The organism is Cytobacillus firmus DS1 (assembly GCF_000565285.1).
Classification (GTDB): Bacteria; Bacillota; Bacilli; order Bacillales; family Cytobacillaceae; genus Cytobacillus; species Cytobacillus firmus_A.
In genome coordinates this window covers 1-115,343 of the sequence record NZ_APVL01000011.1, presented here as the reverse complement: position 1 = coordinate 115,343, position 115,343 = coordinate 1, and the positions used below count along the sequence as shown (strand labels likewise).

113 protein-coding genes and 1 pseudogene (1 of these 114 running past the window's edge) are annotated in these 115,343 nt (G+C 41.4%); 83 read left to right on the top strand and 31 right to left on the bottom strand.

Going from position 1 to position 115,343, the window contains the following annotated elements; all coding sequences use genetic code 11:
* The 6 genes from PBF_RS15495 to PBF_RS15470 form a co-directional block, all read left to right on the top strand.
* Positions 1–1,004, top strand: partial view of an AMP-binding protein gene (locus PBF_RS15495; protein ID WP_035330847.1) — the 3' portion only. Its footprint begins 652 nt before the window's first position; 1,004 of the gene's 1,656 nt are visible here — the last part of the coding sequence; its start codon lies beyond the left edge, outside the window; it ends in the stop codon at positions 1,002–1,004.
* Between the two features lie 120 nt (positions 1,005–1,124).
* On the top strand, positions 1,125–1,313 hold the full coding sequence (locus PBF_RS15490) for a hypothetical protein (RefSeq protein ID WP_035330846.1): 189 nt from the start codon (positions 1,125–1,127) through the stop codon (positions 1,311–1,313).
* 94 nt (positions 1,314–1,407) lie between these two features.
* The gene (locus PBF_RS15485) at positions 1,408–2,277 is read left to right on the top strand and encodes a gamma-glutamylcyclotransferase (RefSeq protein ID WP_035330845.1); all 870 of its coding nucleotides are present in this window, start codon (positions 1,408–1,410) and stop codon (positions 2,275–2,277) included.
* A gap of 107 nt (positions 2,278–2,384) precedes the next feature.
* On the top strand, positions 2,385–2,831 hold the full coding sequence (locus PBF_RS15480) for a VOC family protein (protein ID WP_035330844.1): 447 nt from the start codon (positions 2,385–2,387) through the stop codon (positions 2,829–2,831).
* 88 nt (positions 2,832–2,919) lie between these two features.
* A complete protein-coding gene (locus PBF_RS15475; RefSeq protein ID WP_035330843.1) occupies positions 2,920–3,162 on the top strand; it encodes a hypothetical protein in 243 nt (80 codons plus the stop codon).
* A 35-nt stretch (positions 3,163–3,197) separates the two neighbouring features.
* Positions 3,198–3,401, top strand: coding sequence for a DUF6501 family protein (locus PBF_RS15470; RefSeq protein WP_035330842.1), 204 nt, complete (start codon positions 3,198–3,200; stop codon positions 3,399–3,401).
* 195 nt (positions 3,402–3,596) lie between these two features.
* On the opposite strand, the gene PBF_RS15465 is transcribed toward PBF_RS15470, so the two are convergent.
* A complete protein-coding gene (locus PBF_RS15465; RefSeq protein WP_035330841.1) occupies positions 3,597–4,151 on the bottom strand; it encodes a YhcN/YlaJ family sporulation lipoprotein in 555 nt (184 codons plus the stop codon).
* Between the two features lie 108 nt (positions 4,152–4,259).
* On the bottom strand, positions 4,260–5,030 hold the full coding sequence (gene yidC, locus PBF_RS15460) for a membrane protein insertase YidC (RefSeq protein ID WP_035330840.1): 771 nt from the start codon (positions 5,028–5,030) through the stop codon (positions 4,260–4,262).
* Between the two features lie 528 nt (positions 5,031–5,558).
* On the opposite strand from yidC, the gene PBF_RS15455 reads away from it, so the two are divergent.
* A complete protein-coding gene (locus tag PBF_RS15455; RefSeq protein ID WP_235192270.1) occupies positions 5,559–6,488 on the top strand; it encodes a lysylphosphatidylglycerol synthase domain-containing protein in 930 nt (309 codons plus the stop codon).
* A gap of 33 nt (positions 6,489–6,521) precedes the next feature.
* Here the strand turns inward: PBF_RS15455 and PBF_RS15450 are convergent, their stop codons facing one another.
* Entirely contained in the window at positions 6,522–7,586 is a 1,065-nt protein-coding gene (locus tag PBF_RS15450) for a glycoside hydrolase domain-containing protein (protein ID WP_035330838.1), read from the bottom strand.
* A gap of 386 nt (positions 7,587–7,972) precedes the next feature.
* Between PBF_RS15450 and PBF_RS15445 the strand changes: the two genes are divergently transcribed.
* Both PBF_RS15445 and nadE read left to right on the top strand, forming a co-directional pair.
* Positions 7,973–9,430, top strand: coding sequence for a nicotinate phosphoribosyltransferase (locus PBF_RS15445; protein WP_035330837.1), 1,458 nt, complete (start codon positions 7,973–7,975; stop codon positions 9,428–9,430).
* A gap of 26 nt (positions 9,431–9,456) precedes the next feature.
* Entirely contained in the window at positions 9,457–10,278 is an 822-nt protein-coding gene (nadE, locus tag PBF_RS15440; RefSeq protein WP_035330836.1) for an ammonia-dependent NAD(+) synthetase, read from the top strand.
* A gap of 248 nt (positions 10,279–10,526) precedes the next feature.
* On the opposite strand, the gene PBF_RS15435 is transcribed toward nadE, so the two are convergent.
* The 3 genes from PBF_RS15435 to pflB form a co-directional block, all read right to left on the bottom strand.
* Positions 10,527–11,636, bottom strand: coding sequence for a hypothetical protein (locus tag PBF_RS15435; RefSeq protein ID WP_064503418.1), 1,110 nt, complete (start codon positions 11,634–11,636; stop codon positions 10,527–10,529).
* A gap of 180 nt (positions 11,637–11,816) precedes the next feature.
* Positions 11,817–12,545, bottom strand: coding sequence for a pyruvate formate-lyase-activating protein (gene pflA, locus PBF_RS15430; protein ID WP_035330835.1), 729 nt, complete (start codon positions 12,543–12,545; stop codon positions 11,817–11,819).
* Between the two features lie 100 nt (positions 12,546–12,645).
* Entirely contained in the window at positions 12,646–14,871 is a 2,226-nt protein-coding gene (gene pflB / locus PBF_RS15425) for a formate C-acetyltransferase (RefSeq protein WP_035330834.1), read from the bottom strand.
* 292 nt (positions 14,872–15,163) lie between these two features.
* Here pflB and safA point away from each other — a divergent pair, with 292 nt between their 5' ends.
* Positions 15,164–15,790: a SafA/ExsA family spore coat assembly protein gene (safA, locus tag PBF_RS15420; protein ID WP_081757289.1), complete on the top strand. Its 627-nt coding sequence runs from the start codon at positions 15,164–15,166 to the stop codon at positions 15,788–15,790.
* A 110-nt stretch (positions 15,791–15,900) separates the two neighbouring features.
* On the opposite strand, the gene PBF_RS15415 is transcribed toward safA, so the two are convergent.
* Positions 15,901–16,353, bottom strand: coding sequence for a hypothetical protein (locus PBF_RS15415; protein ID WP_035330832.1), 453 nt, complete (start codon positions 16,351–16,353; stop codon positions 15,901–15,903).
* Between the two features lie 147 nt (positions 16,354–16,500).
* On the opposite strand from PBF_RS15415, the gene PBF_RS15410 reads away from it, so the two are divergent.
* The 8 genes from PBF_RS15410 to PBF_RS15375 all read left to right on the top strand — a co-directional run bounded on the left by PBF_RS15410 (position 16,501) and on the right by PBF_RS15375 (position 27,397).
* Complete coding sequence (locus PBF_RS15410; RefSeq protein ID WP_035330831.1) at positions 16,501–17,985, top strand: AraC family transcriptional regulator; 1,485 nt, start codon at positions 16,501–16,503, stop codon at positions 17,983–17,985.
* Between the two features lie 173 nt (positions 17,986–18,158).
* Positions 18,159–19,820 carry a urocanate hydratase gene (gene hutU, locus PBF_RS15405; protein WP_035330830.1) on the top strand — a complete coding sequence of 554 codons (1,662 nt, stop codon included), beginning with the start codon at positions 18,159–18,161 and terminating at the stop codon, positions 19,818–19,820.
* Positions 19,821–20,012: 192 nt separating this feature from the next.
* The gene (hutI, locus tag PBF_RS15400) at positions 20,013–21,299 is read left to right on the top strand and encodes an imidazolonepropionase (protein WP_035330829.1); all 1,287 of its coding nucleotides are present in this window, start codon (positions 20,013–20,015) and stop codon (positions 21,297–21,299) included.
* Complete coding sequence (locus PBF_RS15395) at positions 21,284–22,264, top strand: agmatinase family protein (RefSeq protein ID WP_035330828.1); 981 nt, start codon at positions 21,284–21,286, stop codon at positions 22,262–22,264. The genes hutI and PBF_RS15395 overlap by 16 nt, the downstream gene beginning before the upstream one ends.
* A 46-nt stretch (positions 22,265–22,310) precedes the next feature.
* A complete protein-coding gene (locus PBF_RS15390; RefSeq protein ID WP_035330827.1) occupies positions 22,311–23,651 on the top strand; it encodes a YjiH family protein in 1,341 nt (446 codons plus the stop codon).
* A 101-nt stretch (positions 23,652–23,752) separates the two neighbouring features.
* The gene (locus tag PBF_RS15385) at positions 23,753–24,943 is read left to right on the top strand and encodes a DHH family phosphoesterase (protein ID WP_035330826.1); all 1,191 of its coding nucleotides are present in this window, start codon (positions 23,753–23,755) and stop codon (positions 24,941–24,943) included.
* A gap of 101 nt (positions 24,944–25,044) precedes the next feature.
* A complete protein-coding gene (locus tag PBF_RS15380; RefSeq protein WP_035330825.1) occupies positions 25,045–25,998 on the top strand; it encodes a hypothetical protein in 954 nt (317 codons plus the stop codon).
* Positions 25,999–26,218: 220 nt separating this feature from the next.
* The gene (locus PBF_RS15375; RefSeq protein ID WP_035330824.1) at positions 26,219–27,397 is read left to right on the top strand and encodes a D-alanyl-D-alanine carboxypeptidase family protein; all 1,179 of its coding nucleotides are present in this window, start codon (positions 26,219–26,221) and stop codon (positions 27,395–27,397) included.
* A 60-nt stretch (positions 27,398–27,457) separates the two neighbouring features.
* On the opposite strand, the gene PBF_RS15370 is transcribed toward PBF_RS15375, so the two are convergent.
* Entirely contained in the window at positions 27,458–27,703 is a 246-nt protein-coding gene (locus PBF_RS15370) for a YkuS family protein (RefSeq protein ID WP_035330823.1), read from the bottom strand.
* 104 nt (positions 27,704–27,807) lie between these two features.
* Between PBF_RS15370 and PBF_RS25495 the strand changes: the two genes are divergently transcribed.
* Complete coding sequence (locus PBF_RS25495; protein ID WP_081757288.1) at positions 27,808–27,945, top strand: YuzL family protein; 138 nt, start codon at positions 27,808–27,810, stop codon at positions 27,943–27,945.
* Positions 27,946–28,010: 65 nt separating this feature from the next.
* Here PBF_RS25495 and PBF_RS15365 read toward each other — a convergent pair whose 3' ends face one another.
* Positions 28,011–29,630, bottom strand: a complete 1,620-nt coding sequence (locus PBF_RS15365; RefSeq protein ID WP_035330822.1) for an ABC-F family ATP-binding cassette domain-containing protein — start codon at positions 29,628–29,630, stop codon at positions 28,011–28,013.
* A gap of 179 nt (positions 29,631–29,809) precedes the next feature.
* Between PBF_RS15365 and PBF_RS15360 the strand changes: the two genes are divergently transcribed.
* The 4 genes from PBF_RS15360 to PBF_RS27045 all read left to right on the top strand — a co-directional run bounded on the left by PBF_RS15360 (position 29,810) and on the right by PBF_RS27045 (position 33,254).
* Complete coding sequence (locus PBF_RS15360) at positions 29,810–30,262, top strand: MaoC family dehydratase N-terminal domain-containing protein (RefSeq protein ID WP_035330821.1); 453 nt, start codon at positions 29,810–29,812, stop codon at positions 30,260–30,262.
* Positions 30,255–30,638, top strand: a complete 384-nt coding sequence (locus PBF_RS15355) for a MaoC/PaaZ C-terminal domain-containing protein (protein ID WP_035330820.1) — start codon at positions 30,255–30,257, stop codon at positions 30,636–30,638. Before PBF_RS15360 ends, PBF_RS15355 begins: the two co-directional genes overlap by 8 nt.
* A 19-nt stretch (positions 30,639–30,657) precedes the next feature.
* Positions 30,658–33,027, top strand: a complete 2,370-nt coding sequence (locus tag PBF_RS15350) for a penicillin acylase family protein (protein ID WP_035330819.1) — start codon at positions 30,658–30,660, stop codon at positions 33,025–33,027.
* A 92-nt stretch (positions 33,028–33,119) separates the two neighbouring features.
* On the top strand, positions 33,120–33,254 hold the full coding sequence (locus PBF_RS27045) for a hypothetical protein (RefSeq protein WP_258750305.1): 135 nt from the start codon (positions 33,120–33,122) through the stop codon (positions 33,252–33,254).
* Positions 33,255–33,295: 41 nt separating this feature from the next.
* Here PBF_RS27045 and PBF_RS15345 read toward each other — a convergent pair whose 3' ends face one another.
* The 3 genes from PBF_RS15345 to PBF_RS15335 all read right to left on the bottom strand — a co-directional run bounded on the left by PBF_RS15345 (position 33,296) and on the right by PBF_RS15335 (position 37,340).
* Entirely contained in the window at positions 33,296–33,895 is a 600-nt protein-coding gene (locus PBF_RS15345) for an SCO family protein (protein ID WP_035330818.1), read from the bottom strand.
* Positions 33,896–34,430: 535 nt separating this feature from the next.
* Complete coding sequence (locus PBF_RS15340; RefSeq protein ID WP_035330817.1) at positions 34,431–35,915, bottom strand: aldehyde dehydrogenase family protein; 1,485 nt, start codon at positions 35,913–35,915, stop codon at positions 34,431–34,433.
* Positions 35,916–36,122: 207 nt separating this feature from the next.
* On the bottom strand, positions 36,123–37,340 hold the full coding sequence (locus PBF_RS15335) for a NupC/NupG family nucleoside CNT transporter (protein ID WP_035330816.1): 1,218 nt from the start codon (positions 37,338–37,340) through the stop codon (positions 36,123–36,125).
* A 351-nt stretch (positions 37,341–37,691) separates the two neighbouring features.
* Between PBF_RS15335 and PBF_RS25490 the strand changes: the two genes are divergently transcribed.
* The 5 genes from PBF_RS25490 (at position 37,692) to PBF_RS25485 (ending at position 39,689) form a co-directional block, all read left to right on the top strand.
* Positions 37,692–37,787 (top strand): YjcZ family sporulation protein, encoded by a 96-nt coding sequence (locus PBF_RS25490; RefSeq protein WP_076256549.1) that lies wholly within the window; start codon positions 37,692–37,694, stop codon positions 37,785–37,787.
* A gap of 156 nt (positions 37,788–37,943) precedes the next feature.
* Positions 37,944–38,153 (top strand): YozQ family protein, encoded by a 210-nt coding sequence (locus tag PBF_RS15330; protein WP_035330815.1) that lies wholly within the window; start codon positions 37,944–37,946, stop codon positions 38,151–38,153.
* 22 nt (positions 38,154–38,175) lie between these two features.
* Positions 38,176–38,337: a hypothetical protein gene (locus PBF_RS26515; protein WP_200870055.1), complete on the top strand. Its 162-nt coding sequence runs from the start codon at positions 38,176–38,178 to the stop codon at positions 38,335–38,337.
* A 170-nt stretch (positions 38,338–38,507) separates the two neighbouring features.
* Complete coding sequence (locus PBF_RS15325; RefSeq protein ID WP_035330814.1) at positions 38,508–39,248, top strand: YqjF family protein; 741 nt, start codon at positions 38,508–38,510, stop codon at positions 39,246–39,248.
* A gap of 258 nt (positions 39,249–39,506) precedes the next feature.
* A complete protein-coding gene (locus tag PBF_RS25485; protein ID WP_026041562.1) occupies positions 39,507–39,689 on the top strand; it encodes a cold-inducible protein YdjO-related protein in 183 nt (60 codons plus the stop codon).
* Positions 39,690–39,737: 48 nt separating this feature from the next.
* On the opposite strand, the gene PBF_RS15320 is transcribed toward PBF_RS25485, so the two are convergent.
* Entirely contained in the window at positions 39,738–39,980 is a 243-nt protein-coding gene (locus PBF_RS15320; protein ID WP_035330813.1) for a transcriptional regulator SplA domain-containing protein, read from the bottom strand.
* A gap of 16 nt (positions 39,981–39,996) precedes the next feature.
* Positions 39,997–40,185 carry a hypothetical protein gene (locus PBF_RS15315; RefSeq protein WP_035330812.1) on the bottom strand — a complete coding sequence of 63 codons (189 nt, stop codon included), beginning with the start codon at positions 40,183–40,185 and terminating at the stop codon, positions 39,997–39,999.
* 134 nt (positions 40,186–40,319) lie between these two features.
* Between PBF_RS15315 and PBF_RS15310 the strand changes: the two genes are divergently transcribed.
* Positions 40,320–41,588: an erythromycin esterase family protein gene (locus tag PBF_RS15310; protein ID WP_035330811.1), complete on the top strand. Its 1,269-nt coding sequence runs from the start codon at positions 40,320–40,322 to the stop codon at positions 41,586–41,588.
* 52 nt (positions 41,589–41,640) lie between these two features.
* On the opposite strand, the gene pepF (PBF_RS15305) is transcribed toward PBF_RS15310, so the two are convergent.
* Positions 41,641–43,455, bottom strand: coding sequence for an oligoendopeptidase F (gene pepF / locus PBF_RS15305; RefSeq protein ID WP_035330810.1), 1,815 nt, complete (start codon positions 43,453–43,455; stop codon positions 41,641–41,643).
* Between the two features lie 170 nt (positions 43,456–43,625).
* A complete protein-coding gene (gene yhfH, locus PBF_RS25480; protein ID WP_009334590.1) occupies positions 43,626–43,760 on the bottom strand; it encodes a protein YhfH in 135 nt (44 codons plus the stop codon).
* A gap of 275 nt (positions 43,761–44,035) precedes the next feature.
* On the opposite strand from yhfH, the gene PBF_RS15300 reads away from it, so the two are divergent.
* Both PBF_RS15300 and PBF_RS15295 read left to right on the top strand, forming a co-directional pair.
* A complete protein-coding gene (locus PBF_RS15300) occupies positions 44,036–46,195 on the top strand; it encodes a PAS domain S-box protein (protein WP_035330809.1) in 2,160 nt (719 codons plus the stop codon).
* Positions 46,196–46,479: 284 nt separating this feature from the next.
* Entirely contained in the window at positions 46,480–47,430 is a 951-nt protein-coding gene (locus PBF_RS15295; RefSeq protein ID WP_035330808.1) for a LysM peptidoglycan-binding domain-containing protein, read from the top strand.
* Positions 47,431–47,469: 39 nt separating this feature from the next.
* Here PBF_RS15295 and PBF_RS15290 read toward each other — a convergent pair whose 3' ends face one another.
* Positions 47,470–48,378, bottom strand: coding sequence for a hypothetical protein (locus tag PBF_RS15290; RefSeq protein ID WP_035330807.1), 909 nt, complete (start codon positions 48,376–48,378; stop codon positions 47,470–47,472).
* Between the two features lie 538 nt (positions 48,379–48,916).
* On the opposite strand from PBF_RS15290, the gene PBF_RS15285 reads away from it, so the two are divergent.
* Positions 48,917–49,405 carry a hypothetical protein gene (locus PBF_RS15285; protein WP_035330806.1) on the top strand — a complete coding sequence of 163 codons (489 nt, stop codon included), beginning with the start codon at positions 48,917–48,919 and terminating at the stop codon, positions 49,403–49,405.
* Positions 49,406–49,449: 44 nt separating this feature from the next.
* On the opposite strand, the gene PBF_RS15280 is transcribed toward PBF_RS15285, so the two are convergent.
* Both PBF_RS15280 and PBF_RS15275 read right to left on the bottom strand, forming a co-directional pair.
* Positions 49,450–50,352, bottom strand: coding sequence for an aldo/keto reductase (locus PBF_RS15280; protein WP_035330805.1), 903 nt, complete (start codon positions 50,350–50,352; stop codon positions 49,450–49,452).
* Positions 50,353–50,467: 115 nt separating this feature from the next.
* Entirely contained in the window at positions 50,468–51,397 is a 930-nt protein-coding gene (locus tag PBF_RS15275; protein WP_035330804.1) for a 3'-5' exonuclease, read from the bottom strand.
* 242 nt (positions 51,398–51,639) lie between these two features.
* Between PBF_RS15275 and PBF_RS15270 the strand changes: the two genes are divergently transcribed.
* The 4 genes from PBF_RS15270 to PBF_RS15255 all read left to right on the top strand — a co-directional run bounded on the left by PBF_RS15270 (position 51,640) and on the right by PBF_RS15255 (position 55,640).
* Complete coding sequence (locus tag PBF_RS15270; protein WP_035330932.1) at positions 51,640–52,221, top strand: TerD family protein; 582 nt, start codon at positions 51,640–51,642, stop codon at positions 52,219–52,221.
* Between the two features lie 114 nt (positions 52,222–52,335).
* A complete protein-coding gene (locus PBF_RS15265) occupies positions 52,336–52,914 on the top strand; it encodes a TerD family protein (RefSeq protein WP_035330803.1) in 579 nt (192 codons plus the stop codon).
* 558 nt (positions 52,915–53,472) lie between these two features.
* Positions 53,473–54,159 (top strand): hypothetical protein, encoded by a 687-nt coding sequence (locus PBF_RS15260; RefSeq protein ID WP_035330802.1) that lies wholly within the window; start codon positions 53,473–53,475, stop codon positions 54,157–54,159.
* 218 nt (positions 54,160–54,377) lie between these two features.
* Positions 54,378–55,640 (top strand): glycoside hydrolase family 18 protein, encoded by a 1,263-nt coding sequence (locus tag PBF_RS15255; RefSeq protein WP_035330801.1) that lies wholly within the window; start codon positions 54,378–54,380, stop codon positions 55,638–55,640.
* A gap of 7 nt (positions 55,641–55,647) precedes the next feature.
* Here the strand turns inward: PBF_RS15255 and PBF_RS26510 are convergent, their stop codons facing one another.
* Entirely contained in the window at positions 55,648–55,821 is a 174-nt protein-coding gene (locus tag PBF_RS26510) for a hypothetical protein (protein WP_169799772.1), read from the bottom strand.
* A 160-nt stretch (positions 55,822–55,981) separates the two neighbouring features.
* Between PBF_RS26510 and PBF_RS15250 the strand changes: the two genes are divergently transcribed.
* The 4 genes from PBF_RS15250 (at position 55,982) to PBF_RS15235 (ending at position 61,480) form a co-directional block, all read left to right on the top strand.
* Positions 55,982–58,219, top strand: a complete 2,238-nt coding sequence (locus PBF_RS15250; protein ID WP_035330800.1) for a DEAD/DEAH box helicase — start codon at positions 55,982–55,984, stop codon at positions 58,217–58,219.
* A 266-nt stretch (positions 58,220–58,485) separates the two neighbouring features.
* Positions 58,486–60,564, top strand: a complete 2,079-nt coding sequence (locus PBF_RS15245; protein ID WP_035330799.1) for a transglycosylase domain-containing protein — start codon at positions 58,486–58,488, stop codon at positions 60,562–60,564.
* 174 nt (positions 60,565–60,738) lie between these two features.
* The gene (locus PBF_RS15240; RefSeq protein ID WP_035330798.1) at positions 60,739–60,933 is read left to right on the top strand and encodes a hypothetical protein; all 195 of its coding nucleotides are present in this window, start codon (positions 60,739–60,741) and stop codon (positions 60,931–60,933) included.
* Between the two features lie 22 nt (positions 60,934–60,955).
* Positions 60,956–61,480 (top strand): HD domain-containing protein, encoded by a 525-nt coding sequence (locus tag PBF_RS15235; RefSeq protein WP_035330797.1) that lies wholly within the window; start codon positions 60,956–60,958, stop codon positions 61,478–61,480.
* 491 nt (positions 61,481–61,971) lie between these two features.
* Here the strand turns inward: PBF_RS15235 and PBF_RS15230 are convergent, their stop codons facing one another.
* Complete coding sequence (locus PBF_RS15230) at positions 61,972–62,628, bottom strand: MtnX-like HAD-IB family phosphatase (RefSeq protein WP_035330796.1); 657 nt, start codon at positions 62,626–62,628, stop codon at positions 61,972–61,974.
* Positions 62,629–62,792: 164 nt separating this feature from the next.
* On the opposite strand from PBF_RS15230, the gene PBF_RS15225 reads away from it, so the two are divergent.
* The 5 genes from PBF_RS15225 (at position 62,793) to PBF_RS15205 (ending at position 66,192) form a co-directional block, all read left to right on the top strand.
* Positions 62,793–63,230 (top strand): peptidylprolyl isomerase, encoded by a 438-nt coding sequence (locus tag PBF_RS15225; RefSeq protein WP_035330795.1) that lies wholly within the window; start codon positions 62,793–62,795, stop codon positions 63,228–63,230.
* A 102-nt stretch (positions 63,231–63,332) separates the two neighbouring features.
* Positions 63,333–63,845, top strand: a complete 513-nt coding sequence (locus tag PBF_RS15220) for a mismatch-specific DNA-glycosylase (protein ID WP_035330794.1) — start codon at positions 63,333–63,335, stop codon at positions 63,843–63,845.
* Positions 63,846–64,037: 192 nt separating this feature from the next.
* Positions 64,038–65,003, top strand: coding sequence for a S8 family peptidase (locus tag PBF_RS15215; protein WP_035330793.1), 966 nt, complete (start codon positions 64,038–64,040; stop codon positions 65,001–65,003).
* Positions 65,000–65,809 (top strand): endonuclease I family protein, encoded by an 810-nt coding sequence (locus PBF_RS15210; RefSeq protein ID WP_035330792.1) that lies wholly within the window; start codon positions 65,000–65,002, stop codon positions 65,807–65,809. The genes PBF_RS15215 and PBF_RS15210 overlap by 4 nt, the downstream gene beginning before the upstream one ends.
* A 65-nt stretch (positions 65,810–65,874) precedes the next feature.
* Positions 65,875–66,192 carry an MGMT family protein gene (locus tag PBF_RS15205; RefSeq protein WP_035330791.1) on the top strand — a complete coding sequence of 106 codons (318 nt, stop codon included), beginning with the start codon at positions 65,875–65,877 and terminating at the stop codon, positions 66,190–66,192.
* 49 nt (positions 66,193–66,241) lie between these two features.
* Here PBF_RS15205 and PBF_RS15200 read toward each other — a convergent pair whose 3' ends face one another.
* Positions 66,242–66,499, bottom strand: a complete 258-nt coding sequence (locus tag PBF_RS15200; protein ID WP_035330790.1) for a YpbS family protein — start codon at positions 66,497–66,499, stop codon at positions 66,242–66,244.
* Positions 66,500–66,760: 261 nt separating this feature from the next.
* Here PBF_RS15200 and dacB point away from each other — a divergent pair, with 261 nt between their 5' ends.
* Positions 66,761–68,245: a D-alanyl-D-alanine carboxypeptidase/D-alanyl-D-alanine endopeptidase gene (gene dacB / locus PBF_RS15195; RefSeq protein WP_035330789.1), complete on the top strand. Its 1,485-nt coding sequence runs from the start codon at positions 66,761–66,763 to the stop codon at positions 68,243–68,245.
* A 55-nt stretch (positions 68,246–68,300) separates the two neighbouring features.
* Here dacB and PBF_RS15190 read toward each other — a convergent pair whose 3' ends face one another.
* Positions 68,301–68,834: a YceI family protein gene (locus PBF_RS15190; protein WP_035330788.1), complete on the bottom strand. Its 534-nt coding sequence runs from the start codon at positions 68,832–68,834 to the stop codon at positions 68,301–68,303.
* 207 nt (positions 68,835–69,041) lie between these two features.
* Here PBF_RS15190 and PBF_RS15185 point away from each other — a divergent pair, with 207 nt between their 5' ends.
* Both PBF_RS15185 and PBF_RS26815 read left to right on the top strand, forming a co-directional pair.
* Positions 69,042–71,618, top strand: coding sequence for a DEAD/DEAH box helicase (locus PBF_RS15185; protein WP_035330787.1), 2,577 nt, complete (start codon positions 69,042–69,044; stop codon positions 71,616–71,618).
* 4 nt (positions 71,619–71,622) lie between these two features.
* A pseudogene (locus PBF_RS26815) lies at positions 71,623–71,733 on the top strand (deoxyribonuclease IV); the annotation flags it as partial.
* A 186-nt stretch (positions 71,734–71,919) separates the two neighbouring features.
* Here PBF_RS26815 and PBF_RS15175 read toward each other — a convergent pair.
* Positions 71,920–73,053 carry a zinc-dependent alcohol dehydrogenase gene (locus PBF_RS15175; protein ID WP_035330785.1) on the bottom strand — a complete coding sequence of 378 codons (1,134 nt, stop codon included), beginning with the start codon at positions 73,051–73,053 and terminating at the stop codon, positions 71,920–71,922.
* A 202-nt stretch (positions 73,054–73,255) separates the two neighbouring features.
* Between PBF_RS15175 and PBF_RS15170 the strand changes: the two genes are divergently transcribed.
* Together PBF_RS15170 and PBF_RS15165 are read left to right on the top strand one after the other, a co-directional pair.
* Positions 73,256–74,248: an LLM class flavin-dependent oxidoreductase gene (locus PBF_RS15170; protein WP_035330784.1), complete on the top strand. Its 993-nt coding sequence runs from the start codon at positions 73,256–73,258 to the stop codon at positions 74,246–74,248.
* Between the two features lie 87 nt (positions 74,249–74,335).
* Positions 74,336–74,797: a CoxG family protein gene (locus tag PBF_RS15165; protein WP_035330783.1), complete on the top strand. Its 462-nt coding sequence runs from the start codon at positions 74,336–74,338 to the stop codon at positions 74,795–74,797.
* Between the two features lie 39 nt (positions 74,798–74,836).
* On the opposite strand, the gene PBF_RS15160 is transcribed toward PBF_RS15165, so the two are convergent.
* Entirely contained in the window at positions 74,837–75,319 is a 483-nt protein-coding gene (locus PBF_RS15160; protein WP_235192269.1) for a ribonuclease H-like YkuK family protein, read from the bottom strand.
* A 251-nt stretch (positions 75,320–75,570) separates the two neighbouring features.
* Between PBF_RS15160 and PBF_RS15155 the strand changes: the two genes are divergently transcribed.
* The 16 genes from PBF_RS15155 (at position 75,571) to PBF_RS15080 (ending at position 90,391) form a co-directional block, all read left to right on the top strand.
* The gene (locus tag PBF_RS15155) at positions 75,571–76,014 is read left to right on the top strand and encodes a YndM family protein (RefSeq protein WP_035330781.1); all 444 of its coding nucleotides are present in this window, start codon (positions 75,571–75,573) and stop codon (positions 76,012–76,014) included.
* 141 nt (positions 76,015–76,155) lie between these two features.
* A complete protein-coding gene (locus PBF_RS15150) occupies positions 76,156–76,533 on the top strand; it encodes a hydrogenase maturation nickel metallochaperone HypA (protein WP_035330780.1) in 378 nt (125 codons plus the stop codon).
* Positions 76,511–77,176 (top strand): hydrogenase nickel incorporation protein HypB, encoded by a 666-nt coding sequence (hypB, locus tag PBF_RS15145; protein WP_035330779.1) that lies wholly within the window; start codon positions 76,511–76,513, stop codon positions 77,174–77,176. Before PBF_RS15150 ends, hypB begins: the two co-directional genes overlap by 23 nt.
* Positions 77,154–79,442 carry a carbamoyltransferase HypF gene (gene hypF, locus PBF_RS15140; protein ID WP_035330778.1) on the top strand — a complete coding sequence of 763 codons (2,289 nt, stop codon included), beginning with the start codon at positions 77,154–77,156 and terminating at the stop codon, positions 79,440–79,442. Before hypB ends, hypF begins: the two co-directional genes overlap by 23 nt.
* A 12-nt stretch (positions 79,443–79,454) precedes the next feature.
* Complete coding sequence (locus tag PBF_RS15135) at positions 79,455–79,688, top strand: HypC/HybG/HupF family hydrogenase formation chaperone (RefSeq protein ID WP_035330777.1); 234 nt, start codon at positions 79,455–79,457, stop codon at positions 79,686–79,688.
* On the top strand, positions 79,663–80,769 hold the full coding sequence (gene hypD / locus PBF_RS15130) for a hydrogenase formation protein HypD (RefSeq protein ID WP_035330776.1): 1,107 nt from the start codon (positions 79,663–79,665) through the stop codon (positions 80,767–80,769). Before PBF_RS15135 ends, hypD begins: the two co-directional genes overlap by 26 nt.
* Positions 80,770–80,771: 2 nt before the next feature.
* A complete protein-coding gene (gene hypE / locus PBF_RS15125; RefSeq protein ID WP_035330775.1) occupies positions 80,772–81,782 on the top strand; it encodes a hydrogenase expression/formation protein HypE in 1,011 nt (336 codons plus the stop codon).
* Between the two features lie 55 nt (positions 81,783–81,837).
* Positions 81,838–82,347 (top strand): cytochrome b5 domain-containing protein, encoded by a 510-nt coding sequence (locus PBF_RS15120; RefSeq protein WP_035330774.1) that lies wholly within the window; start codon positions 81,838–81,840, stop codon positions 82,345–82,347.
* Positions 82,347–83,252 (top strand): hydrogenase small subunit, encoded by a 906-nt coding sequence (locus PBF_RS15115; protein ID WP_035330773.1) that lies wholly within the window; start codon positions 82,347–82,349, stop codon positions 83,250–83,252. Before PBF_RS15120 ends, PBF_RS15115 begins: the two co-directional genes overlap by 1 nt.
* The gene (locus PBF_RS15110) at positions 83,245–84,654 is read left to right on the top strand and encodes a nickel-dependent hydrogenase large subunit (protein WP_035330772.1); all 1,410 of its coding nucleotides are present in this window, start codon (positions 83,245–83,247) and stop codon (positions 84,652–84,654) included. Before PBF_RS15115 ends, PBF_RS15110 begins: the two co-directional genes overlap by 8 nt.
* A 2-nt stretch (positions 84,655–84,656) precedes the next feature.
* Positions 84,657–85,115: a hydrogenase maturation protease gene (locus PBF_RS15105; protein WP_035330771.1), complete on the top strand. Its 459-nt coding sequence runs from the start codon at positions 84,657–84,659 to the stop codon at positions 85,113–85,115.
* 136 nt (positions 85,116–85,251) lie between these two features.
* The gene (locus PBF_RS15100) at positions 85,252–86,613 is read left to right on the top strand and encodes a DEAD/DEAH box helicase (RefSeq protein WP_035330770.1); all 1,362 of its coding nucleotides are present in this window, start codon (positions 85,252–85,254) and stop codon (positions 86,611–86,613) included.
* A gap of 23 nt (positions 86,614–86,636) precedes the next feature.
* Positions 86,637–87,224, top strand: coding sequence for a hypothetical protein (locus PBF_RS15095; RefSeq protein WP_035330769.1), 588 nt, complete (start codon positions 86,637–86,639; stop codon positions 87,222–87,224).
* 298 nt (positions 87,225–87,522) lie between these two features.
* Positions 87,523–88,566 carry a fatty acid desaturase gene (locus PBF_RS15090; protein WP_035330768.1) on the top strand — a complete coding sequence of 348 codons (1,044 nt, stop codon included), beginning with the start codon at positions 87,523–87,525 and terminating at the stop codon, positions 88,564–88,566.
* Between the two features lie 92 nt (positions 88,567–88,658).
* Positions 88,659–89,795 (top strand): sensor histidine kinase, encoded by a 1,137-nt coding sequence (locus PBF_RS15085; RefSeq protein WP_035330767.1) that lies wholly within the window; start codon positions 88,659–88,661, stop codon positions 89,793–89,795.
* Positions 89,792–90,391 carry a response regulator transcription factor gene (locus PBF_RS15080; RefSeq protein ID WP_035330766.1) on the top strand — a complete coding sequence of 200 codons (600 nt, stop codon included), beginning with the start codon at positions 89,792–89,794 and terminating at the stop codon, positions 90,389–90,391. Before PBF_RS15085 ends, PBF_RS15080 begins: the two co-directional genes overlap by 4 nt.
* Before the next feature lie 233 nt (positions 90,392–90,624).
* Here the strand turns inward: PBF_RS15080 and PBF_RS15075 are convergent, their stop codons facing one another.
* Complete coding sequence (locus tag PBF_RS15075; RefSeq protein WP_035330765.1) at positions 90,625–90,930, bottom strand: hypothetical protein; 306 nt, start codon at positions 90,928–90,930, stop codon at positions 90,625–90,627.
* A 433-nt stretch (positions 90,931–91,363) separates the two neighbouring features.
* On the opposite strand from PBF_RS15075, the gene PBF_RS15070 reads away from it, so the two are divergent.
* The 3 genes from PBF_RS15070 to PBF_RS15060 all read left to right on the top strand — a co-directional run bounded on the left by PBF_RS15070 (position 91,364) and on the right by PBF_RS15060 (position 93,825).
* Complete coding sequence (locus PBF_RS15070; protein ID WP_035330764.1) at positions 91,364–92,461, top strand: branched-chain amino acid aminotransferase; 1,098 nt, start codon at positions 91,364–91,366, stop codon at positions 92,459–92,461.
* Between the two features lie 113 nt (positions 92,462–92,574).
* A complete protein-coding gene (locus PBF_RS15065) occupies positions 92,575–92,844 on the top strand; it encodes a DUF1292 domain-containing protein (protein WP_035330763.1) in 270 nt (89 codons plus the stop codon).
* 69 nt (positions 92,845–92,913) lie between these two features.
* Positions 92,914–93,825, top strand: a complete 912-nt coding sequence (locus PBF_RS15060) for a CBASS cGAMP-activated phospholipase (protein ID WP_035330931.1) — start codon at positions 92,914–92,916, stop codon at positions 93,823–93,825.
* Between the two features lie 33 nt (positions 93,826–93,858).
* Here the strand turns inward: PBF_RS15060 and PBF_RS15055 are convergent, their stop codons facing one another.
* Positions 93,859–95,022, bottom strand: coding sequence for a glycosyl hydrolase family 18 protein (locus PBF_RS15055; protein WP_235192268.1), 1,164 nt, complete (start codon positions 95,020–95,022; stop codon positions 93,859–93,861).
* Positions 95,023–95,239: 217 nt separating this feature from the next.
* On the opposite strand from PBF_RS15055, the gene PBF_RS15050 reads away from it, so the two are divergent.
* A complete protein-coding gene (locus tag PBF_RS15050) occupies positions 95,240–96,271 on the top strand; it encodes a DUF438 domain-containing protein (protein WP_035330762.1) in 1,032 nt (343 codons plus the stop codon).
* 29 nt (positions 96,272–96,300) lie between these two features.
* Here PBF_RS15050 and PBF_RS15045 read toward each other — a convergent pair whose 3' ends face one another.
* On the bottom strand, positions 96,301–97,119 hold the full coding sequence (locus PBF_RS15045; protein WP_235192267.1) for a hypothetical protein: 819 nt from the start codon (positions 97,117–97,119) through the stop codon (positions 96,301–96,303).
* 410 nt (positions 97,120–97,529) lie between these two features.
* Between PBF_RS15045 and pepF (PBF_RS15040) the strand changes: the two genes are divergently transcribed.
* From pepF (PBF_RS15040) to PBF_RS14995, 10 genes are all read left to right on the top strand, one after another.
* Positions 97,530–99,317: an oligoendopeptidase F gene (pepF, locus tag PBF_RS15040; protein ID WP_035330760.1), complete on the top strand. Its 1,788-nt coding sequence runs from the start codon at positions 97,530–97,532 to the stop codon at positions 99,315–99,317.
* A 169-nt stretch (positions 99,318–99,486) separates the two neighbouring features.
* Complete coding sequence (locus tag PBF_RS15035; RefSeq protein ID WP_035330759.1) at positions 99,487–100,500, top strand: glycosyltransferase; 1,014 nt, start codon at positions 99,487–99,489, stop codon at positions 100,498–100,500.
* Between the two features lie 20 nt (positions 100,501–100,520).
* Positions 100,521–101,570, top strand: a complete 1,050-nt coding sequence (gene selD / locus PBF_RS15030; protein ID WP_200870054.1) for a selenide, water dikinase SelD — start codon at positions 100,521–100,523, stop codon at positions 101,568–101,570.
* A gap of 64 nt (positions 101,571–101,634) precedes the next feature.
* A complete protein-coding gene (gene phnD, locus PBF_RS15025) occupies positions 101,635–102,537 on the top strand; it encodes a phosphate/phosphite/phosphonate ABC transporter substrate-binding protein (protein WP_035330757.1) in 903 nt (300 codons plus the stop codon).
* Positions 102,538–102,548: 11 nt separating this feature from the next.
* Positions 102,549–103,304 carry a phosphonate ABC transporter, permease protein PhnE gene (phnE, locus tag PBF_RS15020; protein ID WP_035330756.1) on the top strand — a complete coding sequence of 252 codons (756 nt, stop codon included), beginning with the start codon at positions 102,549–102,551 and terminating at the stop codon, positions 103,302–103,304.
* Between the two features lie 12 nt (positions 103,305–103,316).
* Positions 103,317–104,090: a phosphonate ABC transporter ATP-binding protein gene (phnC, locus tag PBF_RS15015; protein WP_035330755.1), complete on the top strand. Its 774-nt coding sequence runs from the start codon at positions 103,317–103,319 to the stop codon at positions 104,088–104,090.
* A gap of 38 nt (positions 104,091–104,128) precedes the next feature.
* Complete coding sequence (locus PBF_RS15010) at positions 104,129–104,740, top strand: polysaccharide deacetylase family protein (protein ID WP_035330754.1); 612 nt, start codon at positions 104,129–104,131, stop codon at positions 104,738–104,740.
* A gap of 140 nt (positions 104,741–104,880) precedes the next feature.
* Positions 104,881–106,758 carry a molecular chaperone HtpG gene (gene htpG, locus PBF_RS15005; RefSeq protein ID WP_035330753.1) on the top strand — a complete coding sequence of 626 codons (1,878 nt, stop codon included), beginning with the start codon at positions 104,881–104,883 and terminating at the stop codon, positions 106,756–106,758.
* 272 nt (positions 106,759–107,030) lie between these two features.
* The gene (locus PBF_RS15000; protein WP_035330752.1) at positions 107,031–107,372 is read left to right on the top strand and encodes a hypothetical protein; all 342 of its coding nucleotides are present in this window, start codon (positions 107,031–107,033) and stop codon (positions 107,370–107,372) included.
* A gap of 101 nt (positions 107,373–107,473) precedes the next feature.
* Positions 107,474–108,838 (top strand): amino acid permease, encoded by a 1,365-nt coding sequence (locus tag PBF_RS14995; protein WP_035330751.1) that lies wholly within the window; start codon positions 107,474–107,476, stop codon positions 108,836–108,838.
* Positions 108,839–108,906: 68 nt separating this feature from the next.
* On the opposite strand, the gene PBF_RS14990 is transcribed toward PBF_RS14995, so the two are convergent.
* A complete protein-coding gene (locus tag PBF_RS14990) occupies positions 108,907–109,764 on the bottom strand; it encodes a DUF421 domain-containing protein (protein ID WP_035330750.1) in 858 nt (285 codons plus the stop codon).
* Between the two features lie 20 nt (positions 109,765–109,784).
* Positions 109,785–109,991: a DUF1657 domain-containing protein gene (locus PBF_RS14985; RefSeq protein ID WP_035330749.1), complete on the bottom strand. Its 207-nt coding sequence runs from the start codon at positions 109,989–109,991 to the stop codon at positions 109,785–109,787.
* A gap of 236 nt (positions 109,992–110,227) precedes the next feature.
* Between PBF_RS14985 and PBF_RS14980 the strand changes: the two genes are divergently transcribed.
* The 3 genes from PBF_RS14980 (at position 110,228) to PBF_RS14970 (ending at position 114,052) form a co-directional block, all read left to right on the top strand.
* On the top strand, positions 110,228–110,524 hold the full coding sequence (locus tag PBF_RS14980; protein ID WP_081757285.1) for a hypothetical protein: 297 nt from the start codon (positions 110,228–110,230) through the stop codon (positions 110,522–110,524).
* Positions 110,525–111,125: 601 nt separating this feature from the next.
* On the top strand, positions 111,126–112,103 hold the full coding sequence (locus PBF_RS14975; RefSeq protein WP_035330748.1) for a F510_1955 family glycosylhydrolase: 978 nt from the start codon (positions 111,126–111,128) through the stop codon (positions 112,101–112,103).
* A 509-nt stretch (positions 112,104–112,612) separates the two neighbouring features.
* Positions 112,613–114,052, top strand: a complete 1,440-nt coding sequence (locus PBF_RS14970; RefSeq protein WP_035330747.1) for an MATE family efflux transporter — start codon at positions 112,613–112,615, stop codon at positions 114,050–114,052.
* 227 nt (positions 114,053–114,279) lie between these two features.
* On the opposite strand, the gene PBF_RS14965 is transcribed toward PBF_RS14970, so the two are convergent.
* The coding region (locus tag PBF_RS14965; protein WP_035330746.1) for a multicopper oxidase family protein at positions 114,280–115,343 on the bottom strand (1,064 nt) is incomplete at its 5' end.

Genomic DNA, 115,343 nt, shown 5'->3' with positions numbered 1-115,343 from the left:
ATGGATACAATATTGCAAATTGTATGCGATTAACTACAGATGACCGCTTATGTATTCCTGTTCCATTTTTCCATTGCTTTGGCTGTGTGCTGGGAACGATGGCATGCATATCCGTCGGCGCCACCATTGTACCTGTGCAGGAATTCAGTCCTAAAGCTGTTCTGCAGACGGTCCAGGATGAGAAATGTACAGGCCTCCATGGGGTCCCGACAATGTTTATCGCAGAACTGAACGATCCTGATTTCAGCAAATATGATCTATCGACCCTTCGTACCGGCATAATGGCTGGCTCCAATTGCCCGATTGAAGTCATGAAAGGCGTAATCGAAAAGATGGGTGCAAGCGAAATAACCATTGCCTATGGACAAACAGAGTCATCTCCAGTTATAACCCAGACCCGGACAGATGATCCTATTGAGCTGAGAGTAGAATCTGTTGGAAGGGCTTTGCCGAATGTGGAAGTGAAAATTGTAGAACCGGGCACAAATAACGAAGTTCCTTCTGGTATACAGGGAGAATTGTGTACCAGAGGCTACCATGTCATGAAGGGATATTATAAAAATCCGGATGCTACAAAAGAGGCCATTGATGAAGATGGATGGCTCCATACCGGGGATCTAGCTGTAATGGATGAGAACGGGTACTGTAAAATCACAGGCAGATTAAAGGATATGATCATCCGCGGCGGAGAAAATATTTATCCGCGAGAAATAGAAGAATTCCTTTATACTCATCCGCAGATTCTGGACGTTCAGGTGGTCGGGGTTCCTGATGCTGTATATGGTGAAGAAGTGGTCGCCTGGGTAATAGCTAAGGAGGGCTCTGACATAACTGCAGAAGAACTTCGCGATTATTGCAAAGGGAAGATCTCACGCCATAAAATCCCCCGCTATATCGAATTTATAAATGAATATCCAATGACAGCTTCAGGAAAAATTCAGAAATTCAGATTGCGTGAACAAGCTAAAGAAGTTATTGAAAATGCTAACACATTAAAACAATAGCTATATGAAACCTGCGGGGGAACTTCCCGCAGGTTTTTTCAATTTCCATCTTCTTTCGTTCAAAAGGCTTAAAATATCTCCTCCTCATAGCCAATGTTTTAAAACCAGGGGGAATTTAAAATGGTATTAAAGATAAGGGAAAAGGAGCGAGAGCAGATGTATGATGAAATGTATGTAATGGAAGCTTTAATGAAGGCAAAACAAAAAGAAATGGATTTAATAACACAACACCATAAAAGATCAAATAACAAATTAATTTGCAGGCTTCCGGTAATTAAAAATTTGGATGCCTGCCAATGCCAGGAATGACGGAGATGTTTCTCCGTCTTCTTTTTTTGAAAAGAATCTTCAGAAAATGATAATATAGTAAACAAAAGAGAGAACCAAGGGGGAATGTTTGCTTATGACTACACAGAAATTGTTTGTATATGGAACCTTAAGAATGCATGAAACCAATCACTTTGTTTTAAAAGGAAGCCCCTGCATTGCCGAGCAGGCATGGGTATACGGGGAATTATTTGATACTGGTCTTGGCTATCCCTCTATGAAACCATCACTTGACCAAAAAGTGTATGGGGAACTTTATGAAGTACATTTGGATCATTTTTCCGATCTGGATGAACTGGAGGATTATATCCCGGGCAGAAAAGACAATTTATACGATAGGGTGGAACAGACTGTCCATACGGATAAGGGAGAAGTAAATGCACTTGTATATGTCTCCTCCAGGGATGACCTGCTGGCAGAACCAATTCTTCACGGTGATTGGAAGCTTTACCAGCTTATGAAGGATAAGCCGGAGAAGACCTATTATTTTGCTTACGGATCCTGTATGGATAATGAACGGTTTTGCACAGCAAAGGTAGATCACCATTTCAAAACGATTGTCGGCGGGGGAATATTGGCCGGTTATTCGATGCAATACCTGTTTTCCAGGGATGATGGAGGAAGGGCAGATATTATAGAAAATGGCGGTGTCACTGAAGGGGTTCTATATGAACTTCCCTATGAAGCTGTTGAATATCTGTTCCAAAGGGAAGGTTTTTACGGACAATGGTACCGTCCTGCCTTTGTAAATGTACAGGCAGGGGATAAATTGTACAAAGATGTCCTGACTTTTCATGTCTATAATAAAAAAGGGGAGCTGCCCCCGCCTGACCATTACGCTCTTGAAATTCTCCGCGGCGCAAGAGGAAGAGTAAGTGATGATTACTACAAAAAGCTTGAACAGCAGCTGGAAAAACTGGGAGTTAAGATTCGATTGGATGCATGATAGCATACGACTAAAGGATGAACACAAGTTCATCCTTTTTTCTGTATGGCAGGGTTATCGCTTTTTATACAATAAAGACAGAAAAAAATGAATTGGAGGACCTTACCATGCAAGGAGCAAAATTATATGAAGCACATCTAAACTCAAGCAATTTGGAAAGAAGCATCAAATTTTATGAAAACCTCGGCTTTAAAGTAGCTTACACAACAGAAGACAGAAAAGCAGCATTTTTCTTTCTTGGCGAAAATAAAGAGAACATGCTGGGCATGTGGGAAACAAAAGACACCCCAATAAGGAGAAATCATATAGCCTTTTCTGTTTCGCCTGAGAAGCTGCGGGGAATTATACCGTTTTTAATGGAAAAAGATATCGCAGTCAGGGAAAGCTTTGGCCTATCATCTGCAGAACCGATTGTCCATACATGGATGCCGGCTGCTTCAATCTATTTTTATGATCCGGACGGCCACTCATTAGAGTATATTGCTGTTTTAGAGGGGGAGGCAAAACCTCATCTAAAACCAATGCACCTAAGCGAGTGGGAAAAACTCAGCTAAATCCTGCAAAATTTCATTTGGTGGTTTGAAACAGGCTAAGCGGGTGGTATATAACCTTTGCCATCATCTTAGAAAGAGGGTCATCAAAATGAAAATTTTAGCAGATAATGGCTTTTATGAAGTGGTATATGATAATGAACATTATGATCATTTAGAATTTGTACGAACAGACCAAATCTGTGAAATTAACTATGTAACAATGAAAAACCCGTTAACTGGAGAAGTTTATACATTTGAGGCAGATAAAATCAAGCGATTTCGGAAAATAATGAAATTATTGCCAGTCATCAAAGAGAATCTGGTTGCAGACAACCGTTCCTATTCTTTATAATAAAAAGTAATGCAGACTTTGAAGGAGTGGCAATAGTGATTCATTTAAACTGGCATGAACGCGAAACATTGAAAAAAGTAAAATGTGTGCACACAGACGCAGCAAAATACATTGTAGACCGGGCTTTAACAGCAGGGAATATCTATGATGTAAAAAATGAAACAGAAGAATTTTATTTCATTGTAGACAATTCCGGAAAAGTAAGCGGATTTTATAAAGACTACTTCCAGGATGCTTAAGAAAAGCGCAAGCGCCTTGCCCACCCCCGACAAGCACAAGACGAGCCTCCCGGAAAGGCGTTCTTTGCCTTTTTGGGAGGATTGGCTTGTGACCTCGAGGGGGTAGGCGCTGGAGCTAGACAGTTATCGACGTTCAAAATTTTATACTTTCTTATCTTTTAAAAAGAAAACGGCCTGCTATGGGCCGTTTTCTTTTTACCTTTGTGTCGGGAAAATTCTGCGCACAGTTTGTGTAAATTCATCAAAAAATCCTTCTACTGGATGACCGGCCCGAATGTCCTCTGAGTATCCTGTCATTCGATCATAAAAGTCAGGGTTAACAGACACATATACATTATCGATATCCTGATCGATGGCTTTCACCTGATCTGAAATCTTCCCTTCAACATCCTTAGTCAATTCTTCATTTGCATCATTTAAGCGTGCGGCCACATAAGCATTATTGTCTGTCACGATGACATTCGCAGATTCAACCTCTGGTATAGAGGTAATTTTATCGGCAGCTTTATCAGCAACCTTCATTCTCGGAGAATCATTTTGATTGTCATTGTCCGTTCCCGTGCGGGTAAGATCAATCCCCGGCTCAGTGGTGCGTCCATTTTCTCCATAGTTGCTGTCGTTCACTTTAGTCGGCTCTGTGAGGTCTCTGTTTCTCTGAGCTGTTTCATTCATATCATTATTATTCGCTGCACAGCCTGCAAGCAATGCAGCTGACAGTGCTCCTGCCATCATTAATTTACGCTTAATCATACACTTTCCTCCTTTTGATTTTCCCCCTTATCTTTCCAAGAATAAGTACTGTTATTCAAATTTCTTTAAACAAAAAAGGAGCATGGCATAAGCCCGCTCCCCGTGTAATTACGATTCTGACATTAACTGCACATTATCCATTTTTTCTTTTGTATATAATCTCCTGCCAAGCCATGATTGAAAAACTAAAAAAATTCCGCCCGCAGTCCAATACAGCGGCAAAGCTGAAGGAGCATTTAAAGAAACCAGCATAATCATTACAGGAGACAAGAGACCAATGAATTTCATTTGCTTTGGCGTTTGCGCAGTCATGTTGCTCAGAGTGAACCTGTACTGAAGATAATACACGATCCCTGCAATGATTGTGATCCAAATGTCAGAATGCCCCAGATTAAACCAGAGAAATGAATGTGCGGCAATCTCCTGATTTCCTCTTATAGCATAATAGAACCCCATCAAAATGGGCATTTGAATAAAAATGGGCAGACACCCCGCCGCATTCAAAGGATTCACTCCATGTGATTGATACAAAGCGAACATTTCCTGCTGCAGCTTTTGCTGCTCCTCTGTTTTCTTCGCTGTTTTCAGCTTTTCCTGGATTTTTTCAAGTTCAGGTTTTAACTTATCCATTTTTTCTTTCATCAAGCTTTGATTTTTATATTGTTTCAGCATTAAAGGCATTAATATAATGAAGATTATGGCCAGTCCGAAATTGCCATGAAAGAAAACAGCCGTTCCATGTATGGCCAATGCAAACGGATTGACAAAATATTGATGGAAAAAGCTTGTTCCTTGTCCTCCTTGAGCCTGACAGGCAGATAGGAATATTGGCAATACGCTGATCATAGTAATGGCCAGCAACAATTTTATTTTTCTCATTAAGATCAAACCTCCTATATTTTTTATAAAATAGGGGAGGGACCTTCCGGCTCATCACTTTGATCGCCTTTTTTCAGGATCAATTTTGCCATCCACGACTGAATCGAATCACAAATAAAGGTCCGATCCATACAAAACGCTGGAAGGCTTTCATACTCCTTTTGTTCATTCCTAATACATCCAGCTCTATAAAAAGCAGGCTTGATTTTCCAAATAATTAACAGCTTAGCAGCTAAACCAATGATATATGTTAAATAAAGAGTATATTCTGATGAAATAAAAGACGATTCAATTATTAGGTCAAAGATGTCAGTTCACCTCACATATTTAAGTATAATTGAATGCTGTATTGATCACAATTACAGATATTGAACCATTTGCAAAAACTTATCTCTTGTCCATTCTATTGTCACTATATAGGAATATAATAGGAAAAAGCATATATATTTTAAGCTTTAGTATGATACACTCTATCAGGGAGATTAAATTATCTCTAGTTCTCTAAGTGAATGGTGGGGTATTTTGTCCTTGTTCAAACATAAAACAATTATTACGCTTGCCAAGCTCCTTGTACCCTTATTCATTTTGCTGTTTGTCATGCTGGAAGCAAAAGGGATATTCACTGATTTTAATTGGGCTCTCCTTGAGCTTTATGTTGACCGGCTAACGGTCCGCCGAATATTTTTTATCCTTTTATTGGGACTGGCTGCCCTTTTTCCAATGTATTTTTATGATGAAATATTGCAAAGGCTTTTCAGAATTAGGGTTCCTAAAAAAAAGCTTTTATTTTATTCCTTATCTGCTAACGCATTCTCTAACTTGATCGGCCTGGGAGGTGTGGCAGGAGCTACACTCAGGTCCTATTTTTATAAAGATTACCTGAATGGCAGTACACCGTATATCAAAATAATTGCCAAGCTGTCATTATTTTACCTTACAGGCTTGTCTATATTATCATGGGTCGTCCTATTTACCGATTTACATTTGTATGATGATGTAAAGCTTATAAAGCTCGCAGTCTGGGCAGTCGCTGCTTATACACCGCTGCTGCTTGGCGTTTACTTTTTTAAGTCGTCCTTTTGGAATACGAAGCACATCAAAAAGGGGTTCGCAGGGGACCTGCTGACGGTTTCATTACTGGAGTGGCTTTTTATTATCATATGTATCTGGGGAATTGCCAGAGCCCTTGAAGTATCGATTCCATTTTTTGTTTTGTTTCCGATTGTCATCATCTCTGCTTGCGCCGGAATTGCGAGTATGATACCAGGGGGAATAGGATCCTTTGACTTTGTTTTTTTGATCGGACTGGAATCACAGGGTGTCCCATCAGAACTGGGGCTTTTGATTCTCATGTTCTACCGTCTCAGCTATTATATCGTTCCAGTGTTTATTGGCACGCCGTTTATCATGATTCAGTTTTGGAATAGCGGGATGCCAAAGAACAGCTTTAAAATATAAAAGAGCCTTTATGGGCTCTTTATTTTTTTATATTTACCAAAGAGCATCCAGTATGTCTTTGTTAAATAAGTTCGTATCAATATTACATGCCTTCGCATCAATTCCATACTGCCAGCCTGCAATCAGTGAGTTTTCCGGAGCTTCAGGTTTATATTCAGGCGCCTGTGCCTGGGCTGTGATCCCTATATTCGGCGCAGCAGTCCATATATACGTGTTTTCAAGAAGGGGAGTGTTTTCGGCTGCAGCTTGATCGAAAGCTTTCCTCAGGGCCTTTTCCTTATCAAAAATTCCATAAATGCCAGGTTCATAGGGTGATTCTGACATGGCTTGATACCAGCCTTTTATAAAAGAAGAGTCGACAGGATAATTAGGCTCGATATCCGCAAAAACCGCGACACCCTCGGGTATTCCCAGCTCCTTTGCCAATTGAACAGCTGCTCTTGCTTCACTCTTTCCATTTTCAAGGCCTGTTGCATCATTAAATCGATTCCATATCACGAGTAATTTAATATTATTGCCCTGCAGCAGTTCAGCCTCTTCGGGTGTAATGCCTGCTGATACACCTTCTTTTTCACCTAAATACCGTCCCCATACTTTAGGAGATCCAAAATTTTCACGAACACAAGAAAGCAAGTCGCTTGTAGTGAGACTTGCAGAGTCAACACCCCAAACGACTTCATCATCCCCTGACTGGCCGTCCTGGTCATTTTCATTGCCCTTATCGCCGCTGCTGTTTTCCTTTTCATTTCCTTTTTGACCTGAGTCCTGATTTTTATCAGCCTTATTTTTTATCGTATTTGTTACATTTACATCTACATTTACCTCTACATCATTTGTAACATTATTGTCAATTTGGCTATCTTCGCCATTATTTAAATCGTTGTCGATTGAGTTATTCACATTAGCTTTATTGCCTTTGATATTATTTTTTACTTTATTCGAGATATCACTGTCCTGATTATTGCTTTGGCCATCTGGAACGGTCTCTGTTTTTGGCGGCTCGGCATCCTTTGAATCCATCAGCGAAAAAGTAAAGAGCGAAATCATTACGGCAAAAAATGCGGTCACAACGAAAGGCAAAAGGCCCCGTCTTTCCATATCTCACAGCCCTCCTTGTCAGTTCATGACATCTTATGCGGAGGGCGGAAGGTTGGTGATTCCAGCAAAAAGGGAGTGAAGAATGGTTTCTTATTTTGAAATAACATTACAAGGAATGATATTTGGGAAATAATTATGAAGTGCTATAATAGAATAATTCCACTTGTTCAACATAACGAACAACAACTGATAATGTGTAAAAAAGTCTCGGATGGGTAAATATCCGTATATATTCAGGCTGAATAATTTGCTTAAGGCCATGAACTTCACTACTATTAAAATAATAGGCAAATTTTTCATCCCATTAAAGTTGAGAAAGATGTGAATGGGGGATACTGCCAATAAAAGAAATACATAAGGAAGATTTGTCACAGGAGGTTGCGATTATGCACAGGGAATTTGCGGATGACAGTATAGCTTTGCATACTGATTTGTACCAGATCAATATGGCGCAGACTTATTGGGAAGACAATATACATAATCGAAAAGCGGTCTTTGAAGTATATTTTAGGAAGCTCCCTTTTGGGAATGGATATGGTGTTTTTGCAGGCCTCGAAAGGGTCATTGAGTATATTGAAAATTTCAGATTCACCGAGAGTGACCTGCAGTACTTAAAAAACGAATTGAATTATGCTGATGATTTCCTCGATTATCTGAAAAACATGACTTTTTCAGGAACCATTAAATCAATGGAAGAAGGAGAGCTGGTGTTTGGCAATGAGCCGATTATGCGTGTAGAAGCTCCGCTGGCAGAAGCCCAGATCGTGGAAACAGCAATATTAAATATTATAAATTACCAAACCTTGATTGCGACAAAAGCTACACGTATCAAAGAAGTCATTGGGGATGGGACAGCTATGGAATTTGGTTCCAGAAGGGCACAGGAAATGGACGCTGCCATCTGGGGAACGAGAGCAGCATATATAGGAGGGTTCGATGCCACTTCTAACGTAAGAGCCGGCAAGAAATTTGGCATTCCAGCTGCAGGAACCCATGCGCATTCTTTTGTACAGGCATATCAGGACGAGTATACCGCATTTAAGAAATATGCCCAGACCCATAAAGACTGTGTTTTTCTCGTCGATACGTATGACACGCTTAAGTCCGGAGTCCCGAATGCCATTAAAGTAGCCCGGGAAATGGAAGGTCAAATCAACTTTAAAGGCATAAGACTGGATAGCGGGGACCTGGCGTATCTGTCCAAAAAAGCGAGAAAAATGCTTGATGATGCCGGTTTCCATGATACTAAGATTATTGCATCAAATGATCTGGATGAATACACCATCATTAACCTCAAAGCACAAGGAGCAAAAATTGATATTTGGGGCATTGGCACAAAATTGATCACGGCTTATGAGCAGCCTGCATTAGGAGCTGTTTATAAACTCGTTTCAATTGAAAATGAAGAGGGCAAGATGGCTGACACAATAAAAATCAGCGGCAATCCGGAAAAAGTGACAACCCCCGGCCTGAAGAGAGTATACCGGATTATAAACAAAGACAACCATAAATCAGAGGGAGACTATATTGCACTGGATCATGAGAATCCTCAAGCAGAACCAAAGCTCAAGATGTTCCATCCAGTTCACACGTTTGTAAGCAAATTCGTTACCAATTTCGAAGCGAGAGAACTGCATAAAGTGATTTTTAAGGAAGGGGAGCTTACCTATAAAGTTCCGTCCTTAAAAGAGATGCAGAGCTTTGCAAAGGAAAATCTCAATGTATTATGGGATGAATACCGCCGTTCTCTTAATCCGGAGGAATACCCGGTAGACTTGAGCCAGGAGTGCTGGGATAATAAAATGAAAATGATCAGTCAGGTAAAACAAAATATTAAGAGCTGAAGCTAAAAAAGAGGGAGGAACCTGTAATGAATAGACAAAAAGAAATTATGGAAAGCTTAAATGTTAATCCAGCTATCGACCCAAAAGAAGAGATAAAAAAAAGAATCCAGTTCTTAAAGGATTATCTTGTTAAATCGAATGCCAAAGGGTATGTACTTGGCATAAGCGGCGGCCAGGATTCCACTCTTGCCGGAAGACTTGCGCAGCTCGCCGTTGAAGAATTGCGAAATGAAGGCAAAGAGGCAACTTTCATGGCAGTCCGCCTGCCATATGGTGTACAGCAGGATGAAGACGATGCACAGCTGGCGCTTTCTTTTATCCAGGCTGACCGTGAAGTTGTATTTAACATTAAAAATGCTGTTGATGAAGTAAAAACCGAATATGATCGCATATTGCCGGAGGAACCATTAAAGGATTTTCATAAAGGCAATGTGAAAGCCCGCATGAGAATGATTGCCCAATATGCAATTGGCGGCCAATACGGTTTGCTGGTTATTGGAACGGATCATGCAGCAGAAGCAGTGACAGGATTTTTCACAAAATATGGCGATGGCGGTGCAGATGTCCTGCCATTATCCGGACTGACTAAAAGACAGGGAAAGGTACTCCTTAAAGAGCTTGGGGCAGAAGAAAGACTTTACTTAAAAGTACCGACTGCCGATCTTCTGGACCAGAAACCCGGACAGGCTGATGAAACGGAGCTAGGTATTTCATACGATGAATTGGATGACTACCTTGAAGGAAAATCAGTAAGTCCGGAAGCCGCAGATAAGATCGAAAAACGTTACCTCGTTTCCGAACATAAGCGTCAGATACCTGCATCCATGCACGATAACTGGTGGAAATAAGCTTCACGCAAAAAGGAAAATCCCTGAGGATTTTCCTTTTACTTTTGAGCTAATTTGTTTGATACTTCCTGATAGAGTGAAACATCAATCTGTGGTGGTGTACTCTATCCCCAATGATTGTTAGTCCCGTTCTAGTGTCGTTAAGATCTCCGCTAGCGATTCGATCAATCGACACTACGAACCCGATTGGTTCAACTAAGCCTCTGCCTGCGCATCGGCAAGTTTCACTTTATCTCACCAATCGGGCCTTACGGGCAGTTTGACCCCCGCTTATCCTCCATGGATTCCTCTGAGTCTTCAAGCGGGGTCTTACTGCCCGTTAGACTGCGATAAAACCTCTCCGGTTCATCCACATTCAGAACGATGCGGCTTGCTTTTCTTTTTATGCCGTACATCAACTCATAATCTACCGGCTTCTTCAGCACAATTTCGAACATTGGCTTTTCCTGGATAAGATCAGGAACTCTTGCATCAAATATATCATTCATTTCTTGTCTGCTAAACTTTTCAGGACCATCATAATAGTTGATTTCTTTAACATCTTCCAAAGATAGGTACATGCTTTTTGAGAAGCCTGACTGGAGAAGCAAATGAGAATCAGTAACGACAAAAGGGGTTAAGCGGGTGGCGTTTATCTCTGCCAGAAAGTACAAAATGCCATAAATATTTGCTATTAAGATGATATATGCCACAATAGCATTCCATGAATGAAGCCAATAATGAAGTCCGATCGATTCAATGGCTATTGCATGAATCAGCATAATGTAGACAGCATTTACACTTGTTTTTTGATGGTAGGTGAAATAATCTCCATGCTTTATGGAAAGCTTCTTTTTCCATGAAAACAGGGCGTAATTAAACATAGCGAATTCAGTCACGAATACAGTTCCTAATCTATTATTCGGCAAATGTGTGTCAGCCGCCCTTTTAACATTAAAGAGAAAAAGCGAATTAATACCGTTTAGCCTGCGGTATTCTTTTATAAGCACAGGCAGTTTAGTAAGAATCTTATAGGCAATAAACAGCTCCAGCCCTATAAAAAGCATTTCGGAAAAAACAATTACATAAGGCAAAAAGGAAAACTGCGAGAAATGACTGGCAGGGATAATAAAATAAGCAGCGGCGTATCCTGCTAAAATAACTGCCCCTAAATACTTCAGCGAATACCTTTTGCGCAGGATAAGGAAATACGCCAATAGCGGTACAACAACCAGCAGGTCAAGCAGAGAGCCAACCGCCGCTCCGTCCGGTACCGGACCAAAAAGCGTGGACCTGTATAGAATGTAGTTGGAAAACAGAATCATAGTTAAAAGTAAACCAAATACTAGCCATTTAGGCCTTTTCAAGACATTTGTCATAATTATCCACCTCAATTTAATTATAGCTTAAATGAGGGGTAAATAATATTGAAATTTTGGTGAATTCGTACATCACCCGCACTGCAAAAACGACTAATTCAAGATACAACAAAGCCCCAATCGCAAATGGGGCAAACCGCGCATAACGCCGCATCTAACAACCTAAATCAAAGCCACTAATTATAACCCAGTCAAAAGCCGATAAGCCCATTCTGTTTTTTCCTCACTCGGAGGTTCAATATCCTTCAGCGGATATTCCAATCCAAGCACTTCCCATTTATATACACCAAGCTTGTGATAGGGGAGAACCTCAATTTTTTTCACATTATTCAATTCTTTAATAAAATTGCCCAATCGTTCCAGATCACGTTCATCATCAGATTTTGTTGGTACAAGCACATGGCGGATCCATACAGGCTTCTGATGATCAGACAGGTACCGGGCAAATTGAAGGATATGTTCATTTGTAAGTCCTGTGAGTTTTTTATGTTTCTCCCTATCAATATGCTTCAAATCCAGCAGCACCAGGTCTGTATAGTTCATAAGCTCTTTCAGCTGTGCCTGAAAAAGCGGGGAGCTGGAATAGCAGCCACCTGATGAATCTATGGCAGTGTGAATGCCAAGTTTCTTGCATTCTTTAAAAAGCTCTATAAGAAAAGGTATCTGCAGCAAAGGTTCACCGCCGCTGACTGTGATACCGCCTCCGGAAGCCTCGAAGAAAGGGAGATAGGACTGCAGGTCATTCATGATTTCTGAAACGGACATTTGGTTCCCTGTTCCAATTTCCCAAGTATCCGCATTATGGCAAAATTGACAGCGAAGGAGGCACCCCTGTGTAAAAATAACATACCGGATGCCAGGTCCGTCTACTGTACCGAATGTCTCAATTGAATGAATGTTGCCGTGCATATTCATCTTCCTTTCCGAAAGCACCAGGGCAGCCGCAGCTGCACCTTGCTCATGCTTTTTTGAAGAGGGGGCCGATTAAAAAGGCCCGCCATCCGATTGGTTACATGGATTCATGGAACGTTCGATTGATAACGTCAAGCTGCTGCTCTTTAGTCAGCTTAATGAAGTTTACTGCATAGCCTGAAACTCTGATGGTCAGCTGGGGATATTCTTCCGGATGTTCCATGGCATCCAGAAGCGTTTCTTTATTGAATACATTTACATTTAAATGGTGCCCGGATTTTATGGCATATCCATCGAGTATGGATACCAGATTGCGTACACGGCTTTCATCATCCTTTCCGAGTGCTTTAGGAACAATGGAGAAGGTGTTGCTGATGCCATCGAGCGCCTGTTTGTATGGCAATTTTGCAACAGAGGACAGGGAAGCAAGCGTGCCTTTCGCATCTCTTCCGTGCATTGGATTTGCACCTGGGGCAAAGGGCTCTCCGGCACACCGTCCATCAGGTGTATTGCCTGTTTTCTTGCCATATACCACATTCGATGTAATGGTTAATATAGACATGGTATGCATAGAGTTTCTGTAAGTCTGATGCTTGCGGAGCTTTTTCATAAACCGTTCAACCAGGTCTATAGCGATGCTGTCGGCGCGATCATCATTATTGCCGTATTTCGGAAAATCTCCTTCTGTAATAAAATCAACCGCGATCCCATTCTCATCACGGACTGCCTTTACGGTCGCGTATTTAATGGCACTAAGCGAGTCGGCCGCTACGCTTAGACCCGCAATGCCAGTGGCCATCGTTCTGAGAATTTCCGAGTCATGCAGAGCCATTTCGATTCGTTCGTAGCAATATTTATCGTGCATGTAATGAATGATATTCAATGTATTAATATAGAGCTCTGCCAGCCACTCCATCATTAAATCGAATTTCTCCATTACTTCTTCATATTGAAGGATCTCTGAAGTAATCGGGGCATAGGCCGGGCCGACCTGAACGCTGATTTTTTCATCCTTGCCGCCATTTATGCTATATAAGAGGGCCTTTGCCAGGTTGGCTCTTGCTCCGAAAAATTGCATTTGTTTTCCGATTTCCATTGCAGAAACACAGCAGGCAATTCCATAATCATCGCCATACTCAGGATGCATGATATCGTCGTTTTCGTATTGAATTGAACTTGTTTCGATTGACATCCTGGCACAATATTTTTTGAAATTCTCGGGAAGCCTGGCGGACCATAATACCGTTAAGTTCGGTTCAGGAGCGGGCCCGAGATTTCTAAGGGTATGAAGGAAGCGGAAAGAATTCTTTGTAACAAGAGGACGGCCATCAAGCGCCATCCCGCCAATGGACTCTGTCACCCATGTAGGGTCGCCGCTGAATAATTCATTATAGTCAGGCGTTCTTGCGAATTTTACGAGACGCAGCTTCATTACAAAATGATCAACCAGCTCCTGTGCTTCCTTCTCGTTAAGTATCCCGTTACTTATGTCTCTTTCTATGAAAATATCAAGAAAAGTGGAAACACGGCCAAGACTCATAGCGGCACCATTTTGTTCCTTGATGGCAGCAAGATAGGCGAAGTACAGCCATTGGAAAGCTTCATGAGCATTTCCTGCAGGCTTTGAAATATCAAAACCGTAGCTGTTTGCCAGCTGCTTCAGTTCCTTAAGAGCCCTGATTTGTTCTGAAATTTCCTCCCTTAATCGAATATTTTCTTCGGTCATTACACTTGAGGTCAATTTCAAATCCGCTTTTTTGGCTTCAATCAAGCGGTCAGCTCCATAAAGGGCAACCCTGCGGTAATCACCGATAATCCTGCCCCGGCCATATGCATCGGGCAGGCCGGTAATTATGCCGGCCTTGCGGGCAAGTTTCATTTCATCGGTGTAGGCATCAAACACGCCCTGGTTATGTGTTTTACGATAGTCTGTAAAAATCTTTTCCATGCCTTTGCTGGCTTCATAGCCATATGCTTCACAGGCAGCCACAGCCATGCGGACTCCGCCAAACGGCTGAAGAGAGCGCTTAAATGGCTGGTCAGTCTGGACACCTACAATTTTTTCTTTATCCTGATCGAGATAACCAGGTCCATGTGAGGTAATAGTGGAGACGATTTCAGTGTCCATATCGAGCACGCCGCCTTGTTCCCGCTCCTTTTTGGTGAGAGCCATTACTTTTTCCCATAATAATGATGTAGCTTCTGTCGGGCCTTCCAAAAATGATTCATCCCCGGAAAAAGGTGCAAAATTCTTTAATATAAAATCTCTAACATCAATTTCACGTGTCCAAATGCCTTCTTTAAAGCCGTTCCATCTTTCCATGCCTGTTCACCTCAAAGAGATTATTTGTATAACAGTTATTACAACTTTACTATACACTCAATATAACAGATTTAATGTGAAATAAATCACAAAGATTTTGAACGTATTGTGAAATATAGATATTATGCACCTTTAAGAAAAAAGCGTATTACAAAACCACCCAGAATTTATAAACTGTTATACACAGATGAAATATCAGCTTTAAAAAAGATAGCAATAATTAAGAAATTCTTACATTCGGCGCCAACAATTACCTGTTTAATAGAATAGTATAATTTGATTAAATATAAATATGAAAACACTAACAAAACTTTCATTCATTTTAATGTTGTCTGCCGCACTTGTCTTTGGATTCAATTTTGATGCAAAAGCGTCAACAGTACATACCGTTCAGCCAGGGGATACTATGTGGAAGATCGCCATGAAGTATCAGGTGGGAGTATCTGAAATCATTAATTCCAATCAGCAGATCTCTAATCCGAACTTCATTTATCCCGGGCAAAAGGTGAATATCCCTACACTTTCAAAAGCCACAACAGGCGTTGAAGAGCAGGTAGTTCAGCTTGTTAACCAGGAAAGAGCAAAATACGGTTTAAAGCCGCTAAAATCGAATTGGGAGCTTGCGAGAGTTGCAAGGTACAAATCTCAGGATATGATCAATAAGAAGTATTTCGATCATAACTCTCCTACATACGGAAGCCCGTTTGATATGATGAAGAGCTTCGGAATTACCTACAGAACAGCTGGGGAAAACATTGCTGCCGGGCAAAGAACTCCTCAGGAAGTGGTAACAGCGTGGATGAACAGTGAGGGTCACCGCAAAAATATCCTATCTGCGAACTTCACAGAAATCGGAGTAGGCTACGCTCAGGGCGGAACTTACGGCCACTATTGGACACAAATGTTTATTGGGAGGTAAGAAGAAAAGCGGAAGCGCATTGCCCACCCCCGACACCTCGAGGGGGCAGGCTGCTTGCGCTAGACAGTTAAGAAAAGCACCGGAAGAATCCGGTGCTTTTGCTTTGCCCATTAATCTACTACAATATAAGCAATCATCGGTCCGCTATTATCCTTGTCAGGGTGAGTAAGACACACCAGGCGGTAAACGCCTTCTTTATTAAATTGAAGAGGGACCACAGTTTCTTCAGCTTTCTTTACGACACCCTTAATATCGGTTCCTTCGATAATATACGGATGTTCCATTCCGTTGACTCCCCAAATCTTGAGGTTAACCTTTTCATCTTTTTCCAGAAAAATGGTTCCCGGGTCCCAGCGATAAGCTTCGATTTCCTTGCCATCAGGCAGCTTTGCTTTAAATTCTCCTGTAACCATATGGATTTCCCGGACTTTTTCACCTTCGTTCTGGTTGAATACCGTCAAAGTATCAGACTTTGAAAAAAACCATACAGATGCAGAAACAATGACTGAAAATATGATGACAAATGCAATGATGCTGCGTTTCTTTAATACAAGAAAAGGCATGGTCATACTCCTTCCAAAATTAGTTTTCCATATATAGATATGCTGGAAGGGCATCATAACTTGTCTACTATTTGCTGGATTTTTCCGATTTTTCTTTACAGCTGCTGAAAAATTATTTCATAATAGATTAAAAAAGGATGTGGCAGCATGTACAAAGTACTTGTGGCCAATCGTGATGAGTACGATACAAAAGGTATAGAGTGGCTGTTGAAATCTTCAATGAACGCATGGGAAGTGGAATCTGCCGAAGATGAAGCTGGGCTTATTAAAAAGCTGGAGACTTTTCAGCCCGATCTGCTGATTTTTGAACTTGATCTGATAAAGGAAGATAGATACAGTTCTTTCTTGAAAACCATTCAAATTATAGGGCCGGATCTTATTGCACTTACAATGGAAGCGACCTTTTCACAGGCAAAAAGAGCCATTGACATGGGGGTAGCGGATTTAATACTAAAGCCCATTTCAGCGGATATTTTATTGAAATCTGCAAGAAACATTCATAGGCGCCAAAAGCTGAAAACTCCAGCGGCTGTAAAATCCTCCGGCATGATTACTGATAAAGCCTTCAACTATCAGGATATTTTTTTAGAAGCATCAGAACCGGAAGAGCCTTTTCTTTCCATTGGCATAAAAACCGAGAATGTTCTCGAGCTTCCAATGTTATATGAATTTCTGGAAAGCTATGCGTTCCAGAAAAAAGCCGATTATTTTATTTTAAGTGACATGGTATTGATTATTTCTGAAAACTCGGGCGTATCGTGGAAAGAGGAGAGCGTCAGATTTATGAGGAATTGGCAGGAAACCTCAAGCGAACCAATTGCCATCAGCATTTATACTGCTCAGGAGGGTCCGAATACTCTCAAAAGCCATTATGATGCAAACAGAAAACTGATGGAGTTAACGTTTTTCAGAGGATTTAATCAGGTAATTGAGGAAAATTTATTGCCTGCATGGCTTTCAATTGACCCGTTCTTGACTCCAGAGGAACAAAGCAGCTGGATTGATTTCCTGAATCAGGCTGATTTAGAAGGGATCAAATCATGGTTTTCCAAAGAGTTTCTTATTTTAGAAGATCCATATCCGGAACCGGGGCTGATCAGAATCCGGCTGACCAGTATTCTTGCGCAGATTCGCAGGCATATGAAGACCTTCCGCCTTGCCGACGGAGAAATGGAGAAAGAGTATCTTCGTTTATTCCAGACTATCCTTTACTCGCCCTTGATCTACCGCATCATTAACGAAATGATCAGCTTCATTTCCTATGTTTTTGAGACCATTCGATCTGATAAGAAACTGAAGCTGGATCTTACAGACAGAGTCCAATTCTTTATAGAAACTAATTACTGGGACTCTTCAGTCACCCTTGAGAGGGCAGCTGAATACGCAGATCGAAACCCGAACTATATCAGCTCCATGCTGGCAAAAAAATGCGGCAAGTCATTTCGGGAGCTCCTTAATGAAACCCGGATCAGGCAATCTTCCAAGCTGCTGCTGGAGTCGGAAATGACCATAAAAGAAATCTCATCCGCCTGCGGTTTTCGCAATCAGCAGTATTTCAATAAAGTGTTCAGTAAAATAAAAGGTATGCCCCCTAATCAATTTAGAAAAAGTCTGCACAAAACCTCCTATTAAGTGGAGGTTTTATTTTTTGTGCAATTATTATAAAAACACCAATATTAAAATAAAAAAGAAAAAATACAATAATAAAATCTTATATTTTTATAAAAAAACAAATCAAATTGTTATACTTTTCAGATATTTTTCATTATAAAATTTAAATATGAGATAACATTGGAGGGATAACAATGAATGCGGAAACAAAAAGAGAAATTAAAAATTATCAAGGCAGTGAGCTGCATGCAAAGGGCTGGATTCAGGAAGCAGCACTCCGAATGCTTATGAATAACTTAGACAAAGAGGTTGCAGAGATTCCGGAAGAGCTGGTTGTTTACGGCGGGATTGGAAAGGCTGCCCGGGATTGGGATTGCTATGACGCGATTGTAAAAACCCTGCATGAACTAGAAGACGACGAAACACTTCTTGTTCAATCGGGAAAGCCTGTCGCAGTCTTTAAATCACATAAAGATGCACCAAAGGTATTGATCGCCAACTCGAATCTTGTGCCGGCCTGGGCAAACTGGGATACCTTCCATGAGCTTGATAAGAAAGGCCTGATGATGTATGGCCAAATGACAGCCGGAAGCTGGATTTACATCGGAAGCCAGGGAATTGTACAAGGAACCTACGAAACATTTGCAGAGCTAGGCAGACAGCACTTCTCCGGCTCACTGAAACAGACGATTACGTTAACTGCAGGCCTTGGCGGAATGGGTGGCGCCCAGCCCCTTGCGGTAACCATGAATGGTGGTGTCTGCATTGCCATTGATGTGGATGAACACCGCATTGACCGGAGACTTGAAACGAAATATCTGGATACAAAGGTTTATTCAATTGAAGAAGCAATTAAATTAGCAAAAGAGGCCAAACAGGAAGGCCGTCCGCTTTCTATCGGTCTATTAGGCAATGCAGCTGAAGTTCTGCCAAAAATGCTTGAAATGAACTTCATCCCGGATGTCCTGACTGACCAGACATCTGCACATGATCCTTTAAATGGCTATGTTCCAATCGGCTATTCATTAGAAGAAGCAGCTGTTCTGCGAAAGGAAGATGCTGCTGAATATGTTCAGAAATCAAAAGCAAGTATGGCTGTCCATGTTCAGGCTATGCTGGACATGCAGAAGAAGGGTGCAGTCACATTTGACTACGGAAACAATATCCGTCAGGTGGCAAAAGATGAAGGTGTTGAGAAGGCTTTTGATTTCCCCGGATTCGTGCCTGCCTACATCCGGCCGCTATTCTGTGAAGGAAAGGGACCTTTCCGCTGGGTAGCACTATCTGGAGATCCTGAGGATATCTATAAAACAGATGAAGTGATCCTGCGCGAATTTGCTGATAACGAACACCTTTGCAAATGGATCAAGATGGCACGGGAGAAAATCCAATTCCAGGGATTGCCTTCAAGAATTTGCTGGCTTGGTTATGGGGAACGCGCAAGATTCGGAAAAATCATCAATGATATGGTTGCCCGCGGAGAACTTAAAGCACCGATTGTTATCGGCCGTGACCATCTGGACTCTGGTTCAGTTGCATCTCCAAACCGCGAGACAGAAGCCATGAAGGACGGCAGTGATGCAGTGGCAGACTGGCCAATCCTGAATGCACTGATCAATGCTGTCGGAGGAGCAAGCTGGGTTTCCGTCCACCATGGAGGCGGTGTAGGAATGGGTTACTCCCTTCATGCTGGAATGGTCATCGTTGCGGATGGAACGAAGGAAGCGGAACAGCGCCTTGAACGCGTCCTCACATCAGACCCTGGGATGGGTATCGTACGCCATGTAGATGCAGGCTATGATCTTGCTATCAAAACAGCAAAAGAAAAAGGCGTAAACATTCCAATGATGAAATAAAGGTATTTTATGAACTTTGCAAATAGAAGGGAAATATCTGCAAATAAACCATGCTAATTTGCAAATAAGTCAGTTAATTCTGCAAATAAAACTCTTAAACTTGCAAATAACCATTAATATTTTCAATGAGGAAGCCCTCCAATCCGTAATTATTGCGGATTGGAACTTCCATTTTTTAAGGAGGAGCACAAAATGCACTCAAAACCAATTTTTATCAAACATGCAAATCAAATGATTACTTTAAAGGGCAGCTCCGAACAGCCGCTGACAAAAGAAAAGATGAGCGATCTTCACATCATTGAAGACGGGGCGGTTTGGATTGAAGAAGGCAGGATCAAGTCAGCAGGGACAACAGCGGAACTCGAAGCTGAACACCAAAGCCGGCTTCAGGAAGCTGAAATCATCAATGCCACAGGAAAAGTCCTCCTTCCAGGACTGGTTGATCCGCATACACATCTAATATATGCAGGCAGCAGGGAAGAAGAATTCAATATGCGCCTGAACGGGGCAACATATATGGAAATCATGAATAATGGCGGCGGAATTCATGCTACCACTTCGATGACCAGAAAAGCAACTGAAGAGGAATTGGTAGAAGCGAGCCTTGTCCGTCTTGATCGCTTCCTTAAACACGGAGTAACCACAATAGAGGCAAAAAGCGGATATGGCCTTGATTGGGAAACAGAGCGAAAACAGATGACAGCTGCCCGCAAAGCGGATGAACTGCATCCGGTGGACGTTGTCCGCACCTTTATGGGGGCACACGCAGTACCTGCAGAATACAAAGAGAATCCAGATGCCTTTATTGATTTGGTCATTGAGGAAATGCTTCCGAAAGTTGCGGAAGAGAAGCTTGCAGAATTCAACGATATTTTCTGCGAAAGAGGCGTGTTCACACCTGAACAGTCAAGAAAACTTCTTGAAGCAGGGAAGAAGCATGGTCTTATTCCTAAGATCCATGCCGACGAAATCGAACCTTATGAGGGGGCCGAGCTTGCTGCAGAAGTTGGTGCCATCTCTGCAGATCATTTGCTCAGAGCATCTGATAAAGGCATGGAAAAGATGGCTGAAAAGGGAGTAATCGGAGTGCTTCTTCCAGGCACAGCATTCTTCCTGATGGCTGAAGCAGCCAGGGGACGCCGCATGATTGATAAGGGTGTCCCGGTTGCATTATCAACGGATTGCAACCCAGGTTCTTCGCCAACCTGCTCCATGCCATTTATGATGAATCTTGCATGTATGCATATGGGTTTAACGCCGGCAGAAGCCATTGCTGCCGCTACTATTAATGCAGCACATGCCATCAATCGGGCCGAAGAACTGGGTAGCATAGAACCCGGCAAAAAAGCTGATCTGCTTTTGCTCAATGTACCGAACTACATGCAGATGCAGTATCACTACGGCATGAACCATACGGACACAGTGATTAAAAATGGGGAAATAGTCGTGAAGGGAGGAAGCTTATGCTACCAACAATAAATCCTCCCGGGTTTTTTTGGCCGCAATCCGAACTGGGAACTGACGTAAAAGTGAATGAATGGATACGCCAAATCCAGAGGGAAGAGGATTTAAAGAAAGAAAACTGGGATGTCGTGCTTTTCGGTGTCCCCCTTTCCCGGTCATCGATAAGCGTATCAGGAGCATCAGAATTCCCTGAATCCTTCAGGAGGTCATGGAAAGGATTTTCCTCGTACAACCTGGATTTTGAATGTGATCTTCAAGAACTGAAGGTTGCAGATCTTGGTGACGTGAAAATGCATTTCACGGATATTCCGCAATGCCATTCCAATATAAAGCAAACGATGAAAGACGTACGGACGCAATTTCCAGATTCATTCCCGATTGCGATCGGAGGAGATCACTCTATTACAGCCATGCTGGTCAGCGGCCTGAAAGAGCTGGAACCTGAAAAAGAAATCGGCATTCTCCAGCTGGATACGCACCTTGATCTCAGAAGTCTTGAAGACCATGGACCGACAAACGGGACACCAATCCGCAATCTCATTCAGAACAACAAAATTAAAGGGGAAAATGTCTACAATATAGGGCTCCATGGCTTTTTCAATAGCCAGTCGCTCATCCATTATGCTAAAGAGCACAAGCTCAATTATATTACCCTAAAAGAAGCCAGAAGACGGGGAATTGAGGAAACGGTTAAAGAATCACTCCGGCAGCTGGAATCAAAAGTGGATAAAATTTATGTCACGATTGACATGGATGTGCTGGATATTGGTTTTGCGCCTGGTGTACCCGCATCCACACCAGGCGGCATGAGGACTGAAGAACTATTCACAGCCGTATATAATGCTGGACTTTCCTCCAAGACGGCGGCTATGGATATTGTCTGTCTTGATCCAACAAAAGATCACCAGGCACAGCCAACGGTGAAAGCAGGCACGTACACTTTTCTGACCTTTTTAACAGCTTTAATGAACAGAAGGTAAGGAGCGTAATCTGCTCCTTGCCCCTAAAAAACGAGGGGGAATGAGAATGGAAAAGGAAACGATATTAAGTCAATCTCACCAGCCTGAACGTAATCCAAACGCAACTTTTAAAAATAAAGTTAAGTTTTTTCTTTTCAGCTCCATTGGCCTATTTATGTTTTTTGTTCCCGTCACCATAGATGGAAAATCCTCCATCTTGCTGGACCATGTCGTTACCGCCATTCAGGCTTTTATACCTTCTGCTGTTCCTTACTATGCGTTGTTTGTCATTCTGCTTGGCGCTATTTATCCTTTCTATACAAAAACCTGGAACAAAAACAAAGTAAATATAGTATTCTCCATTTTTAAAGTGATCGGGTTATTTACAGCCTTCATGATTGTCTTTGGTTTCGGCCCAGCCTGGCTATTTGACCCGAGCATGGGACCATTTTTGTTTGACAAACTCGTTGTCTCTGTCGGACTGCTTGTTCCAATCGGATCTGTATTTCTTGCACTGCTGGTCGGGTATGGATTGCTCGAATTTTTCGGTGTCATTATGCAGCCAATCATGAAGCCAATCTGGAAAACACCGGGGAAATCAGCTATTGATGCAGTTGCTTCTTTTGTAGGCAGCTATTCAATCGGACTGCTCATTACAAACAGGGTGTTCAAAGAAGGAAAATACAGTATTAAGGAAGCTGCCATAATTGCTACCGGGTTCTCAACGGTATCTGCAACGTTCATGATTGTTGTGGCCAAAACACTTGGATTGATGGAAATATGGAACACCTATTTTTGGACGACGTTTGCTGTCACTTTCATCGTAACGGCTATTACAGTTAGAATCTGGCCTCTTAAATCAATGAGTGAAGAATATTACAATGGCCAGGAGCCTCCTGTTGAAACCTTCACAGGTGGCCGTCTGCAGGCAGCCTGGAAAGAAGCGATGGATACAGCCGCCCAATCACCTTCATTATGGAAGAACATGAAAGATAATTTAAAAGACGGCTTTGTCATGACCATGTCCATTTTGCCCTCCATTATGTCAGTAGGTTTATTAGGCCTGATTCTTGCCGAATTCACTCCTGTATTTGATTGGCTGGGTTATATCTTTTATCCTTTTACGGCTCTCGTACAGCTTCCTGAGCCATTATTGGCAGCAAAGGCAAGTGCAGTGGGGATTGCGGAAATGTTCCTTCCAGCCTTGCTGGCAGCGGAGGCTGCACTGGTCACTAAATTTGTAATCGGAGTTGTTTCAGTATCAGCAATTATTTTCTTTTCAGCACTTGTCCCCTGTATTTTATCAACTGAGATCCCTATTACCATTCCGCAGCTGCTTGTCATCTGGGCAGAGAGAACCATTCTAACCATACTGATTACTGCTCCTCTTGCCTATTTGTTGCTATAACTGGAAATCCCCGCTCACTTCGGCGGGGATTTTTCGCATAGAAATTTCCTCCACAACCAAACTAACAGAGGAATGAGTCTAAGAATAGCAGGTGATGGATTTTGTACAGGCTGTATACACATAATGACCTTGATGGCGTCGGGTGCGGCATTGTTAGCAGGATCGCTTTTGGCAAAGATGTTGAGATACGCTATAACTCTGTGATGGGACTTGATTATCAGATTGAGAAATTGCTGGAAAATGAAAAAAATATAAAAGATGATTTTTTATTTATCACGGATTTATCAGTTAACGATGAAAATTTGATCAGGCTTGATGATGTGGCAAAAAACGGCGGAAACGTCAGATTAATTGACCATCACAAAACAGCACTTCATTTTAATGATTACAGCTGGGGAAGGGTGAAAGTGCAATATGAAGATGGCAGGCTCACCGCTGCAACCTCTTTGCTGTATGAGTATCTCCTGGAAAATGAACTGATCCAGCCGTCTCAGGCCCTGGATGAATTTGTCGAGCTTGTGCGACAGTATGACACTTGGGAATGGGACCAAAATAATAATATGAAGGCAAAAAATCTGAATGATTTATTTTTCCTGATTTCCATTGAAGAATTCGAAGAAAAAATGACGGAAAGAATCATGAACTCTAATACTTTCGAATTTGATGATTTTGAACAAAAGCTGCTGGAAATGGAAGAGGAAAAGATTGAGCGTTACGTCAGGCGGAAGAAGCGGGAAATTGTACAAACCTTTATCGGGCAATATTGTACAGGTATTGTCCATGCAGAATCTTATCATTCCGAGCTGGGCAATGAACTTGGTAAAGAATATCCGCATCTTGACTATATCGCTATCTTAAACCTCGGGGGCAAAAAAATCAGTTTCAGAACAATCCATGACCATGTTGATGTATCTGCCGTGGCCGGAAAGTTTGGAGGGGGAGGACATGCCAAAGCATCGGGCTGTTCAATGGGAAAAGATGCTTATAAACTATTCGTTCAGGACATATTTCCCCTGGACCCCTTGAGACAAGATGCATTCAAAAACAAATACAATAATAAAAGTGCCAGGCAGGGATCACTATACGAAAATAAGAAAGGAGACAAACTTTTTATTTTTGCAGAAGCTGATGACAAATGGATCCTTGAAATGAATGGAAAGCCAATACAGGAACCTTACCCGGATTTCCAGGCAGCAGAGAATTACATTAAAAGAAAATACCAGGCATGGCTTGTTCATGATGATATTTATGTTGGATTCTTAAAGCGTTTTTATATAAAGGCAAAAAATTAGCAAGCCGCCTTATTCGGCGGTTTTTTTATGAAGTAATCCTCCCTGTTAAATAATGTAAGATTCATATATAATTAAAACATAAATAGAATGGGGGAGGTTCAATGGAACTATTTTTATTAATTTTCGGTGTGATTTTCGCTGCCATAGTCATTAAAGCTCTAGTGGGTGTTTCGAAAAGAGATTCCTTTTTAAAAGATGAGCCATTTCCTGAGCATCTGGGAATTCAGTCAGACGACTATCTGCCGATGATCCAGCAATTAGAAAAATCTTTGCCTGAAGGGTACAGGGAGAATATAAAAAATCGTGTACTGAGAGAGCACCCAAAATGGAAAGACTATGCATATGATTGGACATTTTTTGAGCTGAATAGATACTTTGTGATGAATGCCATCCTGAAAACAGTGCCTATGTTCAGCAGTAAAGCAGATGAAATATGGCATGAAATGCTAATGTTTACTCGTGAATATGATCAGTTTTCAAAGAACTTCTTCGGTGAATATCTGCACCATTCCCCGAATATGGACAGCACCCCCATTCCCGGTGAAAGAGCTTTTTTTGACTGGGTGTACTTAACTCTTTTTAAGGCTGGCCATAATAGCAGCAGAATATGGGGAGGCTTTTTGCAAAATCCTATTAAAAAAGAAATACTTGATGATTTCAGGAGCATGAATGAGACTCAACTGCTAAATAAGTATTTCCGGACGGGAAATGAATGGCTTGATCTGAAAAAGAAGATTATAGAAAAACTGAAGTATGAAATTTCTGAATCAGAATCAATAAAGCTTGAGAAAAAGCCGCTGGAATTTACGAAGCCCGCATCTGTCAGCCAGTATTCCTATCTGCTGTTCCCAGCTGTGTATTTTTCGGTTTATGAACCTGATGGGTTCGAGGACAATATGAACGAACTGCTTCCCGAGGAGCTCGCAAAAGCCAATTCTGCCGGAATGATTTACTGCTCCGGCTTCTCATGCAGCAGCAATGATCATGATTCTGGAGGAGGCCATGATTCAGGCGGCTCCAGCTGTTCGAGCTGTGGGGGCGGATGTTCCAGCTAAAAAGCAGTCCAATTGGATTGCTTTTTTGTTTTTCAAAATTTTAGGTTCTTGTTGTTTTGGAAAAGATAAAAGCAGGTAATTCCCTTTCATTATCAATCTTCTCAAATTGCGGCATAAAATTTTCAATTATGTAACAATTTATCAATATGATAGGGGGATACATGGATTGTTTGGTACAATCAGTATGGATTGATTATCGGTTTGTATTGGATGTGTATTTATGAAGAAATTAGTTGCTTTTATCCTGCTTATATTCAGTTTTCCAACTGGATATACAGCTGCTCAGGAAACAAAAAAGCCTGAAATTATCAGTAAAGCTGCAATTGTAACAGATTCTGAATCAGGAGCTGTTCTTTATGAAAAAAACGCAGATAAAAAGATGTATCCGGCCAGTCTGACTAAAATAGCAACAGCCATTTATGCCATTGAAAAAGGAGACTTAACTGACATAGCAACTATAAGCAAGAAAGCTGCAGAGGCTGAAGGAACACGAGTGTATTTGGAGGAAGGGGAACAAGTGCCCTTAAAAAAACTCGTTCAGGGAATGCTGATTAACTCAGGAAATGATGCCGCCTGGAGCATTGCAGAGCATCTGGACGGCAATATCCAGGCATTCTCAGAGAATCTAAATCGTTATTTGGAAGAAAGTGCAGGATTAAAAAATACCCACTTTGTCAATCCTCATGGTCTGTATGATGAAAACCACTATACGACGGCAGGGGACCTTGCAAAGTTAACTAATTACGCCCTGATAAATAAGACCTTTCGAGAAATCTACGGAACAAAGGAAATGAAGTGGTCAGGAAAGTCATGGGACACCACACTCTTTACTCATCACAGGATGCTTAAAGGTGAGGTTCCATTTGAAGGTGTGACAGGGGGAAAAACCGGTTTCGTAGATGAAGCTAAGCAGACCCTCGCCACTTCTGCCGAAAACGATTCAATAAAGTTAACGGCCATTGTATTAAAAGCTGAATTCAAGCGGGATATTTATAATGATACAAAAAACCTTTTGAACTATGGGTTCAGCAACTTTGAAACCTCGACACTCAGCAGCACTGACGTTTTTCCTTCTGATGGAAAAACCTATACAACTGGCGGTGAAAATGTAGCCATAACATTGCCAAAAGGAATCTACGAAGAAGACATTACATCAAAAGGAAAGCTGCAGATTAAAAATGAAAACGGAAGGATCATTCAATCTGTAAAGCTTCTGGAAGACAAACAGGATGAAGTGGCTTCAAGTCAGCTTAAAACAGAAAAGGAGCCTGGGAAAGAGACAACTGGATACTATGGAAGAGCAGGCTTAATAATATTTTTATTTGGAATCTTTATACTAATATTAAGGAAAAATCTAAAAGCAAAAGCCAGAAGAAGAAGAAGAAGAGGACGGGTATAATGCCCGTCTTTTTTTATGAAAAAAGACTAAAGAAATTCTCTTTAGTCTTTGGACAATCTTTTATTGCATTCTTTGCTCCACCTGACGGCATACCTCATCCGCCGACAGGCCGCTTGCTTCAATGACAGAAGCCTTTGTAGAAACATCCTGCATACCCATTACATTTGAATCAACACCGCTCACTACACAGCAGGAGCAGTTCTCAGCATCATGCGCCGACTTCAAGTCAACCACATCATATCCTTTTTGGCGAAGCGCTTCAGAAACATTTGTTAAGGATTGTTCAACAGCTACTCTTTTCGTCAATGTTAACACCTCCTCCGTTTGTTAGATTGGCTTTTGTTCTCCATTTTTATTCCATGGATAAAAATAGCCTTAACACGAAACAGTAAGAAAGGAGGTGTTTAACTATGAGCAAACGCAAAAAAGACCCTTCAAAAGCTGGATTAAGCTCAGCTAACGTCGAAGGGCAAGGGACAACCAACATGGAAACAGGGAGCAGAACAGCTTCCTCTGCACGCCATAAAAAGAAAAAACAGGATTTTTAACAAACTAAAAGCAGGAGGCTATTCCTCCTGCTTTACTGTTTACTAATACATTTTACTGATGCATTTTACTGATACATTTCAGCTACCTGTTTTTGAATGGCTGAGTCTTCTAAATACTCATCATACGTCATTTGCTTATCGACAATGCCAGCCGGTGTAATTTCAATAATGCGGTTGGCAATGGTTTGAATGAACTGATGGTCATGTGATGCAAAAATTAAAGAGCCTTTGAAATTAATTAGACCATTATTCAATGCCGTAATGGATTCCAAATCAAGGTGGTTGGTCGGCTCATCTAAAAGAAGCACGTTAGCACCGCTAAGCATCATTTTAGATAGCATGCAGCGGACTTTTTCTCCACCGGAAAGAACGCTTGCTTTCTTTAGAACCTCTTCACCAGAGAACAGCATTCTTCCAAGGAAACCTCTCAGGAAGCTTTCACTGTCATCTGCAGGTGAGAATTGGCGCAGCCAGTCTACAAGGTTTAAATCAGAGTTCTCGAAGAACTCAGAGTTATCATTAGGGAAATAGGACTGAGAGGTGGTAACACCCCACTTATACGTTCCTTCATCAGGCTCCATTTCACCAGTCAATATTTTAAACAGGGTCGTTTTCGCCAATTCGTTCGTGCCGACTAACGCAATTTTATCATCTTTGTTCATGATGAAGCTGATATTGTTCAGAACTTTAACACCATCGATTGTTTTGCTGAGGCCGTCTACCCGGAGCAAATCATTTCCGATTTCACGGTCAGGTGAAAATCCGACATACGGATATTTTCTTGAGGATGGTCTAATGTCATCCAATGAAATCTTATCAAGAAGCTTTTTACGCGAAGTTGCCTGCTTGGATTTTGATGCGTTTGCACTAAAGCGGGCAATAAAGCTTTGCAGTTCCTTGATTTTTTCTTCCTTTTTCTTATTGGCATCCTGAGCCATCCTTTGTGCAAGCTGGCTTGATTCATACCAGAAGTCATAGTTCCCAACGTAAATCTGGATCTTTCCAAAGTCAAGATCAGCAATATGAGTACATACTTTGTTTAAGAAATGTCGGTCATGGGATACGACAATAACAGTATTTTCAAAGTTGATCAGAAATTCTTCAAGCCATTGGATTGCTTTGATATCCAGGTGGTTTGTCGGCTCATCCAGCAAAAGGACATCCGGCTTACCGAAAAGGGCTTGCGCAAGCAAAACTTTCACTTTTTCAGAACCGGAAAGATCAGCCATTTTTTTATCATGAAGCTCTTCTTCGATCCCAAGTCCCTTCAGCAAAATAGCTGCTTCAGATTCTGCTTCCCAGCCATTCAATTCTGCAAATTCACCTTCGAGTTCAGCAGCCTTCATGCCATCTTCATCAGTGAAGTCAGCCTTCATATAAATAGCATCTTTTTCCTGCATCACTTCATAAAGACGGGCATGGCCCATAATGACCACTTTTAATACTTCATACTCTTCGTACTCAAAATGGTTCTGCTTCAGGACAGCAAGGCGCTCGCCTGGACCTAAGTGAACACTTCCTGATTGTGCCTCAATCTCACCTGATAAAATTTTAAGAAAAGTTGATTTACCGGCACCATTTGCTCCAATCAAGCCATAGCAATTGCCAGGTGTAAATTTAATATTAACATCTTCGAATAATTTGCGGTCGCCGTATCGAAGACCTACATTACTGACAGTTATCATATTATTTTTATTCCTCCAAATACATAATCCTTAAAATTATACCACTTTCAGCTCGTAATCGCGAATCCTTCTTTATATCAAGCAGCGATTTCAATAAAAGTTTAGAGAATTAACAGGAAGCAGGCGGAAAAAGTCGAATACATAAAGATTATAAAAGAATGAAAGGAAGTGCGATATTAATGGAATCTCTTTTAAAAGAAGATGTAAGGTTAAAACCTTTCCGATTCACCATTGAAAGGGGAAAAATCAAGGAATTTGCTATGGCAATTGGAGACAGTAATCCTATTTATTACGATGCCGGTACTGCAAGAAAAGAGGGGTACAGGGATATCCCCATTCCTCCTACATTTCCAACAGCTATCGAGATGTGGGGAGGCTTGGACTTCGAAACCCTAATCAAGCTATTCGGCCTTGACCCGCTCAAGGTTCTTCACGGCGGTCAGGAATACCGCTATTTTGGGGAAATATGTGCCGGCGATACAGTAACTTGCGACCCTAAATTAATTTCTTCTTTTGAAAAGAGGAATCTGCGGTTTATTACAATAGGTATTCATTACAAAAACAGTGTTGGAAAAGATGTTCTTTATTCAGAATCCACCATTATTGAAAGAGGGGCAAGCAAAAATGAGTGAGCTGAAAATGATCAAAAAACCCGGGATCACACATACACAGCTGGTTAAGTATGCCGGTGCATCAGGTGATTTCAATCCTATTCATACAGTAGTCCCTATTGGAGAAAAAGCCGGATTGGACGGAGTGATCGCCCATGGGATGCTCATAATGGGAATGGCAGGTGAAGCATTGGCTGAGTGGTTTCCAAGAAAGGACCTGAGAAAGTACAAAGTGCGCTTCAGCAAAATGACACGCCCAGGCGAGAAGCTGACAATAGAAGGAAGAACAACAGGAGAAATATGGGAGGATGACGAAAAAAGGCTGACGGGAGAGGTATCAGTTAAAAATGAAGCTGGTGAGCTAAAGCTTTCCGGCCGGTTCGAAGTAAAAATTTAACAAAAAGGGAAGGAATATCATGGAAGGTAATATTGGGGTCCAGCATCAGCCAAAATCAAAGTGGAAGAAATACTCGCTTTGGAGCATTGCTATCATATTAGTGTTATTGGCTGCAGCCTTTTTCATTATGTATGGTTTTTTGTCCCGCTCTCTGCCTAAAACAGATGGGGAAATCAGAATAGGTTCCATCTCTAGGGAAGTTATGGTCAATCGCGATGGCAGCGGAGTCCCGCACATACTTGCTGGCAATGAACGCGACCTTTTTATTGCACAGGGCTATGTGCAGGCTCAGGACCGCCTCTTTCAGATGGATTTAAGCAGGCGTCAGGCATCGGGGAGATTGAGTGAAGTAATCGGAGAGGCTACGGTTGAAAATGATAAATATTTTAGGACACTTGGACTGAGAAGAGCAGCAGAAGAATCCTATGAAGCATATTCCCCGGAAGCAAAACAGATTTTAGACTGGTTTGCTGAAGGTGTTAATCTTTATATTAAAGAGGTTAAAGAAAATGGAAAAATGCCTGTTGAATTTTCCATACTCGGCTATGAACCTGAAGAATGGTCTCCAGTGGATTCGCTCACTATCGGCAAATACATGGCATATGATCTTGGCGGACACTGGGAAAGCCAGGCATTCCGCTATTATCTCCTTCAGCATTTTCCGGAAGATAAAGCGTATGAATTATTCCCCTCATATCCGGAAGAAGCCCCATACATAATAGGAAAACACAACTTAAATATTGAAGAAAGCTTTGCATCAGTAATCACACCTCCAGAATTCAACGGAAGCAATAACTGGGTGGCAGCCGGCAGTAAAACGGCATCCGGAAAGCCTATTTTGGCAGATGACCCTCATTTATCACTCAGCACTCCTTCCATCTGGTATCAAATGCAGCTGGAATCCCCTGAAATGAACGTCAGCGGTGTCATTTTTGCGGGCATACCAGGCATCATACTCGGCCACAATGAAGATATTGCATGGGGAGTAACCAATACAGGTCCAGATGTTCAGGATTTGTATATTGAAAAAAGGAATCCTGCCAATATAAATGAGTTTCTATTCAATGAAAAGTGGGAAAAGGCAGAAGTAATAGAAGAACCAATTAAGGTAAAAGGCAAAGAGCCAATTAGCTATAAAGTAACGATTACACGCCACGGACCTGTGATTTCGGAATTTGCTGGAGACAGTGGCAAGGATACCGTTCTTTCTTTGCAATGGACAGCACTTCAGCCTTCAAAAGAGCTTGAAGCCATTCTAAAAATGAATAAATCATCAGACTGGAATCAGTTTGAAGAAGCATTGGATTTATTTCATACACCTGCCCAAAACTTTGTATTTGCTTCTCCGAATGGAACAATAGCTTATAAAGCAAATGGTAAAATTCCCATCAGAAAGAAAGGAGACGGACTGCTGCCAGTGCCCGGCTGGTCGGATGAATATGGATGGAAAGGCTACATCCCTTATGATCAGCTGCCTAAAACGATCAATCCCGAAGAAGGTTTTATCTCAACGGCAAACAATAAGGTTATGAATGACAGCTACCCTTATCATATCAGTCATGATTGGGCCCAGCCGTATAGGCAAATGCGCATTCAGGATTTTCTGGACAGCAAGGATAATCTTACACCTGAAGATATGATGTCTCTGCAGATGGATCAGAAAAACCTGCAGGCAAAAGAATTCATACCGCTTTTCCTGTCCGGAATGAAAGAACCATCCACCGCTCTTGAAAAGGAAGCTTTATCGATCCTGAGTAAATGGGATTATATTGACAGCAAGGAAGAGGCAGCCCCTCTTATTTTCAATCTTTGGATGAAAAGCATATCCGATGTTCTATTTGAAGATCAGATATCTCCCGAAATGAGGAAGCTCTTTAAAGGGCAAAAGCAGGCAGTGGATGAATTATTGAGAAATACAGCAAATGGCCGGGAAAGCATCTGGATTGAAGAAAAGGGCGGATTGCAGGAAGTCCTTTCCGAATCATTGAGTAGAGCGGTCAAGAAAGCCGAAGATCTTCAAGGAAGCAGCCCGACTAAATGGAAGTGGGGTAACTATCATCAATTAGCTTTTTCCCATCCGCTTTCAAGCGTAAAACCTTTAAACTATTTGTTTAATAGAGAGGGCCGGATTCCTGTTGGCGGCAGCTCAGTCACTGTCCAGGCGGCAGCTAACAAAGAGGATGGCACTGTGAATCATGGAGGCTCATGGAGATTTGTTATTGATACACAAAACATGAATACTGCCTACCATCTGGTGGGACCAGGGCAATCCGGACATCCTTTAAGCCAGTGGTACCATGATCAGATGGAAGACTGGGCAGATGGGAACTATCATAAAACAGTTCTCACTGAAGTAAAAACTAGGCATACACTTTTATTAAAACCTTGAAAAAGTATAAATTGTTTCTTTTTGTTCATAGTTTTTTCATAAATTTCATGTAAAATATTAATCATACAGGCAGGGAAAAAGGAGTTTTTTAGATGGCTAAAAAACAGCTGGTTGATTTAGTAAACCGATTAAAGAAATCCGGTATTAAAGTAAGCTTCTCAAAGCCAAGGTCAAAAACTTTAATACTCATTGACCAAAACAAAAATTTATCTTCTTCTGCGAACTAGGTTAAAAAAATGGCGGATCCTAAAATCCGCCATTTTTTTTGTTATATTTGCTTCATTATCTTTTTGAAAACTTCATTCCTGTCAAAATCTTCTCCCATAGGGAACTTCTTAATAAATTTATTATTCTCGTCAAGCAAATACACAAAGGTGCTGTGAACATAGAAGCCATCACCGGGATCACGGTATTGAAATTGGAAAGTGTTTGCGAGCTCCTGAATTTCTGATTGATCCTTTTTCAATGTATCAGGATCGGCAGTAAGAAAGATCCAATTCTCATCATTTTCGATATCAAAGGTGCTTCTATACTTTTTAAGAACATCTGTGGTGTCCCTATAAGGGTCGATCGTTACTGTAATGAATTGCACTTTGTCCCCAAATACGCCCTCATTAGTAAGGTCACTTTTCAGGAGATTCATCCTTTGGGTAGTCGTCGGACATATATCCGGACAGTGCGTATAAATAAATTCAACAAGCTTCAGTTTTTCATCAGATTCTGCAAAGTCGTATACCTTCTCATTATCGGTTAAAAGTGTAATATGTTCAGGTATCTTCGCTGTCATATCACGTATGATAAAAAAAGAAATGCCGGCAGCTATGCCTAATATTACAATAATAGCGGAAATCATATATACTTTTTTCATTATTTCCCCTCCCAATATAAGGATAAATAATATCCATCAAAAATCCTATGGATAATCTGTGAACTTATTCTTTATAAAGGGAAAGTTTAAAGGTGATTCAGTTAAGAAAAGCGCAAGCGCCATGGTCACGAATGAACGCAGACTAAGAACGCCACGTCCTGTGGCAACGTCTGCATGACCCCCATCCTCCCAAAAGCTTTCGCTTTTGGTCGTGCGATGATTATGCTGACGAAGCCTTCCTTGTCCTGGGGGCCTCAAGCACAAGCGAGCCTCACGGAAAGTTGTTCTTTACTTTTTGGGAGGATTGCCCTAAATGTGGAGGCGACTGCCCAGGGAAGACAAGCATAGGACTGCCCCTGCAAGACTTCTGGAAGGGGCTGGCTTATGTCTCGAGTCCATAGGAGCCTAAACCAGACAAGCTTGTGACCTCGAGGGGGTAGGTAGGCACTGGAGCTAGACAGGCATCAAAGTTCAAAGTTATACTTTCTTATCTTTAAAAAAGGAACCCCGCAAGGTTCCTTTTTTGATTCGGCTATTATTTCATTGAGATCCATACACTCTTAACTTCTGTATAGTTATCAAGAGCGTATGAGCCCATTTCACGGCCAATTCCGGATTGCTTATAGCCGCCAAATGGAGATGCAGCATCGAAAGCGTTATAGCAGTTCACCCAAACTGTACCAGCCCGGAGCTTATTGGCCACATAGTGTGCATTTGCAACATCACGAGTCCAAACTCCTGCAGCTAATCCATATTCGCTGTTATTGGCACGGTTAATTAATTCGTCAATGTCATCATAAGGCATGGCCGAAATAACCGGTCCGAAAATTTCTTCCTTTGCAATTGTCATTTCATCACGAACATCTGCAAAGATAGTAGGGGAGACGAAGTAACCTTGCTCCTGCGGCTTGTCGCCTCCTGCTACAAGCTGAGCGCCTTCGCTTAGGCCTTTTTCAATGTACCCGAGAACTCTGTTTTGCTGCTCAGCAGATACAAGCGGGCCAATTTCAGTGTCAGCATGAATTCCGGCGCCTTGCTTGATTTTTTTAGCATGTGAAGCCATGTCAGCTACAACATTATCAAACTGCTTCTTTTGTATAAATACACGGGAGCCGGCACAGCAAACCTGTCCCTGGTTGAACATAACACCGTTAAGAGCTCCAGGAATTGCCTTTGATAAATCAGCGTCCGGCAGAATAATGTTCGGAGACTTGCCGCCAAGCTCAAGCGTAACCCGCTTTAAAGTCTTTGAAGCATTGGACATAATCCGTTTACCTACTTCTGTAGAACCAGTAAACGCAATTTTATCTACCAGCGGATGGTCAACAAGCGGCTGGCCAGCTGTTTCTCCAAAACCAGGGACAATATTGATAACCCCTGGAGGGAACCCTGCCTGATCCATTAACTCAGCAAGATATAAAGCGGAAAGAGGTGTTTGCTCCGCAGGTTTAAGAACAACCGTACAGCCCGTTGCAAGGGCAGCACCCAGCTTCCACATTGCCATAAGAAGAGGGAAGTTCCAAGGAATGATTTGCCCCACTACACCAACAGCCTCATGGCGGGTATAGTTGAAGAATGGCCCGCTGACAGGAATAGTCTGTCCGACAATCTTCGTAGACCAGCCTGCATAGTAGCGCATATGTTCAATCGCCAAAGGAATATCGGCATTTGTTGTTTCACGGATTGGCTTTCCATTATCCAATGTCTCAAGCTGTGCTAATTCTTCACTGTTTTCTTCCATAAGATCAGCAAGCTTGTACATGAGGCGGCTGCGCTTAGAAGCACTCATTTTAGACCATTTGCCTTCATCGAAAGCCTTTCGGGCTGCTTTTACTGCCAGGTCAATATCTTCTGCACCGGCTTCGAAAACAGTAGCCAGAACTTCTCCTGTCGCTGGGTTATACGTATCAAACGTTTTCTGTGATTTGCTTTCAACAAATTCACCATTGATATATAATTTCTTCTTTCCGCTTAAGAACTTTTCTACCTTTTCTTTTAAACCTGCAGTTAACTGACTCATATAATTCCTCCTTAAAATAGTAGTCTATGTATTTCCATGCTGCAATACTTTAGAAGAATACTATTGGTAACGCTTACATAAATACTTTAACATTAATAAAAATATAAAATCAACTCTGAATTAAAATAATTTTCAGATAACGTTCGACAATTCTCGCCTGGCATCAAAAAAAATAGCATACCGGTAATCCAGTATGCTATCAGACTATTAAATTAACATTCCTGCAATTGCTGCACTTAAAAGAGAGGCAAGAGCTCCGGCTATTACTGCACGAATGCCCAGCTTGGCTATATCATTCCTGCGGTCAGGTGCCAGATTGCCGAGGCCGCCAAGAAGGATGGCCATAGACGAAATGTTCGCAAATCCGCAAAGCGCAAAGCTTACAACTGCAACAGTCTTAGGAGACAGGCTGCTGATTTCTGGAGCAAAAGCTGAGTATGCAACGAATTCATTCAACACAAGCTTTTGGCCGATGTAGCCGCCAGCCTGTACTGCCTCAGCCCAAGGGACTCCTACTGCAAATGCAAGTGGGGCAAAAATAAAGCCAAGAATCATTTCAAGAGTTAAGTTTTCTAGCCCAAAAAGTCCGCCTGCAAAACCGATGATTCCATTGATTAAAGCAACTAAAGCGATAAAAGCAAGAAGCATGGCACCAATGTTCAAGGCAAGCATCAAACCATCGCTCGCTCCGCGGGCCGCAGCATCTACGATATTGACAGATTGTGTATCTTTTTCAATGGTGATATCATCAGTTGTTTCAGATTTCTCAGTTTCAGGCAGCATCATTTTAGCCATGACAAGGCCGGCAGGAGCAGCCATAAAGCTTGCTGCAAGCAAGTATTCCAGTGGAACGCCAAGCAATGAATAACCAATTAGAACAGAACCGGCTACGGAAGCCAATCCGCCGGTCATGACAGCGAATAATTCTGACTTTGTCATTTTGCTGATGAAAGGGCGGACGATAAGAGGGGCCTCTGTCTGCCCGACAAAAATATTGGCAGCAGCAGAAATCGATTCTGCCTTACTTGTTCCAAGCATCTTAGCAAGGCCTCCACCAATGACTTTAATAATTATTTGCATGATCCCTGTATAATACAGAACAGAGATTAGGGAAGAGAAGAAAATAACAACTGTCAGGACCTGAAATGCAAATACGAACCCAACACCTGAACCTTCCTGGAACAGTCCTCCAAAGAGAAAGTTAACGCCTTCATTGGCATAACTTACAATGTCATTTACTGCAAACGTTAATTTTTCCAGTGCTTTTTTCCCAAGATCCCATTTAAGTACGGCAAATGCAAAGGCAAACTGAATGGCAAGACCGCCAAGAATTGTACGGAAATTGATCGCTTTACGATTTGAAGAAAGAAGGAAAGCTATTCCCAATACGGTCACAATTCCGAATATACCCCAGATAAAACTCATGTTGACACCTCATTTGTTGAATTTAGATTGATGAAAACGTTTTTACGAAACGTCAAAAATATAGACCTCTGATTAAAGAGGTTTGTGAATAGACGTCAGACATCTAACTTGATTACATGTCCATTTTAACATGAATCCGTTTGCAGTAAAGAGTTTTTTTCTTTCCAAATGAAATTGGTTGATTAATCACCTATTTATGATCATATTTTCGGCGATTTTTTTTCTTTCTTAAACATTAAAAATGGATGAAGTAACATGTGTTTTCGATTTTTTTTATTCCTCTGTAACATATGCCCATTCGGGACATACATCATGTTCATACACTGTCACTATATGTCAGGAGGTGTTAGAATGGGTGCAGGCGCAGGATATGGCGGCGGTTTTGCTTTAATCGTTGTCCTGTTTATACTTCTAATCATTGTTGGTGCTGCTTACGTTGGCTGGTAAAAATAGTGGATAACTGAACATTCTAAGCTGCTTAAAATCTGCCTTTAAAAGGGCAGATTTTTTGTTTTTTTCACATAGAGTTTGATTTGGATCGTATGATAATCGTTTTAATGTCCAAAATAAGGATAGTTCTTATTTTAGAAGGAGGGATTCTGCATGAATAAAAAAGACAATAATAATGGAACGAATATTGCTGGCAGATATTATGAGGCTGAGGATTATAAAAGAAATGACCAGCTTTCATCTGGACTCGCTACAACCCATGAGCAGGTAAGTGACACCTATATGGAAGGCCAGGCGGATGCGGTCATTGAAGATGTAGTTGGAGTGGATATTTCTATTCCCCGTAGAGGGTATGAGGAATAACAGATAGAAAGGAGGCACTTCAATGGCGCCGAGAGATGCTCAAGATGATCTGAACCAGTACAGAATGCCGGAAGTTCTCCGAAAAAAAAGAACTTCTTCCTATCGGGTGGGCTATCAGGCTACAACAGGGAATCAGACACCCGGTGAACCCGAAGCAGGCAAAAGGACAGATGAAGAAAATTAATCTTACCGCTGATTGAAATATTTTTTCAGAAAAGAGAAGAGCTTTCTTCTCTTTTTCATTGGGGACCCTGCATGGAAATATAGGTTGCTCAAATTCTTATCCCAACTAAGTTTAATGCCGGCATTTTGAGGAATAATCGTTAATAAAAAATGCTGAAGGGCGGTTAAAGCATGAATGAAGAATTACAGATAACAGGGCATAGACCTTTTCCGCTGCCTGATAAACCATGGGTGATGGAGCAAATATGGGATGATGTTCTGTTTGAACATTGGCCAGTGCCTGAAGAAATAATGGAGAAGCACATTCCATCACAGTTAACGTTGGATACATATAACGGAAAAGCCTGGATTGGAATAGTCCCTTTCTGGATCAGCAGAATGAGAGTCCGCGGCTTGCCGCCATTGCCTATGATGAAATCAATGAATGAACTGAATGTTAGAACTTATGTAGAGTATGGGGGAAGGAAAGGTGTGTATTTTTTCAGCCTGGATGCCGACAATTTTTTAGCTGTAACAGGAGCCAGAATACTGTACTTCCTTCCCTATATGAATGCCGATATGCAAGTTTATAAAGCAGAAGGAATCATTAATTATGAAAGCAGGCGAAAAAACGAAAATAATGAAATCGGACAATTCAAAGCTCAATATAAGCCGGCATCAAGACCTTTTAATTCACAGGAAGGGTCACTTGATGAATGGCTGACTGAAAGGTATTGTCTATGGGTAACAAAAGGTGACAACGTTTTTCGCGGGGATATTCATCATACAAAATGGCAGCTGCATAAAGCTTCCTGTTCGATACACGAAAATACAATGGCATCATTTTTGCCTGGCAAGTACTTGTTGGGAGAACCAATTTTACACTATTCCCCTCAAAAACATGCCTATTTTTGGCCTTTAACAAGGGAGTAGAGCCCTTGAATGATGCTGGCCATAATATTATTTCATTTCTTACAATACTTTTCTGCCAGCATTCTTTTTACTTCGTTATAGGATAATCCGGACTGGCTATTCACCTTTTAACCTCATCAATATCAGTTCCTGCGATAGTAAGATTTTCTTTCTTCTGTTGGCGGACCATTAAATAACCTCCTCTCCATATTTGTTTTTAACATTTTCAATAATTTTCCCGTTTCTTGTCCATACTAAGAAAAAAAGGGGGCGTTTCCAATTTTTTTTAATAAAAAAGGTCAAGATGATAAGCCAGAGGTTGTAATGCTTGACACAGAGGTATATTCCTGTAATAGCTGCAATGGCTGGATGAGAAAAGATTTTGCATCTTCAGATTTAAAATGTCCATTATGCGGTGATGAAACAACTGCCGAAATGAGGGAATTACCGCAAATTTTATAATCAGCAAATAAAGAAAGACTGATTCCTTACAGTCTTTCTTTATTTGTGTCAGTACTCTCCATATAATTCCTGAAAAGCCTCTTCTGCAGCCTTTTCAGAAGAAAACAGGGCATCATCTTCTTCTATTAAATGGAAGGACTCATTAAGAAACAGGGCTACTGCATTAGGGTCTTTTGGATGCGGAACAATTTCAGCAGGCCTTACGTTTGCTACACTTGGAGTGTGAGGATTATGGTAAATGACATATACCTCATCTCCCGATTTTACTTTTTTTGGATCAATTGTTTCCATGAGTTTCACTCCCCATTTATAGGTTTTCATTTTGCTGGCCGATTTCTTTTGCGCCTAGAATAGCATTTGCCGTTTCCAGCTGTTCATGTTCATCAACAGAATCCCCGACAGCATTTTTCAGATTCGGAAATTTGCCGTCATTTCCAATGGTAACCACCTTTTCTTTCGGTGCAGAAGTCAGGTATTTTTCATCCATTTCTTTCATGATTCACTAACCCTTCTGATATATTTTCGAGCAGCTTTCTTTAAAGTTTTCTCTCCAAAGTGATCTAATATTCAGCCATATAATCCTAATTCAAATGGGCAAGTTAGCTATAAGGCTAAAATGAGGTGATAAAAATGAATGCAACTAAAAGGCTGATTACAGCTATTCAAGCGGAAGCAGGCTCTCTCAGCGATCCACTTTGGTTTGACCGCATTATTGAAGCTGCCGGGAAAGCAAAATTTGTTTTATTGGGAGAAGCTTCACATGGAACATCAGAATTTTATTCTATAAGAGCAGAAATATCCAAGAAGCTCATTGAACGGAAAGGGTTCAATTGTATCGCTGTAGAAGGGGACTGGCCTTCCTGCTTTACAGTTAACAGGTATGTTAAAGGGTATGCGCCTATGAACCCCCTTGAAGCACTGAAGGGTTTTAACCGGTGGCCGACATGGATGTGGGCCAATGAGGAAATAAAACAGCTGATTACCTGGATTCATGATTATAATCAGCACATTAAAGAGCAAAGCCAAATGGCGGGTTTCTACGGCATCGACATATATAGCTTATGGGAGTCTATGGATGAGATCATAAAACTTCTGGAATCAAAGGGAGCAGCCGAGCTGGAAGCTGCTAAAAAAGCATTTGCCTGCTTTGAGCCATTTCACCGGAAGCCGGAAAATTATGCAGTGGCTGCAGAATTTTATGGAGATGCCTGCGAAAAGGAGGTTGCCGACCTTTTGCTGAAAATAAAAAACAAGTGGGAGGAAACCAATAATTTTGAAGAGGAATCATTGAACCTTTTGATAAACAGCCTTGTTGCGTTGAATGCAGAGAACTATTATCGGGCGATGGTAAAAGGCGGTCCTGATGATTGGAATATCAGGGACCATCACATGGTAAGTGCACTGGAGGAAGTATCGGAATTTTACGGAAAAGGTGCAAAGGTTATCGTTTGGGAACACAACACACATATTGGAGATGCAAGAGCAACCGATATGAAAGAAGAGGGGCTTGTGAATGTTGGGCAAATCCTCCGTGAAAAATACGGAGAAGATCAAGTTTTCGCATTAGGCTTTGGCACCTACTCAGGTACCGTTATAGCCGCCGAACAATGGGGGAGTGAAATGCAGGTTATGGAGGTTCCGCCCGCACAGGCGGGAAGCTGGGAGGATGCCCTTCAAATGGCTTGCCCCGGAGATAAAGTACTGCTGTTCAACGATGAAAATAGAGATCTATTCACAGATACTATAGGCCATCGGGCCATCGGAGTTGTATATAATCCTGAATATGAACAGTATGGTAATTATGTTCCCACTAAAATTTCTCTAAGGTATGACAGCTTTGTTTTTATAGAAAAAACGACTAACTTAAAACCGCTTAATTTGCCTATCAGAACACTTTAATACAATCAGAGGAAACACAAGAACCCCCTCCTTAAACCGGAGGGGGTTCTTGTTACACATAGCTGTTTTCCAATTCGTCCACCAATGCTCCAACATAACTTACTGCTTTGCGGATAGCGTCTGGCTTAGACATATCAATGCCGGCACTCTTGAGCAATTCAAGAGGTTTTTTCGTTCCTCCTGCTTTTAAAACATCAAGCCAGCGTTCTACAGCAGGCTGGCCTTCCTCCTGGATGCTTTGTGCCATAGCCGTGGATGCAGTCAAACCGGCTGAATAGGTATATGGGTAAAGTCCCATGTAATAGTGAGGCTGTCTCATCCACGTTAAAGCTGCCTTTTCATCCAATTCAACGGAATCTCCCCAGAATTCAGCAAGTGTTTCACATTTTTGATCCGAAAGTGTTTTTGCCGTTAATGGAACCCCTCGCTCAGCAAGTGTGTATACTCTTCGCTGGTATTCTCCTTCGAGAAGATGTGTAACAAAGTTGTGATAGTAAGTTCCAAGCAGCTGAAGAATAACCCAGCGCTTCATTCTCTTATCTTCAGTACCAGCCATTAAATGCTGGCCAAGCAGTAATTCGTTAAGTGTGGAGGGTGCTTCGACAAAATAGGTTGAAGGACGGGTATTCATTATGCGCTGATATTTATTGGCCAAATAAAAATGACCTGCATGCCCAAGCTCATGAGCGAGAACAAATGCACCCCGCATGGTGTCTGTCCATGTAATCAGGATGAATGGATGGGACCCGTACGGACTTGCACAAAATGCGCCTGTAGATTTACCGACGTTATCAGCTAAATCCACCCAGCGTTCTGTCAAGCCTTTCTTCATGATATCCGTGTATTCTTGCCCCATGACAGAGAGAGCATCTAATATTACTTCTGATGCTTTTTCAAATGTTGTTTCCGGATTGAACTCCGGATCAAGTGGAGCCTTCAGGTCACAAAAAAGCATTTTATCCAATCCCAGAACTTTTTTCTTCAGCTGAGCATATCTGCGCATATGGGGAGCGAGTTCCTTTTGGATAATGTCCAGCTGATTGTTATACATTTCCTCAGTTACATGCTGGGAATCAAGAAGCATTTGTGTGACTGAGCTGTATTTTCTCAGCTTCGAAAGCGTCACCTGCTTTTTTACCTCGGCAGAATATGCAGAAGCAAATGTATTCTTGTAGTTTTCCAATGAATCTGTAAACGAGGCATAGGCATTCCGTCTGATGGTCGTATCCGGCGAAAATTCATAGCGATCCTCGTAAAGAGCAAAAGAGTTGGGCAATTCGTTTCCTTTGCTGTCTTTAAAAAAGGCAAATGGCATGTCAGCAAGTTTTCCAGCCTGATAGATATTATATGGAGCACCAAATACTTCTCCCAATGCAGCCAGCGCTTCTTCCGTTTCCGGGGAAAGTCTGTGTCTTTTAGTTTCCAGCAGTTCTGTCAGCCCGTTTTTGAACGGTTCGAGGCCGCTTTCTTCGTTTATGTATTTTTCAATTAAACCCTCAGGCAGAGACAATAACTCAGAATCAATAAACGATAGAGTGGACGCAGCTTTTGCCCTTAAAGAGGCCATTAGTGATGAGTTTGCCTGATTGTCCGGATTTGTGCCATCTTCGGACTGGCGCAAGCTTGCATATGTGCCGGCCTGGACAAGACGAATAGAAAGCTTTTCCTGAGCGGAAAGGCAGCCAAGCAAAGCTTGCGGACCTTCATGGAGTTTTTCTTTGTATTGCTCAAAAACAGCAAGATCCTCTTCAATACTCCTCATCTCTTTATGCCAATCTTCCTCCAATGCAAATAAATCCTCCACTTTCCATGTGCGCTCTTTCGGTACCTCATGACGCATTAATCTGGTTATTGCTGTTTGAACCATATATCGTTCCCTCCTATTTCGATTCTCTAAATAAAGAGTTTATGGAACAATTATACAGGAAGAGGTGATATATTTATAGACTTTTCAAATAATTTCACATTATTCAGCATCCGCTTAGGTTTCTTAATAAATAAAAAGCGGAAGGACCAGGAAGCCTTCCGCTGATTGTGCTATTCCATTTTCTTTGACAGACAGCGATCACATTCCATCAAATAAGATTCAGCCTGTTCCTTAACTGTTTGGCCACACTCAGGACATACCTTTTTAGGAAGCGTTCTGAAGAATTCAACCGGACTTTTAATCATTACTTTTTCCTCCTTTTTATAATACAGTTTATTTTGTTTTCCTCTGTTGTAGTACAGTATATACCAAATATATTTTAATGTGAAGTGTTTCGAATAAATTTTTTAAAAATTTAATTTATTATTTTATCAGGCATAAAAGAGGGTTAAAATCTGCTCTTAAGCTTGTCAGTTTCAATGAGCTTCAGACTTTATTTCTCCCAGCCTCTTCCATGGCATGAACGATTCCATTACAATCATATTGAATAAAGTAAAAATAAGGGGGCTTAAAGCCTGCGATGACTGAGATGATTGTATCTTTTAATCCGATATTAATATTTGCGGCCGTTATACTGACCATTATGGCTTCCTATACAGCATTAGATCTATTTACTTTAATAAAATCATCGGAAAAAAATCAGAGATTCTTGTTCTTAGGAGGAACTTTTTCACTTGGAATCGGCATATGGATCATGAACTTCATTGGCATGGTCGCGATTAACATAAATGCTTCCGGAAGCTACAATATTCCGCTTACCTTATTATCCATGATTTTTGGCATCTCCTTTACCGGAATGGCATTTAATGCAGTAATCGGCCGACAGCTGAAGACAGGCAATCTTCTTGCGGGCAGCTTCTTTTTAACGATGGCAGTCCTATCCATCCATGTAACAGGAATGTTTGCTATCGGGATGAATGTGCAATTTGGCTCCATTGTATTTCTCATTTCCACCCTGATTATTTTTGCTTCTTTTTTATTTTCACTTTGGATGCTCTTTTACTCAAGAAGTCTTTCCTATTCAAGACATATATGGATAAAGCCTTTAAGCGCACTCATTATTGCCGGTGCCGTTGTAGAAGGATATTTTCTTCTTATCCGATCTTCCTCGTTCTATTCAAATGGGGAGATTAGCAGGGAGGGAGACTCTCCCGGGACTTTTCTGATTTTCCTGGTATTATTTGCAGCGATTCTAATCCTTAGCGGCCTCATTGCTTCAAGTACCCTAATGAGCAAGCGGCTGGAAGCAAGCGACACCAACTTACACGATATTCAGGCTGCCCTTGATGAATCATCTATTGTTGCTATTACTGATCCAAAGGGGATAATCACTTATGTGAATGACAAATTTGTTGAGATTTCCAAATATGAAGAATATGAACTAATGGGCAAAAATCATAATATCTTGAATTCAGGTTATCATCCGCCCGAGTTTTTTCACCAACTATGGAAAACGATTGGGTCAGGGGAAATATGGAAGGGTGAAATACGAAATAAAGCAAAGGACGGAAGCTTCTATTGGGTCGAAACTACAATTGTACCTTTCCTCAACAAAAAGAATAAACCATATCAGTATGTTTCCATCCGGACAGATATATCTGCCTTGAAAACTGCTGAAGCGAATCTTAAAAATTCCTTGAAAGAGGTTAACGATATTAAATTTGCTCTTGATCAGTCCTCCATTATTGCATTCACTGATGAAAGAGGGATCATAACCAATGTAAATGAGAGGTTTTGTGAAATTTCCCAGTACAGCAGGGAAGAGCTGATAGGACAAAATCATTCTCTATTAAACTCAAATCTGCATTCAAAAGAATTTTTTAAGAATTTATGGAAAACAATTGGCCATGGTGAAGTGTGGAAAGGGGAGATACGAAATAAAGCAAAGGATGGGTCTTATTACTGGGTTCATACAACAATCGTGCCGTTCATGAATGCAAACGGAAAACCTTATCAATACTTAGCCATAAGAAACGATATTACGGAGAGGAAAAAAACTGAAGAAGTGCTGCATCGGCAGGATAAACTGGCAGCAGTCGGCCAGCTTGCTGCAGGGGTTGCCCATGAAATCCGCAATCCGCTGACAACAATGAAAGGATATACAGAGTTCCTTCAACTGGATGAAACAAATGAAGAGAGACAGGAATACTTAAGCATCATTTTAGATGAAATTGACCGGGTAAATAATATAGTAGAAGATTTTATGGTTCTCGCTAAGCCGAAAGCCGCAGAACTGGAAGAAAGGGATATCATACCTATTATAAAAAATGTCATATCGTTTTTGGAATTCGAAGCCCGGAAACGGGATGTGAAAATTCGTTTCGAATATGAACGGGATATCATCCAGATTGAATGTGATGAAAACCGCCTAAAACAGGTATTCCTGAATTTTATCAAGAATGGAATTGAAGCGATGCCTGATGGAGGAGATATAACAATCAGAGCAGCTATCATAAATAACCAGGTACAGATCGCGATACAGGATACAGGGGTAGGAATACCGCAGGAAAAACTGAAAAATATCGGAGAACCATTTTTTACAACTAAAAAAAATGGGAATGGCTTAGGCTTGATGGTCAGCTTCAAAATTATTGAAAGCCATAATGGAAAAGTATTTATCGAGAGTGAATTAAATAAAGGTACGACATTCAATATTGTTTTGCCAGCGAAATCTGCCTAGCCAATCCTAAACGGATTGGCTATTTCATTAGAAATTAATTCCTGTCCTGCTTAAAAATAGTTACTTCTAATATTTGGATAAATTATTAGAACTTTGGTTAAAATACCATGATAAAAGGAAAAGTACCACTTTCTGTTTAAACTGCCCCTGACTTTGAAATGTGTTTGTTATGAGGCTGTTATATCCGTAACGTGATTATTATCTGTTTGTTCTTTTTTAGTAAAGATTCCATGTTATTATTATCACCGTTAGCTAAAAACGAGCTATACGGGAGGTTTTTACACATGAAAAAATCAATTTTAACTTTTGTAGCAGCTGCCGCAATTACCGGAACAGCAGGTGCGAATGTACAAGCAGAAGAAGTGACAGTAAAAAAAGGCGATACATTGTGGGATTTTTCCCAGTCTTATAATACACCCATTGACATGATTAAAGAATGGAACGGGCTGTCTTCCTCCATCATCCATCCGGATGATGTACTTAATGTATACCCTGAAAAGAAATACATAGTATCAAAAGGCGATACTTTATGGGATATAGCAAGAGAGCATAATATCACAGCTGAGGCAATCAAAGAATGGAACAGCTTGAGCTCTGAATTAATTCATCCGGACGATGAATTAATTCTTTATCCGGATGCTAAAGCTGTTAATGCTGCAGCTGCTCCAGTTCAGGCTGCTCCGGCAAAGTCCGAACAGCCTGCAGAAACAGCAGCTGCTCCAGAGCAAAAACCTGAACAGCCTGCAGTAAAACCAACGCAGCCAGCCGAAAAATCACAGCCGGCTCCAGAAGCAAAACCAGAGGCAGAGTCAAATCCCGAACAAGCACAGCCTGCTGAGGAATCAAAGCCTGCAGCTGAGCCTGCTAAACCTGCAGCGGAATCAAAACCAGCTGCCGAGCCTGCTGCAGAAAAACCGGCTGAAACTGCAAATGATGAAGCATCTCAAAAAGTACTGAATATGGAAGCAACAGCCTACACGGCTAATTGTGAAGGCTGCTCAGGTATTACTGCAACAGGAATCAATCTAAAAGAAAATCCGGATCAAAAAGTAATCTCTGTAGATCCTGATGTGATCCCGCTGGGAACTAAAGTCCATGTTGAAGGGTATGGAGATGCTGTCGCAGGAGACACTGGCGGAGCCATTAAAGGCAACAAGATTGATATCTTTATGCCATCTCAGGAAGACGCCATCAATTTCGGCAGAAAAACAGTTAAAGTTACGATTCTGGATTAATACTAGCCAAGAAGGCACCTATCCTGGTGCCTTCTTCTTTTACTCTTTATCATTACTTCCTTTTGCTTTTTCCTCCTGATGTACAAAGAAACTGTGGACTGGTTTTGCCAGCTGTTTTATGCTTTTTTCGAAGCGTTCAGTAAGGTGGGAGGCACGCTCGTAAACAATAGACTTTAAATGATCTAATTGCCTGCTGATTTTTTCGGTGATTGCCTCCTGGCGGTGTAAGCGTTCCATTATCGACTTGCTGGCCAGTTCCTGTTCACGAAGCTTCTTGTTTAATTCTTCTTTCATTTGCTCCTGCGTCTTAAACTTTTTCTCTGCTTCCTCCGAAAATGACTCGAACTGCTGATCTAACCGCTCCATTACTGTATTGTGGAATACTTCCTGGACATCAAGCTTTTTGCTTAAATCTGCTTTCATTTCTTCCTGTGCTTTAAAGTTTGATACAGCCTCTTCAGAAAACGCCTCAAATTTTTCAAATTTACGGGAAAGCGCCTGTGTTGCCGCTTCCTGACAGGAAACTTGTTCAAGTATCTTCTGGTTTACGGGCTCTTCATTTTCAAGAATTTCCAGAATCTCCTTATTTATTCCCTCCAAGGCAGCCAGCCTTTTATTCAATAAATCATTTTCCTTTTCGCGCTCATGCATCATTTCCAGAAAACCCGTTAAAAAAGCATCCTGCTTTTCAATCTTAGCTGTCAAATGCCCAATATGATTACTTTGTTTGCCAGCAGCACTTTTTACAAGCTTCCTCATATCAATAAACGAATCCTCAAGCTGAGTCTTCATCTCATCATAAGTTTCAGACAAGCGGGTATTAACGGTCTGCTGCTCTTTTATTACTTCCTGGAGGTAGTTGAGACGGTAAGTACCCTGATTGGAAACTGTGTCTGATTGGCTTAAATAAAGCTTAGGATTTACATCCTCATTTGATTTTTGTGCCATAGGAACACTCCTCAGTTTTCATCTTTTTTATAGCCTATGCCGGATCTTTGTGTGAGGGGTGGGCACTGTCCTATAAAGTGAAACTTCAATCAGTAGGGAGCTCTTTTTCCTCCACTTATCTTAGTCGCGTTCTAGTGTCGCTATAATCTCCACTAACGCTTCGATCAATCGACACTACGAACCCGATTGGTTCAACTAAGCCTCTGCCTGCGCATCGGAAAGTTTCACTGTATCTCACCAGTCGGGCCTTTACGGGCAGTTTGACTCTTATTAATCCTCCTTTGATTCCGCTGAGTCTTAAAATGGGAGTCTTACTGCCCGTAAGACTGCGATAAAATCTAAACATTTCTCTGTTAAGCATAACGTTACTTGAACTATTTATTTAAAAATTTCGCAAATCGTAATGATAAGTGTTGCAAAAAATTCAAAAAGTAGGTAAATTATTAATTGTCAGTTAATTGGCAAGGTCGTCATCAATCAACTACATAGGGAGTCAACCAAAACTACCTCTGAACAAAAAGAAGGAGAGGACAAAAGCATGAAGAAATTATCTTTCTTGCTTTCAGCAGCTGCACTGACACTAATGCTGGGAGCATGCTCAAACGAAGAAGCTTCTAAAGGGGAAGAAAAGGAAGAGGCAGCAGCTGAAACCACAGAGTCTGCTGATGAATCCAAAGAAGTGCGCTCGGCTCTGCTGAACTATCAGGGAGAAGTGACAAAAGTAATCCGTAACACAGATGCCAGCTTAACTGCTGAAGGTCAGGATCCGGCTGAAGCAGCTGCAGCATTCGAAAAGGATGCGAAAGCCGTGTCTGTACCGGAGGAATTAACAGACTACACTAAGGATATTGAAGCTGCGGTTGATAGCTTATCCCAATACTATGTTAAAAAAGCCGAGCTTGTAAAAGCAGGATCTGAAGATATGGCGGAAGCAGAGCCATTTAAAGAGGAATATATCAATTCCATGACTAAAGTGTTTGAAGAGGTGGAATTATCTCCTCCTGCTTTTAAAAGTGTTTTTCAATAATATGTAAAAAAACAGCCCGCTTATAGATTGGGCTGTTTTCTTTATTAAGGGACATCATGCCCCAGTGAGGTTTGATAAATCTCAAACCACTGATCCCGGTTTAGTTTATAAGATAATGCACGGACAGCACGTTCAATTCTTTCGATCCTGCCGGACCCGGTAATTGGCATGATTCGGGCAGGATGGTTTAAGAGCCATGCAAATAACACCTCATCAATATCCTTCGCCCCGATTTCTTCTGCGACTTTAAGCAGTGCAGTTCTAAGGCGTGCAGGTTTTTCATCGGTACTGCTGAAGATTTTTCCGCCGGCCAAGGGGGACCATGCCATCGGAGCAATTCTTTTTTCCATGCACAGATTTAATGTGCCATCCTCGAAATTCTCCAGATGAAAGGCAGACAGCTCAATTTGATTGGTAATCAGGTCCATTTCAAGGCAGGACTGAAGCATCGTGAACTGATGGCTTTTAAAATTCGAAACCCCAAAATGCCTTACCTTGCCGGCGGTCTTTAATGCCGAAAATGCATCAGCAACTTCTTCAGGATCCATAAAAGGATCAGGACGATGAATGAGCAGGGTATCTATGTAATCTGTTCTCAAATTTTGCAATGATTTCTCAACAGAAGCAATAATATGTTTTTTTCCGGTATTGTAATGATGGGATTTATGCTCAGGCCGGTTTGGTGACTCGAGGACAATCCCGCATTTCGTAACAATTTCCATTCTTTCACGGAGCTCCGGCTTTTTCTCCAGCGCCCTTCCAAACAGGCTTTCACATGTATAGCTTCCATAAATATCAGCGTGATCAAATGTCGTTATGCCCAGCTCAAAACATTGCTCTATTAATGTGATTAACTCTTTATCTGAAAATTTCCAGTCAGCAAGTCTCCAAAGTCCATGGACGACTCTTGAAAACGACAGATCTTCTGCCATCTGCACTCTATCCAAACTTATCATCTCCCCGTTTTTAGTATAGTTATTATCTCTGAAAATCTTAAGAATACCAAGCTAAACGATTGCAAAACGACATAAAAACAGAGGCAACTGTTATGTCACCTCCGTGTTATACGCATATTTTCTGCAGCGGTTCAACCATTTGCTCATGCAGTATCATAATTTTTGATGTGTACGAACAATGTTCCCGGTAAGCGGTTTGAAGTTCCTTATAAAAGTTGATTAATTCTTCAACACCGGAAATCAATTCTTCATCAAAAATGCCAGAACGGCTTAGCAGGATATTCTCATATTTCTCAACGAGTTTTTTAGTTTTTTTAATTAATTTCCAGGCATCTTTCATACGAAAGGCATCATTCAAATTGGAGTAAAATTCCCCCAGGTCTTTTTGGAATATATATTTAATTTCCTGACTGAGCCTTTCAACAGGAGGGAGTTCAGCTTCCTGAAAAATAAATTGCTGCACCATAATTAAATCGGTCTTTACCAAATGCTCTTCAAATGACTCATAAATCCGCAGTGTATTATAAGAATCATACATGGGATGATGAGGTTTTCCGATAAAAGATAGTTCATAGAAGGACAATGCTTTTTCAACAGAAGCTGCTGTACGGGAAGCTCTTTTTGTAAAAACAGCCTGAAAATCAACATATCTTTTACTGATTTTTTCAATAGTAGCCTGAGGAAGATTATGTCGCAAAGCATCAGCTTTGAGTCTTAAGATATCACTGGACGACCAGGAGAAGAATCTGGCTTTTTTAACTCCGCCGATCCAAAAGAGAAAATCCTTAAATACCTCAGGAAAATCATCCGCTTTCTCTAAGTCGGAGTCAGAGATCCCGGTCAATTCTTTACAGAAAGTACTTAATGGTGAGTTCTGCTGCGGACGAATGTGCCTGTCAAATCCAGTGACCAGGCCAGATTCAACATCCACTTTTACGGCACCAAGACGAATGGCCTCCATATCTTCAAACAGCATGCCAGTTTTGCTGCACAGCATTTCAAAATCAAAGAAAATCAGCTGCTTTAGCTCAGCCATATGCGTTCACCCTTTCTGTATCCAGCTACCCAACAAGACATTATAAAGAATAACAGGTAAAAAAGGAAGGAACAGAATTATCCATCAAACAGTTGAGATATTAAAGAACTTTTTTCACGGCTCAATAGCAAATCGGTTTACGATTTCTATTGAAACGTTTACACTAAAGGTGTACATAGTTGATAGCCTCGTATTTCAGCGATGCTGTTAAAAAATTTTTGAACCTGAAAGGATGGATGAACGTGGGTATTTCTTTATCGAAAGGACAAAAAATTGATTTAACAAAGACGAATCCCGGATTGTCTAATGTAATAGTAGGACTTGGCTGGGATACAAATAAATATGATGGCGGCTTGGATTTTGACCTTGATGCCAGTGTTTTCTTATTAGATTCCAATGGCAAATGTGCATCAGATAAAGATTTTATTTTCTACAACCAGCTCGAAGGCGGCAATGGCTCAGTCGTACATACAGGAGATAACAGAACAGGGGAGGGAGATGGCGATGACGAGCAAGTCAAAGTTAACCTTAGCGCTGTTCCTTCCTCCATTGAGAAGATTTCTTTCGTTATTACAATCCATGATGGTGAAGGACGCGGCCAAAATTTTGGTCAGGTTTCCAATGCATTTGTACGAATCGTCAATGAAGAAACAAATGAAGAATTAATCCGCTACGATCTGGGCGAAGATTTCTCTATTGAAACTGCCATTGTTGTAGGTGAATTATACCGTCATAATGGAGAATGGAAATTCTCTGCTGTCGGTTCAGGCTACCAGGGCGGACTTGCCCGCATTGCAACAGACTTCGGCTTGCAGGTAGGTTAAGTTCTATTTTTGCCAGGCAGAGCAGCAGCTTTTCCTGGCTTTCTCTTTAGGAAAAACCTGCACACAGGTGATCTGTCATAAAAAATGGATTTGTTTTATGAAGGAGTGAGTATCTTGGGTATTCAATTATCAAAAGGTCAAAGAATTGATCTTACTAAAACAAATCCCGGTCTGACTAAAGCCATAATCGGCCTGGGCTGGGACACAAACAAATATAGCGGCGGACATGACTTCGACCTTGACGCATCAGCATTTCTGGCTGATGAGAACAGTAAATGTGCTAATGATCATGATTTTATTTTCTACAATAATCTTCAGCATCCAAGCGGGGCAGTTATTCACACAGGAGACAACCGTACAGGTGAAGGGGACGGTGATGATGAGCAGCTTGTTGTTGATTTTACTAAAATACCTTCACACGTCCATCGAATTGGCATAACGGTTACGATTCATGATGCAGAATTAAGGCAGCAAAATTTCGGCCAGGTTTCCAATGCATTCGTAAGATTAGTGGATGAATCCAATAATCAGGAGCTGCTTCGCTTTGATCTTGGAGAAGATTTCTCAATTGAAACAGCCGTAGTTTTCTGTGAGTTATACCGTCATGGGAACGACTGGAAATTCAATGCCATTGGCAGCGGATTCTCAGGTGGTTTGGCAGCTCTTTGCCGAAACTACGGACTGCAGGTTTAATTTTTATCGCAGTCTAACGGGCAGTAAGACCCCCACTTCAAGACTCAGAGGAATCAAAGGAGGATAAGCAGGGGTCAAACTGCCCGTAAAGGCCCAATTGGTGAGATACAGTGAAACTTGCCGACGCTCAGGCAGAGGCTTAGTTGAACCAATCGGGTTCGTAGTGTCGATTGATCGAAGCGCTAGCGGAGATCTTAGCGACACTAGAACGCGACTAACAATCAGTGGGGGATAAGGAAATCCCCACTGATTGAAATTTCACTTTATCGCAGTCTAACGGGCAGTAAGACCCCCACTTCAAGACTCAGAGGAATCAAAGGAGGATAAGCGGGGGTCAAACTGCCCGTAAAGGCCCGATTGGTTCAACTAACAATCAGTGGGGGATAAGGAAATCCCCACTGATTGAAGTTTCACTTTATCTCAGGCACCCGGCTTGTATCGGGTGCCTTTTTTAGTGCCATCCCGCGTCTAATTCTATTGGCTAATTATCCCATACTTGAAAAAAAGGCAAGTGGGAACAATAGATTTGAGAAAAACCTTGAGAGGAAGGGATGCAGTATGTCACTAGAATGGTTTGACAGGGTAAGCGGTGAGTTACAGGACCATCTTGAATCCATTTGCAGCAAATATGATCAGATTGGCCATATGTCGGTTGACCGGGGTGCCAAGCATCCCAGAATGGAATTTTTCATTGAAACCGATGATAATGACCGAGAGTACTTTTGCACACTTTTCTTTGATCCGCATAATGAAGAATTCTATGTAGAAGACTTTGACTTCGAACTTGGCCATACATCTAAAACAATGCTTTTTGATATTGAAGACATCATCGATACCGTCCACGAAAGCCTTCATGACTACATGAATGGCGCAGATGATGATGAATTCGACTTTGAAGAAAATGATGAAATTTATGCATCAGAAGACGAAGATTTTATCATCGCCGATGAATATGACTTCGGCGGCGAGGGAGATATCTTTGAAGAAGTAGATGTAGAGTGGGAAACTCCTGAAGTGACCGCCTTTTTCAAGGAAGATGAAGTGGAGGTATCCTATCAGTTTGGAGTGGTCCAGGAAACAGGTGATGGCGTCCTGCGCAGGGTGAATCGCATTTGGACAGATGACGAGGAAATGATCAAGGATGAAGATCACTTTATCTTCAGTAAAGAAGAGGCAAGCACGATCATTGCTATGATTGCAAGCCACATGGATTCACTGGGAGGGCATGAAGCAGATTATCTGTAATTTTTAAAAGCATTAGAAAGTGGCTATCAAGAATTCTTGAAGCCACTTGTTTTTTTGAGAGTAATGCGAAATGCAAGCATCCGTCCATCCATAAGCAGCACCGACACAATCCCCAGTATTATAGAAAACTCTCTAATTATGACTTATTTTTCAGTTAGTACTATTCAGGCTTGCCACACCCATAAACTAACTTAAAAGCAAGTGAAAAGAGGTGCTTTATGGGAATTCACATCGTTCAGGCAGGCGATAGTCTTTGGAGCATTTCACAAAAGTTTAATATTCCGATCCTGACTATAATAACAGCAAATGGGCTTGAAAATGGACCTGGCATTATCCCTGGTTTAGCTCTATATATTCCGGAAGATGGACCAGTTATCAGAGCTTATCTAGTTAAACAGGGAGACACACTATGGACCATTTCCCAGCGTTTTCAGACATCCATTAGTAGCATTCTGTCAGCAAACCCGGGGATCAGGCCAGAAGGGCTGTATATCGGCCAGAAATTAAACATCCCATCAGCACGTAAATTAGTTATGAGGACGCTGGGTTTTATAGTCCCGTATGCTCCTGAATCCTTTTTACCTGCTTTCAGAGAAACCGCAAGACATTTAACCTACATTGCCATATCCTCCTACTCGATGACAAAGGAAGGGTATGCCTATATAGAGCTTGATGATACAGCCATATTGGCAGAAAGCAGGCGTTTGAATGTCATTCCGCTGCTTATGATCCGAAACCTTGCAGAAGGGGATTTTAATGCTGAATTAATTGGAGGGGTACTTGAAAGACCAATCTATAGAAGGAACTTAATCTTAAGCCTGATGAATTTTGTCACTCAAAAAGAATATGGAGGCATCAGTCTGGATTTTGAATTTATCCCGCCGCAAAGGCGCCAGGATTTCAATTCTTTCATTAAAGAATTAAAAAATGCCTTAGGGCCAAAAATTCTTCATGTTAATGTACATGCTAAAACGGAAGATATCCCAACAAACCGGATAATAGGGGCATATGATTATAAAGCCATTGGAGAAGGAGCAGATATTGTTGCAGTCATGACAATGGATTACGGTTATCCCACAGGTCCTCCCAATCCCATCGCTCCACTATGGTGGGTCGAGGAGGTTATTAAATATTCGATCACCCAGATTGACCCGGCAAAACTGCAAATCGCCTTGCCGTTATATGGCTATGACTGGCGAACATCGGATAATCGAACCCGCTCATTATCCATGCAAGCCATTCAAAATTTAGCATTAAGCAGAGGAGCAATAATTCAATACGATGGATATGCAGCATCCCCATGGTTCAGGTACTGGAATGGAGCAGAAGAACATGTGGTCTGGTTCGAAGATATCCGGAGCATAACTGAAAAATATAAATTAATTGACCAGTATAATCTATTAGGGATGACATACTGGCAATTGAGCTTGCGTTTTCCGCAAAACTGGGCATTTGTGGAGAGAAATCTTACAATTCTATAGCCTATTTCTAAAGTATTTCCTTCATTTCCTCTTCGAAATAAAACATTTTCGGATTTTCTTTAATTGTATATGTGTATTTCTTCATTTTCGCCACATAGCATGTTTTGTTGATTGTCACTTTTTCTCCTGTATCAACCAGAATCACAACATCATTTTGATCAAATTTATTTCTGCGCTTCATACTGATCCCTCTTTCGTTAATTCGATTAGGTGTTATTTATTCATTATCTCATACTTCGGGAGAATTAACCTTAGATATAAATCATTTTTTGTTTTGCATATTGGCAGGTAAATGATATATTAGTCTAATTGAATATTTTAGTGAACAAAGGACGTTAAAAATGACATCAACACTTGGACTTTTAAGGGCTTGGCAAAAAGCCATCCAGGCAGAGATTTTACACTTAAAGAAATACGGGAGCTCCCGCTGCTTAATACATAATGGGCGTCTGCTTTCAAAATCAGATGCCTATATGTATTTTTTCGATACACCTTCAGCCATTAAAATACCCACTGGTTCATCCATAAAAATAGACTGGGGAAGTAAGAGGGTGGAAGGAAGGATCCTTTCTTCGGAAGGAAATAATGTCATTCTGGCATTAAAAGAGGATATTGGCAGCGATTTATCGGAGGCCTATTTGCTTCATGACCCATGGGAACTATTGGACCAGCTTTTTCAGCGCTTAGAGGACATAAAAGACAGCAAAAGAAAGAGGGCCAGAATAAAAAAATTGATGGATCCTTCCATGCCTCCCAAGCACCCTGCTGATAAAGTAAAGAGCGGTACCCATGAACTGATATTGCGTTCTAAATTTAATCCAGTCACATATGTCTGGGGACCGCCAGGCACGGGAAAAACCTACACACTTGCACGTGTGGCCGCCAATAAATATTTTAAAGGGCAAAATGTCCTCATTCTGGCACACTCCAATCAGGCAATAGATGTCCTTATGGCAGAGATTTCTGCCTTTGCATCATGCAAAAGAACAATCGCTGATGGTGATCTGCTTCGTTACGGATCACGAATCGGTCCGGCATTAATCAATCATCCTTCATTGACCGCCGAATTTCTTTTAAATAAGGAGCATTCTAATCTCTCTGAGCAAAAATCAGCTCTAATGGAGGACCGCCGCCTGCTTAAACAGGATTTATCACGATCGTTCAGCCGAAGAGATTCCGATCAGCTGATTGAGCTTGAAAAAAAGCTGTCCGGAGTGTTTGAAAAAATCAGGCAAAAGGAAATAGAGTTTGTAAAAAACGCTTCGATTATTGGAACAACACTTGCAAAAGCTGCAAGTGACCCGGCAATTTATGAGAAAAATTTTGATTTGGTCATCATCGATGAAGCCAGCATGGCTTATGTTCCCCAGGCTGCCTTTGCTGCTTCGCTTGGAAAAAGGGTGATCATTTGCGGGGATTTTAAACAGCTTCCTCCTATTGCTGCCTCAAAGCATAAGCTGTCGGAAAAATGGCTGAGGGAGGATATCTTTCACCACTCTGGCGTGTCTGATGCAGTCAAGGATGGACACTTGCATCCGCACCTTTTTCTATTAAAAGAACAGCGCCGTATGCACCCGGACATATCCGCTTTTTCCAATAAACATATTTATCATTCACTTGTAGGTGACCATCCCGATGTAATGGCCGCCAGAGCCCCTATTGCAGCGTGCACACCTTTTCCCGGCAATGCCTCAATCCTGATCAATACAAATGGATCAGGTGATTATGGCATAAAAGATGGCAGCTCGAATTCAAGACTTAATTTTTGGAATCTATTACTTGGATTTCAGCTGATACATGAAGCTTACATAGGAGGATGCCGGTCGATAGGATATGTCACTCCTTATCGCGCACAATCGTTATTAATGGAACAGCTTCTCTGCGAGATATATGAAGAGGAACGAGCTTCAGCTGATATTATTGCTGCGACCGTTCACCGTTTTCAGGGAAGTGAACGGGAAGTCATGATTTTTGATTCTGCCGATGCCGAGCCCCACGACAGAGCTGGAATGCTGCTGACTGGGAAAGATAGCGAAAGGCTTTTGAATGTTGCCATAACAAGAACCATGGGAAAATTCATACATATTTGCGATCTGCAATTTATACAAAACAAGGTATTTAGAAACAAAACATGGCGGAAGCTGGCAGATCATCAAGCGCGCAATGGACAGGCCATTCATCCTGATCAGATTGGCAGATGGATTAAAAATCAGCATCCGCGCCTTCAATGGATGCATGCAAGAAAATTGGAGAAAGTGTTTGAGGATATTTCTAAAGCGAAAAAAGAGATTATTGTTTCCCTTCCTGATGGCCGGGGTTTGGGGAAAGAGTGGGGGCAGGCACTTTCCAACAGGCCTTCAAAAGCGAACCTGATCCTGCTTGCAGAGCATTCTGTCCCATCCGTTTCTCCAGATAAGATATCGCCAATATGCCTCCCGTTCCCGTTCCTCTTAATTGACGGAAACATATTGTGGCTGGGCATGCCGGCGGAGTCCCATAAAAACGCCTTGCCGCCATATGTAGCAGCCAGGCTCCGGTCAGCTGCTGCAGGCTCATATTTTACATCATTAATAAAATAAAAAGACGCCCCAGAGAGGCGTCTTTTTCTACGTATTGCGGCGACTCGACTGCACTCCACATAGTGCATTGCCAAGAATGGCTTGTCTGTCGTCTTATGCAATTAGCTCATCGCTTAATCAATATAGCATGATTCCAAAAAGAAAACAAGCCTTTTTTGTGGGCAGCCCCTAATGTTGAAGTTGAAACTTTTTATGCAGTTTGTTCGTTTAATATATAATAAGGGGAAATAATAAGGGAACTTAAAAGAAATAGCGAAGGAGTCACCATGGAAAAATTTCAGCGATTCAAAGAAGCTTTTGCAGGATTTTGGCGCAAAAAGCACCTGACACAAATTCTGCTGCTTTTATCATTAACTATATTACTTTTAACCATTCTCTTTTTTGCGTTTCTGGCAGCTACAGCTAACGTGGAGACTTTAAAAGAGGGATTAAGGCAGTCAACTGTTATTTACGATAAAGACGGTGATCCTGCTGCAAGTCTTGCGGAAAATAGAGCAGAGGGTGCAAATATTGAAGAATTGCCTGAACATGTGGGCAATGCCGTTATCGCGATTGAAGATGAACGCTTTTATAAGCATAACGGCTTTGATATAAAAGGGATTGCCAGAGCCTTCTTTGGCAACTTATTTGCAGGGAGCATAACCGGCGGAGGAAGTACAATTACTCAGCAGCTCGCCAAAAATGCTTTACTTTCACCTGAACAGACCTACAAGCGAAAAGCTGAAGAACTGTTCCTGGCAGTTGAAATCGAAAAAAATTATAAAAAAGATGAAATCCTGCAAATGTATTTAAATCAGGTTTACTTCGGAAGCGGCTCATGGGGAATCGAACAGGCATCAAATAAGTATTTCAGCAAAACACCAAAGCAATTGAGCATCAGCGAAAGTGCATTGCTTGCAGGATTGCTTCAATCGCCTTCTGCCCTCGATCCATACAATCATTACGAACGGGCAATCAAAAGAAGGAATGTTGTCCTTGGGAAGATGAAAGAGCACAAGATGATTTCAGCAGAAGAATATGAGAACGCTGTAAATGAAAAGATTCACTTACAGGAAGGAACCCGAAGCAAGAAGGAAAGGAAATACCCTTACTATGTTGATGCCGTACTTGATGAAGCAATAAATACGTACGGATTAACACAGGAAGAGATATTTACAAGAGGATATAAAATATACACAGAAATGGATCAAAATCTGCAATCAAGCCTGGAAAATGTTTATCAAAAAGACTCAATCTTCCCGGCTGGCATGAATGGAGAAATCGTTCAAAGTGGAGCTGTCCTTCTTGATCCTGCGACAGGGGGAGTCAGAGGCCTTGTCGGCGGCAGAGGTGAACATGTTTTCAGAGGATTCAACAGGGCCACACACATCAAAGCCCAGCCTGGATCAACACTAAAGCCTTTAGCCGTTTATACACCTGCTCTTGAAGAGGGATACTCACCAACATCGATGCTGAAGGATGAACCCGTAACATACGGAGATTACACACCGGCTAATGCTTCAGGACAATATGAAGGCGAGGTGTCCATGTATAAAGCTGTGGAAGACTCGATCAATGTCCCAGCCGTATGGCTGCTTAATGAAATTGGACTGGATAAAGGGCTGGATGCTCTGGAGCGGTTCGGCATCCCACTCGAAAAAGAAGATGAATATCTCGGAATTGCCTTAGGCGGGATGAGAAAGGGAATTTCACCTTTAAAGCTCGCCGAAGCATATGCAGCTTTCCCTAATGGCGGGAAGCGTAATGATGCCCACTTAATTACGAAAATCGTGGGGCCGACCGGAAGCATCATTGCGGAGCGCGACAAAAAAACAGTTAAAGTTACGACGAAAACCGTATCTAATCAAATGACTTCCATGCTATTAAATGTAGTTGAAACCGGCACAGGGAGCGCTACGAAAATAGAAGGAGTCCAAATTGCCGGGAAAACAGGTTCGACACAGCTCCCATATAAAGACATTAACGGAACAAAGGATCAATGGTTTGTAGGCTATACACCGAATTTGGTTGGCGCTGTCTGGCTGGGTTATGACCAGACTGACAGGGAACATTATCTGTCAAAAAGCAGTTCTGAAACAGCAGTCCCTGTTTTCAGATCAATAATGGAATCAAGCCTGCCATACATGCAGGAAGGGGAATTTACTACTAAATCGGTAAATGAAAAGCTCGAGAAAAAGGAATTAACAGAAGAAATTGGACAAACCATTAAAGAACAAGCTGAAAAATTCGAAGGCAAACTGAGAGAGGATCTTCCAATCTGGAAGGAAAAATTGAGAGAAGGAAAGCAGGAGCTTGAGGATTTCGGCAGATTCCTGAAAGACAAATGGGAACAATACAGCAATTAGCGTAAAACAGAGAATGGCTTACATAGCTGTTCTCTTTTTTTGCTTCAGGAAACTTTATACTGGAATAATTCAGCAAAACAGTGTAACCTAAATATTTATAGCACCCACTAACAAAACGACAGCATTCGCTATCATGATGCTAGCTCTTAGATATTAATAGCCAGGAGGATTACAATGAGTGGAGAAATCCGTATTCAGCTTAATGTCCGCATATCAAAAGAAACTTCAAATAAGCTTGATGAAATTGTTGATTATTATCAGGAAAACACAAAACTCGGCAGGATTTATAAAGGCGATGTTTTAACAGATATTATTGAAAAATCATATGAAGTAATGAATAAGCAAAAAAATCTCAATAAGAAATTTTAAATTTTGACTGGAGGGGAATTACATGAGGGATGTTAAACTGACCGATATCTTTCAGCATCGGATCGCACAAAAATATATAACACGCTCCGGCATCGCTCATGCTATTGCAGTTGCTTATCATGCATTCCAGATTGCCAAAGAAATGGAAGAAGATGTTGATTCAGCAGCCAAAGCAGGCTTTATGCATGACATTGGCCATTATACCTGGTACAAAAATGGAAAGTGGGATTACGACCTATACAGGCAGAATGACATCCATGCCATTAAAGGTGCTGAGCGGGCACATAAACTGCTGATAAGACTTGGCGAGAACCCGATCAAAGCAAAAGAAATTGCCTTGGCTATCCTTTTTCACACGGATTCATTTCTGCCTGGCGGTGAAGTTGTCAGAACTCCGCTGCAATCCCTGGTCAAATTGGCAGATGAAAAAGATGAAGAACCGGGTGGAGCCCATCACTATCGTGAACTTGATTTTGAGCGGGCTATGAAAAGCCTTGAAATACTCGATAATAAGATTGATCATTATCTTGAAAAAAAAGAAGAATAACCTAAATATCTGTCATGTTATGCGCTTCCCCAGGAAATTCAGTTTTTATTTTTTGAAGGGAAGCGCCTGTTTCATGAAGAATAATAAATCATGGCGATGATCAGATGATCAAATTATTATGTGCAGGGATGGTGTTGCTGCAGTGAGGGCAAGGACTCGAAGACAACAGTCATTTAATGTGGAAGAAATCAAATTTAGATTAACAACTGTATTTCTGCATCTATCATTTTACGCAATGATTATATTTATTTTAATATTATTTTTGGAGTTATTTGGTTAACGTACATAAGAAAAGCGCAGGGCGCCCGTCTATCGGTGACAAGCATAAGACGAGCCGGCTGAAAGGTTGTTCCTTAACCTTTTGGACGGATTGGCTTAGACCCGAGAGCCGATGGCGCCCTGAGCTAGACAGTTATCGGTGTTCAAAATTTTATACTTTCTTATTTTGTAAAAAAATCCGGGTAAAGCCACTGCTCTCCCGGGATCTTTCCCTAGGATCTTGGCAAAATGCCTTTTTCAGTTAAATACTCTTCCACTTCTGTAAACTCTTTTACTGGAACAAACCTTATGCCCTTTTCCCGAAGAAGGTCCTGAAGCCCATTTTTGGCAAAGGTGATATCAGCATGCTCTGCAGGGTGGGAATCCGGTTCACTGTCCCCGATAAAAAACACAGTTTCATATTCCTTCTTTAAGTCCTGAATGACCTTTGATTTATCAATGCCATATTGTTCATGATAATGCTGATGATTCTTATCAATATTCATATGGACATTCTTCTCATGGTAGTATCCTTCATTCGAAAAAACCTGAACACCTTTAACCCCAAACTTTTTTAAGATGTGATGGATATAATAGTCTGTGCCGGCACTTAAAATATAAAAATCTCCGCCATTCTGCTGAATCTTTTCAATAAAATCAGGTACATATTCATCTATTTCAATTGAATAAATATCGCTGATAATTCGTTCTTCATCCTGATTGATGGAAGTGAAGACTTTATTCAAGAAGTCGATATCCCTAATCTCACCAGCCTTCCATTTGGGCATCAGGCTGCGCCCCTCCGGAAAATATTTATCCATCATAATCAAATAAAAGTCCCTTTTTGAAATAGTTCCGTCAAAATCTGAAACAAAAGCCCATTTTTTCATTCTAAAAACCTCCAATAAGACATTTCTGCATTTTATGATGCTATGCTATCTTAACTTTACCCTTTGTTTTTTATATTCAATCAGGGAAAAAACTTCTTTTGATTTTATTCCTGATGAGATTAATGGTATTATTAATTTGATTTTTACATAAGGAGATGATTAGTATGGCAGAAAAAGGATACATATTAATGAAAAACGGTGAAAAGGTTGAATTTGAACTATATCCTGAAGCAGCACCAGGGACAGTTGAAAATTTCAAAAAGCTTGCTAATGAAGGCTTTTATAATGGCTTGAATTTCCATCGTGTAATCCCTGGGTTTGTAAGTCAGGGAGGGTGCCCGAACGGAACAGGAACTGGTGGTCCAGGGTACACAATCAAATGTGAAACAGAAGGAAACCCACATAAGCATGTAGAAGGATCTCTTTCTATGGCTCACGCAGGCCGCGATACAGGCGGAAGCCAGTTCTTTATCGTTCATGAGCCACAGCCTCACCTAAACGGTGTTCACACTGTTTTTGGAAAAGTTACTTCCGGAATGGAAGCAGTTAAAGCGATGAGAAACGGCGATGTTATGGAGAAAGTTGAAATTCTTGAAGGATAATCCGTTCAGTAAAAAGAGCCTTAAAGGGCTCTTTTTTGTTTTGTTAACCTGACGTTTTAGGTAAAATGAACAGTAGCTTGCCAAAATCGAAAGGATGGTTATATGGAGCCAATTAAAGACCACTTGAAAAAAAATCTTGATTTGCTTTTTGTCGGCTTCAACCCAAGCATTCGGTCAGGAGAGACAGGCCATCACTTTGCAAACCCAAACAACCGCTTTTGGAAAATTCTTCATGAATCAGGCTTAACTCCCCGTAAATACGCCGCAGCGGAAGACTATAAAATATTGGAATTGGGATATGGAATGACAAATATTGTGGCAAGACCCACTAAAGCAGCTGATGAAATAACGAAGGAAGAATATAAAGAAGGAAGAGCAGAGCTGATGAAAAAAATAGCTGAATTCAAGCCAAAGGTCATTTGCTTTGTTGGAAAAGGCGTTTATCAGGAATACAGCCGCAAAAAAAAGCTTCCATGGGGAATACAGGAGGAATCAGTAATTCCCGGCACTATCGACTTTGTTGCTCCTTCATCTTCCGGGCTTGTCAGAATGAAAATCGATGAAATCATTCAAATCTATGCAGAGATTCCGAAGCTTTTAAAAACTCTGAGATAAACCAGTTTCATGAATGCTTTGATATAAGCATAATCCCAATTCATAGTCCAAATATCACAAATCATTCCTTTTTATTATCTTAATTCTATTAAATTTCGCTACCAACGGTACTGTTATTAAATATTCAGAATTGTTAAAATGTAGTTAACAGCAAGAACCAGCTTCAATTTAATCTCTTAAGGAGGGAAAGAAATGGAGCAATATGTTCGTGTAATTCCTTATAAGGTGATTCAGCAGGAAGAAAATGTTAAGGAAGTTCCAAAGGGCGTGGAATTGATTCAGGCGCCAAAGGTTTGGAGCGAAACAAAAGGAAAAGGAATCAAAATTGCTGTTTTGGACACCGGCTGCGACATTAGCCATCCTGATCTGAAGGACCGTGTAACGGGCGGAAGGAACTTTACAGACGATGATAACAGCGATCCAAATAGTTTCAAGGACTATAATGGCCACGGAACACATGTGGCAGGGACTATTGCTGCATATGAAAATAATGCTGGTGTTATTGGGGTAGCTCCTGAAGCTGAACTCCTTATTGTAAAGGTCTTAAATAAAGATGGTTCCGGACAATACGAATGGATTATCAAGGGCATCCATTATGCCATCGAACAAAATGCAGATATTATCTCCATGTCGCTTGGCGGACCAGCTGATGTTCCTGAACTTCATGATGCGATTAAAGCCGCTGTAAATAAGAATATCCTTGTAGTATGCGCAGCAGGTAATGAAGGGGATGGGGACGACTCAACCGACGAGTTTGCTTATCCAGGCTGCTATAATGAAGTGATTAGTGTAGGGGCTATTAACCTCGAAAGGGATTCTTCCGATTTTACAAACTCTCATAATGAAATAGACTTAGTGGCGCCTGGGGAAGGGATATTATCTACCTTTCTGAACGGAAAGTATGCAACCCTCAGCGGTACTTCAATGGCTGCTCCGCATGTTTCCGGAGCTCTGGCCCTGATCAAGGATTTTGCAAACAGGCAATTTGAAAGAAAACTTTCAGAACCTGAGCTTTATGCCCAATTAATCAGAAGGACGGTTCCGCTTGGCAATTCTCCCAAACTTGAAGGAAACGGGCTTGTTTATTTAACCGTTCCAGATCATTTAGCCGGAATCTTCGACCAGGAGCTCAAATCGACTGTTCTTAATGCCATATGATTAAAGTGAATAGTATAGCAGCGGCATGGGCAGAGGCTCAGTCAAAGTATATTGAAAGTGTCCAGAATGAACCCTATTATAACACTGAGGAAGATATCATAAATCAAAAGGATTACTATGGAACCCTTGATTTTGAAAAAGAAGATCTCCCGGAAGAGGTTCATGATCTGCTGGTTCGTACTCATAACCGGCAATTGGATTACTCACCTCACCAATATGTATATCCATGGGTGGATCTGCAGGAAAACCTCAAGCTTAAAAGCTTATATTCCGGGAAAGGCGTCGATCCTCTTAAAGCCATTGACCAGGATCTCAAGCTCCTTCAGACGATTCATGAAGGCGGCTTTTACAGCAATGAAAGAGTTATATTTAATACCGAGCATGTCGTCCCGCAATCATGGTTTGATGGAAGACAGCCAATGAAAGGGGACCTCCATCATCTTTTTGCCTGTGAGCCGGCATGCAATAGTATGAGAAGCAACTTCCCCTACTATGAATTTGAAGCCTATGTCCCGGAAATAGAGGTGGCGGGCGTCAGGAATGGATGCGGGATGGCAGAACAGGAGAAGTTTGAACCGGAATATGGAAAGGGGATTGCCGCAAGAGCTGTATTCTATTTTGCTGTCAGATATAAAAAAGCACTTATAATTGACGAAAAGATGGATATGCAGATTTTGCATAGTTGGCATGAAGAAAATCCCGTCACAATATATGAAAAGCATAGAAACGCTGCCATTCAAGCCCTCCAGGGGAACCGAAACCCGTTTATTGATTTTCCGGAGCATGCAAAGAAAATGCTGGAATAATACGAGAGCCCGCCTGAAACTCAGGCGGGATTGTTTTATAATATAAGATAAAAGGGAGCAATCATATGAAGCCATTTACAGAAAAAGTGATAAAAATCATTAAAAACATCCCAAGAGGAAAAGTCATGACATACGGACAAATCGCTAGGCTGGCCGGGAGCCCCCGGGGAGCAAGACAGGTGGTCCGGATTCTCCATACCCAAAGTGAAAAGCATCAGCTTCCCTGGCATCGGGTTGTGAATGGGAAAGGGGAAATTGGGTTTAAAGATGAAGATTTGTATGACATTCAGAGAGAACTATTAGAAAATGAAGGAATTCAATTTAATATAAATAAACGACTTGATTTGCAGGTATTTGCCCATGAAACTTCACAGCCAATATAAAGAAGCGTGCATCCAATTGGAAGGTACGCTTCTTTATAATCATATGTGCCTATTTTGTCTTTGATGCATATTCCTCAATCATCTCAATTGTTACATACTTTCTTGCAGGTATAATTCCCTGTTTAGAAAGTTCATTGATTTCACCAGTTACTTCGTTTATCTTATCCGCAGAAAATGGAAGTCCCCGCCTGCATAGATCCAATGCTTGCTCAATATAGTATTCTCTCTGCTGCTCCAGGGCAGCAAATTTCGTTATAATCTTATTCTGCTTTCCTACATGTTCTGATATTGCTTTATGTACACTCATTCTTTCCACCCCTTATAAAATTCACCTGTTTTTATCATACCATTTTCTAATAGCTTGTTAAGAATAAATATTCTTATTAGCATAATATTTATTTAGATTATAAATAGGAAATAATAGCCAGTCCTCATAACTTTTTAAGTGGAGAATAAAATAGTTACGTAAATTAAAAATTGATTCTTTTTCCTCATTATGGAAATAAAGGGAACTCACCTTTCTAAGAAGAAATGGTAATGAAACAAATTGGAAGGTGGCTTATTACATATGAAAAAGAGTGTAAAAATGTATATCAGTTTAATGCTGATATTTATGCTGGCACTTGTTCCTTTTGCCCAGCCCGAATCTCCTCATGTCCAGGCAACAGAAGAAGGAAGCGAACTAGTTCAGCAGCTGAACCAAATGCTTAATAATGATCCTATCCTAAAGGGAGGACTTGCAGGAGTCAGTATACGCAATGCAGAAACAGGCGAGCTTGTATATGACCATATTGGGGATGTACGTTTAAGGCCGGCATCTAATATGAAGCTCCTTACGGCAGCTGCCGCTCTTGAAACACTGGGTGAAAATTATCAGTTCACCACAGAACTTCTTCACACAGGCTCAATAAAGGGAAAGACATTGCAGGGTGACTTGATCTTAAAAGGGAAAGGAGACCCAACTCTGTTAAAGGAAGATTTTGATGCATTTGCCGCTAAAGTGAAGGAAGCAGGCATCAAGGTGATTCATGGCAGCCTGATCGGTGATGACACCTGGTATGATGATGTGCGCTATTCAACTGATCTGTCATGGAGCGACGAATCCTGGTATTATGGCGGACAAGTCTCAGCACTTACTGCGTCCCCGAATGAGGATTATGATGCGGGCACAGTCATCGTAGAAGTATATCCCGCGGAAAAAGCCGGGCAGGTACCGGTTGTAAAAATGGTGCCGGAAACAGACTACATAAAAATCGTTAATAATGCCAAAACCGTTGCTAAAGGTGAAAAGAAGGTTATCCATATTGAAAGGGATCACGGCACGAACACCGTTACAATAGAAGGAGAAATTCCAGTTGAAGGAAGCCGTTCAAGGGAATGGATCGCTGTATGGGAGCCGACTGGCTATGCATTGGATTTATTAAAGCGTTCTCTCGCTGAACAAGGCATTACATTGAAAGGGAAGACAAAAGCAGGCACTGCCCCTGAAGGAGCAAAGCTGTTTGCTGAGCATAAATCCATGCCTATTAAAGAGCTGCTTATTCCATTTATGAAATTAAGCAATAATGGCCATGCAGAAACATTAATCAAGGAAATGGGCAAGGTTGTCAAAGGGGAAGGCAGCTGGGAAAAAGGTCTGGAAGTATTAGTAGAACAGGTAAAAGCTTTTGGAATGAATGAGGAAACTCTCGTTCTTCGGGACGGTTCCGGGATTTCACATGTAAACTTAATTCCGGCCAATGAGATCTCCAAACTGCTTTTTGGAATCCAGGACGAAGATTGGTTCTCCTCTTATTTGAACTCCTTGCCAATTGCCGGGGATACAGACCGGATGGTGGGAGGAACTCTTAGAAATCGCATGAAAAACTCCAATGCAGCCGGGAACGTCAAAGCAAAAACAGGTTCAATTTCGACAGTCAGTTCGTTATCAGGTTATGTAAAGACAGCCAGCGGGGAAGAGCTCATCTTTTCAATTGTATTGAACAACTTAACCGATGGCGGTGAAGGTAAAGTCATTGAAGATCGAATTGCCACGCTGCTAGCCGATCAATAACGGAAAAGAAAAAGGGCAGGATACCGCTTCGACGGTATACCTGCCTTTTTCCGCGTTATTCTGCTTTTGCTGCCTGTATTTGAAGGTCGATTTTTACTTTATCGCCCACAAGGACTCCGCCAGTTTCAAGTGCTGAATTCCAGGTTAAGCCATAATCGCTTCGTTTGATAGCCCCGGCAGCAGTAAAGCCGACTTTTTCATTGCCCCATGGATCTTTGCCTGATCCTTCATATGTGACAGTAAAGGTTTCTGTTTTTGTTACTCCATGAATCGTAAGGTCGCCTGTTACATCATATTCATCGCCATCCTTGCTTACAATGCCTGTTGAAGTAAATGTCATTTTCGGATGGTTTTCAACATCAAAGAAGTCTGCGGAACGCAGGTGATTATCACGATCTTCATTTCGTGTATCCACACTTGAAAGTGCAACATTGAATGTAATATCAGCTGTTGTTAAATCTGCAGGATCTGCTGTAATTTCGGCATCAAAGCTATTAAAGCTGCCTTTCACGTTCGCGATCATCATATGCTTGATAGAAAAATCCACACTGCTGTGTGCTGGATCCACTGCCCATTTAGTTTTAGCCATTTTTTTCTCCTCCAATAGTTCGAATTCATTTGTCTTGAATTCAAGATATTTTAATTATAAACAAATTATATGCCGGTTTAAGTTTTATGTCAATGATATTTTTTGAAAAGATGGTAAAATGAAGATTACTTAAATTTTCAACATCATACATAACATAAGTCATAATGATTACATCGCGTATGGGCGATGTTTAAAGGGGAACGGATCATGAATCAGCTTGAACAGATATACAATAATGCTGAAGAGCATACAAAAATAAAAATCCTGGAGGATGCCGACCGTTATCTGGGCAGCCAGGAATCGATGCCCTCCTATAAGGAATATATTTCTGAGAGATTTCATTATATCGATCAAATCTGGGTAAATGTGTGGCTGAATAAAATCACCGCCAAAATATCCAAGCAGGAAAAAAAGAAGTATTTAAGTGAGAAGGGGTACGATACTGAAAATGTTGACAGGAAAATAATCAATCACCTGTTCCGGACTGAGATGAGGGATTATCAGCCCTTTAACAGTTTGGACTGGCTCAATGACCTATTTGAAAGCAATAATGATGCTTGGGCTAATCGCTATGAGAAGGCAAGGGCAAATTATCTTCAGAAAGCAGAAGAGGAGCAGCTCCAGCGTAAAAAGTATACAATCCGCGAAGAAATCGAAAAGATAATAAATGAAATTATTGAAAGAGATTATAGCCTTCTTTATCTTCATGTCAGACATATGGCTTCAAAGCAGGTGGTTTCGGATTTAAAAAATAAGACAAGGTATCAAAAGCTGGATACCTTCGCTCTTGAAGAAAAGCTTGAGGAAACAGGAGAATTCCACGCCGATGATTATAATTTAATGGGAGATTTCTTTGAGGAACTGACAGGAAATATCCATAAAGCAATTTATTGGGGCAAGGGCTATTTCGAATATGAAACTTATTACTATGTTTATAAAAACCATATTTCTGGATTTCTTTCCGATACTCTGCAAGCACTCATCCTGCAGAACCTTCCGCAGCATCTATTCGAGGAATATGAAGATGCATATGATAAACCGCTGACCGGAAAGTCTGTAAAGAAGCTGATTGCCCATACTCTTCAAAATCTTAATGATAGCTTTTTCGAGACCATTCAGGAGGAATATGTTGAAGATTTGGTCAAGCTTGCGGATATCCCATTTGATCCTGAAGTCCATCAAAAACAACTGGAGAAGGACATTGAAGACAGGGAAAGAAAAATAGCAGAAGAACTGGCTGAGCAGCAGCGGAAGAAAGAGGAAGAAGAACGTATGCTCGAATTTATTTTCGGGCAGGAATACAGTCCTTCAGTGGAACGGGCCAGGAAATATGTACTTCATATCGGAGAAACCAATACCGGGAAAACCCATCATGCCCTTGAAGGTATGAAATCAGCAAACAGCGGTCTGTATCTGGCGCCTTTGAGGCTTTTGGCACTTGAAGTATATGATAAATTGAACCGCGATGGTGTACCATGTTCTTTAAAAACCGGTGAAGAAGAGAAGACAGTTGCCGGTTCACAGCATCTTTCCAGCACGGTAGAAATGTTCTATGAAAAGGATTTTTACGACGTCATTGTGATCGATGAATCTCAGATGATTACGGATAAAGACAGAGGCTTTTCCTGGTATAAAGCCATTACCAAGGCAAATGCCAATGAAGTCCATATTATTGGAAGCCGCAGTGCTAAAAGCATGATGCTGCAGCTCCTTGGCGACGCAGATATTGAACTGAATGAATACAGCCGGGATATTCCTCTTGAAGTGGAAGCAAAGGAATTTAAATTCAGTCATGTCCGAAAAGGCGATGCACTAATCTGTTTTTCAAGAAAGAGAGTGCTTGAAACGGCCTCAAGACTTCAGCAGGAAGGGCTCTCAGTAAGCATGATATATGGAGCTATGCCTCCAGAAACCAGAAAAAAACAAGTCCAGCGTTTTATAAATGGTGAAACTTCAGTCATTGTTTCCACTGATGCCATTGGGATGGGACTTAACCTGCCTATCCGAAGAATTGTGTTTTTGGAAAATGATAAATTTGACGGGATGAAAAGAAGGACCCTTACTTCTCAAGAAGTGAAGCAAATCGCCGGGAGAGCAGGGCGAAAAGGACTTTACAATATTGGGAAGGTTGCTTTTACAAAAGATATCAAAAGAATGAAAGCCCTGCTTGAAATGGAAGATGCACCGGTACACAGCTTTGCCATAGCCCCAACCAATACAGTATTTGAAAGGTTTCAAAGGTATTACCGCGATCTCGGGTCATTCTTTGAACTTTGGGATAAATTTGAGAGCCCAAGAGGAACCAAAAAAGCAGCATTAACAGAGGAGAGAGATCTTTATGAAAGGATACGGGGCACAGAAATTGAAGCCAAGCTCGGCCTAATGGACCTGTATGGCTTTCTCCACCTTCCTTTCTCCAAAAAAGAAAATGATCTTGTACGCCAATGGGAAGAAACGATGTATGCCATTATTTACGGGGAGGAGCTGCCGGAACCCCGAATCAAGAACCGGAATTTGGAAGAGCTGGAGCTGACCTATAAAGCAATCGGCCTTCATCTCCTGTTCCTGTATCGTCTTGAACAGAGAACCGAAGCGTTATACTGGGAACGATTAAGAGAAGAAATCAGTGACCATGTTCACGAAAGATTAAAGACCGATATTAAAGAGCTCTCAAGAAAGTGCAGAAAATGCGGCAAAAAACTGCCTTGGGAACACGAATATCAAATCTGTGATGAATGTCATTCTTCACGATCCAGGAGGAGATATAATTATTATAGAAGGTAAATGAATGGATGTTATTCGGCTTCATATAAGCATAAGAGAAGGCTATTCAGGGGCTGCAAAGGCCAGGAACGCATCTGCCTTTCAGTACTTTCCAAAGAATCCAAGAAGCTTGAGTTGAAATTGTCAGTGTGTGCGGATCGGCAGGAGTGGTTGTCCATTTCGGAAACCCAATCAGCAGCAAGAATCCGCCTGCAGGATATCAAATAATGACATCAGAAGAAATTGAACTTCTTAATCATAGATGGAATGCTGCAATAAACGAAAAAGCCTGCTGTTAAACAGCAGGCTTTACTCATGTCCATTAAGGCTTTAAAACTACCTTGATGCAATCGTCTTCATGTCCATTGAAAATTTTATAGCCATGGCTTGCCTCTTCCAGTTTAATCTTATGGGTAATAATGTCTTTCGGCTCAAATTCTTTTCTAACAATTTTCTCATAGAGCATTGGCATAAATGGGATGACAGGTGCCTGCCCCATCTTAAGTGTAATGTTTCTGGAGAAGAAGGCACCTAGAGGGAACATATTATAGTTTGCTCCATAGACTCCGGTTACCTGGACTGTTCCTGTTTTTCTTACTGCCTTTGTCGCAATCTGAATGGGTCCCAGGGTGCCGCCTTGCAGTTTTAATTTTTGCTCAATAAACTCAAGGGGCGACTTTTTTCCGTCCATCCCTACACAATCGATGACAACGTCAGCGCCTCCATGAGTAATTTCCTTTAGATGCTCTCCCATATCTGGATATTTCGTGAACTCACAGACTTCCACTTTGTTTGCTGCTTTTGCATGATTGATCCGATAATCCAGGTAATCAACTGCAATAACACGCTCTGCGCCTTCCATCCATGCAAATTTCTGCGCCATTAATCCAACGGGGCCACAGCCAAGGACAATAACCGTATCTCCCTTTTTAACACCTGCGTTCACAACACTCCAATAAGCGGTCGGAAGTACATCCGACAAAAATAATAGTGACTCATCTTCCAATTCACAGGATTCCGGAACCAGAAACGGCGTATAATTGCCAAAAGGGACTTTTAAGTATTCGGCCTGTCCGCCAGGGTGATTTCCGAATTTTTCTGTGTATCCAAAGTATCCCCCTGAATCATAATGCGGATTGGAATTATCACATTGGCTGGTTTGATCCTGCTGGCAATAAACGCACTGGCCACAGGATACATTGAAAGGAATGACAACTCTATCCCCTTTTTTTACTTTTGTTACATCTGGACCTGTTTCTTCCACAATGCCCATTGGCTCATGACCAATAATATACCCCTCTGGAAGAGGCATATTTCCCTGGTATAAGTGCAAGTCGGAACCGCAGATCGCTGTGGAGGTAATTTTAACGATAATATCATCTTTCTTTTCAAGCTTGGGATCATCCACATTTGTAACCGCTACACGATTAGGCCCCTGATAGGTTACCGCCTTCATATTCAACACTCCACTAAATTAGATTTTTAGCAGTAAAAATATCATTTAAACGAAAAAGAACATTTGATTTGATATACTTTTTAAAGATCAAGATTCATTATAAACTAAGAGGCAATAATATAAGTTTCGCTCATCTGCATTATATTATTCGCTTTACATTTTAAATGGCGGAAGAATTAAGTTTTGAAAGAGGGGATACACCTTGAAAATAAGCATTTTAGATCAGGCACCCATTTCATCGGGATATTCACCCAAAGAAGCACTGGAAGCTTCTGTTCAGCTCGCACAATCAGCAGAGAAGCTGGGCTTCACAAGATATTGGATTGCTGAACATCATCATTTATCCGGCTTTGCCAGTTCTGCTCCTGAAATCATGTTGAGTTATATCGGTGCAAAAACAAAAAGAATACGGATTGGTGCAGGTGCCATATTGCTGCCATATTATAAGCCATACAAAATTGCGGAATTGTTCAATATGCTTGCTACCTTGTTTCCTGGAAGAGTGGACCTGGGAATCGGAAGAGCACCAGGTGGATCAGCAGAAGCGTCCATGGCACTCTCAGATAATTTCTTGGAAGGTGTCCGCAAAATGCCTGAAATGGTGATGGAGCTTCTTCAATTTTTAAATAATGACTTTTCTGAGGATCACATGTTTGCAAAAATATCAGCTTCTCCTTTGCCTGAAATCAGCCCGGAACCCTGGTTATTGGGGACAAGCAGGAAAAGTGCTTTAATGGCTGCTGAATCTGGAACTGCTTATGCATTTGGCCAATTTATGAGTGAAAAAGATGGGGAAGACATCATAAAACAATATAGGAAGAGTTTCATTGCACGGGGAACTTTACAGAAACCAAAAGTTATTTTGACAATCTCAGCAATATGTGCTGAGACAACACAGAAAGCTGAAGAGCTGGCACTCAGCAGTATGCTTTGGAAGATAAAAGCAGAAAACAATGAGGGCAATGAGGGGATTCCTTCAATTGAAGAAGCAAAGAACTATTTTCGCAGGCTGGATGTAGAGCCATTTAACAATAGAAACCGCGATATTATAGGAAGCCCTAAAGAAGTTGCCGAGCAGCTGATGGACATGAAGCACCGGTACCAAGCAGATGAGATCATGATTGTTACCCTTGTTCATCAATATGAGGACCGTTTGCGTTCATATGAGCTGATCTCCAAAGAATTGATCAAGTAAAAATTAAAATTAATGAATCTCGCCCTGTTCATTTGAATACATATTCATGGAAACCAACTTATGAATTTCTTAAAAGGGGCGGTAAAAATGGCAAGCTGCACACATCAGGCAGAAGTAAACATTCCGATAGGGGCAATATGGAGCTTTGTAAGCGATATTGGGAATTGGGCACCATTAGTGCCCGGATATATTGCACATGAGGTACTGAGTGACAAAGAATCAACCTGGAGCTTCAAAAGCGATATGGGGATTATTAAGAAAAAAATTGAATTAAAAGTGGATATAACGAGCTGGCAGGAGCCAACAAAGGTTACGTTTCATTTAACAGGACTTAATGAGAAGTTTACAGGACATGGGTACTTTCTTGCGGAGAAAGGAAGGAATAAGAAAAATATCATGACAGGATCACTTGAGATTTCAGCAGAGGGAATGATGGCTAAAGTAGCCAATTCCTTGCTTAATACAGCTCTTCCTGAAATTACTGCAGAACTGACAGAAGCTGTGGCATTAAAGGCTGAACAGGAATACAGGGAGCATGCAGGCGTATAATTTGCCCCAATGAAAAGAACTCATTTACTCTGAGTTCTTTTATTTCGTATATCGATTAGCGTAGCTGGAGGCCACGAATGCTTCCGGCTTTATTTTTGGCTCGAGGCCGATTGATTCGATCCTGGTAACCATTTCTTTCACAAATTCCCTGGTTCTATTTCTTTTGCCTGATCCGATGTCCATATGCCCTTCCATTGAAAATGATCCGCCTTTGTATAGGAATGGCAGAACGATTTCAAACATTTTGTCTTTGTAATCCTCTGTAAACAAAGAGACCACTTCTTCAGTCAGTGAGGTTTCATAGGAAATTCTCTCATGAAGATGCAGCATTTTCCTTGGTATAACAGTTTTTCGAATACATGCCCAGGCGCCTTTTCGCTCATTTTGAATCACAATCCCGGTTATAAACACAGTGCGATTGCAATGCACCTGTGAATCTGTTCCAATCATCAGCCTGAAGTTCCCATCAGGATTTCGCTTTATAAAAAGTAAGATACGGTTGAATACCTGCTCAAAAGTCATATTCCTCTCCTGAAGGTTTTGAAATTTATATTCAGCATTCACCTATTATCACCACATTAAGTATTTTGTCTCGGAGTATCACTCTTCCACAACCTTTAACTTAAAATGTAATCCTTATTACTGCCATTATATTGAGGGACACTGAACAAGTTGTTTATTTTTTTGAAAAAATTGCTTTTGCTGCTGAGGAACAGATAATGAATGGGAATCTCCATAATGATAAAAGCTAAGGTAAAAGAGGAGGTTTTCTTATGAACAAAACACTTATCTTAATACTTAAATTAGCATCAGCCATGATTGCTTTTGCCATAGCGCTCGATTTATTCTTTGATGCTACCTTCGCTGATATTATTTCTTTCAGTATTCTGGTAACAGCCATGTCCTATTTTCTCGGAGACCGCATCATCCTTCCGCGGCTGGGAAACCGGAATGCCCTCATTGCTGACTTTTTCTTAGTTTATGCATCTGTTTGGGTGTTTGGAAGTGTGCTGCTTAACAGTTACCTGCAAATCGCTTGGGGAAGTGTCATTGCGGCAGGGATTATCACTCTATCCGAGGTATTTGTCCATAGATTCCTTGTAAACAAAAGGGAAAGCAGCCAAGAGAAAGAGAGCAGCCAAACTGCCCTGAATCCGCGGCTGGCATATGGGATGGAAATGGCGGAAGAAAGAGAGCCGACAAAGGATTGGGAATGATTAATATTTAGAGTTAGAAGCCCTATGAAGGCCTTTTGGTCTGAAATGGGCTTTTTATTTTGTATGTCACCAAACGGTCTTTTCCCGAAAAATTTAGAATATCCATTACTAAATAGTCAATTTGTTTAAAGGAGGTTACATATGCACGAAATGTCTCTGATGGCTGAAGTTCTTCGCCTGGTGGAGGAAGATGCCTTCGAGAGAGGCTTTATGAAGGTTGACCGAATCTCTATCATTGTCGGGGAACTTTCCAATGTCCTGCCCGATGCATTAGAACTTGCATTTTGTTACTTTCAAAAACAGGAGTGCAGCCTGATTAGTGAAAAAACCGAACTGGCTATTATCAGGGAGGAAGCAAAAGCCAGGTGCAAAGAGTGCAGAAAAGAATTTGACCCGGATTACCGGATAGCCCTTTGTCCACATTGCCAACAATTAAATACTGAAATAATCTCGGGCGAATCTTTTCAAATTGAGTCTTACGAAGGAAGTGAGTGTTTTGAAGATAAAAATGGACGATGATGTTCTGAAAGATAACAATATTGCAGCCAATTTTAATAGAACTTTGTTTAAGCAAAATCAAACACTTGTCATCAATATTATGAGTGCACCAGGTGCAGGGAAGACCACCCTGCTTGAGAAAACTGTAAAAGCGCTGGCAAAGGAATTTAAAATCGCAGTCATAGAGGGGGATCTGGCAACTGAGCGGGATGCAGACAGGCTTCGGGCTTTAGGTGTAAAAACAATACAAATTAACACAGTTGGCGGCTGCCATCTTGACGCAAAAATGATAGCCAAAACATTGCCTGAATTCCAGCTTGAAGAAATTGATATCCTTTTTATTGAGAACATCGGCAATCTGGTCTGCCCCTCAGGCTATGATTTGGGACAAGACTACAAGGCTGTCATTCTCAGTGTACCCGAAGGCAATGACAAAATCCCCAAATACCCCTTGATGTTTCGCCGTACCGATTTAACAATAATAAATAAAACGGATTTGCTTCCATACGTACAATTTGATTTAGAGGAAGCACAGAGGGATTTACGCACTATTAACCCGGATGCTGCTTTTCTTGCGCTGTCTTCCCAGACGGCAGAGGGTATGGAGGATTGGATAAACTGGTTAAAGAAAGCACACACCCATGCTGCGTTCAGTCAGAATTAAAGTAACCGGAAGAGTACAGGGTGTCGGGTTCCGTCCCTTTATATATGGCCTTTCAAGAAAATACAACATTCAGGGAACAGTTCAAAATAATTTAGATGGCGTTATTATACAGGCAGAAGGCGCAAGTGACTCCATTGCCAGCATAATTGATCACATTCAAAACAGCCCACCTCAACTGGCAAAAATTATTGAAATGACTGTAGATGAAAGTGTGCCATCGTATTTTAACGATTTCAAGATTGTTCCAAGCAAGCGAAGCGGTCATGCTGAACCATTAATTCCAGCAGATGCGGGAATCTGCAATGACTGCGTGCGCGACATGCGTCAAGAGAGTAACAGGCGGTTTCAATATCCTTTTACAAATTGCACTCAATGCGGTCCGCGGTATTCCATCATTCGGGAGCTTCCGTATGACAGGCCACACACCGCTATGGACAAATTTCACATGTGTATTTCCTGCAGGGAAGAATATGAAAATCCAACAGATCGCCGCCATCATGCACAGCCGGTATGCTGCCCTGAATGCGGACCTGAACTAATCCTTTATGATTCGAATAAGAAGCCGGTGAAAAGAAAGCAGAAAGCTATTCAAGCGGCCTCGGCTCTTTTATCGGAAGGAAAGATTGTAAGCATTAAAGGGATAGGAGGATATCATCTTGCCTGCGATGCACACAATGAAAAGGCCATTAATGAACTAAGAATCCGGAAAAACAGACCGCAGCGTCCTTTGGCTATTATGGCAAAATCACTTGAAACGGCCCGGAAGTATTGCCATGTCTCAGAGAAAGAAGCTGAGATGCTAAAAAGCCCTGAAATGCCAATCGTTGTTTTAAGGAAAAAAGAGAGCTCCGATCTTCCTGAGCTTCTTTCCCCGGGGTTATCGACCATTGGAATCATGCTTCCGTATTCGCCGCTGCATCATCTGCTTTTTGAGAACAGCAAGCTGGAATGCATCGTACTGACAAGCTCTAATCCGTCTGGATTGCCGTTATATTTCAAAAAGGACCCAGGCACTCTAAGTGACTATGTTCTTACCCATAATCGTCCCATTCTCCACCCTATCGATGACTCTGTCATACAAGTCAGTCAGGCTGGAGAAGTTATTTTTCTCAGACGTTCCAGAGGTTTTATACCGGAGGTTTTTAAAACCGCCTATCCGTTAGATCAAATCCTGGCTTTAGGGGGAAATCAGAAGAATGCCTTTGCTGCAGGGAAGGGCCAAAGCATTTATATGGGCCCGCATATTGGGGATCTGGATAATGAAGAGATGCTTCATCATTATGAGAATCAGGTGAAGCATTATAACAGCTGGCTGGGGTTTGAGGAAAAAATGATTGCCGCTGACTCACATCCTTCGTATTCCGTAAACACGTATGCAAGTCATTTCAAGGGACCTGTGATCCAAGTCCAGCATCATCATGCCCATCATGTGTCATGCATGGCAGACAATGATTTATATGAACCGTGCTTTGGCCTGATTCTCGACGGCACAGGCTATGGGGATGACGGCCATATTTGGGGGTTTGAATTATTGTATGGCTGTGCCGATTCCTTTGAGCGGCTGGGCCATCTTAGTTATACACCGCTGCCTGGAGGAGAGAAGGCAGTAAAGGAGCCCTGGAGGAATGCTGCTGGAATGATTCTTCAATTCTGGCCTGGTCATGGAAAGGAGCTTGCTCTGAAACTGTTTCCCGAAAAAGCCGGAGAAATCAGCATTATTGAACACATGGTGAATAAGAAGATCCATACACCCCTTGCCGGAACGTGCGGGAGGCTATTTGATGCAGTCAGTGCCATATTGGGAATCTGCCAAACATCCACTTACGAGGGAGAAGCAGCGATGAAACTATCAGATTATATGTATAAATCCCGGCCAGAGTTTTACAAACCTTATCCCTTTAAGCTAATAAAAGACAGTGGGGAACCATACAAGCTCGATTTCTCCCAAATGATTTATCAAATCATCCAGGAACATTTGGTGGCCGTTCCACCTGCTGTTATTATTCAAAGATTTCATCAGACAGTTGCATCTGCATCGGCAGCGTTAATTTTATGTAAAGCGGATGAAAGACCAGAACTTAACCGGAGGATTGTCTTTTCAGGAGGATCGTTTCAAAATTTATTTCTTGCCCGGGAACTTTCAAGAAAGCTTGAGGAGAACGGTTTTACTGTTTATACACATAAGAAAGTTCCTTGCCATGATGGCGGATTATCATTAGGGCAATTAATGATTGCAGCCAGACAAACAAAAGCTAAAAAGATATAAAGGGGTGATTTCATGTGTGTAGGTGTTCCCTCAAAAGTTATAAGACTGGAAGAAAACCGTGCTCTCGTGGATGTTATGGGATCTAAGATTTATGTGGGCATCCTTTTTGTTCCTGAGGTGAAAATCAATGATTATGTGCTGCTTCATGCAGGACAGGCCATGACTATCATCAATGAGGAATATGCCCGTGAAAGCATTGAAGAATGGAGGAACATAATTGATGGACAGCATGGCACCCTTTTCTGATCCGGTTTTAAGCCAGCGGTCAGCAGAAGCAGTCATCCAATTAGCTAAACAATATATTCAGCTGAACGGCCGAAAACCTGTTTTTATGGAGGTGTGCGGCTCACATACAATGGCCCTTGCCAAAACAGGTGTAAAAACGAGATTAAATGAGTACGTTCAATTAATAGCGGGGCCGGGCTGTCCTGTTTGTGTAACAGACCAAAGAACGATAGACAGCATGATCAGCTTATCAAAGGAACGAGGCAGCATTCTTTGTACATTTGGGGATATGATGCGCGTGCCGGGATCCAAGCATTCATTGCTTGAAGCGAAAACAGAGGGAAAGGATATTCGTGTAGTCTATTCCCCATTGGACAGCCTCCGAATCGCTGAAAAGAATCCTGACAAAGAGATTATATTTTTAGGCATTGGCTTTGAAACTACAATTCCATTGCTGGCAGCAGCCATCAAGGAAGCCGAACAGAGAGGGTTAACCAATTTCAGCATTTGGATGACGACAAAATTGGTCGAACCGGTTTTACGGGCGCTCCTTGACGCAGGTGAAATTCAGCTGGACGGTTTTTTGCTCCCCGGCCATGTATCCGTTGTGCTGGGAAAAGAGAGTTACTCTTTTTTAACAGAAGAATATAAGATGCCTGGAGTCATTTCAGGGTTTGAGCCGGTCCAGCTTTTAAGCAGTATTTATAAATTGCTTCAGCTTTGTTTAGAAAATACAGCGGAAATCATTAATGATTATCCTTATGCAGTTTCTTCATCAGGCAATGCAGCTGCCAAAAGCCTGATGAAGAAATATTTACAGCCGGGGGATGAAGACTGGCGCGGAATAGGAACCATCCCAAATAGCGGCCTGGTACTTAAAGAAAAGTACCAGAACTTTGATGCCAAAAGGAAATTTAAGATTACTATAGATTCTCCGCGAAAGACGAAATGCAGATGCGGTGAAGTCATTCGGGGACTGACTGCTCCTGAAGAATGTCCACTTTTCAGCAAAGCCTGCACACCAGCTAATCCAATTGGTCCCTGCATGGTTTCAGCAGAAGGCACATGTGCTGCCCATTACCACTATATGAAGGAGGAGTAATCATGCTGCAGCGGATTAATCTTGCCCATGGGGAGGGCGGGGAGCTGACATATAGACTGATTAAGGATGTTTTTGAAAAAGCATTCGGCCATGGGGAGCATACAAAGCACGATTCAGCCATATTTCAATGTAAGCCCGAAACAATTGCATTGACTACTGACAGCTATGTTGTAAAACCGATTTTCTTTCCGGGAGGGAATATTGGCAAGCTTGCTGTTGCCGGGACTGTTAATGACCTGGCTGTCAGCGGTGCCGTTCCCAAATTTATGACAGCAGGGTTCATTATAGAAGAAGGTCTGCCCCTTAAAGATTTAAAGGAAATTGTTCATAGCATGGCTGACGAAGCAGGAAAAGCAGGTATCAGGATCATTGCAGGAGACACAAAGGTGGTCGAAAAAGGCAGTGCAGATCAGTTATTCATCAATACTTCCGGCATTGGAACAGTGGAGAGCGGGCACAAACTTCAGCCAAAACACATTCAGAAAGGTGACTCTATTATCTTAAGCGGAACAATCGGAGACCATGGAATTGCAATTCTAAGTGCCAGGGAAGAGCTTGGCTTACTTTCGGACACAGTCAGTGATTGCGCTTCTCTCAATGGACTTATTCAGAGTCTGATCCACACGATAGATGGAATTCGCATATTGAAGGATCCGACAAGAGGGGGACTTGCGACAGCACTTGTAGAACTTTGCGAAGACTTCCATTTTAATTGCGAAATTAATGAAGGATCGATTCCCATTCGGAATGATATTCATGGTGCTTGCGATATTCTAGGCTACGATCCCCTTTATCTGGCGAATGAGGGAAAAATGATTTTACTGGTGGATTCAAAAATGGAAGAGCAGGCACTTCAAGTATTAAGGAGCCATCCTTTAGGCGAGAACGCAGCTGTCATAGGACAGGTAACCGGCACAACTAATAGCGCCGGGAAGCTTTATTTAAAGACACCTTTAGGAACAACACGCAGCCTGCAGCGCCTTGCCGGATTGATGCTGCCCAGGATCTGTTAAAGTTTTCTCCGTTTCCTGCATAGGATAGGGTATGAAAGCCTAAGGAGAGAATGCGATGCAAAACATCAGGATGCTTCAGCAGCAGGTGAATAGCCTTATAAATCAGGCAAGGCATGATATTTATTCAATTTCTGCCACTTCAGACCCCACTGCCAAACAGGTAAAACTTCAGAGAATTTGGGACGCATTGACAAGCATTCAATTTCTAAATGATTTATTGGCAGCCCATGCAGCCTCATCAATTTCAGCTGCCAATGATAGGCAACCCTTGAACACGATGCCAGTGGGCCAGCCGATATCACCAACTTCAGCAAATCCGGCAGTGGCTGTTCCAAATCAAACCTTTACAATTCAGGATTTAGCGAATTACGATGGCAAAAATGGCCGGCCTGCTTATGTGGCCGTGGGCGGCGTCGTTTATGATGTAACCAATAATAGAGCGTGGGCAGCTGCCACCCATTTTGGTTTGGTATCAGGAAGGGATTATACACAGGAGTTCGCCTCCTGCCACGCAGGACAGCAATCGATATTAGCAACTTTGCCAGTCGTCGGGAGGTTGGTATAGTGGAAAATTATATTTTGCCGCCGGAGCCGTTGACCAATGAAGCCATTGCAGCCAGGTTAACAACTGGTGCCAGAAACGGACTTGCAAACGGATCAGTCAAAAAGAAAAACCTTGTATATCTGGAGCTGAATGGATGCTCCGGCAATATCATCTCCTTGCTGAACGGGGCAAATCCGGACTTTGAATATATGATAGGGTCGATGGTCAATCTCGTATACAGCAACAGCTTAATGGCTGCAGAAGGGGAGAAGGCCATTGAACGGCTTATGAACGCATTGGATGAAGATTATATCCTGGCGGTGGAAGGTGCTGTGGCCTTAAGAGACAAAGGATTATATAACATCATTGGCACCTGGAAGGGAAAACCGCTTACCGGTTTGGAAGCAGCCAAAATGCTCGGGGAGAAAGCATCCCATATTCTTGCTGTCGGGGCATGTGCCACGCATGGGGGTGTATCAGCAGCCAGGCCAAATCCTTCCCAGTCTGTAGGATTGCAGGATGTTCTGCCTGACAAAAATATGATTAAACTGCCAGGCTGCCCTGTTCATCCGGACTGGTTTTTAGGAACCTTAGCCCACATTCTTTTATACGGGGATCCGGATACCGATAATCTTGGGCGGCCATTAATGTTTTACAGCACCCTTATTCATGACAGATGCCCAAGACGCCCTTTCTTCGACCGGGGCATTTTTGCTGAAAAGCTCGGAGATAAAACCTGTTTATTTAAGCTTGGCTGCCGCGGTCCTGTTACCAGGACTGATTGTCCGACAAGGCAATGGAATGGACATGTGAATTGGCCGATAGGGGATGATACCCCTTGCATTGGATGTGCCCAGTTTGGCTTTCCTGATGCGATGGCTCCTTTTATCAGTTATGATACGACAAGGGTGGTGAAGGATGAGTAAGCGGATCGTCATTAATCCATTGACAAGGATAAGCGGATTTATGGAAATTGAAGTGATCGTGGACCAGAATAAGGTGGTGGATGTTAAAACAAAAGGAAACTTATTCAGGGGCTTTGAACAAATGCTTGCCGGCAGAAGCCCCTTTGATGCTGTTTATTTTACCCAGCGCATTTGCGGTATTTGTTCGGCAGCCCATTCAATGGCATCTTCGATAGCTTTGGAGGATGCACTGAACATTGAACCAAGTGAGCAAGGGAAATATCTTCGGGATATTATTCATTGCTGTGAGTTCTTGCAGAACCATATCCGCCATTTTTATCAATACACGGTTCCTGATTTCGTAAGGATCGAAGGAAACACACTGCTGCAGACGGACCATAATGATTTTAGACTGCCTCAAAAAGTCAATAAAGCCATCTCCCAGCATTACTTCGAATCACTTGAATTAAGCAGGCTTGCCCACCAAATGCTTGCCGTTCTCGGAGGAAAAGCTCCACATAACCACGGTGTGTTTATTGGCGGTATAACTACACAGGCTACAGCAGAAAAAGTCGTCCATTTGGATTCCATCCTTCAGAAAATAGCAAAGTTTGTTGATGAGAAAATGATTCCTGATGTTTTTGAGCTTGCAAAATATTATCCTGAGTATTATAGATTAGGCGGCGGCTATGGGAATCTATTGACTTACGGCGCATTTAATCATTATAAAGATATCGGTACCCTGTACGTTGATCCACTTGTTTTTACCGATGATGGAATCCAGCCATTTGAAGAACAAAATATACAGGAAAAGATAGATTATGCCTGGTTCCAATCACCAAAAGGCACTTATTCTCCTGATGAACTGATACCGGAACCTGATCGTGATAAAGACAGAGCCTATTCATGGGTAAAGGCTCCCAGATACGCAGGGCTCCCATTTGAGGTAGGCCCTTTAGCAAGGCTGGTACTGAGTGGAGAATATACAAACGGAATTTCCGCTATGGACAGAACCATTGCCAGGGCACTGGAAGCAAAAAAGATAGCCGGCATTATGAAAACTTTGCTGAATTTGCTGATCCCAAATACCAATGTCCAAAAGAAGTATGAATTGCCTGAAGAAGAAGTTTCGGGTAAAGGGTTAGTCGACACTACCCGCGGCGCTTTGGGCCATTGGATTAAAATAAAAGATAAAAAAATTGATTTCTACCAAATCATAACACCATCAACCTGGGACTTTTCCACACGGGATGAGAATGGATATATGGGAACCGCAGAGCAGGCATTAATGGGAACCCCCATTCATGATCCGGAAAATCCGGCTGAAATTGGACGGATCCTTCGGTCTTTTGATCCTTGCATGTCATGCGCGACACATGTACATACACCCGGGAAAGAAGTCAAAACCATTCAGGTGCTATAATAATGAAAAAGACCTTTATTTTAGGAATAGGCAATCGCCTGATGAAGGACGATGGGGTTGGTATCTATATTGCTGAAGAGCTAATGAAAACAGAAAAAATCTTGGATTGCGAATACATCATAGGAGAATCGGATATAGATTACAGTCTCTCTAAGCTCGAAGGAGCAGAGTTTATCATAATCCTTGATGCCATATTATCAGGGGGTAACCCCGGTGACATTGGGGTTTATTCTTTAGAAAAGACAGACTTTCATAGATTTCTCGGCTTATCGCCGCATAATATGCACCTATTTCAGGCACTATATGAACAAAGAGACAAATTGAAAGGCTGCCTGATCGGGGTTGAACCTTTTGATATTTCCTTTCAAATAGGATTAAGCAGGGAACTTGAAAGAAAATGGCCCGAAATCGTAAGCAAAATAAAAAAAACAATTGATGAAATTTTATCAAATAGAGGTTAGTTTTCAGGGTCTGAACTGAATGCTCACCTTTTTTTGCGTTTATCTGCAATAAGAATGCTTGCTATTTTGCCGCTAAACACACAATATAAATAAGGACATATGGAATAAAGACCAGGAAAAGAAAGTAGGGTTTTATTTGCAGGAATTTTTAAGACTTGGCATATCGGAAAAGCTATCTGATATTCTGCTGCAGCAGGGCATCGCTAAACCAACACCTGTTCAGGCGCAGGCGATTCCAGCTGTTATGGCAGGAAAAGATGTCATTGCCCAGGCACAGACAGGAACCGGAAAAACATTGGCATTTATTTTGCCTATTCTGGAGAAAATGGACCCGGATGCCGTTCAGATCCAGGCTCTGATTGTAACGCCGACAAGGGAACTGGCATTACAGATAACAGATGAAGTACTGAAGCTTACAAAAGACATTGATATAGATGTCCTAGCTGTATATGGAGGGCAGGATGTAGACAAGCAGCTCAAAAAGCTGAAAAAGAATGTCCAGATTGTAGTGGGGACACCTGGCCGGCTGCTCGACCATATCAGACGAAATACCATTGATTTATCACAAGTGGATTTTTTAGTATTGGATGAAGCCGACCAAATGCTGCATATAGGCTTTCTTGATGAGGTTGAGAGAATCATTATAGAAACGCCTGCCAAAAGGCAGACTATGCTTTTTTCTGCAACGATGCCGGCAGAAATCAGAAAACTGGCAAACAAACACATGAAAGAGCCGCAGTATATTCAAATTGAAAAAACACAGGGGCCAGCCCATTCAGTTAAACAAATAGCGATACATACCGTCGACCGCGCCAAGCAGGGTACGCTGATAGAGCTGATCCAAACCCATAGACCATTTTTGGCCGTGATCTTCTGCCGTACAAAACGGAGAGTAACCAAATTATATGAAGTGCTGAAATCGAACGGTTTCGAATGCGATCAGCTTCATGGGGATTTATCACAATCGAAACGTGAACAAGTAATGAAGAGATTCAGGGACGCGGAGATACAGCTATTAGTTGCGACGGATGTAGCTGCTAGAGGGCTTGATGTCGAAGGTGTCACACATGTCTTTAATTATGATATCCCACTCGATCCTGAAAGCTATGTGCACCGCATCGGGAGAACCGGCCGGGCGGGCATGAAAGGACTGGCCATCACGTTTTATTCGTCTGCAGACAAGCCGCTCCTTGAAGCAATTGAAAAAGGACTGAAAATTAATATACCTAAGCAAAACCTTGGCAACAGCAAAGACGATATCAAGCCTAAAGCAGCATCTGAAAAAAAGAGGCCGGATTCCAAACGCCAAACCTCCGCTGGAAAGAAAAATGACAGCAGAAAAGGAAGCCAGCAAAAATCAAAAGAAGACAGGTTTTCCCATGAAAAAGGCAGAAAAGGCAAAAGCAGTTCACCCCGGTCAGGCCGTACGAAAACACAAGGGAAAAAGAAGCCTGCCCCCACCGCTTCAAGAAACTCATCAAAAAGACGGGGAAGGTAAAGATAGTTGAGGAGGAAAGCAATTTGTTAAAAGAACGAATAGAAAAGCACCTGAAGGAACAGCCCGCTGAACTTTATAAACAAGAAAAGGAATATGCCCAAAAGCACGGGTTCTTGACTGATGATTATACAGCAGAAATTAAGAATCCGGAAGACCGCTTTAATGATGCTTATATTGAAAGAGGAGATAAGGAAACAGAGGAAGTTCTCGGACAGGAACCTGCCGGCTTCTTAAATCAGCCAATAGACTACTTCAAAAATCATAAAAATGAATTTATGTATCTGGAGTCAAAGTGGTTTGACCTGATCGGAGCGGATGCTGTTTCTTTTGAAACAGATGATGTTTTTGGCAACTATGAAGTAATGCTGGGGCTGAAGCTGCCAAAAAAAGCAGAATCAGTTATAAAAGCATTTATAAATGAAAATACTCTTACAAACACACCAAAATACAGCCTGATGTTCAGCCAGCAGGATGGGCTTTGGGATTTTAATTTTTCATTGAACGACCTTGAAGGTTTTAAAGAGGAACTATCTATACAAGATGCATATCAGTTAGTATACGAATTCCTTTTTAACCTTGTAGCAGAAGTGGAAGAAACCCGCTATAAATAAAGTGAAACTTCAATCAGTGGGGGTTTTCCTAGTCCCCCACTGATTGTTAGTTGAACCAATCGGGCCTTTACGGGCAGTAAGCCCCCACTTATCCTCCCTTGATTCCTCTGAGGTTTGAAGTGGGGGCTTACTGCCCGTTAGACTGCGATAGATATTTATAGCCAGATATTAGGACGAACTCTTAATTTTTTGTCCAAACCATGATAAATGTCATGGTTTGGACATGACACCTATGTCTTCAAAGCAGTTTGCAAACCCTTTATTATTAAATTAACGTCATGATGAAGGGAATTAACAAATGACTTCTAAACAAAAACAACTTAACTTAAAAAAACAAATGGCACCTTATGAAAAATCAGATTTAACCAAAAGCATTATGCAGCTGGTCAATACGCTGGGACCTTTTTTCCTGCTGTGGTTCCTTGCTTATAAGAGCCTGAGCATTTCTTACTTGCTGACGCTTGGCATATCTGTCGCTGCAGCAGGCTTTCTTGTCAGGATCTTCATTATTTTCCATGATTGCTGCCACCATTCCTTTTTCAAAAACCGCAAAGCAAACAAGATCATTGGCACCATCACAGGGATCCTGACCGTCTTTCCTTATCACCAATGGCAGCATGACCACAATGTTCACCATGCAACCAGCGGGAATCTGGACAAGCGCGGTACAGGAGATATCTGGACACTGACAGTGAAAGAATACCAGGATGCTTCATGGTCGACTCGCGCAGCATACCGCATCTACCGCAATCCGTTCGTTATGTTAGGTTTAGGCCCTATTTATGTATTTTTGTTAAAAAACCGTTTTAACAGAAAAGGTGCAAGAAAGAATGAACGCATCAATACGTATCTTATAAATGCGGCCATCGCCGGTTTGTATGCATTCATGTGCTGGACTATCGGGTGGGAAGCGTTCCTGATGGTGCAGGGGCCGATCTTTATGATTTCAGGAGCAGCCGGGATTTGGCTTTTCTATGTACAGCATACATTTGAAGACTCGTATTTTGAAGAGGATGATAAGTGGGAGTATGTAAAAGCTGCGGTAGAAGGAAGCTCCTTTTACAAGCTTCCGAAAGTGCTTCAGTGGCTTACAGGGAACATCGGGTTTCATCATATTCATCACTTAAGCCCGCGCGTTCCTAACTACAACCTTGAAAGCGCTCATTATAATACAGCTGAACTTCAGAACGTGCCGACGATTACTCTTTCTACCAGCCTGAAGTCACTCAAATTCCGTTTATGGGATGAAGAAGTCCAGGACTTCACAGGGTATGGAGCAGCAAAGCAGTCTGCCGTCAGCAAAAAACAGAGCAGAACTAAAACGGCATCTGTGAAGCCGTAAACTGAATGCATAAGCTAAAAGAACAGCTCCTTTGTGATATGATAGCAAAGGAGCTGTTTCATTATTTCATGAATAAAAAGAGGGTACCTCACATGTTTAAAAAATATTTAACTGCATTGAAAAGTTCAGGCATTTCTCCATATATATGGAGTGTATTCAGCATTCTGCCGTTTTATTTCATCTTCAGATCCACATCTAAAATCACCATAGCCGTAGGAATCGTCCTGACTATACTCTTTTTTATATCGCTGCGTTTTGCCTTTATATCGCGAAAATGGCCAGTTTATTTATGGACTGGCATCTTAATCAGCATATCGATCACGATGACCATTCTATTTTCATTTATTTACTTCGCATTTTATATTGCTTACTACAATGGACACATCAAAAACAGGATTGCTTTTTTAACGCTGTATGTCATCCACCTGGTGGCAACCACCATATCCATAAACATTAATTTTGTCACACAGGAGCCATTATTTCTTGAGCAGATTCCTTTTATCATCATCATCTGGATCAGTGTGATTTTGCTTCCTTTTAATATTTACAATAAGAAAAAGCAGGAAAAGCTTGAGGAGCAGCTCGAAGATGCCAACAAAAGGATCGCGGACCTCGTCAAACAGGAAGAAAGACAGCGGATTGCCCGAGATCTTCATGATACTCTTGGACAAAAATTGTCTCTTATCGGGTTAAAAAGCGATCTGGCCAGGAAGCTCATCAGCAAGGATCCGGACCAGGCAAAGGAAGAGCTTGTAGACGTTCAGCAAACCGCCAGAACAGCATTAAACGAAGTAAGAAAAATGGTTTCCCAGATGAGAGGAATCAGGCTGAAGGAAGAAATTATCCTTGTTAAGCAAATTTTAAAGGCCGCATCTATTGAATTCATCGGAGAAGAAGATATCAAATTAAAAAATGTGTCAATCTTCATTGAGAATATTCTAAGCATGTGCATGAAAGAGGCTGTAACAAACGTAGTAAAACACAGTAAGGCCACAGAATGCCGCATCCACATTGAACAAACCTGGAATGAAGTCAGCATTACAGTCCGGGATAACGGGGTCGGCATGAATCCCTCGACAGATGTAGGCAAGGGGTCCGGACTGCTTGGCTTAGGTGAGAGGCTCGACTTTGTCAACGGAAGCCTTGAGATTGTTTCTGAGAATGGAACAACGATTATAATGAGAGTACCAACAGTCGTGAAGGAACCAAACAAGGAGGAGAGGGCATGATAAAAATCGTCATAGCTGAAGATCAGCGAATGGTGCTTGGTGCGTTAGGATCTCTGCTAAATCTTGAAGACGATATGGAGGTCATTGGGAAAGCTTCGAATGGAAAAGAAGCCATTTCCCTTGTCAAAACTCTTAAACCGGATGTTTGTATCATGGATATTGAAATGCCGGAAAAAAGCGGCCTGGAAGCGGCGGAAGAATTAAGAGACAGTGGCTGCAAAGTTATTATTCTGACAACCTTCGCGAGGTCAGGCTATTTCCAGCGTGCCCTTAAGGCTGGTGTAAGAGGTTACTTGTTAAAAGACAGCCCAAGTGAGGAACTGGCAAGCTCTATCAGAAACGTCCTGGAAGGAAGGCGCATCTATGCACCTGAATTAATGGATGATGTCTATGGCGAAGAAAACCCGCTGACAGACCGGGAAAAAGAGGTGCTGGAGCTGATAGCGGACGGCAGGAACACGAAAGAAATTGCCGACCAGCTCAGCATTAAGACAGGAACTGTGCGCAACTATATCTCTGCTATTCTAGACAAGCTCGAAGTTACGAACAGGATTGAAGCCATAACCCAATCCAAAGAGAAGGGCTGGTTTAAATAAAGTGAAACTTCAATCAGTGGGGGGGCTTTATCTCCCACTGATTGTTAGTCACGTTCTTGTGTCGCTAAGATCTCCGCTAGCGCTTCGATCAATCGACACTACGAACCCGATTGGTTCAACTAAGCCTCTGCCTGCGCCTCGGCAAGTTTCACTGTATCTCACCAATCGGGCCTTTACGGGCAGTTAGACTGCGATAAAATCTTCAATGAAAAAGGACAGCGGCCCATTAAGGCTTAGCTGTCCTTTTTCATTTTCTTTATCTCTTCCGTAACAACAAATGCCAAATCATCATTTCCGAACAAGGATAGAACACCAAGCAGAGTCTGATCAGGCACATCGCCTGCTTCTTCTTTTGAAACGGTCAGGTCCAGCGCTTCCTTTAGTGAACTGTTTTCCCCCTGATCCGGATATGCCTTTAAATAGATTTCCTCCGGATTCAAATCGTGATTGATGCACCACTGGGCAAATACGAGAATCATCATTTTTTCTTCGCCCTGATAGTTTTGAATAATTTTTTCTTCAAGCTCTTTATTGTTCATTATCATAAAACCCCTTATGTATTTATATATTGATTATAAATTTAAAAACATGATTTTTCATCTTTATTTCTTTTTCTTCTGCACAAAGAATTTTCAGTAATCCTAATTAATTCTAAATTTATTGTCAATTCGTATTGACAATTAAATATTAGAATATCATAATATTAGAAAAACTTATAAAAACTTTAACAGATAACTGCACTACTGCCTTGAAGTAGAAAAGAGCGAAAGGCATCCCTTACAAAACAGCATAACGAGTCTTTTTCAATGACTTCAGCTGTTGCTGCTTCAGCATCCATATTGGTTGTTGCCGGGAAGCCCTTTCGTCCACGCTCGGAGGATGACTGGGCGTTTTTATTTACACTCTTTTAAGAGCAGCACGAAGAGCAGGCATTAGGTTTTTAAATCATCTACAGATAGGGAGTTTTGACAAATGACAGAATTTAAAATTGAAATCAGCCACACACCTGAGAAAAAACAAAAACCTGCATTTGATAACCTGGTGTTCGGCAGGAATTTTACGGATCACATGTTTGAAATGGATTATACTGCCGGACGGGGATGGCACGACCCAAGAATTGTACCTTATCAGCCGCTGTCTCTTGATCCAGCTGCAATGATTTTCCATTATGGGCAGAGTGTATTCGAAGGGTTAAAAGCCTATCTTACCATTGATAATGAGGTTTTGCTGTTCCGCCCTGAAAAGAATATGGAGAGATTGAATAAATCCAACTCCAGGTTATGTATTCCTGAAATTGATGAAGAGCTTGCTCTTTATGCCTTAAAAGAATTAATTTCAGTTGACCGGGACTGGATTCCGAGTATAGAAGGAACTTCACTGTACATCCGGCCCTTTGTCATTTCAACTGAGCCATATCTTGGAGTGGCACCATCAACGAGATACAAATTCATCATTATTCTTTCGCCGGTAGGCGCTTACTATAAGGAAGGCATCAATCCTGTTAAAATTGCTGTTCAAAACGAATATGTGCGTGCAGTTAAAGGGGGAACAGGCACAGCTAAAACCGGAGGAAACTATGCAGCTAGTCTGAAAGCACAGGAGCTTGCAAGCTTAACAGGATATTCGCAGGTTCTATGGCTTGACGGTAAAGAAAATAAATATATTGAAGAAGTGGGAAGCATGAACATTTTCTTCAAAATTAACGGAGAAGTTGTAACACCGGAACTTAATGGAAGCATCCTGGAAGGGATCACTCGAAACTCTGTACTTGAGTTACTGAAGCATTGGAATGTTCCGGTATCAGAAAGAAAAATTTCTATTGAAGAAATCTACCAGGCACATGCCGATGGCCAGCTTGAAGAAGCATTTGGAACGGGCACTGCTGCTGTTATATCACCAATTGGAGAATTCTTCTGGGACAACAAGATTATTGAAATCAATGAGGGGAACACCGGAGAATTGTCCAAGAAAATCTATGATACACTGACAGGCATCCAAAAAGGAACCGAACCGGATCCATTTGGATGGAGTGTAAAAGTGGAAAAGAAAGAGGCAGCAGGAATTAAATAACCCTTGATGACTGGATCGGCATCATTAAGCCGATCCTTTTTCTATTTCAGGCATGAAATTCCTTTAAAACGGGAAAATATAGAAAGAACCTATTACGGAGGGGAGATTAATAAATGGACAAAATAGAAGTCGGAGAAGTTTTTACAATCAGTGATGAAAATGATCAGGAAATGGAAGTGGAGGTCCTCGCGTCTGCAGAGGTTGATGGCAATCAATATGCTGCTGTCAGCTTTGTCGAAGATCTTGAGGAAGACACAGAAGAAGATATTGATGTGTTCTTCTTAAAACTGGATGAGGATGGCGACTTTACACCCATTGAAAGCGATGAAGAATTTAACAAAGTCTCTGCCGTATTCGACGAAATGATAAACAACGAGGAATAGAAGAGAAGGAAGATTCCTTCTCTTTTTTTACATATCATGGAAGAACATTACAAAACAGCAGGTGATCCAATGAAAATATTATGCATCGATGGCGGGGGAATACGCGGTGTTTTTGCCGTCAGCATCCTGAAAGCTCTCGAAAACGAAATGAAACAGCCTGCAGGCGACTATTTTGATATAATCGCAGGCACAAGCACCGGATCGATCATTGCCTCTTCACTGATCCTGAAAAAAGATATGGGCGAGGTCCTGAAAGGATACGAATCATTCGGGAAAAAGATTTTTGTCAAACAGGCTAAGGTCGGCCTTTTTAAAAGCGTATACAGTGATAAGTATATGCGGCACTTTTTCCGGAAAGCCTTTGGCGAAACGGAGCTGTCCGATATAAAAAAACCGCTTTTGATCCCAGCTGTCGATGTGACCCATGGCAAGCCGTTTGTCCACCGTTCCAATTACGGCAGCCCAGGCAATGAAAGCCTGTCGATGAAGCTTTGGGATGCAGTCCTTTCCTCCTGTTCAGCACCTGTGTATTTCCCGCCTAACAACATCAGCAACAGTTATTTATCCATAGACGGAGGGCTATGGGCGAATAATCCATCACTCGTTTGCATTACCGAGGCTATGCATCACTTCAAAGTGGAGCTGCAAAAAATAAAAATCCTTTCGCTTGGGACCGGTCTTCAAAAAATTGACTTTACGATTGATCATGATAAATATTGGGGAGTAAATCATTGGCTGCCGTTCCAGCTCCCGTCCATGAAAGTGACGCCCAAGCTATTGGACCTGGCTCTTCATTTATCCTCCGAATCTGTTACCTACCATTGCAGGCATCTCCTCGGAGAAAATTACCTGCGCATAAATGAAGAGCTCGGTGAAGAAATGCCCTTTGACGAAATAAAGTTTGTGGAAGAATTAATTATGCTCGGCGAGAAGGTCTATCAGGATCGGCGGGATGAAATAAAGAAGTTTTTATTCTCATGAAAAAAGAGCGGGGAATTTTTCCCTGCCCTTTTTTCATTTTGTATGAATCACAGAATAATACTTTACAGGTTCTGATGTGTTTTTAAGAACTTCAGCAATTGTTCGAGTGAGGCTGTATGGCCCCTTTGCGTCATGGCCAGCTTCCCAGATCATCATTCCGCCAAATCCGTGATTTAATGCAAGAGCAGTTTTCTTTTTCATGGTGGCGGTTCCATTATAGTAATAGCTGATGCCATTCATGCTGATCCTATCTTTTGCTGCATTTTCTGGATTATTGTTTATGACGGCCTGATAGGATACCGGCTTAACGGCAGGATCCTCCGGCTGAGCATAAAGAGGAACACCCAGAATCAGCTTATCCTTGGAAATCCCTTGAGAATCAAAGAGGTTACCCCAATAATTGGCGATATTCTCTGTAAAGGAATAGGGAGAAAGATTAGCAGCATTGTATCCTCCATCCCACTGGCCGTCATATGCCATGATATTCACATAATCAACCTGTCTGAACATGTCTGGCTCATACACAACATATCCGCTCTCTGTACCTGTTATACTATGGACCTTGGCATGAACAGCAACCGACAGCTCCTTGCCGTTTGCATGGAGCACTTCGCTCAGATGATTGATAAAAACAGCCAGGAATCTTGCATCCTCCCTTGAACGGGGATGTTCAAAATCAATATCAATTCCATCTAGGTTTTCCTTTTGAACCAGCCCAGAGAGTTCTGTTACGAGCCTGTTTCTAGACGATTCATCCGCTATTGCATGTTTAAAATAATCATAGGATTCCCCGCCATTGATATGAAACCAGCCACCCACAGCAAGGATTGCCTTCACATTTTGCTTGTGAGCATTCGACACCACTCTCTGCAGATTGTTCCGCGCCGTCTCACCATTAAAAGAAATGCTTCCGTCCTTCTCAGGATGGGCAAAAGAAAAAATGACATGAGAAAAATTTGAATAATCGATTGAAGCGGGATCGCGATAATCCTGGACATAACCCATCAGCACTTTTTCCGGGATCTCTGAAAACTCCGGAATCTCTTTAAGGGCAGGAAGTTTGTCCGATTGTGAAACAAGGGCAGGCTTTTTAATGGACTGGAGTCCGCTTGTGTTTTTTGTATAGTAAATGCCGGCAGCAAATCCGCCGCAAAAGATAATAGTAATCATGATCAAAACTTGATATTTTCTCTTCACTAATAGTAAACCTCCATCTTTCAATCCTTTAAAATTGTAACAAAAAAGGGAACTTGGAGGGGGTGGTAATTTATTGCTGACATTCCATTCCTGCATAAATTAATAAACTTTTTTAATATATGATTCTCATCACATTACGAACTTTCTCCTCATGGTACATTTCTTATAAGCACGATTAACAGCCTTGAAAAAGGAATAGTACAGGAGGAATTGTACAGTGAGCGAATTAATTAATAACCGTGAGCATCCGGACCATCACAGCCATTCTATTCATAGCAAACATGAAGCAGCTGCTCATCCTAAACCGGAAGAACAGCCTGGACATCCCATTCATACATTTACCCGGGAGAATAAGGCAATTGATAAGCATCTGAGAGTGAATGTAAAGGTCCATCTCGAGGCGTTCATCCAGGAGGATCATGAGGACAATGTTTATGCACTATTAGAAGACTGCATTCTGCTCCTTGATCTTGATAAACATTACAGCCGGAAGGAAAATCTGCTTTTTCCTTACCTGGAGAAGTACGGAATTTATGGTCCAACAAATAATATGTGGAGCATCGATGACTTCATCAGGGATGGCATCAAGGAAGCCAAGAACCTTCTCACCCATTACGAGGGGGACAAGCAAAAGGTCATCAATGCAGTCCGTTTCGTTTTCAATGAAGTCAGTGCCATGATTTACAGGGAGGAAAATATCCTTTTCCCAATGGCTTTAAAAAACCTTACAGAAGATGAGTGGGTAAAAATAGCCCATGAAAGCGATGAGATTGGATTCTGTCTGACCGGCCCTGAAAAGGAATGGGAGCCCGAACGGAAAAGGATTAACGAGAATGCCATATCAGAAGGCTACATCAAAATGGAAACCGGTATTTTGTCATTAAAACAGCTGGAGCTGGTACTTAATCACTTGCCTGTTGATATCACCTTTATTGATCATGATGACGTTGTCCGGTATTTCTCTCATGGCAAGGAAAGAATCTTCGCCAGGACGAAAGCAGTGATTGGGCGAACAGTTCAGAATTGCCATCCGCCACGCAGTGTCCATGTTGTGGAGGAATTACTGAAGGATTTCAAGGAAGGACGAAAAGACGCTGAAGATTTCTGGATCAAATTCAGAGATAAATATGTTTATATCCGTTATTTTGCCGTACGGGATGAAAACGGGCGCTATGCAGGAACCCTTGAATTCACACAAAACATCAGTCCAATCCAGGAGATCGAGGGAGAGAAAAGGATTCTCTCCTAATCAAAAAAAGCTAAGAGCGACACGGCTCTTTAGCTTTTTTTGATTTTTGACGGATTATTTACCTTATATAGAACAGGTTCTTCGATAATGAATTCCTCGTCACTGTCTTTACCTTTAGGCAGTTTCTTTTTAACTATTTTCCCGTCAAATTCGAGGCTTTCACCTGGCTGAAGTTCAAATTTCTTTAACGTTTTCGAATGAGAGCACCAGCCAAGCCCGACTTCAATCGTTTCATCCTCCTGAATGACAAGATCTTCAAGTATGATGACTTCATCATTGGCTTCATTGAAATGATTCCAGCTCAGGGCAAACTGCTTAACTTTAGCTGTAAAATGGACCTTTTCTGAAGGCAGCTCCAAGGCAGGCTGTTTTTCATTTTTGGCTTTTTTGGCTGCCGGTTTATCACTTTGGTTGTTTTCAGCAGATTTCTTTGTTATCTTTTCAGTCTTGACACTATCTTTTTTTGAAGCTTCCTTTTCAGAAGGAGCTGAGGAGATATCTCCAAAATGAGCAGCCAGTGCTTTTCCGAAGCTTGGAGACTGCATCTCTTTAAGGTAAGCAGGATGTATGCAGCTAAGATTCCCATCCTGAAACTCGATTATGATTGTATTATATTCACCAGTTTCGCCGTATGTCTGATACCCTTTCACGGTTACAAGACGCTGCTGTGTTTTTTCTTTATACCAGAATTCCTTTTTAACTTCCCTTGTAGTTGATAATCCCCATTCCCTGACTTTTTCTTCATAATGGGCATCATCCTGAAACGTTTCAAAATGACCCGTTGGAGGGAAATATGCAGTATTGTTTGAATCTTCTATGTGAGGCAGAGTAATCGCCAATCCGTCCACATCCTTTCAACATTATTTTAATAGCCATTAATGATAAAATCAAAAATGTGGAAGGGTTTTTGCAATAACTTTGGAATATAGTTAATTAATAAAGGCTGTTTTCGCAAGGTTTGCTGCTTTTTGTTTATGATTTACAGAGTTGATTGGAGCGGAAGGTGCGAGATCCTCGAAAATGCTAACGCATTTTCTTCGTGCGGTGTTTACGCAAGGAAGCTTATTCAAAGTCCTGCGGGAGTAGCGGGACAGGTGAGACCCCGCAGACGCACAGCGTCGAGGAGGCTCACCGCTCGCCCCGCGGAAAGCGAGCATCCTGGAGCGGAAATCAACGGACAACATTGATAGGCAAAAACAACATTTTATACGAAAAGAGCCATTAAAAAACAACAGTTTGGTGTAAAGGAGTCTATAAGATGAAGACATTCAAAGACAGAAATGACGTTCCGCTCAATGAGAAATGGAATCTGGAAGACATATACTCCAGTCTGGAGAAATGGGAAGAAGATTACAAACATATTGAACAACTGGCCGATAAGCTGAAAACCTTTGACGGACAGATTCATGATGGTAATTCCCTTTATCAATACCTTGAAAAAAAAGAAAAACTCTCTTACATATTTAACAAGCTGTATGCATATGCAATGCTGAAAACCGATGAAGACACACGCGTGACAGATTCGCAGGCCTATGTAGACAGGGCAAAGCAATTAAGCGTTAAAGTCAGTTCTTCCACTTCTTTTTTTATGCCTTTTCTCTTAAGCCTTGATGAGGAAACCCTGAAGGGCTATATTGCTGAGGAAAAAGGCTTGAAATACTTTGAGGAGGACCTGCTCGAATCCTTCCGCTATAAGCCGCATGTCCTTAATAAGGACAAAGAAGAAGTTCTATCCCATCTCGGCGAAGCACTTTCTGTTCCCAGCCATACTTTTGGAATGATGAATAATGCAGATATAAAGTTTGGCGATGTAACAAAAGAGGATGGCGAAAAAGTTGAACTGACACGCGGCATGTATGCGAAAATCATGGAAGAAGAAGACCGGGAAAAGAGGAAAGAAGCATATAAGGCTTATTACCAGCCATATGTGCAGCTGAAGAACTCCATTGCTTCCACTCTTTCTGCCGCAATAAAAAACAATGTCACCATGGCCAAAATCCGCAATTATCCTTCAGCACTTGAAAAAGGATTATTCGGTGATCAGGTGCCAAAGGAAGTGTATGTTAATTTAATTGAGACGACTAAAAAGAATATTGGGGCAATGCATCAGTATACTGCGATTCGTAAGGAACAATTAGGCCTTGACGAGCTGAGGCAATATGATTTAAGTGTTCCTTTGATAAAGGGAGTTAAACCTGAAATATCCTATGAAGAAGCTTATGACACAATGTGTAAAGCGCTGGAGCCACTTGGTGATGATTATATTACTATTCTGAAGGAGTTTAAGTCAGGCCGCTATATTGATGTGCGTGAAACTCCAGGGAAGCGGTCAGGGGCATATAACCTGGGCATCTATGGCGTTCATCCCTTTATCCTCCTGAATCATCGTGACGATCTCGACAGCCTTTTTACACTTGCTCATGAATGCGGACATGGGGTCCACAGCAAGCTGAGCTCACAGCACCAGCCGCAGATCACCGCCCGTTATAGCATTTTTGTGGCGGAAGTGGCTTCTACAGTGAATGAAGTACTGCTGATTCATTATTTGCTGAACACGGAGAAGGATACAAATGTCAGCAGGCATCTCCTTAATCATTTTATTGATCAGTTTAAAGGAACCTTCTTCACTCAAGTTATGTTTGCTGAATTTGAGATGAAAACCCATGAATTAGCTGAACAGGGGGAGCCGCTAAACGCTGAGGTCTTCAGCGGAATTTATGAACGTTTATTCCGCGAATATAACGGGAATGAAATTGTTTTTGATGAAGAAGTGAAATTCGGCTGGGCCAGGATTCCTCATTTTTATCGTCCATTTTATGTTTATAAATACGCTACCGGATTTGCCTCTGCCATCCATTTGGCAGCGAAAATTCTCGAAGGAGACAATGAAACGCTGCAAAGCTATCTGGAGTTCTTAAAGAGCGGAAGCTCCGATTATCCGCTGGAGCTGTTAAAGAAAACCGGAGTGGATCTTACTTCTCCATATCCTATTGAAAACTCACTTCGGAAATTCAGAGATCTTGTAGAAGAATTCGGAAACCAATAGCTGGATTGGGCCTGTTTCTTGATATAGAAACAGGCTTTTTTACCGTCATAATGAAAAGAACAGCCTGCTGAAATACAATTAATGGACAGGATGAAATATTCCTGCAATAATTGATGCAAACTTTAATTAAAACAAAGATAGTGAAAATATAATTGTGAAGGATGAAAGGATGAAAGTACTTCTGGCAAGCCCGAATTTTCACCAGGCAAGAGGAAACACAGTTACTGTTCAGCGTATATCCGATAACCTTAATAAGCTGGGCATTGAGACTGAAATAATCAATATCACAGACGGCTGCAAATTATCCAGCCTGCCAAAAGCCGATATTGTGCATGGCTTTAATGCTTATAGGTTTGGCCAATTTATTAAGGGGCTTGGTGAAAAACCTGAAAGATATGTCGTAACCATGACCGGCACTGATTTAAATATCGACCTTTATGACCCGGTGAAGAAAACCGCAGTCATTCAAACCATTATCAATGCCGAAGCTATACATGTATTTGATGAAGAAGCTAAGCTTGTACTGGCAGGTGAAGTTCCTGATGCAAAAGATAAAATCAGCGTTATCCATCAGGGCACTGTAATATTTTCCGAAGCTTGTGCCGACTATAAAAAAGAACACGGCACGTTTTTATTTTTGCTGCCTGCAGGAATACGGAAAGTGAAGAATATTCCTTTTGCCATAGAAAAGCTTAAGCTGTTATATGAAAAGAATCCCCGCATCCGTCTTTGGCTGGCGGGTCCTATTATTGAAGAAGAAGAGGGTACTATCGTAAAGACCCTTACTGAAAAAAATAAAAAATGGGTTCAATATCTAGGCCAGATCCCGCATCACCATATGGGAGAGCTATACAGGCAAGCGGATGCCGTATTGAACACATCCCATTCTGAAGGCCAGCCGGCTGCCATTTTAGAAGCAATGGAGTATAGCCTTCCAGTTCTTGCAGCTAATAACCTAGGCAACAGGAATATCATTTCACATCAGGAAACCGGTTTAATCTACACTAATCCGGTCGAATTTCTTGATTATGCAGACAAACTAGTGAATAATAACGAATTGAGGATTAAATTGGGGCAAGCTGCCAAACTCTATGTTGAGGGCAGTCATTCTTCGGAATATGAAGCTAAAACACTTCAAAAAATTTACGAAACCATCTTAGAAAAATCCCCAAGTAATCAATGAATGAGCAAGGAGAGAGAAATATGTCGAGAGAAGAAATCGTAAAATTAACTTCTTTATCAACAAAAGGCGGCTGAGGATGCAAAATTGGTCCTGAAGACCTGGCGCAGGTTCTGCGTCATTTGCCTAAGTCTGTACCTGACCCCAACCTCCTGGTAGGATTGGATACATCGGATGATGCAGGCGTATATAAAATAAATGATGAAACTGCCCTTGTGCAGACACTGGATTTCTTCACTCCTATCGTTGATGACCCATACATGTTCGGCCAAATCGCCGCAGCCAATTCGCTGAGTGATATTTACGCTATGGGCGGCAAGCCAATAACCGTCATGAATATTGTAGGTTTTCCTATAAGCAAACTGGATAAAAGCATACTTGCAGACATTCTGGCTGGGGCATCAGATAAAGTTAAAGAATCCGGTGCTGTGTTAGTTGGAGGGCACTCCATTGACGACCAGGAGCCAAAATTCGGCTTATCTGTGACTGGAACGGTACATCCTGAGCGGGTTAGAACAAATGCAGGAGCCAAACCTGGCGACAAGCTGATCTTAACCAAGCCGATTGGCGTCGGCATTCTTACTCAAGCGATTAAAAGGGATATGCTGGATCAGGAAGGCATTGACCGTGTTATGGAAATCATGGCTGCATTAAATAAAGAGGCAGCTGAAGCTATGGATAAGTACCAGGTTAATGCCTGTACAGACATTACCGGTTTTGGCCTTCTGGGCCACGCAATGGAGATTGCGGAAGGAAGCGGCACAGGGATAACCATTGAAAGCAAAGCCGTGCCAATCCTTCCGAAAACAAGAGAGCTTGCTGAACAGAATATTATTCCCGGCGGCTCCAAAAAGAATCATAAATGGCTGGCCGGCCGGATTCAATACGAAAATATTGATGATGTTGACCAAGTGATACTTTGTGATGCCATTACTTCAGGGGGACTTTTAATAACCGTACCTGAAACAGAAGCTGAATCGCTCCTAAAAGACCTTAAGGAAAAAGGAGTAGAATGGGCTTCCATCATTGGGACTGTCACAGAACAGAATCCTGGAAAGATTACGGTTATCTGAAAAAAGGACTCGAAAAGAGTCCTTTTTTACCTTTACTACAAAACAAAAACAAGGAAGTGCAATCATGAAAAACTTCTTAATGCTCATAACTATCTTTTCACTAATGCTTTTGTCAGCATGCAGCGGTAATGAAACAAATAATACAGATGAAAATGGAAAAGAACAATCGAAAGAAACGTTCACCATTGGGGTCATCCCAGTTCAAACAGAGGGATCGATGGAAGCTGCCATGGAGAAATTGCAGTCAACATTATCTGAAAAACTTAATCGGGACGTAGCTGTCGAAGTTTATCCGGATTATAACGGGGTAGTGGAAGCCATGAACTACGATAAAATTGATATGGCCTATTTCGGCCCGTTAACATATGTTGTTGCCCATGAGAAGAGCGGCGCAAAAGCCATCATTACACAGCTGATTGATGGAGAGCCCTTCTATTATTCATATATCATCACCCATAAAGATAATCCATGGAATTCACTTGAAGATCTGCTGAAAGACAGCAGTGAAGCTGACTTTGCCTTTGGTGATATCAATTCAACTTCAGGATCCCTTATCCCATCAATTGAATTAAAGGACCGTGAAGTTTACCAATCAGAGGATAAACACAGCTTTAAATCCGTCCGATTTACCGGCTCACATGATGCTACTGCATTGGCGGTTCAAAATAAACAGGTAGATGCCGGTGCGATCGACAGCGCCATTTATAATCAATTAGCAGATTCAGGAAAAGTAGATGCTGATCAGATTAAAACGATTTGGAAATCAGAAAAGCTTTTCCAGTACCCTTGGGCTGTTCATGAAAATACCGATGAAGAAACAATTAAAGCATTGAAGGAAGCATTTCTGGCGATTAAAGATCCTGAAATTCTTGACGCATTCGGAGCAAGCGGATTTACTGAAGCAAGCAACGAAGATTATGAAAGCATCCGTCAGGCTGCCCTAAAAGAGGGACTTATTAAAGAATAGGGCTGATAAGATTGTGGTTTAAAAAACGCAGCATATTAATATATACCGTGTTGGCTTTATTCATTTATATAAGCATGAAGCTGACAGAATTCGATTTATCGAAATTCAAAGACTTCGGCAACATGATTGATTTCCTGTCCCATTGGTTCCCGATGGATTTTTCTCTCCTGCCAAGGATCCTTGAAGACAGTCTTGAAACATTGGCCATGGCTTTTCTGGGAAGCTTCTTCGGGCTTATTATCGGACTTCCTTTAAGCTTTATGGCAGCCAAAAACACATCCGGCTCAAAGCTTGTTTACCATTTAACCAGAGTCGGCCTCAGCTTTGTCCGTTCCATCCCTGAAATTGTTTTTGGTTTGATTCTTTTGACCGCTCTTGGGCTTGGTCCTTTTCCGGCTGTCCTGGCCATTATGTTTCATAACATTGGAGTTCTGGGAAAACTGATCTCAGAACTCATTGAAGCATCCGATCCAGGCCCGCAGGAGGCCATGAAAGCAGTGGGGGCAAAAAGCTGGTTTGCTTCCCTATTCAGCATCCTGCCCCAAATATGGCCAAATGTATTGTCAAATTACTTCTACCGGTTTGAGGTTGCCATAAGGACTTCCCTTATCTTAGGCTTCATTGGCGGGGGAGGAATTGGACAAAGACTCTTTAATGATTTTAAGACATTTCAATACAATTCAGTTTCGCTTGATGTCCTAGTGATTATGATCATCGTTATTCTAGTGGACCTATTCGGAAGCTATGTCAGGAACCGAGTGATATAAAGGAGGCCGGAAATGTTTGAGATTCGAAATATAACTGTCCGTTATCCCGGCATGAAGCATAATGCGCTTAATTCAATAAATCTGACGATACACCCTGGAGACTTTGTTTGCGTGCTAGGTAAAAGCGGTGCCGGAAAATCTACTCTGATTCGCTGTTTAAATGGCCTGCATACACCATCTTCAGGGGAAATCATCTGGGATGGCCAATCCTTTTCTGCACTTAGTGATGAACAGCTTCGAAGAATCCGCAGGGAGATGGGAATGATCTTTCAGCATTTTAATTTAATACCGCGATTGACTGTCCTGCAAAATGTTCTGACAGGCATGTTCGGCTACAGAAGCAGTTTTAAGAACCTCATTGGATGGTTTACAGAGGAAGAAAAGGCTCAGGCTAAACTAGTCATTGCAGAGGTTGGCTTAGCCGACTTTGCCGACCGCAGAGTAGAGCATCTTAGCGGAGGACAGAAACAGAGAGTCGGCATTGCAAGGGCTCTCCTTCAAAAGCCAAGGTTCCTGCTGGGAGACGAGCCTGTAGCCAGCCTGGATCCGGGAACTTCAGACCGGATCTTCAGCCTGCTTAAGGAGATGCATGACAAGCTAGGCCTTCAAACCATAATTAATGTCCATGATGTTCAATTGGCTAAACGCTATGCTACCCGGATTATTGCCTTAAAAGATGGGGAAGTTGTTTTTGATGGTAAACCAGAGCAGTTTACAGATGATATGTATGTATTTACATATGATGCTGAAAGTTATAACGAAAAAGCATTTATCCAATCAACTTAAGAACAGGAGGAAGAAGAATGGCCAATTGTCCATGAGTAGTGGATAGCTCAAACGTCGTGTACGTTTCGAACGACCCTGACATCAAGTTATTTAATGCCGGTCATCCATCGAAGAAAACAGTAACACTGACTTTTGACGATGGGCCGGCAAGAGCTCTTCCGGAAATATTGGATATATTGAATAAAGAAAAAGTTCCAGCTGTTTTCTTCTGGCAATCCAGGCTTTTATACCCCGGGCGTCCGTGGAAAAGAGTTCTTGAAGAAGGCCATCAGTTAGGAACCCACTCTTCAAAGCATTCCAATTATGTAAAATTAACTCCAAATGAACAAATCCAGGATCTAAGGAGAAGCAAATTAAAGATTGAATCCATCACGGGCCAGGAAGTGAAGCTATTCAGGCCCCCATTTGGACAGTATAATGAACATACCCTTGCTGCAGCCAAAGAGCTCGGACTTTCCACCATATTGTGGAGAATCTCGTCCATGGACTGGGAGCTCAAAGAAGAGCCTGATCAAATTATCAATAATGTTATAGAGAACCTGGAAAACGGAGCAATCATTCTTTTGCATGAATTAAGCCAGACTGCTGAAGCACTGCCTGGCTTAATTGCTGGAATTCGGGATAAAGGCTATGAATTCAGTTTGCTGTAAAAAGTATCCTCAGTGAGGGTACTTTTTTGTTCGTGGTTATCCTGTTGACACAACTTGAATAATATGATAATTAAATATTGGTTAGCACTCTGAAGACGTGAGTGCTAAGGAAATGAAAAAATGGTAAGGGAGAGACTTTCATGGAAACGAAACAGTTTCAGGCAGAATCCAAGAGATTATTGGAAATGATGATCAACTCCATCTACTCTCAAAGAGAGGTGTTCCTGAGGGAGCTTATTTCCAACAGCAGTGATGCGATCGATAAGATCTACTACAAAGCACTTACAGACGATTCCTTAACGTTTGAAAAAGACAGTTACTACATAAAGGTCGTTCCTGATAAAGAAAAAAGGACATTAACAATCCAAGATACCGGCATTGGCATGACAAAGGAAGAACTGGAAAACAACCTGGGTGTCATCGCCAAAAGCGGCTCACTTGCTTTTAAGAAAGAAAATGAAATTAAAGATGGTCATGATATTATTGGCCAATTCGGAGTAGGATTTTATGCTGCATTCATGGTCGCTGATGTTGTAACTGTGATCAGCAAAGCCCTTGGCAGTGATCAGGCGTACAAATGGGAATCCCATGGAGCTGAGGGGTATACGATTACTCCATATGAAAAAGACTCCCTAGGCACTGAAATTATATTAAAGATTAAAGAAAATACAGAAGATGAAAGCTATGATGAATACTTGGAAGAGTATCGATTAAAGTCTATCATAAAAAAATACTCTGACTTCATCCGCTATCCTATTAAAATGGATGTTACAATCAGAAAACCAAAAGAAGAAGCTGAGAACGAGTTTGAAGAAATTTCCGAAGAGCAGACCATCAACAGCATGGTTCCAATCTGGCGGAAAAACAAGAGCGAACTGACAGACGAGGATTATGAAAAGTTCTATCAGGAGAAGCACTATGGCTTTGATAAGCCGGTAAAACATATTCATATAAGTGTGGATGGCACAATCCGCTATAATGCGATCTTATATATTCCTGAAAATATTCCATTTGATTATTACTCTAAAGAATACGAAAAAGGCCTCGAGCTTTATTCGAATGGCGTTTTAATCATGAATAAGTGTGGAGACCTTTTGCCTGATTATTTCAGTTTTGTCAAAGGGATGGTTGATTCTGAGGATTTGTCTTTGAACATTTCAAGGGAGATGCTTCAGCACGACCGACAGCTCAAGCTTATTGCAAAAAACATCAGTAAAAAGATTAAAAACGAACTGCAGCAGCTGATGAAAAATGAGCGGGAAAAATATGAACAATTTTATAAATCATTTGGAAGGCAATTAAAATATGGTGTTTACAGCGATTTCGGAACTCATAAAGAAACACTCCAGGATTTATTGATGTTCCATTCGTCAACAGAAAAAAAATTGGCATCACTTGATGAATATGTATCCCGAATGAAGGATGACCAGAAATATATTTATTATGCTGCTGGAGAGTCACACGAAAGAATCGAAAAGCTTCCACAAACCGAGCTGGTTGCGGATAAGGGTTATGAAATTCTGTACTTCACAGAAGATATTGATGAGTTCGCCATTAAAATGCTGATGTCCTATAAAGATAAGGAATTTAAGTCTGTCTCTAGCGGTGATCTTGGCATAGAGAATGAGGAAGAAAAGATATCCGAAGCAGAAGAAAAAGAACATAAGGATTTGTTCAGCCGCATGAAGGAAATTTTATCTGGAAAAGTAAGTGATGTCCGGATTTCCAAAAGGCTTAAAAGCCATCCGGTTTGCCTGAGTGCAGATGGGGAAGTCACCATTGAAATGGAAAAAATCCTCAGCAGCATGCCTGACAATCAAAATGTTAAAGCGAATAAGGTTCTCGAAATCAATTCAAACCATGAAGTTTTCCAAGCCTTAAAAAATGCATTGGAAAATGATAAGGATAAATTTAGTCTCTACACAAACCTCCTTTATAACCAGGCACTTCTGATTGAAGGCCTTCCAATCAGCGACCCAGTGGAGTTTACGAATGATATCTGCAAAGTTATGGTCTAATAAATATACAAACAGCCCGATTCCATTGGGCTGTTTTTTGTTATTTACTTAACAATTCCAATGAATATTTTATGTACTAATAAACACACTAAGCAATAATGGAGTGCTATGCTTCACAGCGAGGCAATTACGCTGAAATTTATGTCTTGTCCTTTACTATTCTACTCTTGACAAAGGTAGGGCATGAGCTTCGAAAATATTGAAAACTCCGAGCAACTATTCCACCTGGTGGAAGGTGACTAATACATTCTAAAATTGGGAAGGAGATTAACATGTCTGTTTTCGTTTATCAAATATTTGAAGTGAAGCAGGATAATTTCGTTGAAGCTTTAAAAAATCTGAGGATGATTCAAAGCTACCGGAACGAAAATTACCAGCACAAGGTGGAGCTATTATCGCCAATTTCAGGAGATGATCATACATATGCTTTTCTATCCACATATGAAGGCCTTGCTGAGATGGAATTGCAAAACAAAAAAATGTTTGAAGATGAGGTATACAAAAAGCTGATCGAGCAATTTTTCCTTGAGGATATTGTCCAGGGAAGCATGCACACTCAGCTGTTCAGATCTGTAACAGGATTAAAAAGCGACAGTTCTGAGAATAAGAAATAAGTTTTATGGCAAATTTCCATGTGACATTGAAACGGAAGCCGATCATCATCTGAATCGGCTTATTTTTTTGCCAGTATGTGACGGAAAGAGGGAGGTACATCATGGATTTTTTTCTTCCAAGCGGCAATTCCTCGAAAGAAAGTGAATCAGGTGATCTAAAGTGGTGGCAATTATCACTGATTGGTGTGGGCTGCACCATCGGGACCGGATTTTTCCTGGGGTCTGCCATTGGAATTAAGATTACCGGACCAGCCATTGTTTTTTCATTTATATTAGCGGCTATCGGAACTTATTTAGTCTATAATCTTTTAGCTAAAATGACTGCAGAAGACCCTCAGGAAGGATCTTTCTGCTATTATGCCAATAAAGCGTATGGGAAGTGGGCAGGATTTAGCTGCGGCTGGAATTACTGGTGCTCAAATATATTAATTATGGGGAGCCAGTTAACCGCTCTATCCATCTTAACAAGATTTTGGCTGCCGAATGTCCCGCTTTGGATTTTTGCAGCGGGCTATGCTATTCTTTCGATAATTGTCGTCCTAACAGGAAGCAAAGGCTTTGATAAGGCAGAAAACCTCTTTGCAGTTATTAAGACTGCAGCCATCATCATGTTCATCATCCTTGCTTTTGCAGCTTTAACCGGTGTAATGGACGGAGATGCTAAACATCCGGGATTCCCAGGTTCTGCAGGGGACTGGTTCCCTGAGGGCTTTAAGGGATTTTGGTCATCTTTAATTTATGCTTTCTATGCATACGGAGGAATTGAAGTCATCGGGCTGATGGCTACCAGGTTGAAAAAGAAAGAAGATGCTCCCAAAGCCGGCATTATCATGCTGATTGTCCTGGTCATCATTTATGTCATTTCACTTGGCTTAGCCGTATACATGGCTTCACATGGGGAATTTAATGAAAAAGAAAGTCCGTTTGTGACTGCCATGGAACATTATAACCTGGACTTTTTCCCGCACGTTTTTAATGCAGCCATCATCATTGCCGGCTTCTCTACAATGACAGCTTCACTGTTTGGAGTAACATCATTGCTGGTTACCCTGGCAAATGATGGCGATGCACCAAATCTTTTTTCAAAAAAGATAAAAAAGTGGAAGGACCTGCCGCTTCCATCGCTGGCACTTGCCACAGCGGGTTTAATAGCGTCCATTGTAACTGCGCTGCTTTTGCCGGGAAAAATCTATGAATACATTACCACTGCTGCAGGAATCATGATTTTATTTAATTGGTCTTTCATCATTATTTCGGCGCTGCGGATTTTAGAGAATAAAATATTTGGCAAGCTCCTTGCCATTTTTGGACTGATCCTGATCCTTGCTGCGGTCAGCGGAACATTACTTGAAAAATCAATTCGATTTGGTTTTTTCGTAAGCTTACTTTTCGTGGCATTAATAGCGATTGCAGCTTTACTCATGCAAAAATTAGTATGGAAAAAGGAAGGAAAAGGAACCTGTTAAAAACAAACACCAAATATCTGGTGTTTGTTTTTTGATGGATGGAAGAAGGAAGGAGGGGAGGCGATGGATTACTTTAGGTACGGAGCCAGTTTCTGAATAATCCGATTCAGCTTTTCAGTATTTCTTTCATACATTTTCTGTGCACTTTTTGAATCAGTCTGCAATGAAAATATCTCCAGGTCCGCTGCACACTTCTTAATCATGGCCAGAAGCAGAGGACGCTGTTGGGGTGCTGGAACCTTAATTGAATCATCATATAAATCCACAGTTAAGTCACCAAAAGAATCAATTTGTCCTAAAAAAATATTTTCCTGAGTGTGGCCTAATTTCTCTATTTCAGCTTTCAGCCATTTTTTGTTTTTTCCTGATCCGGCCAATGGATCGTTTAGAATGTTACCATCCATAATAACCGTTTGCGGTTCTTTTTCCTGAGGCAAGTTCAATTGAAGATCTTTTGGAGTGAGCGGCTGGTTTTCCTTCTTCAGCATGATGCTAATATCGCCGCGAGGCTCCAGAACTGCAAACTCCACATCGGCTGCCTTAAAGACATTTTTTTGGCGGAGCAGGGAGGATAGGTCATCAATAGAGTATCTTTCTTTTTTTAAGTTGTTTTCCAGTATCTTTCCATCTTTAATAAATATTGTCCCTTTTCCTTCAAAGAAATCGCGGAAGCTTTTGCTTTTTAAGGAGAGAATATCAGCAAAAAGTGTTACAAGACCAAAGATCATAATAGAAAGAATTCCGCTTGCCCAATGGTTGTCTAAGCCCATAATAATTTCACCGGCTATGCTGCCGATGGTGATGCCTGATACATATTCAAAAAATGAAAGCTCTGAAATTTGTTTTTTCCCAATCAATTTTGTAATAACAAATAAAACACCTGCAAACAGAATAGAACGGGCACCAATCAGCAGCCACTCCTGCATGTTTTCATCTCCATATTTGTTTAATTTGGTTTATATTGAGGTTCTTCTTTCTGAATCTCCTGAAGTCTTGGCTCAAGACTATCAATGATGGATTGAGTCAGCTGTGCTGCGTTTTGGTACTGCAGCTTAGCATTTTGGTTGTCGGTTGCAAGAGCAAAGATTTCAAGGCTTGCCTGGGCGCTTTTTAACCCTGCAATCGCCTGTTTTACTTGAGTTCCAACTGTCATTGTAAGATCTGCTTTCTGTATTAGTAAATCACACGTGTATTTTGGCTTTTTTCAGATTTTATATGTCATTCATCTGCTGATTTTTGCTGGGTATTCAAGAAGTATTTCCTTAACTGGAGTTATTAAGAACATCAAAAAAATTGCCAGCATATTTGCATTCCCCTAAGTGAAAATTAAGAACCGGAAGAGTTAGAACCTCATCCAAATTTCGTTTTTTAATAAGGGAGTGCTTGCAGTTGAATAACTGGATTTCAGCGCTTTTCAATAATATGGGGAATATGCGCAGGCCAATGTTGAATATGTTTGGCGTAAAAAGAAAGAGCAACTGGGGCTGGCTATGGGGATCGCTCATCAGCATAGTGCTGAGCACAGCAGCGGTAGCATTTACACGAAGCCGAAACCACAACGCCAATATGCATCCGATGCAGGAAATTATGAACAAATCAAATATGAACAATGCTTTTAAGAACCAAAACCTGTCAGCGCTCACTGAAATGGCAGATGAGCTTGGTTTTGAGAAGAAGAAGCAATAGAAAAGAAATGGAACAAATGCCCGCATTGAATGTGGGCATTTGTTACCTTTTTCTGAATCACCTTCTAATCTCAGAAGGGAGTTTGAGTAAGTTTTTAACATTTTTTCAGTTCAACTGGAATAGAGACTATACGTTCCTAAAAATTATTTTATTTAAATGATCATTTTCGTAGTGTTTGCTAATTAGTAAGTGCCCAGCTTCTTTGTTCTCCATCATTTACATCCAACTTTTTCTTTAGTGATTAACTTATTTCGGATATTTCTTATATGTGAATCAATCGTCCTGTTATCTGTCTGGGCATTATTACCCTCAGATACTTTTTAGCAGTGATTCAAGGGAAAACACATATTTTAAAGTCTCCACTCTCGCTAACCTCCCTTAAGTAATAACTACGTATTACCGCTTTCTGCACATTAAGTGCATATTTTTATTGTAATGTTTATGTGATCATTTAAAGAAGAGTAGAGAAAATGACAAACTTGAGAGGCATGTGGTTTTTATAGAATATTTAGGAGGAAGTAATATGTTTCGTCCTAGTCGAGTTCCGTTAGTTTGCCCTCTTCCTGAAATGATCCTATACTTGGTAGCAGGAGTGAGATCTATGAAAAAGTCTTTATTATTAGCAATACTTGCATTAACATTTAGCCTTGCGGCATGTGGCCAGGCTGAAGAAAAAAATAACAAGGATATCGATCAATCAGAAACCCAAACTGGTGAACAGGGAAGCGGGGAAAAGGCAGTAACCAATAGCTTTTTTGAAGTCTTTGATGGGAAAATTGATCACATCCATGGGGTAGGCTATTCTGGAAATCAAGACAAGCCCTTTTATGCAGCTCATGATGGATTAAAGGTTTACGATGGAGGGAAATGGTATAAAACTAAGGAAGAGAACAATGACTATATGGGCTTTAATGCAACAAAAGACGGCTTTTATACGAGTGGGCACCCTGGACAGGATTCAAGCCTTCCAAATCCATTAGGAATACAAAAGAGTGCCGATGATGGAAAAACTCTTGAACATCTAGCTCTTGAAGGTGAAACAGATTTCCACCTGATGGGAGTTGGGTTTGAAAATCAGGTGATTTTTCTAATGAATCCACAGAAAAATTCCATGATGGAAACAGGAAAATTCTATCTTAGCAAAGATAAGGCAAAGACATGGAAGGAAGTAGCAGCAAATGGTCTGGATGATACATTACTTAGTGTTGCTGTACATCCTCAAAAAGCTGATTATTTGGCCGCATCTGGTCAGCAAGGAATATACCTGTCAAAGGATAAAGGTGAAACCTTTGAGCGAATCTCGAAAAGCGGACAAGGCACATCCGTCTTTTTTACAACTGACAGCTTAATCTACGGGACTTACGAGGGTGCGGCTAAGCTGACAAAGGTTTCTCTATCTGATGGAACAGAAGAGGAAATAGCATTGCCCAAAATGAAAGAAGATGCAGTTATGTATTTTGCTCAAAACCCAAATAATGAACAGGATATGACGTTTGTTTCTTTTAATGGAGACATATATTATACAACTGATGGCGCTAATACCTGGGATGCCATAGTAGAAGCAGGTAAAATTAAATAAATTAATTAAAAAGATCGAAGGCTTGCTTCGATCTTTCTGCTTTTTAAATAGCTATTATTAACCTCCAACTGTCCTTACATTACCGCTGCTTTTTTTACCTTACAGAATTAATCCAGAACATATTGAAGTCTTCTTAATCCAATTTTCTTTTACCCTCAATTACTATTTAAATTCTTTTTCTGCTTATCCATTGAACAACAGAAAAGGTGATGCATTAGTTTTACGCTGATTGGCTTTTATTTAAGCTTTAATTATTTTTTAATGCTATGCAAACATTATAGTGGTAAATATGCATTTTTTGTGGAGTTTATTAACAAATTTGAGTGGTAAGACTTTATAAGAGAATTGATAATATAAACATTTATGAGGTGAAATGATCATTCAAGAGCCTAACCGACAGAATGAATTAATAACACTCACTGCAGCGAACACTTTTTAGGTTTGCCTTATTTAGTTAAAAGTGATAAACACTTATTATTTATAGCCTTCTCAGAAACGGAGGGAAGATGATGAAAAAAGAAGTGACAGATGCAAAACTGAAAAATGTTCAGTCTAATAAAGATAGGCTAAGAATTATTACAGTGCTGGCCATTCCCGCTGTAATCGAAAATTTTTTTCAAACCATACTTGGTTTTGTTGACACCTATTTTGTCTCAAAATTAGGATTGGCGGCAGTGTCCGCTGTAGGAGTTACCAATGCAGTCCTTGCTATCTATTTTGCTCTATTCATGGCAATTGGGGTGGCTGCAAACGTTAGAATAGCCAATTTTCTTGGGGCGAACTTGCCGGAAAAGGCAAGGCACATTTCCCAGCAATCTGTAGTCCTAGCCATCCTGTTTGGTTTGCTTACGGGAGTAATTACCCTTTTTTTTGCAGAGCCATTATTGAAGCTTATGGGAATAGAGGCTGATGTGTTAGAAGCTGGTTCTCTTTATTTTCGAATAGTAGGCATTCCGTCTATCTTCATGTCTTTAATGTTTGTATTGAGTGCCATACTTAGAGGGGCTGGAGATACAAAAACACCGATGAAGGTAAGTATAATGATAAATATTATTAACGCTGTCTTAGATTACGTTTTGATATTCGGTTTTTTATTTATTCCTGAAATGGGTATTGCAGGAGCTGCCCTGGCTACTGTTTTTGCACGTGTCTTTGGCAGTGCTGCGCTTTTATACTATCTGAATCGGTCAAAACTTCTTGCTTTCCGCCGTGATTATTGGAAACTGGACAAGGTACATTTATTGGAACTCACAACACTCGGTGCACCAGCTGCTGGAGAACGATTAGTAATGAGGGCAGGACAAATAGTGTATTTTGGATTTGTTGTTGCACTCGGAACAAATGCTTTTGCCGCCCACCAAATCGCAGGAAATATTGAGGTCTTCTCATATATGATTGGTTACGGATTCGCAACGGCAGCGACAATACTAGTCGGACAGCAAATTGGGGCAGGTAACCTAGATGAAGCGAGAAGATATGCCAAGCTTACAGCCGTCTTAACTTTAGCATCAATGTCTGTTCTTGGAGCTATGCTATTCTTTCTTGGTGATTGGGCGGGAAGATTCTTTACAGAAGATCAGGATGTAATCGGAAATATAGGAACAGCTTTAAAAATTTCGGGCGTTTTTCAACCCTTTTTAGCTGTGCTAATGGTATTAACAGGGGCATTCCAAGGTGCAAACAATACAAAATTCCCCATGTACCTGACCGCGATTGGAATGTGGGCCGTGCGTACACTCCTTGTCTATATATTGGGTATAAAGCTAGGCTGGGGTTTAGCAGGTGTCTGGATTGCCATTGGAATTGACATTGCATTTAGGGCAGTTGTACTCGTTATTCAGTTCCAAAGAGGAAAATGGACGGCACTCGAAAAAGCTCCTGAAGCGGAATCTAAATGCCATCCTCAGACAAACAAGGAAAATATGTCTTCTTGTGTAAACAACTATTAAAAGCTGATAAATGCAGATTGTATTCGCAGAATCAACTATCTTAATAATGATAAAGGATCCAAAGGGTCTTTTATGAATTACATAATTAATTAATATAAAAATTTTGTTTACTTACATAGCAGGATATCCGGAATTTTAAAAGTCATTACAACAAGCCAGCCAAAAACTCTCACAAAAAAGCGACCTTATTCAAGGACGCTTCTTTGTATCTAGCAGTAGTATGTTTGCTATTCTGGTTTGTTGTTAGCATTTGGATCAGGAGAAAAACTTGGCTTAAATCCATCGTACTTGACCATATTTACCATTCCAGCTGTGGCATGGTGAAGATCATGACAGTGGAACAGCCAATTTCCTGGGTTATCAGCTTTAAACGCAACAACATATTCATCACCCGGTTTTAGGTTAATGGTATCCTTCAATATCGGTGATCCTTCTACAGGTTTTCCATTCTTGCTAAGGACCTGGAAGAAGTGACCATGCAAGTGCATAGGGTGATCATCCATCATAGAATTATTAGCCAATGTCACCTTAACGAGATCACCTTCCTTCACATTTATATTATCTGTTTCAGGAAATGTTTTGCCGTTAATCGTATAGGCCATATCACTGCCTTCCATGGCAGTATTCAGATCCATTTTATATTCAACATCAAATTTCTGACCCAGTGAAAATTCCCCTTTTTCAGAAGCCCCATAATTAACAAACGTGAACTCTGGAAGTTCTTCTGACTGGTTAGGTTTATCTGCTGAATTAGACGAGTTTTCATATTGAATTTTTGTCTTCATTCCACTTGTGCCTTCCATATCACCGTGGCACTCAATGAACCATTCACCAGGATTGTCCGCAGTAAACTCAATGTCATATCGCTCCCCTGGTGCTATCGAGATAACCTGATCTTTAATTTCTTTTGGTTCATTAAGCTCTTGTCCGTCAATGGCTGTCACGTTAAAATCATGGCCATGCAGATGGATTTTATGAGACATATACCCTACATTGACAAGTCTGATTCTGACTTTTTCTCCTTCTTTAACTATTAAAGGCTCAATGCTGTCGCCGCTTTTGCCATTTATTGAAAAGATATCGTAGGCACTCATGTCGTGACCCATTACTCCCATTCCATTCCTGCTGTGATTGCTATCTGACACCATATTGCCGTGATCCATGCCGCTCATACTTGAATCCTCTGAATCAGTCTCTTTATCACTGTCTTCTTCTGAGCCCATGTTACTGTGATCCATACCTACCATACTTGATTCACCCTCTTCAGGCTTGCTCATCCACTCATCAAGCA

Bases quoted from the DNA above. Each gene is read 5' to 3' on its own strand.
- PBF_RS15490 (WP_035330846.1), top strand. From the start codon at position 1,125: ATGGTATTAAAGATAAGGGAAAAGGAGCGAGAGCAGATGTATGATGAA.
- PBF_RS15485 (WP_035330845.1), top strand. From the start codon at position 1,408: ATGACTACACAGAAATTGTTTGTATATGGAACCTTAAGAATGCATGAA.
- PBF_RS15480 (WP_035330844.1), top strand. From the start codon at position 2,385: ATGCAAGGAGCAAAATTATATGAAGCACATCTAAACTCAAGCAATTTG.
- PBF_RS15475 (WP_035330843.1), top strand. From the start codon at position 2,920: ATGAAAATTTTAGCAGATAATGGCTTTTATGAAGTGGTATATGATAAT.
- PBF_RS15465 (WP_035330841.1), bottom strand. From the start codon at position 4,151: ATGATTAAGCGTAAATTAATGATGGCAGGAGCACTGTCAGCTGCATTG.
- yidC (WP_035330840.1), bottom strand. From the start codon at position 5,030: ATGAGAAAAATAAAATTGTTGCTGGCCATTACTATGATCAGCGTATTG.
- PBF_RS15450 (WP_035330838.1), bottom strand. From the start codon at position 7,586: ATGGAAAGACGGGGCCTTTTGCCTTTCGTTGTGACCGCATTTTTTGCC.
- PBF_RS15445 (WP_035330837.1), top strand. From the start codon at position 7,973: ATGCACAGGGAATTTGCGGATGACAGTATAGCTTTGCATACTGATTTG.
- nadE (WP_035330836.1), top strand. From the start codon at position 9,457: ATGAATAGACAAAAAGAAATTATGGAAAGCTTAAATGTTAATCCAGCT.
- PBF_RS15435 (WP_064503418.1), bottom strand. From the start codon at position 11,636: ATGACAAATGTCTTGAAAAGGCCTAAATGGCTAGTATTTGGTTTACTT.
- pflA (WP_035330835.1), bottom strand. From the start codon at position 12,545: ATGCACGGCAACATTCATTCAATTGAGACATTCGGTACAGTAGACGGA.
- pflB (WP_035330834.1), bottom strand. From the start codon at position 14,871: ATGGAAAGATGGAACGGCTTTAAAGAAGGCATTTGGACACGTGAAATT.
- safA (WP_081757289.1), top strand. From the start codon at position 15,164: ATGAAAACACTAACAAAACTTTCATTCATTTTAATGTTGTCTGCCGCA.
- PBF_RS15415 (WP_035330832.1), bottom strand. From the start codon at position 16,353: ATGCCTTTTCTTGTATTAAAGAAACGCAGCATCATTGCATTTGTCATC.
- PBF_RS15410 (WP_035330831.1), top strand. From the start codon at position 16,501: ATGTACAAAGTACTTGTGGCCAATCGTGATGAGTACGATACAAAAGGT.
- hutU (WP_035330830.1), top strand. From the start codon at position 18,159: ATGAATGCGGAAACAAAAAGAGAAATTAAAAATTATCAAGGCAGTGAG.
- hutI (WP_035330829.1), top strand. From the start codon at position 20,013: ATGCACTCAAAACCAATTTTTATCAAACATGCAAATCAAATGATTACT.
- PBF_RS15395 (WP_035330828.1), top strand. From the start codon at position 21,284: ATGCTACCAACAATAAATCCTCCCGGGTTTTTTTGGCCGCAATCCGAA.
- PBF_RS15390 (WP_035330827.1), top strand. From the start codon at position 22,311: ATGGAAAAGGAAACGATATTAAGTCAATCTCACCAGCCTGAACGTAAT.
- PBF_RS15380 (WP_035330825.1), top strand. From the start codon at position 25,045: ATGGAACTATTTTTATTAATTTTCGGTGTGATTTTCGCTGCCATAGTC.
- PBF_RS15375 (WP_035330824.1), top strand. From the start codon at position 26,219: ATGAAGAAATTAGTTGCTTTTATCCTGCTTATATTCAGTTTTCCAACT.
- PBF_RS25495 (WP_081757288.1), top strand. From the start codon at position 27,808: ATGAGCAAACGCAAAAAAGACCCTTCAAAAGCTGGATTAAGCTCAGCT.
- PBF_RS15365 (WP_035330822.1), bottom strand. From the start codon at position 29,630: ATGATAACTGTCAGTAATGTAGGTCTTCGATACGGCGACCGCAAATTA.
- PBF_RS15360 (WP_035330821.1), top strand. From the start codon at position 29,810: ATGGAATCTCTTTTAAAAGAAGATGTAAGGTTAAAACCTTTCCGATTC.
- PBF_RS15355 (WP_035330820.1), top strand. From the start codon at position 30,255: ATGAGTGAGCTGAAAATGATCAAAAAACCCGGGATCACACATACACAG.
- PBF_RS15350 (WP_035330819.1), top strand. From the start codon at position 30,658: ATGGAAGGTAATATTGGGGTCCAGCATCAGCCAAAATCAAAGTGGAAG.
- PBF_RS27045 (WP_258750305.1), top strand. From the start codon at position 33,120: ATGGCTAAAAAACAGCTGGTTGATTTAGTAAACCGATTAAAGAAATCC.
- PBF_RS15345 (WP_035330818.1), bottom strand. From the start codon at position 33,895: ATGAAAAAAGTATATATGATTTCCGCTATTATTGTAATATTAGGCATA.
- PBF_RS15340 (WP_035330817.1), bottom strand. From the start codon at position 35,915: ATGAGTCAGTTAACTGCAGGTTTAAAAGAAAAGGTAGAAAAGTTCTTA.
- PBF_RS15335 (WP_035330816.1), bottom strand. From the start codon at position 37,340: ATGAGTTTTATCTGGGGTATATTCGGAATTGTGACCGTATTGGGAATA.
- PBF_RS25490 (WP_076256549.1), top strand. From the start codon at position 37,692: ATGGGTGCAGGCGCAGGATATGGCGGCGGTTTTGCTTTAATCGTTGTC.
- PBF_RS15330 (WP_035330815.1), top strand. From the start codon at position 37,944: ATGAATAAAAAAGACAATAATAATGGAACGAATATTGCTGGCAGATAT.
- PBF_RS26515 (WP_200870055.1), top strand. From the start codon at position 38,176: ATGGCGCCGAGAGATGCTCAAGATGATCTGAACCAGTACAGAATGCCG.
- PBF_RS15325 (WP_035330814.1), top strand. From the start codon at position 38,508: ATGAATGAAGAATTACAGATAACAGGGCATAGACCTTTTCCGCTGCCT.
- PBF_RS15320 (WP_035330813.1), bottom strand. From the start codon at position 39,980: ATGGAAACAATTGATCCAAAAAAAGTAAAATCGGGAGATGAGGTATAT.
- PBF_RS15315 (WP_035330812.1), bottom strand. From the start codon at position 40,185: ATGAAAGAAATGGATGAAAAATACCTGACTTCTGCACCGAAAGAAAAG.
- PBF_RS15310 (WP_035330811.1), top strand. From the start codon at position 40,320: ATGAATGCAACTAAAAGGCTGATTACAGCTATTCAAGCGGAAGCAGGC.
- pepF (WP_035330810.1), bottom strand. From the start codon at position 43,455: ATGGTTCAAACAGCAATAACCAGATTAATGCGTCATGAGGTACCGAAA.
- yhfH (WP_009334590.1), bottom strand. From the start codon at position 43,760: ATGATTAAAAGTCCGGTTGAATTCTTCAGAACGCTTCCTAAAAAGGTA.
- PBF_RS15300 (WP_035330809.1), top strand. From the start codon at position 44,036: ATGACTGAGATGATTGTATCTTTTAATCCGATATTAATATTTGCGGCC.
- PBF_RS15295 (WP_035330808.1), top strand. From the start codon at position 46,480: ATGAAAAAATCAATTTTAACTTTTGTAGCAGCTGCCGCAATTACCGGA.
- PBF_RS15290 (WP_035330807.1), bottom strand. From the start codon at position 48,378: ATGGCACAAAAATCAAATGAGGATGTAAATCCTAAGCTTTATTTAAGC.
- PBF_RS15285 (WP_035330806.1), top strand. From the start codon at position 48,917: ATGAAGAAATTATCTTTCTTGCTTTCAGCAGCTGCACTGACACTAATG.
- PBF_RS15275 (WP_035330804.1), bottom strand. From the start codon at position 51,397: ATGGCTGAGCTAAAGCAGCTGATTTTCTTTGATTTTGAAATGCTGTGC.
- PBF_RS15260 (WP_035330802.1), top strand. From the start codon at position 53,473: ATGTCACTAGAATGGTTTGACAGGGTAAGCGGTGAGTTACAGGACCAT.
- PBF_RS15255 (WP_035330801.1), top strand. From the start codon at position 54,378: ATGGGAATTCACATCGTTCAGGCAGGCGATAGTCTTTGGAGCATTTCA.
- PBF_RS26510 (WP_169799772.1), bottom strand. From the start codon at position 55,821: ATGAAGCGCAGAAATAAATTTGATCAAAATGATGTTGTGATTCTGGTT.
- PBF_RS15250 (WP_035330800.1), top strand. From the start codon at position 55,982: ATGACATCAACACTTGGACTTTTAAGGGCTTGGCAAAAAGCCATCCAG.
- PBF_RS15245 (WP_035330799.1), top strand. From the start codon at position 58,486: ATGGAAAAATTTCAGCGATTCAAAGAAGCTTTTGCAGGATTTTGGCGC.
- PBF_RS15240 (WP_035330798.1), top strand. From the start codon at position 60,739: ATGAGTGGAGAAATCCGTATTCAGCTTAATGTCCGCATATCAAAAGAA.
- PBF_RS15235 (WP_035330797.1), top strand. From the start codon at position 60,956: ATGAGGGATGTTAAACTGACCGATATCTTTCAGCATCGGATCGCACAA.
- PBF_RS15230 (WP_035330796.1), bottom strand. From the start codon at position 62,628: ATGAAAAAATGGGCTTTTGTTTCAGATTTTGACGGAACTATTTCAAAA.
- PBF_RS15225 (WP_035330795.1), top strand. From the start codon at position 62,793: ATGGCAGAAAAAGGATACATATTAATGAAAAACGGTGAAAAGGTTGAA.
- PBF_RS15220 (WP_035330794.1), top strand. From the start codon at position 63,333: ATGGAGCCAATTAAAGACCACTTGAAAAAAAATCTTGATTTGCTTTTT.
- PBF_RS15215 (WP_035330793.1), top strand. From the start codon at position 64,038: ATGGAGCAATATGTTCGTGTAATTCCTTATAAGGTGATTCAGCAGGAA.
- PBF_RS15210 (WP_035330792.1), top strand. From the start codon at position 65,000: ATGATTAAAGTGAATAGTATAGCAGCGGCATGGGCAGAGGCTCAGTCA.
- PBF_RS15205 (WP_035330791.1), top strand. From the start codon at position 65,875: ATGAAGCCATTTACAGAAAAAGTGATAAAAATCATTAAAAACATCCCA.
- PBF_RS15200 (WP_035330790.1), bottom strand. From the start codon at position 66,499: ATGAGTGTACATAAAGCAATATCAGAACATGTAGGAAAGCAGAATAAG.
- dacB (WP_035330789.1), top strand. From the start codon at position 66,761: ATGAAAAAGAGTGTAAAAATGTATATCAGTTTAATGCTGATATTTATG.
- PBF_RS15190 (WP_035330788.1), bottom strand. From the start codon at position 68,834: ATGGCTAAAACTAAATGGGCAGTGGATCCAGCACACAGCAGTGTGGAT.
- PBF_RS15185 (WP_035330787.1), top strand. From the start codon at position 69,042: ATGAATCAGCTTGAACAGATATACAATAATGCTGAAGAGCATACAAAA.
- PBF_RS15175 (WP_035330785.1), bottom strand. From the start codon at position 73,053: ATGAAGGCGGTAACCTATCAGGGGCCTAATCGTGTAGCGGTTACAAAT.
- PBF_RS15165 (WP_035330783.1), top strand. From the start codon at position 74,336: ATGGCAAGCTGCACACATCAGGCAGAAGTAAACATTCCGATAGGGGCA.
- PBF_RS15160 (WP_235192269.1), bottom strand. From the start codon at position 75,319: ATGACTTTTGAGCAGGTATTCAACCGTATCTTACTTTTTATAAAGCGA.
- PBF_RS15155 (WP_035330781.1), top strand. From the start codon at position 75,571: ATGAACAAAACACTTATCTTAATACTTAAATTAGCATCAGCCATGATT.
- PBF_RS15150 (WP_035330780.1), top strand. From the start codon at position 76,156: ATGCACGAAATGTCTCTGATGGCTGAAGTTCTTCGCCTGGTGGAGGAA.
- hypF (WP_035330778.1), top strand. From the start codon at position 77,154: ATGCTGCGTTCAGTCAGAATTAAAGTAACCGGAAGAGTACAGGGTGTC.
- PBF_RS15135 (WP_035330777.1), top strand. From the start codon at position 79,455: ATGTGTGTAGGTGTTCCCTCAAAAGTTATAAGACTGGAAGAAAACCGT.
- hypD (WP_035330776.1), top strand. From the start codon at position 79,663: ATGGACAGCATGGCACCCTTTTCTGATCCGGTTTTAAGCCAGCGGTCA.
- hypE (WP_035330775.1), top strand. From the start codon at position 80,772: ATGCTGCAGCGGATTAATCTTGCCCATGGGGAGGGCGGGGAGCTGACA.
- PBF_RS15120 (WP_035330774.1), top strand. From the start codon at position 81,838: ATGCAAAACATCAGGATGCTTCAGCAGCAGGTGAATAGCCTTATAAAT.
- PBF_RS15110 (WP_035330772.1), top strand. From the start codon at position 83,245: ATGAGTAAGCGGATCGTCATTAATCCATTGACAAGGATAAGCGGATTT.
- PBF_RS15105 (WP_035330771.1), top strand. From the start codon at position 84,657: ATGAAAAAGACCTTTATTTTAGGAATAGGCAATCGCCTGATGAAGGAC.
- PBF_RS15090 (WP_035330768.1), top strand. From the start codon at position 87,523: ATGACTTCTAAACAAAAACAACTTAACTTAAAAAAACAAATGGCACCT.
- PBF_RS15085 (WP_035330767.1), top strand. From the start codon at position 88,659: ATGTTTAAAAAATATTTAACTGCATTGAAAAGTTCAGGCATTTCTCCA.
- PBF_RS15080 (WP_035330766.1), top strand. From the start codon at position 89,792: ATGATAAAAATCGTCATAGCTGAAGATCAGCGAATGGTGCTTGGTGCG.
- PBF_RS15075 (WP_035330765.1), bottom strand. From the start codon at position 90,930: ATGAACAATAAAGAGCTTGAAGAAAAAATTATTCAAAACTATCAGGGC.
- PBF_RS15070 (WP_035330764.1), top strand. From the start codon at position 91,364: ATGACAGAATTTAAAATTGAAATCAGCCACACACCTGAGAAAAAACAA.
- PBF_RS15065 (WP_035330763.1), top strand. From the start codon at position 92,575: ATGGACAAAATAGAAGTCGGAGAAGTTTTTACAATCAGTGATGAAAAT.
- PBF_RS15060 (WP_035330931.1), top strand. From the start codon at position 92,914: ATGAAAATATTATGCATCGATGGCGGGGGAATACGCGGTGTTTTTGCC.
- pepF (WP_035330760.1), top strand. From the start codon at position 97,530: ATGAAGACATTCAAAGACAGAAATGACGTTCCGCTCAATGAGAAATGG.
- PBF_RS15035 (WP_035330759.1), top strand. From the start codon at position 99,487: ATGAAAGTACTTCTGGCAAGCCCGAATTTTCACCAGGCAAGAGGAAAC.
- phnD (WP_035330757.1), top strand. From the start codon at position 101,635: ATGAAAAACTTCTTAATGCTCATAACTATCTTTTCACTAATGCTTTTG.
- phnC (WP_035330755.1), top strand. From the start codon at position 103,317: ATGTTTGAGATTCGAAATATAACTGTCCGTTATCCCGGCATGAAGCAT.
- htpG (WP_035330753.1), top strand. From the start codon at position 104,881: ATGGAAACGAAACAGTTTCAGGCAGAATCCAAGAGATTATTGGAAATG.
- PBF_RS15000 (WP_035330752.1), top strand. From the start codon at position 107,031: ATGTCTGTTTTCGTTTATCAAATATTTGAAGTGAAGCAGGATAATTTC.
- PBF_RS14995 (WP_035330751.1), top strand. From the start codon at position 107,474: ATGGATTTTTTTCTTCCAAGCGGCAATTCCTCGAAAGAAAGTGAATCA.
- PBF_RS14990 (WP_035330750.1), bottom strand. From the start codon at position 109,764: ATGCAGGAGTGGCTGCTGATTGGTGCCCGTTCTATTCTGTTTGCAGGT.
- PBF_RS14985 (WP_035330749.1), bottom strand. From the start codon at position 109,991: ATGACAGTTGGAACTCAAGTAAAACAGGCGATTGCAGGGTTAAAAAGC.
- PBF_RS14975 (WP_035330748.1), top strand. From the start codon at position 111,126: ATGAAAAAGTCTTTATTATTAGCAATACTTGCATTAACATTTAGCCTT.
- PBF_RS14970 (WP_035330747.1), top strand. From the start codon at position 112,613: ATGAAAAAAGAAGTGACAGATGCAAAACTGAAAAATGTTCAGTCTAAT.